95 protein-coding genes and 1 riboswitch (2 of these 96 cut by a window edge) are annotated in these 115343 nt (G+C 62.6%); of the genes, 47 read left to right on the plus strand and 48 right to left on the minus strand.

Features of this window, described 5'->3' with window-relative positions; genetic code table 11:
- Together repA and G8E10_RS13455 are read right to left on the minus strand one after the other, a co-directional pair.
- Positions 1–154 carry the start of a plasmid partitioning protein RepA gene (gene repA / locus G8E10_RS13450; RefSeq protein WP_110802089.1) on the minus strand. It extends 1118 nt beyond the left edge of the window, so the window shows 154 of its 1272 coding nt (coding positions 1–154); it begins with the start codon at positions 152–154; its stop codon lies off the left edge, out of view.
- A gap of 476 nt (positions 155–630) precedes the next feature.
- On the minus strand, positions 631–906 hold the full coding sequence (locus G8E10_RS13455) for a WGR domain-containing protein (protein ID WP_110807811.1): 276 nt from the start codon (positions 904–906) through the stop codon (positions 631–633).
- A 169-nt stretch (positions 907–1075) separates the two neighbouring features.
- Positions 1076–1187: riboswitch (TPP riboswitch) on the plus strand.
- A 90-nt stretch (positions 1188–1277) separates the two neighbouring features.
- Between G8E10_RS13455 and thiC the strand changes: the two genes are divergently transcribed.
- From thiC to G8E10_RS13470, 3 genes are all read left to right on the plus strand, one after another.
- Positions 1278–3110, plus strand: a complete 1833-nt coding sequence (gene thiC / locus G8E10_RS13460; protein ID WP_167129616.1) for a phosphomethylpyrimidine synthase ThiC — start codon at positions 1278–1280, stop codon at positions 3108–3110.
- Positions 3111–3298: 188 nt separating this feature from the next.
- Complete coding sequence (locus tag G8E10_RS13465; RefSeq protein WP_110729129.1) at positions 3299–3577, plus strand: hypothetical protein; 279 nt, start codon at positions 3299–3301, stop codon at positions 3575–3577.
- A gap of 322 nt (positions 3578–3899) precedes the next feature.
- Entirely contained in the window at positions 3900–6218 is a 2319-nt protein-coding gene (locus tag G8E10_RS13470; RefSeq protein WP_167129618.1) for a methyl-accepting chemotaxis protein, read from the plus strand.
- A 132-nt stretch (positions 6219–6350) separates the two neighbouring features.
- On the opposite strand, the gene G8E10_RS13475 is transcribed toward G8E10_RS13470, so the two are convergent.
- The gene (locus tag G8E10_RS13475; RefSeq protein WP_167129620.1) at positions 6351–7442 is read right to left on the minus strand and encodes a PAS domain-containing protein; all 1092 of its coding nucleotides are present in this window, start codon (positions 7440–7442) and stop codon (positions 6351–6353) included.
- Positions 7443–7846: 404 nt separating this feature from the next.
- Here G8E10_RS13475 and G8E10_RS13480 point away from each other — a divergent pair, with 404 nt between their 5' ends.
- Complete coding sequence (locus G8E10_RS13480; protein WP_167129622.1) at positions 7847–9805, plus strand: methyl-accepting chemotaxis protein; 1959 nt, start codon at positions 7847–7849, stop codon at positions 9803–9805.
- Positions 9805–10287, plus strand: a complete 483-nt coding sequence (locus G8E10_RS13485) for a chemotaxis protein CheW (protein WP_132714156.1) — start codon at positions 9805–9807, stop codon at positions 10285–10287. The genes G8E10_RS13480 and G8E10_RS13485 overlap by 1 nt, the downstream gene beginning before the upstream one ends.
- 86 nt (positions 10288–10373) lie before the next feature.
- On the opposite strand, the gene G8E10_RS13490 is transcribed toward G8E10_RS13485, so the two are convergent.
- The 5 genes from G8E10_RS13490 to G8E10_RS13510 all read right to left on the minus strand — a co-directional run bounded on the left by G8E10_RS13490 (position 10374) and on the right by G8E10_RS13510 (position 16757).
- A complete protein-coding gene (locus G8E10_RS13490) occupies positions 10374–11477 on the minus strand; it encodes an ABC transporter ATP-binding protein (protein WP_167129624.1) in 1104 nt (367 codons plus the stop codon).
- A 10-nt stretch (positions 11478–11487) separates the two neighbouring features.
- Positions 11488–13431 (minus strand): glycoside hydrolase family 127 protein, encoded by a 1944-nt coding sequence (locus tag G8E10_RS13495; protein ID WP_167129626.1) that lies wholly within the window; start codon positions 13429–13431, stop codon positions 11488–11490.
- A gap of 29 nt (positions 13432–13460) precedes the next feature.
- Entirely contained in the window at positions 13461–14330 is an 870-nt protein-coding gene (locus G8E10_RS13500; protein ID WP_281517565.1) for a carbohydrate ABC transporter permease, read from the minus strand.
- A complete protein-coding gene (locus G8E10_RS13505) occupies positions 14330–15253 on the minus strand; it encodes a carbohydrate ABC transporter permease (protein ID WP_245417218.1) in 924 nt (307 codons plus the stop codon). The genes G8E10_RS13500 and G8E10_RS13505 overlap by 1 nt, the downstream gene beginning before the upstream one ends.
- 259 nt (positions 15254–15512) lie before the next feature.
- Positions 15513–16757 carry an ABC transporter substrate-binding protein gene (locus G8E10_RS13510; protein ID WP_132449153.1) on the minus strand — a complete coding sequence of 415 codons (1245 nt, stop codon included), beginning with the start codon at positions 16755–16757 and terminating at the stop codon, positions 15513–15515.
- Between the two features lie 197 nt (positions 16758–16954).
- On the opposite strand from G8E10_RS13510, the gene G8E10_RS13515 reads away from it, so the two are divergent.
- Positions 16955–17986, plus strand: coding sequence for a LacI family DNA-binding transcriptional regulator (locus G8E10_RS13515; RefSeq protein WP_167129628.1), 1032 nt, complete (start codon positions 16955–16957; stop codon positions 17984–17986).
- A gap of 246 nt (positions 17987–18232) precedes the next feature.
- Here the strand turns inward: G8E10_RS13515 and G8E10_RS13520 are convergent, their stop codons facing one another.
- Both G8E10_RS13520 and G8E10_RS13525 read right to left on the minus strand, forming a co-directional pair.
- Positions 18233–18826 (minus strand): recombinase family protein, encoded by a 594-nt coding sequence (locus G8E10_RS13520; protein ID WP_343289785.1) that lies wholly within the window; start codon positions 18824–18826, stop codon positions 18233–18235.
- Between the two features lie 236 nt (positions 18827–19062).
- A complete protein-coding gene (locus G8E10_RS13525; RefSeq protein WP_343289787.1) occupies positions 19063–19773 on the minus strand; it encodes a recombinase family protein in 711 nt (236 codons plus the stop codon).
- Between the two features lie 280 nt (positions 19774–20053).
- Here G8E10_RS13525 and G8E10_RS13530 point away from each other — a divergent pair, with 280 nt between their 5' ends.
- The 6 genes from G8E10_RS13530 (at position 20054) to rfbA (ending at position 29403) form a co-directional block, all read left to right on the plus strand.
- Positions 20054–21187 carry an EAL domain-containing protein gene (locus G8E10_RS13530; RefSeq protein WP_167129630.1) on the plus strand — a complete coding sequence of 378 codons (1134 nt, stop codon included), beginning with the start codon at positions 20054–20056 and terminating at the stop codon, positions 21185–21187.
- A gap of 96 nt (positions 21188–21283) precedes the next feature.
- Positions 21284–24814 (plus strand): glycosyltransferase, encoded by a 3531-nt coding sequence (locus G8E10_RS13535; RefSeq protein WP_165906801.1) that lies wholly within the window; start codon positions 21284–21286, stop codon positions 24812–24814.
- A gap of 93 nt (positions 24815–24907) precedes the next feature.
- Positions 24908–26023, plus strand: a complete 1116-nt coding sequence (locus G8E10_RS13540) for a polysaccharide pyruvyl transferase family protein (RefSeq protein ID WP_167129632.1) — start codon at positions 24908–24910, stop codon at positions 26021–26023.
- Between the two features lie 86 nt (positions 26024–26109).
- Positions 26110–27423: a right-handed parallel beta-helix repeat-containing protein gene (locus G8E10_RS13545; protein WP_167129634.1), complete on the plus strand. Its 1314-nt coding sequence runs from the start codon at positions 26110–26112 to the stop codon at positions 27421–27423.
- A gap of 148 nt (positions 27424–27571) precedes the next feature.
- Entirely contained in the window at positions 27572–28507 is a 936-nt protein-coding gene (gene rfbD / locus G8E10_RS13550) for a dTDP-4-dehydrorhamnose reductase (protein WP_167129636.1), read from the plus strand.
- Complete coding sequence (gene rfbA, locus G8E10_RS13555) at positions 28504–29403, plus strand: glucose-1-phosphate thymidylyltransferase RfbA (protein ID WP_110802073.1); 900 nt, start codon at positions 28504–28506, stop codon at positions 29401–29403. Before rfbD ends, rfbA begins: the two co-directional genes overlap by 4 nt.
- Before the next feature lie 142 nt (positions 29404–29545).
- Here the strand turns inward: rfbA and G8E10_RS13560 are convergent, their stop codons facing one another.
- The 6 genes from G8E10_RS13560 to G8E10_RS13585 form a co-directional block, all read right to left on the minus strand.
- On the minus strand, positions 29546–30283 hold the full coding sequence (locus G8E10_RS13560) for a response regulator transcription factor (RefSeq protein WP_167129638.1): 738 nt from the start codon (positions 30281–30283) through the stop codon (positions 29546–29548).
- On the minus strand, positions 30280–32979 hold the full coding sequence (locus tag G8E10_RS13565) for a sensor histidine kinase (protein ID WP_167129640.1): 2700 nt from the start codon (positions 32977–32979) through the stop codon (positions 30280–30282). Before G8E10_RS13565 ends, G8E10_RS13560 begins: the two co-directional genes overlap by 4 nt.
- Positions 32980–33038: 59 nt before the next feature.
- The gene (locus tag G8E10_RS13570; protein WP_132714150.1) at positions 33039–33599 is read right to left on the minus strand and encodes a potassium-transporting ATPase subunit C; all 561 of its coding nucleotides are present in this window, start codon (positions 33597–33599) and stop codon (positions 33039–33041) included.
- A gap of 11 nt (positions 33600–33610) precedes the next feature.
- Positions 33611–35287, minus strand: coding sequence for a potassium-transporting ATPase subunit KdpA (gene kdpA, locus G8E10_RS13575; RefSeq protein ID WP_281517566.1), 1677 nt, complete (start codon positions 35285–35287; stop codon positions 33611–33613).
- 133 nt (positions 35288–35420) lie between these two features.
- A complete protein-coding gene (gene kdpB / locus G8E10_RS13580; protein ID WP_167129642.1) occupies positions 35421–37490 on the minus strand; it encodes a potassium-transporting ATPase subunit KdpB in 2070 nt (689 codons plus the stop codon).
- A 202-nt stretch (positions 37491–37692) separates the two neighbouring features.
- Positions 37693–37782 carry a potassium-transporting ATPase subunit F gene (locus tag G8E10_RS13585; protein ID WP_092938237.1) on the minus strand — a complete coding sequence of 30 codons (90 nt, stop codon included), beginning with the start codon at positions 37780–37782 and terminating at the stop codon, positions 37693–37695.
- Between the two features lie 478 nt (positions 37783–38260).
- Here G8E10_RS13585 and G8E10_RS13590 point away from each other — a divergent pair, with 478 nt between their 5' ends.
- The 12 genes from G8E10_RS13590 to G8E10_RS13645 all read left to right on the plus strand — a co-directional run bounded on the left by G8E10_RS13590 (position 38261) and on the right by G8E10_RS13645 (position 52869).
- Positions 38261–39001 carry a carbonic anhydrase gene (locus G8E10_RS13590; RefSeq protein WP_167129644.1) on the plus strand — a complete coding sequence of 247 codons (741 nt, stop codon included), beginning with the start codon at positions 38261–38263 and terminating at the stop codon, positions 38999–39001.
- A gap of 386 nt (positions 39002–39387) precedes the next feature.
- A complete protein-coding gene (locus G8E10_RS13595) occupies positions 39388–41289 on the plus strand; it encodes a methyl-accepting chemotaxis protein (RefSeq protein WP_167129646.1) in 1902 nt (633 codons plus the stop codon).
- 80 nt (positions 41290–41369) lie between these two features.
- A complete protein-coding gene (locus G8E10_RS13600) occupies positions 41370–41669 on the plus strand; it encodes a DUF6894 family protein (protein ID WP_132664641.1) in 300 nt (99 codons plus the stop codon).
- Between the two features lie 373 nt (positions 41670–42042).
- Entirely contained in the window at positions 42043–43350 is a 1308-nt protein-coding gene (locus G8E10_RS13605) for a hypothetical protein (protein ID WP_167129648.1), read from the plus strand.
- Between the two features lie 107 nt (positions 43351–43457).
- Positions 43458–44624 (plus strand): ABC transporter ATP-binding protein, encoded by a 1167-nt coding sequence (locus G8E10_RS13610; RefSeq protein WP_425530841.1) that lies wholly within the window; start codon positions 43458–43460, stop codon positions 44622–44624.
- A 24-nt stretch (positions 44625–44648) separates the two neighbouring features.
- Entirely contained in the window at positions 44649–45785 is a 1137-nt protein-coding gene (locus G8E10_RS13615; protein WP_167129652.1) for an ABC transporter substrate-binding protein, read from the plus strand.
- A 91-nt stretch (positions 45786–45876) separates the two neighbouring features.
- A complete protein-coding gene (locus G8E10_RS13620; protein WP_167129654.1) occupies positions 45877–46698 on the plus strand; it encodes an ABC transporter permease in 822 nt (273 codons plus the stop codon).
- Positions 46699–46745: 47 nt separating this feature from the next.
- Positions 46746–47555 carry an ABC transporter permease gene (locus tag G8E10_RS13625; RefSeq protein WP_167129855.1) on the plus strand — a complete coding sequence of 270 codons (810 nt, stop codon included), beginning with the start codon at positions 46746–46748 and terminating at the stop codon, positions 47553–47555.
- Between the two features lie 4 nt (positions 47556–47559).
- Entirely contained in the window at positions 47560–48621 is a 1062-nt protein-coding gene (locus G8E10_RS13630; RefSeq protein ID WP_167129656.1) for a LacI family DNA-binding transcriptional regulator, read from the plus strand.
- A gap of 417 nt (positions 48622–49038) precedes the next feature.
- Positions 49039–49551: a putative pterin-binding protein gene (locus G8E10_RS13635; protein ID WP_132714418.1), complete on the plus strand. Its 513-nt coding sequence runs from the start codon at positions 49039–49041 to the stop codon at positions 49549–49551.
- Entirely contained in the window at positions 49548–51743 is a 2196-nt protein-coding gene (locus G8E10_RS13640; RefSeq protein WP_167129658.1) for an ATP-binding protein, read from the plus strand. The genes G8E10_RS13635 and G8E10_RS13640 overlap by 4 nt, the downstream gene beginning before the upstream one ends.
- A gap of 13 nt (positions 51744–51756) precedes the next feature.
- Positions 51757–52869 (plus strand): HD domain-containing phosphohydrolase, encoded by a 1113-nt coding sequence (locus G8E10_RS13645; protein WP_167129660.1) that lies wholly within the window; start codon positions 51757–51759, stop codon positions 52867–52869.
- 20 nt (positions 52870–52889) lie between these two features.
- Here the strand turns inward: G8E10_RS13645 and G8E10_RS13650 are convergent, their stop codons facing one another.
- The 5 genes from G8E10_RS13650 to G8E10_RS13670 form a co-directional block, all read right to left on the minus strand.
- Positions 52890–53657: a 2,3-dihydro-2,3-dihydroxybenzoate dehydrogenase gene (locus tag G8E10_RS13650; RefSeq protein WP_167129662.1), complete on the minus strand. Its 768-nt coding sequence runs from the start codon at positions 53655–53657 to the stop codon at positions 52890–52892.
- Between the two features lie 64 nt (positions 53658–53721).
- Entirely contained in the window at positions 53722–53982 is a 261-nt protein-coding gene (locus tag G8E10_RS13655) for a phosphopantetheine-binding protein (RefSeq protein ID WP_167129664.1), read from the minus strand.
- 1 nt (position 53983) lies between these two features.
- A complete protein-coding gene (locus G8E10_RS13660; RefSeq protein ID WP_167129666.1) occupies positions 53984–54625 on the minus strand; it encodes an isochorismatase family protein in 642 nt (213 codons plus the stop codon).
- Positions 54626–54627: 2 nt separating this feature from the next.
- Positions 54628–56241, minus strand: coding sequence for a (2,3-dihydroxybenzoyl)adenylate synthase (locus G8E10_RS13665; protein ID WP_167129669.1), 1614 nt, complete (start codon positions 56239–56241; stop codon positions 54628–54630).
- Between the two features lie 14 nt (positions 56242–56255).
- On the minus strand, positions 56256–57461 hold the full coding sequence (locus tag G8E10_RS13670) for an isochorismate synthase (RefSeq protein ID WP_167129671.1): 1206 nt from the start codon (positions 57459–57461) through the stop codon (positions 56256–56258).
- Positions 57462–57731: 270 nt separating this feature from the next.
- Between G8E10_RS13670 and G8E10_RS13675 the strand changes: the two genes are divergently transcribed.
- Complete coding sequence (locus tag G8E10_RS13675; protein ID WP_167129673.1) at positions 57732–58550, plus strand: ABC transporter ATP-binding protein; 819 nt, start codon at positions 57732–57734, stop codon at positions 58548–58550.
- Positions 58551–58570: 20 nt separating this feature from the next.
- On the opposite strand, the gene G8E10_RS13680 is transcribed toward G8E10_RS13675, so the two are convergent.
- The 4 genes from G8E10_RS13680 to G8E10_RS13695 all read right to left on the minus strand — a co-directional run bounded on the left by G8E10_RS13680 (position 58571) and on the right by G8E10_RS13695 (position 70922).
- Entirely contained in the window at positions 58571–67084 is an 8514-nt protein-coding gene (locus tag G8E10_RS13680; RefSeq protein ID WP_167129675.1) for a non-ribosomal peptide synthetase, read from the minus strand.
- A gap of 149 nt (positions 67085–67233) precedes the next feature.
- A complete protein-coding gene (locus G8E10_RS13685; protein ID WP_132714391.1) occupies positions 67234–67467 on the minus strand; it encodes an MbtH family protein in 234 nt (77 codons plus the stop codon).
- Complete coding sequence (gene fes, locus G8E10_RS13690) at positions 67464–68918, minus strand: enterochelin esterase (protein WP_343289791.1); 1455 nt, start codon at positions 68916–68918, stop codon at positions 67464–67466. The genes G8E10_RS13685 and fes overlap by 4 nt, the downstream gene beginning before the upstream one ends.
- 21 nt (positions 68919–68939) lie before the next feature.
- Positions 68940–70922 (minus strand): TonB-dependent siderophore receptor, encoded by a 1983-nt coding sequence (locus G8E10_RS13695; RefSeq protein WP_281517567.1) that lies wholly within the window; start codon positions 70920–70922, stop codon positions 68940–68942.
- A 412-nt stretch (positions 70923–71334) separates the two neighbouring features.
- Here G8E10_RS13695 and G8E10_RS13700 point away from each other — a divergent pair, with 412 nt between their 5' ends.
- The 5 genes from G8E10_RS13700 to fepG all read left to right on the plus strand — a co-directional run bounded on the left by G8E10_RS13700 (position 71335) and on the right by fepG (position 76560).
- Positions 71335–72195: a helix-turn-helix transcriptional regulator gene (locus G8E10_RS13700; RefSeq protein WP_245508117.1), complete on the plus strand. Its 861-nt coding sequence runs from the start codon at positions 71335–71337 to the stop codon at positions 72193–72195.
- Positions 72196–72279: 84 nt separating this feature from the next.
- Positions 72280–73185, plus strand: a complete 906-nt coding sequence (gene fepB / locus G8E10_RS13705) for a Fe2+-enterobactin ABC transporter substrate-binding protein (protein ID WP_281517568.1) — start codon at positions 72280–72282, stop codon at positions 73183–73185.
- A gap of 53 nt (positions 73186–73238) precedes the next feature.
- A complete protein-coding gene (gene entS, locus G8E10_RS13710; protein WP_167129683.1) occupies positions 73239–74519 on the plus strand; it encodes an enterobactin transporter EntS in 1281 nt (426 codons plus the stop codon).
- Positions 74516–75526: an iron chelate uptake ABC transporter family permease subunit gene (locus G8E10_RS13715; protein WP_167129685.1), complete on the plus strand. Its 1011-nt coding sequence runs from the start codon at positions 74516–74518 to the stop codon at positions 75524–75526. The genes entS and G8E10_RS13715 overlap by 4 nt, the downstream gene beginning before the upstream one ends.
- Positions 75527–75531: 5 nt before the next feature.
- Complete coding sequence (fepG, locus tag G8E10_RS13720; RefSeq protein WP_167129687.1) at positions 75532–76560, plus strand: iron-enterobactin ABC transporter permease; 1029 nt, start codon at positions 75532–75534, stop codon at positions 76558–76560.
- Positions 76561–76583: 23 nt separating this feature from the next.
- Here fepG and G8E10_RS13725 read toward each other — a convergent pair whose 3' ends face one another.
- From G8E10_RS13725 to G8E10_RS13735, 3 genes are read right to left on the minus strand one after another with little or no spacing between them, the layout of a single operon-like run.
- Complete coding sequence (locus G8E10_RS13725) at positions 76584–77339, minus strand: 4'-phosphopantetheinyl transferase family protein (protein WP_167129689.1); 756 nt, start codon at positions 77337–77339, stop codon at positions 76584–76586.
- Positions 77340–77392: 53 nt separating this feature from the next.
- Positions 77393–78247: a D-amino-acid transaminase gene (locus G8E10_RS13730; protein WP_167129691.1), complete on the minus strand. Its 855-nt coding sequence runs from the start codon at positions 78245–78247 to the stop codon at positions 77393–77395.
- The gene (locus tag G8E10_RS13735) at positions 78244–79038 is read right to left on the minus strand and encodes a 5-oxoprolinase subunit PxpA (protein ID WP_167129693.1); all 795 of its coding nucleotides are present in this window, start codon (positions 79036–79038) and stop codon (positions 78244–78246) included. Before G8E10_RS13735 ends, G8E10_RS13730 begins: the two co-directional genes overlap by 4 nt.
- Positions 79039–79250: 212 nt before the next feature.
- Here G8E10_RS13735 and pxpB point away from each other — a divergent pair, with 212 nt between their 5' ends.
- Genes pxpB through G8E10_RS13770 form a run of 7 tightly spaced genes read left to right on the plus strand, consistent with a single transcriptional unit; the run spans position 79251 to position 84904 of the window.
- Positions 79251–79994 (plus strand): 5-oxoprolinase subunit PxpB, encoded by a 744-nt coding sequence (gene pxpB / locus G8E10_RS13740; protein WP_281517569.1) that lies wholly within the window; start codon positions 79251–79253, stop codon positions 79992–79994.
- Positions 79991–80980, plus strand: coding sequence for a 5-oxoprolinase subunit C family protein (locus tag G8E10_RS13745; RefSeq protein ID WP_167129695.1), 990 nt, complete (start codon positions 79991–79993; stop codon positions 80978–80980). Before pxpB ends, G8E10_RS13745 begins: the two co-directional genes overlap by 4 nt.
- Positions 80977–81621: a GntR family transcriptional regulator gene (locus tag G8E10_RS13750; RefSeq protein WP_167129697.1), complete on the plus strand. Its 645-nt coding sequence runs from the start codon at positions 80977–80979 to the stop codon at positions 81619–81621. The genes G8E10_RS13745 and G8E10_RS13750 overlap by 4 nt, the downstream gene beginning before the upstream one ends.
- Positions 81618–82634 carry an NAD(P)-dependent oxidoreductase gene (locus G8E10_RS13755; protein WP_167129699.1) on the plus strand — a complete coding sequence of 339 codons (1017 nt, stop codon included), beginning with the start codon at positions 81618–81620 and terminating at the stop codon, positions 82632–82634. Before G8E10_RS13750 ends, G8E10_RS13755 begins: the two co-directional genes overlap by 4 nt.
- Positions 82627–83265: a GntR family transcriptional regulator gene (locus G8E10_RS13760; RefSeq protein ID WP_167129701.1), complete on the plus strand. Its 639-nt coding sequence runs from the start codon at positions 82627–82629 to the stop codon at positions 83263–83265. Before G8E10_RS13755 ends, G8E10_RS13760 begins: the two co-directional genes overlap by 8 nt.
- Before the next feature lie 10 nt (positions 83266–83275).
- Positions 83276–84457 carry a M24 family metallopeptidase gene (locus tag G8E10_RS13765; RefSeq protein WP_167129703.1) on the plus strand — a complete coding sequence of 394 codons (1182 nt, stop codon included), beginning with the start codon at positions 83276–83278 and terminating at the stop codon, positions 84455–84457.
- Positions 84458–84490: 33 nt separating this feature from the next.
- Positions 84491–84904, plus strand: coding sequence for a VOC family protein (locus tag G8E10_RS13770; RefSeq protein ID WP_092937463.1), 414 nt, complete (start codon positions 84491–84493; stop codon positions 84902–84904).
- 81 nt (positions 84905–84985) lie between these two features.
- Here G8E10_RS13770 and G8E10_RS13775 read toward each other — a convergent pair whose 3' ends face one another.
- Positions 84986–86161, minus strand: coding sequence for a M24 family metallopeptidase (locus G8E10_RS13775; RefSeq protein WP_167129706.1), 1176 nt, complete (start codon positions 86159–86161; stop codon positions 84986–84988).
- 305 nt (positions 86162–86466) lie between these two features.
- Here G8E10_RS13775 and G8E10_RS13780 point away from each other — a divergent pair, with 305 nt between their 5' ends.
- The 4 genes from G8E10_RS13780 (at position 86467) to G8E10_RS13795 (ending at position 89435) form a co-directional block, all read left to right on the plus strand.
- Positions 86467–87093, plus strand: coding sequence for a DUF1989 domain-containing protein (locus G8E10_RS13780; protein ID WP_167129708.1), 627 nt, complete (start codon positions 86467–86469; stop codon positions 87091–87093).
- Positions 87090–87902 (plus strand): amino acid ABC transporter ATP-binding protein, encoded by an 813-nt coding sequence (locus G8E10_RS13785; RefSeq protein ID WP_132714351.1) that lies wholly within the window; start codon positions 87090–87092, stop codon positions 87900–87902. Before G8E10_RS13780 ends, G8E10_RS13785 begins: the two co-directional genes overlap by 4 nt.
- Positions 87899–88555 carry an amino acid ABC transporter permease gene (locus tag G8E10_RS13790; RefSeq protein ID WP_110808154.1) on the plus strand — a complete coding sequence of 219 codons (657 nt, stop codon included), beginning with the start codon at positions 87899–87901 and terminating at the stop codon, positions 88553–88555. Before G8E10_RS13785 ends, G8E10_RS13790 begins: the two co-directional genes overlap by 4 nt.
- Positions 88556–88646: 91 nt before the next feature.
- Complete coding sequence (locus G8E10_RS13795) at positions 88647–89435, plus strand: transporter substrate-binding domain-containing protein (RefSeq protein ID WP_167129710.1); 789 nt, start codon at positions 88647–88649, stop codon at positions 89433–89435.
- A gap of 75 nt (positions 89436–89510) precedes the next feature.
- On the opposite strand, the gene G8E10_RS13800 is transcribed toward G8E10_RS13795, so the two are convergent.
- The 6 genes from G8E10_RS13800 to G8E10_RS13825 form a co-directional block, all read right to left on the minus strand.
- Complete coding sequence (locus tag G8E10_RS13800) at positions 89511–90368, minus strand: carbohydrate ABC transporter permease (RefSeq protein ID WP_167129712.1); 858 nt, start codon at positions 90366–90368, stop codon at positions 89511–89513.
- A gap of 4 nt (positions 90369–90372) precedes the next feature.
- On the minus strand, positions 90373–91311 hold the full coding sequence (locus G8E10_RS13805) for a carbohydrate ABC transporter permease (RefSeq protein WP_167129715.1): 939 nt from the start codon (positions 91309–91311) through the stop codon (positions 90373–90375).
- 87 nt (positions 91312–91398) lie between these two features.
- Complete coding sequence (locus tag G8E10_RS13810; RefSeq protein WP_167129717.1) at positions 91399–92634, minus strand: ABC transporter substrate-binding protein; 1236 nt, start codon at positions 92632–92634, stop codon at positions 91399–91401.
- 354 nt (positions 92635–92988) lie between these two features.
- The gene (locus tag G8E10_RS13815) at positions 92989–94134 is read right to left on the minus strand and encodes a sn-glycerol-3-phosphate ABC transporter ATP-binding protein UgpC (RefSeq protein ID WP_167129719.1); all 1146 of its coding nucleotides are present in this window, start codon (positions 94132–94134) and stop codon (positions 92989–92991) included.
- A 257-nt stretch (positions 94135–94391) separates the two neighbouring features.
- Entirely contained in the window at positions 94392–95324 is a 933-nt protein-coding gene (locus G8E10_RS13820; RefSeq protein WP_167129721.1) for a PfkB family carbohydrate kinase, read from the minus strand.
- A gap of 4 nt (positions 95325–95328) precedes the next feature.
- Entirely contained in the window at positions 95329–96129 is an 801-nt protein-coding gene (locus tag G8E10_RS13825) for a beta/alpha barrel domain-containing protein (RefSeq protein WP_092937443.1), read from the minus strand.
- 220 nt (positions 96130–96349) lie between these two features.
- Between G8E10_RS13825 and G8E10_RS13830 the strand changes: the two genes are divergently transcribed.
- Positions 96350–97111, plus strand: coding sequence for a DeoR/GlpR family DNA-binding transcription regulator (locus G8E10_RS13830; RefSeq protein WP_110802029.1), 762 nt, complete (start codon positions 96350–96352; stop codon positions 97109–97111).
- Here G8E10_RS13830 and G8E10_RS13835 read toward each other — a convergent pair.
- From G8E10_RS13835 to G8E10_RS13860, 6 genes are read right to left on the minus strand one after another with little or no spacing between them, the layout of a single operon-like run.
- On the minus strand, positions 97102–98079 hold the full coding sequence (locus tag G8E10_RS13835) for an ROK family protein (protein WP_167129723.1): 978 nt from the start codon (positions 98077–98079) through the stop codon (positions 97102–97104). The genes G8E10_RS13830 and G8E10_RS13835 overlap by 10 nt on opposite strands.
- On the minus strand, positions 98076–98789 hold the full coding sequence (locus G8E10_RS13840) for a ribulose-phosphate 3-epimerase (protein WP_167129725.1): 714 nt from the start codon (positions 98787–98789) through the stop codon (positions 98076–98078). Before G8E10_RS13840 ends, G8E10_RS13835 begins: the two co-directional genes overlap by 4 nt.
- The gene (locus G8E10_RS13845; protein WP_167129727.1) at positions 98786–99541 is read right to left on the minus strand and encodes an alpha/beta fold hydrolase; all 756 of its coding nucleotides are present in this window, start codon (positions 99539–99541) and stop codon (positions 98786–98788) included. Before G8E10_RS13845 ends, G8E10_RS13840 begins: the two co-directional genes overlap by 4 nt.
- Positions 99538–100374 carry a sugar phosphate isomerase/epimerase family protein gene (locus tag G8E10_RS13850; RefSeq protein WP_167129729.1) on the minus strand — a complete coding sequence of 279 codons (837 nt, stop codon included), beginning with the start codon at positions 100372–100374 and terminating at the stop codon, positions 99538–99540. The genes G8E10_RS13845 and G8E10_RS13850 overlap by 4 nt, the downstream gene beginning before the upstream one ends.
- On the minus strand, positions 100374–101450 hold the full coding sequence (locus G8E10_RS13855; protein WP_167129731.1) for a Gfo/Idh/MocA family oxidoreductase: 1077 nt from the start codon (positions 101448–101450) through the stop codon (positions 100374–100376). The genes G8E10_RS13850 and G8E10_RS13855 overlap by 1 nt, the downstream gene beginning before the upstream one ends.
- Entirely contained in the window at positions 101447–102292 is an 846-nt protein-coding gene (locus tag G8E10_RS13860) for a sugar phosphate isomerase/epimerase family protein (protein WP_167129734.1), read from the minus strand. The genes G8E10_RS13855 and G8E10_RS13860 overlap by 4 nt, the downstream gene beginning before the upstream one ends.
- Before the next feature lie 316 nt (positions 102293–102608).
- On the opposite strand from G8E10_RS13860, the gene G8E10_RS13865 reads away from it, so the two are divergent.
- Together G8E10_RS13865 and G8E10_RS13870 are read left to right on the plus strand one after the other, a co-directional pair.
- Positions 102609–103757, plus strand: coding sequence for a Gfo/Idh/MocA family protein (locus G8E10_RS13865; RefSeq protein WP_167129736.1), 1149 nt, complete (start codon positions 102609–102611; stop codon positions 103755–103757).
- Positions 103754–104701 carry an alpha/beta hydrolase gene (locus G8E10_RS13870; RefSeq protein WP_167129738.1) on the plus strand — a complete coding sequence of 316 codons (948 nt, stop codon included), beginning with the start codon at positions 103754–103756 and terminating at the stop codon, positions 104699–104701. The genes G8E10_RS13865 and G8E10_RS13870 overlap by 4 nt, the downstream gene beginning before the upstream one ends.
- A 3-nt stretch (positions 104702–104704) precedes the next feature.
- On the opposite strand, the gene G8E10_RS13875 is transcribed toward G8E10_RS13870, so the two are convergent.
- Positions 104705–105739 carry a LacI family DNA-binding transcriptional regulator gene (locus tag G8E10_RS13875; protein ID WP_132714341.1) on the minus strand — a complete coding sequence of 345 codons (1035 nt, stop codon included), beginning with the start codon at positions 105737–105739 and terminating at the stop codon, positions 104705–104707.
- 369 nt (positions 105740–106108) lie between these two features.
- On the opposite strand from G8E10_RS13875, the gene G8E10_RS13880 reads away from it, so the two are divergent.
- The 3 genes from G8E10_RS13880 to fic all read left to right on the plus strand — a co-directional run bounded on the left by G8E10_RS13880 (position 106109) and on the right by fic (position 109082).
- The gene (locus G8E10_RS13880) at positions 106109–106669 is read left to right on the plus strand and encodes an isochorismatase family protein (RefSeq protein ID WP_167129740.1); all 561 of its coding nucleotides are present in this window, start codon (positions 106109–106111) and stop codon (positions 106667–106669) included.
- Positions 106666–107685 carry a GlxA family transcriptional regulator gene (locus G8E10_RS13885; protein WP_245420169.1) on the plus strand — a complete coding sequence of 340 codons (1020 nt, stop codon included), beginning with the start codon at positions 106666–106668 and terminating at the stop codon, positions 107683–107685. The genes G8E10_RS13880 and G8E10_RS13885 overlap by 4 nt, the downstream gene beginning before the upstream one ends.
- Positions 107686–107996: 311 nt before the next feature.
- Positions 107997–109082, plus strand: a complete 1086-nt coding sequence (gene fic, locus G8E10_RS13890) for a protein adenylyltransferase Fic (RefSeq protein WP_167129743.1) — start codon at positions 107997–107999, stop codon at positions 109080–109082.
- A gap of 399 nt (positions 109083–109481) precedes the next feature.
- On the opposite strand, the gene G8E10_RS13895 is transcribed toward fic, so the two are convergent.
- The 6 genes from G8E10_RS13895 to G8E10_RS25980 all read right to left on the minus strand — a co-directional run.
- Positions 109482–110354, minus strand: a complete 873-nt coding sequence (locus G8E10_RS13895) for a PhzF family phenazine biosynthesis protein (protein ID WP_167129745.1) — start codon at positions 110352–110354, stop codon at positions 109482–109484.
- A 79-nt stretch (positions 110355–110433) separates the two neighbouring features.
- A complete protein-coding gene (locus G8E10_RS13900) occupies positions 110434–111792 on the minus strand; it encodes an LLM class flavin-dependent oxidoreductase (RefSeq protein WP_167129747.1) in 1359 nt (452 codons plus the stop codon).
- Positions 111789–112655 (minus strand): ABC transporter ATP-binding protein, encoded by an 867-nt coding sequence (locus G8E10_RS13905; protein WP_167129749.1) that lies wholly within the window; start codon positions 112653–112655, stop codon positions 111789–111791. Before G8E10_RS13905 ends, G8E10_RS13900 begins: the two co-directional genes overlap by 4 nt.
- Positions 112652–113440: an ABC transporter permease subunit gene (locus G8E10_RS13910; protein WP_167129751.1), complete on the minus strand. Its 789-nt coding sequence runs from the start codon at positions 113438–113440 to the stop codon at positions 112652–112654. Before G8E10_RS13910 ends, G8E10_RS13905 begins: the two co-directional genes overlap by 4 nt.
- The gene (locus tag G8E10_RS25975) at positions 113430–114254 is read right to left on the minus strand and encodes an ABC transporter permease (protein WP_281517570.1); all 825 of its coding nucleotides are present in this window, start codon (positions 114252–114254) and stop codon (positions 113430–113432) included. Before G8E10_RS25975 ends, G8E10_RS13910 begins: the two co-directional genes overlap by 11 nt.
- 66 nt (positions 114255–114320) lie before the next feature.
- Positions 114321–115343: the 3' portion of an ABC transporter substrate-binding protein gene (locus tag G8E10_RS25980; protein WP_281517571.1), read on the minus strand. The gene runs 57 nt beyond the window's last position; 1023 of the gene's 1080 nt are visible here — the last part of the coding sequence; the start codon falls outside the window, past its right edge; the stop codon is at positions 114321–114323.

Here is a 115343-nt window from a genome sequence, read left to right on the forward strand (position 1 = left end):
ACGTCTTCGTCGCGGTCGGCGGAAACAAACGCTCGCGCATCGCCTTCAGCTGTTCCGACAGCGCGCTCGCATCCGCCGCAATCGTTAGATCCGCCGATGGTGTCGGCGCCGCATCTTTCGGGCCGGTGCGTGTCGTGTGGGCCGTTGGGGCCATGTCGTTTCTTTCCTCAATGTCTGGCCGGCGTGCCGCCGGCTTGCGGACGGGCTGCGTCCGGGGGATGGTCGATGTCTGCCATGTTCCCGCCGGCGCGGCGGCGATTCTCATGCGTCAGTGTATACGTCGCGCCATCACATATACAGAGGTGGCGGCCTGTTACGCCGGAGGCGCATGTATCTGCCTCCAACCGTTAGAGGTTGAGGTCTGTTGCTGAGTCGCGTCAAGCGATATTTGAAACGTAAAATCCGAATCATTCTTCCTGTCCACAGCGCCTCTTCGCGGCTATGCCGTCGTGGTGGCGCGCTGAGAATAGACGAAAGGGTGAATGCGGGGAGAAAGAGGGGCAGGCAACATTGAAACGGAAGGGTGATTCCGCCGTTTTATCCCCGCCTCCCGCCGCTGGGAAACGCGAGTTGACAGCTGTCAACTTTTGAATTGGGGTGAGTCGCGTGTTAGGCCAAAGTTGACAGCTGTCAACTCGCCCGCGCCACCGGACGCAAACCCCACTGCCCCACCATGTACCCCCGCGCCCGCTTCTGCCGGAGAAGCGCCATCATGGCCGCCGTCGCCGCCCGCTCGTCCGCGAAGAACTCGACACGAGATCGCCCCGCAGATCCGATCCGGCCCCAGCGACGAACGAGCACGATCTCGCCGAAGAGCGAGGGCTCCAGCGAGAGCGCGTAGAAACGCGCCATGTTGCGCGATGGGTCGCAGCGTTCCAGATGCAGGCGATAGGACGGGGTTTTCATGCGCGCAGAGTCTCGCTCTGGGGAGACGACGTCCAACGAGACTTATGAATCGATCCGGCGTGATCGATTCATAGCTGTGATCGAACGGACCTCCGTCATCCTCCGTGCTGCCGAAAAAGCGCGGCTAAAAGCTGGCTTGACCGCGGCCACGGCTCCATGCAACCTTCCGCATATTCACCAGGGGGGTCCCGGCAAGGGGCTGAGATACTGCTATTGCGCGCAGTGACCCGTTGAACCTGATCCAGCTCATACTGGCGGAGGGACGGTGCGATGCTTGCAGGCCCTTGGGTGGATCTTCGCCTGGTCGCCGGCATGCGTCTTCTCATCATTCCAACACTGGGACTGGGTCTCCAACCTCGGAGAGCCTTGCCATGACTGTTGCCACTTCCAAATCTGTGCCGAGCGTCACCACCGGCCCACTGCCGGCCTCAACCAAGGTGTTCAAGCCCGGGCTGCTTCACCCCGGCATCCGTGTGCCGATGCGCGAGATCGCGCTTCATCCCACGGCCGGCGAACCGCCGGTCACGGTCTACGATCCCTCTGGCCCCTATACCGATCCGGCTCATGCCGTCTCCATCGATCGCGGCCTGCCGCGCATTCGGGAAGCGTGGCTCAGCGCGCGTGCCGACACCACGGCTTATGAGGGGCGGGCGGTAACCTCGGCCAACAATGGCTTCGTTGCGGGCGACCGCCTGACGCCTGAATTTCCCGTCAGGGCCACGCCGCTGAAGGCTGCGGGATCCCGCGCCGTAACGCAGCTGGCCTACGCCCGCGCGGGCATCATCACCGCGGAAATGGAGTTCGTCGCGATCCGCGAGAACCTCGGGCGGCAGAGGCAGCGCCAAGCACAGACGCGGGACGGGGAGAGTTTTGGCGCCGAGGTGTCGGATTTCGTCACACCGGAATTCGTCCGCCGCGAGGTGGCGGAGGGCCGGGCGATCATTCCCGCCAACATCAACCACCCCGAGCTTGAGCCGATGATCATCGGCCGGAACTTTCTCGTGAAGATCAATGCGAATATCGGCAACTCCGCCGTAACGTCCTCCATGGCGGAAGAGGTGGACAAGATGGTCTGGGCCATCCGCTGGGGTGCGGATACGGTGATGGACCTCTCCACCGGCCGCAACATCCACAATATCCGCGATTGGATCCTCCGAAACGCCCCGGTGCCCATCGGCACCGTGCCGCTCTATCAGGCGCTGGAGAAGGTCGACGGCATTGCCGAGGCTCTCACCTGGGAGGAATATCGCGACACGCTGATCGAACAGGCGGAGCAGGGGGTGGACTATTTCACCATCCATGCCGGCGTGCGGCTTTCCTATATACCCCTGACCGTGAACCGGGTGACCGGCATCGTCTCGCGCGGCGGCTCCATCATGGCGAAGTGGTGCCTGCATCACCATCGGGAGAACTTTCTCTACGAGCATTTCGAGGAGATCTGTGAGATTGCCCGCGCCTATGACGTCTCCTTCTCGCTCGGCGACGGCTTGCGGCCGGGCTCGATTGCGGACGCCAACGACGCCGCGCAGTTTGCCGAGTTGGAAACGCTCGGCGAACTGACGAAGATTGCCTGGGCGCGCGAATGCCAGGTTATGATCGAAGGGCCCGGCCATGTGCCGATGCATAAGATCAAGGCCAATATGGACAAGCAGCTCGCCGTCTGCGGCGAGGCGCCGTTCTATACGCTCGGGCCGCTCACCACCGATATCGCGCCCGGCTACGACCATATCACCTCCGGCATCGGAGCAGCGATGATCGGCTGGTTCGGCACGGCCATGCTCTGCTACGTCACGCCGAAGGAGCATCTGGGCCTGCCGGACCGCAACGACGTGAAGACCGGCGTCATCACCTACAAGATTGCCGCCCACGCCGCCGATCTCGCCAAGGGCCATCCGGCCGCGCGCCTGCGCGACGATGCGCTCTCCCGCGCGCGCTTCGAGTTCCGCTGGGAAGACCAGTTCAACCTCTCGCTCGACCCCGACACCGCCCGGGCCTTCCACGACGAGACCCTGCCGAAGGACGCCCACAAGGTCGCGCATTTCTGCTCCATGTGCGGCCCGAAATTCTGTTCCATGCGGATTTCGCATGACATCCGCGCGGAAGCGCAGAAGGAAGGTCTGGAGGCGATGGCCGCGAAGTACAGGAATGGCGGCGATCTCTATATGCCCGTGGGAGAGGACGCGGGGAGGGAAGGGGAGGCGTGAGACGGCTTCGGGCGGCTGCCGTGGGGATGAGGGCGCTTCGGCGTCTGTCTCTAGGGATGGTTTGAATGAGGGTCCCCGCACGCTCTGTCATTTCCGTTCCCGATCCCGTGTCGGAACCCGCGCAGCCTTGCCTTTCTCCCGTTGCGAGGGTTCAATGCCGAACGATCCGAACCTTGCGAAAGGCTGTCATGGGAACCCTCGTCGCCGCTGTCTTCCTGCTCATCTTCCTGTTCGGCTGCCTGCGGTCTCCCGGCCAGGCGACCATCCTCGCGGGTCTTCTGATCTTTGCCGCGGGTCTCGTGCCCCTGGCGCTGATCACCGACATCCACCCCTATTTCCTCCTCGCCGTCCTGCAAGCCCTCACGACCACCCCCGCCGTTCCCATCGGCATCGCGCTGATGGCCCTCGGCCGGCTGGTCGTTCACGCCGAACGACGCGAGGCGGCGCGGCAGCGCGATCGTCCTTGAACATCGGTCGCGGGCATCCGGCTTCGGCAACAAGAGGGGAGGGCCCCGCAGGATGTCTCTGTGGCAGCGCCGAGTATTTCCCCAGACGATCCACAGGCCGCGACAGACTTGTCTTACCCTAAATATTGGGTAGACAGCGCTTCATCACGTTGAGCCCCGCGTCACGTCTTGACGTCATCACGACGCGGCGGTTCCGTTAAACGTATTTCAACCAAACCTTTGTAAAACAGGGAGAATGGACAGCACTGTGCCGTCCCGACCGACTGTGTGCCCGAGTTTATCGCCGACCCGTTGAAGCAAAGATCGCGTTTGGAGACGCCGGATGTTCCCAAAAACGGCCACGGGCCGCAATATGTTCGCCATCGTCGCCACGGGTGTCGCCACCACGGTGGCAACGGCGGGCATTCTTCTCTACCTCGCCTATCACGAGGTCCGTGCGCGTTCGATCGCCGAAATGACCAATGCGGCCGCCACCAGCGCTGCCAATGTCGAGACCCGCTTCGGCGCACTGAAGACGCTCAGCTTCAACATGCGGTCGTATCTCGTTGCCGCAGCGCAGGGCGGCGCGCCCTCCCGCGATGCGACGGATGCGTTTCTCCGCCAGCTCCTGATCGATAATCCCGCGGCCGTCGGCGTCAGCACCGGCTGGGAGCCCGACGCCTTCGACGGCAAGGATGCCGACTACAAGAGCAAGCCGGGCCATGACGCGACGGGTCGCTACGTTCCCTATTTGGCACGCTCGGGCGAAACGATCCTGCACGATCCGCTGGTCGACTACGACAAGCCGGGTGCCGGCGACTATTATCAGGTGCCCAAGCAGACCGGCCGGGACTTCTTCACCGAACCCTATCAATACGCCATCGACGGCAAGAACGTTCTCATGACCTCCTTCATGGTGCCCCTGTTGAAGGACGGTCGCTTCGTCGGCGTCACCGGCGTGGATACCGCCCTCGACAGCCTGTCCAGGGACCTTTCGGGCCTGAAGCCGCTGGGGGCGGGCTTCGTCGCGCTGATCAGCCAGGGCGGCAGCATCGTCGCCTATCCCGACCAGGCGCTGCTGGGGAAATCGCTGAAGGATTCCGGGCTCGATGCCGCGGCCTGGGATCAGGTGGTCGCCCGTCCGGGCACGCCGGTGGAAATGACCAATGCCGACGGGTCGCAGAACCTCGCCGTCGCCGTGCCTGTCAACATCATTCCGGGAACCACATGGTACACGGTCGTCTCCGTGCCCGTTCCCGCCCTTTTTGCCGGGCTGAAAAGCCTTGCCATGACCTCGCTAATCGTCGTCGGCATTGCCACCGTGCTTCTGGTCGCCGTCGCCACCGCGCTCGCCAACCGCTTCCGCAACCGTCTCGGCAAGGTGATCGCGGCGACGAATTCCATTGCGGCCGGCCGGTTGGAGGCGGCTCTCTTAGACACGACGGCCAAGGACGAGATCGGCGACATGGCGCGATCGCTGGAGGTGCTGCGCGACAGCAATGTGGCCCGGATGCGGCTGGAGCAGGAAGCCGCGGCCCATCGCAGCCTGAGCGAGGAAGAACGCCAGAGCAAGGCCGAGGCCGATCGTATCCGCGCGGCCGATATGGCGCAGGCCACGGCGGGTCTCGGCAAGGGGCTGAAGCATCTGGCGGACGGCGATCTGACCTACCAGCTCGCCGACCCCTTCGCAGCTGATTTCGAAACGCTCCGTGCCGACTTCAATGCCGCGGTGACGCAGCTTTCGCAGACGCTGCGGGACGTGGCGCAGGCAACGGACGCCATCGACACCGGCAGCCGGGAGGTCAGCAGCAGTGCCGACGACCTCTCCAAGCGCACCGAACAGCAGGCCGCATCGCTTGAGGAGACGGCCGCCGCGCTCGACCAGATCACGGTCAACGTCGCCAACTCGTCCAAGCGCGCTGACGAGGCCCGCAAGGTCGCCGTTCTCGCCAATGACAGTGCCGCCCAGTCCGGTCGCGTCGTCGCCGATGCGGTGGACGCCATGCAGAAGATCGAGGCGTCCTCGAACGAGGTCTCCAACATCATCGGCGTCATCGACGAAATCGCCTTCCAGACCAACCTTCTGGCGCTCAATGCGGGCGTCGAAGCCGCGCGGGCAGGGGAGGCGGGCAAGGGCTTCGCTGTCGTCGCACAGGAAGTGCGCGAACTGGCCCAGCGTTCGGCAAAGGCCGCAAAAGATATCAAGGACCTGATCCGCATTTCCTCCAACGAGGTGCAGAACGGCGTGAAGCTGGTCAGCGACACGGGCGAGGCGCTGAGGATGATCGAGGGTTACATCATCACCGTCAACCAGCACATGGCCTCGATCGCGACATCGGCCGGAGAACAGTCCGTCGGTCTGGCCGAAGTGAACACGGCCGTGAACCAGATGGACCAGGTGACCCAGCAGAACGCGGCGATGGTCGAGGAAACCAGCGCGGCCGGCGCGACGCTCGCCACCGAAAGCAGCCGACTGCGCGAACTGGTCTCCCGCTTCCAGCTCGGCAGCACGCACCGCCACACTGCCACCCTCATGGCCGCAAGCCCGGTTCAGCGGCAACCTCAGCGCCCTCTCGCATCACCCGTCAGTAGGCCTGGCGGAAAGGTGACCCGCTCCATCGCCGGCAATGCCGCCGTGCAGGAAAGCTGGGAAGAGTTTTAAGAGACGACAGCATCCGCCGGACCGCTGTAAAAGCCATTGAATGAGACGTCAGGACCTCATGCCGTGTCGCATACAAAGGCCGGCATTCTTCTCTATCGCGCCGGTCACAAGGTCTGGTCTCCGTCAAAACCTTCAGTCCTGACGATGGCACAAGCTCAAGGCTATCTCGGCATCCGGGCCGAGACCGAACCGTACGCCGCCCTCCTGCAGGGCATTGCGAATGGCCTCGACGTGAGGAAGCCTCGTCCGGTTTCCCGTGCCATGTTCCAGGCGCCGGATCGTCGAGACGGAGACGCCGGCCTTGAGCGACAGGTCTTCCACGTTCCAGTCCAGAAGTGCCCGCGCCGCGCGAATATGCGCTCCGTCCAGTGCCTTGACGGCATCGACGGGTGGCGCGGACACGGTCGAAGTCAGCGGTGCTGTCTCGATGAGGACACCAATCCACTCCCGCACGGACCCATCTGCGTTGCAGAGCGGAGCGCCGCGCATCAGGTAGCGTCGAAAGCCTCCAGTCAGACACCGGATACGAAGATCGACGGAATAGGGTTGGCCGGTCCGTGTGCACTCGGCCCAGAGCGATCGAATGCCATCCCGCTCATCGGGGTGAACGGCCTCAAGCCATCCCCAGTTGTCCGCCGCCTCCAAGGTCTGTCCGGTGAGGTCTTCCCATCTCAGCAAGGACAGGATCTTGCCGTTGGGTAGAATGCGCCATTTCACCTCGGCAATGGCGGATATCAGGCGTTGATAGCTCTGCCATCCTTCGCCCGCCAAGATCCGCGCCTCATGCTGTTCGGTGACATCCGTCAGCATTCCGAGCGCGCGCGTGGGAACGCCGTCCGGATCAACGAGCGCCTCAGCCCTATTCTGGATCCAGCGCAGGGTTTTATCGGGACGGATAATGCGAAATTCCCGTTCGATCGCCTGACCCGAGCGGATGATCGCCATCATATCGGCGTTCGCGCCCCGGTCGGCCGGATGGATCATCCGGATCACATCGGCAAATTCGAGCCTGGTGAAAGGCAAAAGCCCCAAGAGCCGGAAGAGCCCTACCGAGCCGTTGATCTGACCGATGTCGAAATCGATCGACCAGAAGCCCACCCGGCCCTGATCTTCCAGCAGCTTCAGGAAATGCCGCGAGGAAATGCCCGACAGACGGTGACCACGCGTCTCCTGACCAAAGGCCGCACCGGTCGCGTCGTCTCCCAACAGGCTCGTCGTCGGCATACCGCTCCATCCTTTCCGGCCGCTTTGGCGTTGATGAAGGGGTGCGTGACCGTTTTTCGCTCAGTTTCAGCTTAGGTCCGGCATCGTCCGTCGAAAACCACCAATTCCACGCGTCAAAAGCGCAAATCGCGTATTTTCTTAAATCAATGATTATATGAAACACAACAAATTTATTGAATAATCAGACATTGCGTTCCGCGAGGGGCAGAGCGTTTCAAGTCGATCGCCAGAAAGACACGTCCTTAGACGTGCCTGCCGAAGCGCCTTGAAGCAGAGCCATCATTCCTAGCGAATTGCGATACGGACATGATCTCCGTGTTTCCCAAAGCCTCTGGCAGAATGACTTTGCCTCTTGGCGTTTGTCCATCGGACACGACACAGACATACATCGACTGGAGATCCTTATGTCAGTACTGCAGAATGCCAAGGTCGGAACCAAGTTGCTCGTATCATCGGGGATCGGCATTCTGCTGATCCTTGGCATGATCGCCAATCAGCAGGTCTCCAGTCATCAGGTCGACGAAGCAAACGCGGTCGTCGGACGCGAACAGACGATTCTCAGTGGCGTTGTCAACGCAGAGCTCGCGCTCGCCCGAATGCGCTATGCCGCAACACGCATGAATCTTGCCCGGACCAAAGATGAAGCGGACACAGCCCTTTCGAATGTCAAATCGGACTTCGAAGCCGGCTGGGATGGCCTCGAGCAACCCATCGCTCTGGCGATGATCCCGGACGTTCTCGTTCAGATCCGGGACGGGCTTAAAAGCTACACGGACGCCACGGAAAAACGGGCAACGTTCGTTGTGGCGTCCTTCCAGAAGAAGGCAGACGGTCAGATCTCGGCAGAGGACATGAACAAGGCACTCGTCGCGTCTGCCGCCGAAAGCGGAAAAATTGCCGATGACACGGGGATAGCAATCGACAAGGCGAAGAAGAATGCCACCCGCTTCACGGCCGGCGCGAAAGAAACCCTGAGCGCAACGGTCGCACAGGCAAATTCGGTGGCGCTCGGTATCGGTCTTGCGATCGTGCTCGTCCTTGTCCTCTCCGCCATCATTCTCATCAAGAGTGTCGGTCAGCCCATTCGCGTCATGACGCAGGCCATGCGGAAGCTCGCGGACGGTAACACCGACGTCGATCTCGCCCATACGAGCAGAAAGGACGAGATCGGTGACATGGCCAGCGCCGTCGAGGTGTTTCGCCAGGCAGCGATCAACAACAAGCGTCTCGAGCAGGACGCCGAAGCGGCCCGCCTTCAGGCGGAAAAGGATCGCGTTCGCCTGACCGCGGATGCTGAAGCCGCTGCGAGAGCGCTCCTCCAGGAAGCGACGTCCGGCCTTGCCTCCGGTCTCCGTCGCCTTGCCGCCGGCGATCTCGGTTTTCAGCTCAACGAAGCCTTCGCGCCCGATTTCGAGGCCCTGCGTCACGATCTGAACGGAGCGATCGCACAGCTTGCGGAAACGATGCGGGCTGTGGCCAATGCCAGTACGCAGATCGACACCGGCACGCGCGAGATCAGCGCCAGCACCGAGGATCTTTCCAAGCGGACCGAACAGCAGGCCGCCTCGCTGGAGGAAACCGCTGCGGCGCTCGACGAGATCACCGTCAATGTCGCCAACTCCTCCAAGCGCGCCGAGGAAGCCCGCAAAACGGCCCTGCTTGCCAACGAAAGTGCGGCACAGTCCGGCGCGGTCGTCGCCAATGCCGTCGATGCCATGCAGAAGATCGAGCAGTCCTCCAACGAAATCTCCAACATCATCGGCGTCATCGACGAAATCGCCTTCCAGACCAACCTGCTGGCGCTGAATGCGGGTGTCGAGGCGGCTCGTGCGGGCGATGCGGGCAAGGGCTTTGCGGTCGTCGCGCAGGAAGTTCGCGAGCTTGCCCAGCGCTCGGCCAAGGCCGCCAAGGAGATCAAGGATCTGATCCGCAACTCCTCCCAGGAAGTGCAGAGCGGTGTCAGGCTGGTCAGCGAAACCGGTCAGGCGCTCAAGACGATCGAAGGCTATATCGTCACCGTCAACCAGCATATGGACGCCATCGCCACGTCCGCCCGCGAACAGTCCGTCGGCCTTGCCGAAGTCAACACGGCCGTCAACCAGATGGACCAGGTGACACAGCAGAACGCCGCCATGGTCGAGGAAAGCAACGCCGCCAGCGCGACGCTGGCCACTGAAGCCCAACGCCTGCGCGAGCTGATCTCGCAGTTCCAGCTGGGCGGAGCGCTGCGCCAGACCGCATCCGCCATGGCGGCAAGCCCGGCCCATCGCCCGGTGGCCTCGCCGGCGAAGCGACTGGCGGGCAAGGTCGCGAAGGCCTTCTCCGGCAACGCCGCGATCAAGGAAACATGGGAGGACTTTTGATGACCGGTTTGAACCCATCCACATCCGGCACCGGCGGCACGCTTGAGATCATCGCCTTCAGGCTGCACGGGCAGGAATTCTGTGTCCGCACGACGACCATCCGCGAGATTCGCGGATGGGGCCCGGCCACCCCGATCCCGCATGCCCCGCCGGATGTCATCGGCGTGATGAACCTGCGCGGCACGGTGATCCCGATCATCGATCTGGCCAACAAGCTCGGCATGGCCAGCACCGAGCCGACCCCACGCAGCGCCATCGTCGTGGCCGAAATACACGGCATGGCGATGGGCCTCATCGTCGATGGCGTCTCCGACATCCTGACGGTCTCCGAAAACCTGCTGCAGCCGGTCCCCGAGATCAGCATTTCCCCCGGCATGCACTATGCCGACGGTATCATCGCCCAGCCGGACGGAATGATCTGCTTTCTCAATCTGGAACGCATGTTCGAGAAGGGGGAGACTGCAGAGATGGTCGCGGCGTAAAGCCTCCGATCTGGCGAACGCCTAAGAAGGCTTTCGCCAGATTTCGACTGTGCATTCGCTACTCGTTACGGAAAAAATAGCACGCCTCACGGAAGGGGCGTCAGAGACACGCCGGTTTCTGCATCGAACAGATGCATCTGGTTCATGTTGACGGAGAGAACGATGTCCTCTCCCGCCCGGGCGCCCGCTTCCGGGTCGATGCTGGCGCAGAGGGTGGTCGTTCCCACGTCGAAATAGATCATGGTCGAGGGACCGAGCGGCTCCACAAGGTCGATCCGGGCGGTCAGCGCTGCGTAGCCCGAGCGCTGCTGTGCGGCGCTCACGGCTTCCGGGCGGATGCCGAAGGTGACCGGGCGACCTGTTCTGGACGCGTAAAGGGCGGCGCGTTCCGACGGCACAGGCAAATCGGTGCCGTCTTCGAGGCGAACGACGAGCTGGCCTGCGACGTCGACAAGTCGAGCCTCCAGAAAGTTCATGGCGGGCGAGCCGATGAAGCCGGCGACGAAGCGGGTGGCCGGGTGATGGTAGAGACGCTGCGGCGGGCCGCATTGCTCGATCAATCCGCCATTCATGACGACGACGCGGTCCGCCATGGTCATCGCCTCGATCTGGTCATGCGTGACATAGACCGTGGTGGTCGGCAAGACTTGATGTAAGCGCTTGATTTCTGTGCGCATCTGCACGCGGAGCTTGGCATCGAGGTTCGAGAGCGGTTCATCGAACAGAAACACTTTCGGATTGCGCACGATCGCCCGGCCCATGGCGACGCGCTGGCGCTGCCCGCCCGAGAGCTGGCCGGGGCGGCGGTCGAGAAGTTCCTCGATGTGCAGCGTGCGCGCGGCGTCAAGGATCCGCGTCTCGATCTCGCTCTTCGGCAATCGTTGCTGTTCGAGGCAAAAGGCGATGTTCTCGCGCACGGACATATGCGGGTAGAGTGCATAGTTCTGGAACACCATGGCGATGTCGCGTTTGCCCGGCCCAAGGCGGTTGACCACCTGATCGCCGATGATGATGTCGCCGCCGGTGATGTGCTCGAGCCCGGCGATCATCCGGAGCGTCGTCGATTTGCCGCAACCGGACGGGCCGACGAAGACGACGAACTCCTTGTCCTCGATCTCCAGATCGATGCCGCGCACGGCCTCGTAGATGCCATAGGATTTGACGACGTTTCGCAGTTCGAGCCGGGCCATCGTCTGTCTCCTACTTCTCGTTCAGCCACACGAGCATCGCGCCGGGGTCGCGGTTTGCCCAGAGATGGTAGGGAATCGCCTTGAAGGCGCGGGGTTTGAGCGCCGGCGGGGCCGTGCGGTAGAGCCCGTTCCAATCGCTCGTCTCAGCCTCCAGCGCTTCGCCCGTCAGCACGGCAGCGCCGCCCAGCAGGTTCGGATCATAGGCAACGTCGAGCCTTGCCTCCGCCGGTAGCCGTAGCCGCTGGGGCTCGGTGCCGATGTCGGTCTCCTCGACGCAATAGACCACGGGACCGCGCTTCAGCGCCACCCGACCGGCGTCCTCGCCGACGGCCGGATGCGCATAGAGCCGGTCGACCGGCATGTCGAGGGACAACCGCACCTCGTCGCCATCCGCCCAGGCGCGCCGGATCGCGACATAGCCTTTTGTGACGGCCACTTTCACATCGACGGCCTCGCCATTGACCGTCACCCGTGCCGCCCGGCACCAGCCGGGGATGCGCAGATGCAGCGTGAAGGATGAGGGTGTGTCGAGCCCGAGCGCGAGCCGGATATCGCCATCCCAGGGATAGCGCGTTTCCTGCGTCAGCCGGACGATGGTCTGCCCAAGCGCTATCTCCGCCGTGTTGGCGCCGTAGAGATGCACTGCCAGATCCGCATCCGTCGCGGAATAGACGTACTGGCCGAGCGAGGTGATGAGGCGGGCGATATTGGTCGGGCAGCAGGGGCAGTAATGCCACTTCCAGCGGCGGTTCTGGCCGTGGCTCTCCAGCACGTTTTCGTAGAAATAATGCTCGCCGTCGCGCGAGATACCGGACAGCGCGCCGTTGAAGAGCACGGTTTCCAGCTTGTCGGTGTATTTTGCATCCAGATCGAGCTGCGCCATGCGGTGGCTCCAGAACCCGAGTGCAACGGCAGCGCAGGTTTCGGCATAGGCCGTCTCGTTGGGCAGGTCGTATTCCCGCGTGAAGCCCTCGTTGGAGGCCGACGGACCAAGCCCGCCCGTGACGTAGAGCTGGCGGCCGGTGAGGTTGTCGAACAGCCGCTCGCAGGCTGCCTTCAGGGTCGGATCGTCATTCTCATGCGCGAGATCGACCATGGCGGAGAAGAGATACATGGCGCGCACCGCATGGCCGACGACCTGTGTCTGCTCGCGCACGGGCATGTGCGCCTGGCTGTAGGCATAGGTCTGGTAGACGTAATCCTCGGGGTTCTCACCGCGATGGCGGGCCTCCTCGTCGTAATAGGAGGGCATCTGGCCGCGCTCGTTGACGAAGTAGGTCGCAAGGGCCAGATGGCGCGGATCGCGCGTCACGCGGTAGAGCTTGACGAGCGCCAGTTCGATTTCCTCGTGGGCATCATAGCCGCGCAGCTTGCCGGGCTCCGGGCCGAACGTATCGATGATGTGATCGACGGCGCGGATCATCACGTCGAGGAAGCGTCGCTTGCCGGTCGCTTCGAAATAGGCGACGGCGCCCTCGAGCAGATGCCCCATCGAATACATCTCGTGAAGATCGCGCAGGTTCGTCCAGCGTTTCTCCGGCTCGCGGCGGACGAACCAGCTGTTGAGGTAGCCGTCGGCCATCTGCCCTTGTTCGAGCTTCTCGACGATCGCATCGATCTTTTTCTCGATATCGGCGTTCGGATGCGCTTTCAGCGTGTAGCTTGCGGCCTCGATCCACTTGCCGAAATCGCTGTCGAAGAAATGCTGCATCGACAGCCCGCTCGGCTGGATGCGGCGCACCAGCGGCGAGGGCGGCTTGTCGAAGTCGAGGACTTCCAGAAAGCCTTCCTCTTCCAGCCGCATATGCTGGGTGGGGATGGTCACGTCTCGCACGGTGTTCGACCAGCTTTCCCAGAACCCGCCGGTGAAATCCACGCGGGCATGATCGACGGGGATGAAGCGGCGGGGCGGGGTCAACGGCTGGACGCGCGGGGAGGCGGGCGTGGACGACATGGGAGAAGCCTTTTGGGAATGCACGATGCTCATTTCACGGCGCCGGCGGTGAGACCGCGTACGTAATAGCGTTGCAGGAGAAGGAACAGGATGATGCAGGGGACCATGGTGACGGTTACGCCCGCCTGCAGCGCACCCCAGTCGATGATGCCGTAGATGCCGGAAGAGACGTTGACCAGCATGATCGGCAGCGTGAACTTGTTCTGGTCCGACAGGAAGATCAGCGCGGCGAGGAACTCGTTCCAGGAATTGAGGAAGGCGAACATGGCGATCGTCGCGACGCCGGGGAGGGCGATCGGCAGCATGATCCGCCTGAGAATCGTCCATTGCGACGCCCCGTCGATCCGCGCCGCCTCGATCAGGGCGCGGGGCACCGCATCGAAGGCATTGCGCATCATGAAGATCGAGAAGGGAAGCTGGAAGGTCACGTAAATCAGCACGAGGCCGAACAGACTGTTCTGAAGCTTCAGCACTTTCAGGATCAGGAAGAGCGGTGTGAGGATTGACTGGAACGGGATCATCATCGTCGCCATCACCACGATGAAGAGTGCGGACTGACCGGGAAAGCGGAACTTCGAGAAGCCGTAGCCGGCGGGAACGGCGACGAGCACTGTCAGCACCACGGTTCCGAGCGCAATCATGACCGAGTTGCCGGCATAGACGGTCCACCCGGCACCGACGGTATTCAGCCGCCTGTAGTTCTCCAGCGAGAAGGCCTTGGAAAACAGTGCGACGGGATGGGCCAGAGCCTCGGCCGCGGGCTTGAAGGAGTTGGCGAACGACCAGACGATCGGCAGCAGGAAGAACAGCGCGAAGACGACCGAGACGAGGATGAAGGCGGCAAAGCCGAGCCGTTCGCGTGCCGGCATCGGCGCGGATGTGGGAAGGGTGCGGCTCATCAGCTTTCCTCCGGCCGCTGGCGCAGGAAGGCGAGCTGGATCGAGGAGATCGCGACGAGAACGACGAGCAGCACGAAGGACATGGCCGAGCCGTAGCCGAGGCGATAGGAGGAGAAGGAGGCGAGGTAGATCGAAAACACGGCGGAGATGGTGCTGTTCGACGGGCCGCCCTGCGTGATGATGAAGAACTGGTCGAAAGCGAGCATCGACGACGTCACGTTGAGCACCAGCGCCAGAAGAAGCGAATTGCGCATCAGCGGCAGCGTGATCCGCCGGAAGCGGCTGAAGACGCCGGCGCCATCGATCTTGGCCGCTTCGGTCACGTCGGCGGGAATGGCCTGAAGGCCGGTGAGAAGGATGACCATGGTGAAGCCTGCCGTCTTCCAGACCACCATGAGGATGATGACGCCGAGCGCCGGCCAGAAGCTTTCGAGCGGCCGCGGCGCGCTGTCCACGAGGCCAAGGCCCCGCAGCAGATGGGCAAAGACGCCATTGTCGGGATTGAGCAGCCACATCCACAGGGTGGAGGCTGCACCGAAGCCGATGACGACAGGCATGAAGTAGACCGTGCGGAAGAAGCCGGCAAGCCTGAGCGGCCGGTCCACCAGCAGCGCCAGGGGCAAGGCGACGGCCATGATGGCGGCGGTGACGAGCACGGTATAGAGCAGCGTGAATCCGAGGGAATGCCAGAGCTGCATGTCTCCCAGCAGTTCCGCATAGTTGCCAAGCCCGATGAACTTGCGGCGTCCGAGCAGCGGCCAGTTGTGAAGGCTCATCCAGAGCGCCATGACCAGGGGCACGACGAAGAGGCCGAGAATAAAGACGAGGCTTGGCGCCATGAAGGCGAGGCCGAGCCAGCCCTTCGGTTCGGGGTCGTTGCTCGCCGTCACCGTTTGCGTCGGTCTTTGTGCCGTCGAAGCCAAGATTTCGCTCCTTGGTTGATGATGGGACGGGGTTGATGATGGGACGTGCGGGGTGCGTGACTTTTAACGTTTCGGTCGCAGCTGCCGCTCATCCGCCTGCCGGTACCTTCTCCCCGCGCGCGGGGAGAAGGGACTCGGAGCAACCCTATAGCACGTCCCCTCTCCCCGCATGCGGGGAGAGGGCTAGGGTGAGGGGCAGACAAGACCTCAGACCTTGGAAAAGGCTCTGCGGCAGGTCACATCCGACAGCTGGATCCCCTTACGGGTTGGTTCGCTCAAGAACCTTGGTAAAAGCATCCTGCGCGGTCTTGATCGACCCATCGACGTCTTCGCCGAAGATCGCGCCCTGGATCAGGTTGACGAAGGGTCCGGTGCGGCTGACGAAGAGTTCGTCCGAGGAGAAGGTGTAAGGTGTGCGTGCCTTCGACAGGATGTCGTAGGAGACCAGATTGCGCTTGTCGAAGCTCGCATAGGCATCTCCTGCGAGATCGGTGCGCGAGGGCATGCCGGATTCCTTGGTGATGTAGACCTGCTGCTCCGGCGTCATGTAGAAATCGACGAAGTCGAGCAGGACCTTCTTCTTTTCCTCGTCGATGCCTTTCATGACGGCCAGCGTATCGCCACCGGCAAAGCTTGAGGCGCCGCCCTTGGGGCCGGGGATCGGCGCGACGGCGAACTTGACGTCGGGATATTTGCTCGTCAGCAGGTTGACGATGTAGGAACCGGTCATGAGAACGCCGACCTTGCCGGAGGCAAACGCCTCGACCGCATTGTTGCCGTTGCCGGATCGCGAGGTCGGATGGATCGCGCCAGCCTTCCACATATCGCGATAGGCGGCGATCGTCTCGCGCAGAGCCGGCGTATCCACGGTTGCCGTACGGCCGTCCTCGGTGAGGATGTCGGCGCCCGCCGCCCAGAGATGCGGCAGGAAGTCGTAGATCAGCCAGCTGCCGGAATTGGCGACGAAGTAGAAGCCGTAGGTCTCGTTGCCGAGCGCCGCGATCTTCTTGGCGTCGGCGGCAATCTCTTCCAGAGATGCCGGCGCCTTGTTCGGATCGAGACCGGCCTTTTCGAAGAGGTCGGTGTTGTAGGCGATGATCGAGGCATCGGGGAGGGCCGGTACGCCGTAGATCTTGTCCTCATAGGTCGCAAGGCGGATATGGGACGGGCTCATGGCGCTCGCATAAGGGCGGCTCTTGACGAACTCGGTAATGTCTTCCAAGCCATCGGCTGCGGCAAATGTCGGCAGATAGATCAGGTCGAGCACGGCGCCATCGGGTGCCGCACCGCCGGCAATGGCCGCGCCCAGCTTCGGCACCATCTGCTCGGCCGTGATCTGCGTCACGACGATCTTGTCGGAATGGGAGGCGTTGTAATGATCTGCGAGGCCTTGGAGGACGGCGCCGGACGAGGTGCGAACCCACAGGGTGACATCGGTTGCATTCGCCAGCGTGGTGCTGGCAACAAGCGAAAGCGCGGCGAGCGCCAGTTTGATTTTCAGCATGGAGCGTTCCCTTTTTCGTTGTCGCCAACTCTCCCTTGGACATGCCGGGACATTGACGTGACACGGACGGTAATCGAGAATATTTGTATTGTCGACAGCGTGAACACAGCGAAAGACGGATGAAATGCTAAAACCTTTTATCACTTGAGGTATTTCTTTATGAAACCTTTTATCAAGCCAACTTCAGGGTGCCGATGATGACCACTTCGCATGGGCGACGAGCGACGATCCGCGACGTGGCGCTTGCTGCGGGCGTCAGCATTTCCACCGCTTCAAACGCGCTGAATGGACAGGGCCGCACGAATGCCGAGACCCGTGACCGGGTAAAGCACATTGCCGAAAAGATCGGCTTCCGGCCGAATGCACTCGCGCGCGGGTTGCTCAGTCGACGCAGCCATTCGATCGGCATGATCACCAACGACACCTATGGACGGTTGACCTTGCCGATGACGGCCGGCGTTTCCGAAGCGCTCGTCGATCATGGCGTGTCAGTTTTTCTCTGCGCCACCAACAACGATCCAAGACTTGCCCGCCTTCACCTGGAAGCGCTGCTGGATAAGCAGGTGGATGGGATCATCTTCACGGCCACCCGGCTCGATCTTGCGCCGCAGGTCGATCTCTCCCGCCTGCCCATACCGGTGGTCTATGCCTTTGCGGAAGGGCCGGACACCAGCGTGTCATTCGTTCCCGATGATCACCAGGGCGCTCGCCTGGCGGTCGAGCATCTCCTGTCGCTCGGGCATCGCCGGATCCTGCACATTACGGGACCCGAGGACTTTGCCGCCGTTCGCCGTCGTGCCGCGGCTTATCGTGCCTCTCTGGGTGGCGAGGGCGAGGTCATGTTTGGACCCTGGGGTGAAGACTGGGGGCACGAAGCCGTTCACAGGATACTGACGCGCCCGGAGCCGCGCCCGGATGCGATCTTCTGCGGGAGCGACGAGACCGCCCGCGGCGTCATCGATGCCTTGCGTGACCACGGCCTTTCCGTGCCCAGCGACATCGCGGTCGTCGGCTTCGACAACTGGCATGTCGTCGCCGCCCAGACCCGCCCGGCCCTGACGACGATCGACATGGGCCTGAAGGAACTGGGCAGACGGGCGGGTTTGGCCATGCTGGACCTCACCCAGGGCAAGCCTGTGGCGTCGGGGATCAACTATATCGCGTGCGAACTCGTCGTGCGAGCATCTTGCGGCACCGACCTTGCTGGTCAAAGTTTGATGTCGTCGTAAGGCACTCAGGTGTAAAACCGCTGGAGCCGATGGCCCATTGGTGCCCTCTGCACTGGGGAGAGTAGGGGGGTGGGAATTCCCTGTCGGTTGCGTCAGACGCATGCCGTGTCCTGCGGCAGGAACCGGCACGATCGGCTCGAACGGATCACGGTAGGGGCGTATCACCCACGAGAGCGCCGTCCGTTCACGCCTGTTCATAAAACGTAAACGATGACGTCAAATTACGCGAGTGAAAGGATTTTACACCTAAATTGCATTCATTTTCATGATGTGCCGCCGCAGGGTGCGGGTTGAGATGTCGTATTGTCTGGCGATGGCGTCGATGTCTTCGCCGGCATTCATCGCTCTCAAGGCCTGTTGCACGTCGGTCGTGCTCATGGATGGCTGTCGTCCAAGATGCGTGCCTTTCATGCGGGCTGCCTCCATTCCCGCCTTTGTTCTTTCGCTGATCAGCGTTCGCTCGAACTCCGCCAATGCGCCCATGATGTGGAAGATGAGCCGCCCTCCGGAGGATTTGGTATCGATGTTTTCGGTCAGCGAGAGAAAGGCAATGTTCTGCTTTCCCAGCTGGTCGATGAAGTCGATAAGTTTGGGAAGAGATCGGCCCAGCCTGTCCAGTCGCCAGACGACAAACATCTTGCCAGGGCGGAGACTCGAAATCGCTTTACCAAGTCCAGGTCGCTCGAATACCTTGCCCGAGACGCCCTTGTCGAAGAATATCTTACTGCAACCCGCCTTTTGAAGAGCATTGATCTGAAGATCAAGGTTTTGATCGTCCGTTGAAACGCGCGCATAACCGATCACATGCAGTTCCCCTAAACATGCGTAAACGCTGGTCACAGAATCATCTCAAATCCCACTCCCCTTATTTAGTTTTTTTAGTTAAACGTAGTCTAATTTTCTATAAGTCGATACTTACAGTCCGCTTTTCCGGACTGTCAATACCCTAGAATTCCCCGCCGGAGCCTTTCGAAGCCATATCAGGGGGCCTTTCCTTTGCTGAATGACCCATTGCGGGACGGACCTGCAATGGGTCGTGGCAGAGTGCGATGATCCTCGACTGAGGCGCTTCGCCTTTACATCGGACAGAGATCCGGCCCGCAATTTGCCTGCAGGGAGGCCTTACCAAAGTCTCTGGCCCTGGCGATCATGCGCCGCAGGGAGCGGAGCGAGACATTGTTTCTGATCGCCGCGTCACGAAGGCTTTCTCCGCGTTCGTTGATCGCCTTGACGATGGCGGCCAGCTCGTCATCGGTCAGGGATGGAGGGCGGCCAAGCCGCTGACCGTTGTTGCGCGCGGCCGCCATGCCGGCCCGCGTCCGTTCACTGATGAGCGTCCGCTCGAACTCGGAAAGAGCGGCGATCATGTGAAACATCAGCTTGCCGCCCGAGGAGCTCGTATCGATGTTCTCGGTCAGCGAGTGGAAATGAACCCCTCTCTGGCGGAACTCGTCCATCACCTGCACCAGCTTGACCAGCGACCGGCCAAGACGATCCAGCCGCCAGACGACGAGGGTGTCACCTCTTTCGAGCCTGCTCAAAGCCTGCTCCAATCCTGGCCTCTCGAAGGATCCACCGGAGTACCCGTGATCCGTGAAGATGATGTCGCACTCCGACTTGTTCAGAACCTGTGTTTGAAGATCGAGCTTCTGATCCTCTGTTGAAACCCGTGCATAACCAATTCTCATGACTGCGTGTTTTCTCCGACGTGGTCTTTTTCTCCCCTTCACACGCCGGGCGATTTTTTTTGTATGCCCGGCGAAGGATTGCCGACTTAAAGTTGACAATAAAGGGTCCCTTCTGTCCGCCCGCCTTTCGGCCACTTTCCATGACCGAAACATTGGATAATCGCCGTTTTCATCACAGAAACGCCTTGATATGAGGGGATACCAGAACGGACCCCTTTATGCAGCGAAGCTGTGCGATCTCCGATCTGATCAGGGTTGACGCCCACGCCGTAAAGACGGCTGGCGCACGCACAGACACCCCCGCTTCACTGGCCCTCCCGGATGCGCTTTCCCGCGTTTCCCAGCGCGATCGGACACAGTCCGTCACGGAGGGCGCCCGATGACACAGCCCGTCGCGCTGATGACCACCGACAGGCCTGCACTGGCCGACAAGGGCACCAGAACGTTTCACTATGTCATTCAGAACATTGACGATATCGTTTCGGTTTACGGCCATGGTCTCGCAGGACGCGTCCTGGTGGAGGTGGCCGCCCGTGCGGATCTGGCGTTTGCGAACCGGTCATGGCCGGCCGTGATCGAAGCCTGGGGCGTCACCCTCGTCTGCTATGATTTCGATGACGGCGTGGATGACTGGACCATGCTCGAGTCCAGTCTTGTCGCCATCTGCGGGGACGCCATCGTCGTGGGCGGACACGCCGTTTTCGTCTCGCTGACCCTGCTGGAAATGTCGAATATCGCCCGTCTCGCCACATCGCGACAAAGAGGACGCATGGTCAACGCGTTCGAGTTTCGCGGCGATATGTGCGTGGCGGCATCGATCTATCGCGCGCTGGCGCGTTCGGGCATCTATTTTTCGGAAGGTCGCGTCACGGCCAGCGATGGTGGCGCTGATCTCTACAGGCCGCTTCTGCCGCACGTGGTCTATGGAGACGGCCACGAAATCGCTGACCGGCAGGTCAACGCCCGGGACTTCATTGTGGCCCTCGACCGGGTCGGACTGACGCGCGTGTTCGACCGGATCGTCGTTCTCGCGGCGATCGATCGCCTGCGCCATCACCCCGAGGAAACGCTTGGCTGCAGCATTTCCGCTCTCTCGGCGATCGATGACGTCTGGTGGCATTCCACGCTGGTCATTCTCTCCGCGCAACCGGCCATCGCTGCCCGCCTCATTGTCGAAATCGAGCGCCTGCATCTCTTGGCCCATCCTGAGCCCGTCGCGCTGTTCGCCGCGGCGCTCCGCGCGCGCGGGTGCAAGGTGGCGATCGGCGATTTCGACGGCACCGCGGCGGCGTTGGCGCTCGCTCGGGACGGCGTCATCGACCTCATCAAGATCGATGCAGGACGCGGTACCGATGGCCAGCCTGCGACGAGGCGCGCCGACGTCAACGCGCTGATACGGCAGGCGAGCCATCTCCAGGCGGCGGTGGTGGCTGCGAATGTGGAGAACGAAACAGATTTTGCGGAGGTGCTGGCAGCGGGAGCGCGCTGGGTTCACGGACCCTTTATCGGCTGACCCACTGTAGATCCTCTCGTTTGTTTGGCGCCTCCGGTGCCGACGTGAACATGAACCGGTTTGGAGTTTGGGGAAATGGTCCAGTACGTGAATATCTTGGAACGTGTACGAAGCGAGCAGGTCATTGCCCCGGTTCAGTTCGATCGCCGGATCTTCCGCGAGCCCTATCCCGAGATCCCGCTCAGCGACTATGAACAGGTCGCCGCGGAATTTGACGAAAGTTTCTACCAGAGCCAGGTTCTCGAACCGATCGGCCCCGAGATCGATCTCATCGAACACTTCCTGTCGACGGGGTGGAAAGAGGGCTACGATCCGTCACCGGCCTTTTCCGTGAAAGCCTATCTCAAGGTGAACCCCGACGTTCGCGAGGCCGGGCACAACCCGTTCGTCCATTACCTGCGATGGGGACGGGACGAGGGACGATCGGCACCGCTCATGCCGGACATCGGCGAACCGCCGGCCGAAACAGAGCATGCCCCGGCGGCGGCGATCGCGGCGGTCGCGCCCAGCGACTATGAATGCGTGGCCGAGGAGTTCGATCCTGCCTTCTACCTGACCTACTTCCTGCAGCCACCGGGGCCCGAGATCGACCTGATCGAGCATTTTCTGTCGAAGGGCTGGATCGACGGTTACGACCCGAGCCCGGCATTCTCCGTCTCCGCCTATCTCGAGGCGAACCCGGATGTACGAAGCAAGGGGGTCAACCCCTTCGTTCACTACCTGCAGCGCGGACGGCTGGAAGGACGGCGTTTCGCGCCGACCGCCGCGGGCCGCGACAGCGACATCGCCAATATCGAGCTCAGCGACTACGAATGGGTCGCACCGGAATTCGACAGCCAGTTCTACCTGCGGCATTTTTCCGAGCAGCCGGGAAGCGAGATCGACCTCATCGAGCACTTCCTGTCCAAGGGCCATCTCGCCGGATTCGATCCGTCACCGACCTTTTCCGTTTCGGCCTATCTCGACGCCAATGCGGACGTACGCTCGTCCGGCTTCAACCCTTTCGTCCACTATATCCGATGGGGACGACGCGAGGGCAGAGACCTTGCAAGACCGGTCAAAACCGGGGAGCAGGACCAGCGGACCTTCGATCTGAGCGATTACGAACTCGTCGCTCTCGAGTTCGATAATGCCTTCTATCTCGGCCATTTCCCCGATCATCCGGGAGAGGATATCGACCTCATCGAGCACTTCCTGTCGAAAGGCTGGTCCGACGGCTGGGATCCGTCCGCGTCCTTTTCGCTCAGCGCCTATCTGGAGGCCAATCCCGACGTCAGCGATAGCGACTGGAATCCCTTCGTCCACTACCTCAGATGGGGGCGGGCGGAAGGGCGCAGCTTCTCGGAAGTTTCCCATGCCGGCGAGCGGGAGGACGAGCGCGTGCGCGCCGCCTTCGACGAGGATTACTATCTCGCGTCATCGCCGGACCTGCAGGGCTCGGGGCTCGATCTCTTCGAGCATTATATGAATCATGGCTGGCGCGAGCTTCGCGATCCGAGCCCGACGTTCAATACGCGCTACTACCTGGAGAAGAACGAGGACATCAAGAACGGTGGTGGCAATCCGTTCAAGCACTTCATCCTGCATGGCATCAGCGAAGGTCGTCGCGCGATCCGCTACGAAACGCATCTGGCGCTGAAGAGCTACGCGCCTCTCGTGACCGCCATCGTTCCCAATTTCAACCATGCACGGTTCCTCCAGAAGCGCCTCGACTGCATCCTGAACCAGACCTACGAGAACCTGGAGGTGATCATCCTCGACGACTGCTCCACGGATGACAGCCGGGCGGTCATTGCGGACTATGCCGCGCGCTATCCGCAGATACGGACGATCCTGAACACCGCGAATTCGGGCGGCGTCTTCAAACAGTGGCGCAAGGGGATCGAGAGTGCCGCAGGCGAGGTCATCTGGATCTGTGAGAGTGACGACTTCTGCGAGCTGGACTTCCTCGAGCACTGCGTGCGGCCGCTGGTGGACGAGAGCGTCATGGTCGCCTTCGGGCGCATCCAGTTCTCCGACGCCGTGGGCAATATGAGCCCGGGCCTCGACGACTACCGCGAACGTGCCGCAGCCGGGATCTGGAGCGAACCGTTCAAGCGTCCGGCCCACCAGTTCTTCCGCGGCGGCTTCGGCAAATCCAATCTCATTCCCAACGTCGGCGGCTGCGTCTTCCGCAACCAGAGCATCCCGGAAGAGGTGTGGGACGAACTCGTCTCCTACAAGATTTGCGGCGACTGGTATCTCTACTCGATCCTGGCGGGCGGCGGTCAGATGGCCTATGCGCCCGAGGCCGTGGCGTATTTCCGCCAGCACGGCAAGAACACCTCGGTCAAAGGCTTCATTCAGCCGAAATATTATGCGGAGCATCAGAAGATCATGGTGTCGCTGCGCGAACGCTGGGGCACGCCGGATGATATCGCCCTGGAGTTCTACTTTAACGTCTACCGCCAGTTCGTCTATTCCGGGGCCGAGAAGCACATCGGCGCGCTGACGATGCACTATCATAACGAAAAGGTTCTGAGGACCAAACGCTCGACCAAGCACGTTCTCGTCGCAACGCTCGGCTTCCATCTCGGCGGCGGCGAGATCTTCCCCATCCATCTCGCCAATACGCTGGTGGAAATGGGATATCTCGTCTCGTTCCTTATCACCGACGGATGGAAGCAGAACGCGAACGTTCGCAACCTGCTCGACCGGCGCGTCGCCGTCTACGACGCACACTGGGTCACCGAAGTCGGCATCGATCACTTCATTGAAACGGCCGGCATCGATCTCGTGCATTCCCATGTCGCATCGGTTGAGTATTTCTTCTTCGGCGCCCGGAACCGCTGCGACCACAAGGTGCGCTACGTCGTAACGCTGCACGGCTCGTACGAAGTCACGCCCATGGGCGACGACATGCTGTTTCGGCTCATTCGGGGCGTGGACCACTGGACCTATCTGAGCGCCAAGAATCTGGCCCATCTCGACGGTGTACCGCTCGATCCGAACCGGGTGACCTTCATTCCGAACGGCATGCCCTCCGACGACCGGCCGTTCCCGATCTCACGCGCAGAGCTTGGCGTGCCCGAAGGGGGGGTGCTCTTCACGCTCGCCTCCCGCGCCATCAAGGAGAAGGGCTGGCGCGTCGCCATCGAAGCGAAGCGTATCGCGCAGCGGCATTCCGAGGTGCCCCTGCACCTGATGCTGTGCGGCTCCGGGCCGGAACTTGCGGTGCTGCAAGAAGAGTTCTCGGAGGAAGAGGGCGTCCACTTCGTTGGCTATCAGGAGTGCATCAACGGCGCCTATGCCATCTCCGACGTTGCCATCCTGCCATCCCGGTTCGAGGGTGAATCATTCCCCCTTACCCTCATCCAGGCGATGCACATGGGCGCTCCCATCATCGCCACGGATATCGGCGAGATCCGCAAGATGCTGACGGCCGCAGAGAAGACGGCAGGCATCCTGGTGCCGAACACTGCGGCGGACGACATATTCACCACCGATTTTTCCAACGCAATGATCGAAATGACCCGGAAGGACGTGCGCGACCGCTTCTCCAATGCCTCGCTGTCCGTCGGATCGTCCTACACGATCGAGGCGGTCGCCAAGAAATACACGGAAATATTCAAGAAATACCTGAAGTAAACCGACCCGTGACGTCACCCACGCGTCCGGCTCGGTGCGACGATCGTCCATCGCGTTGCCGCTACGGCTCCAGATAAAGCAAAGGAATGTCTCTTGTTCAAATCTCCTCTCGTCCTTGGAATCAACGTTCGCGGCGTCCTCAACAACGGCTTCACGGTCGAAAAGTGCCTGAGCGTCGCCGGCAACAACACCGGCAACCTCATCTTCTCGGAATCGCTCTTCCGGGTGATCCGCAACGGCGTCATCTCCTCCTACCACTTCACGCCGGAGGTCGCCAAAGGCCGGGACGCGGTCGTGGTCGCTGCGGCCAACTGGCTCAACCCGCATAGCGATTTCGGCGTGCTGGCCGAGCGTCTGGAGGCCTTGAAACTCCCGGTCATCCTTGTCGGGCTCGGCGCGCAGCCGAGCAAGGGGCGGGAGCATCCAACCCTGAAGCCGGGTACGGAGCGTCTCGTGCGGCTGGCGGCCGAAAGCTCGAAGATGATTTCCGTGCGGGGTCCGTTCTCGGCCGAGGTTCTCAACGGCTTCGGCGTGAAGAACGTCGAGGTGACCGGATGCCCGTCGCTTCTTCTTGCCAGCTATGCACGCGGGCCGCTTTCGAAGGTGTCGAAGAATCCGCAGCGGGTGGCGTTCCACTCCACGCGGCACCTCATGCACGATACGAGCCCCCTGCAGGACTACTTCTACAAGGAAGCCTACCGCCAGCGCTATGATATCGTCCTGCAGTCCGAGCTTGCTGATTTCTATTATGCGCTGGGCCGCACCGTGAACAAGGAGATCATGGCAAAGGTCGATCCCATCGTCTGCAAGTCTTACGGCGACAGCGACGCCGAGGCGGTCGGGCGGTATCTCCGGCTGCACGGCAAGGTGTTCTACGACCTCGAGAAGTGGACCGACTACGCCCAGACGCAGGACCTGTTCGTCGGAACGCGCATCCACGGAACCGTTGCGGCCCTGCTGGCGGGAACGCCCGGCATCCTGATGACGCACGACGCCAGAACGGTCGAGCTCGCCCAGACGCTGAACATTCCGTTCGTGCCCGCCGAGAGCGTCGACATGACGCGAAGCCTCGACCTGCCGGCGCTTATCGAACAGGCCGATTTCAGCCGCTTCGAGGCGCGGTACGGCGCCTATCTCAGGACCTTCACGGCGTTCTTCAAGAGCAACGGTCTGGAAATGCGCGAAGAGCAGGAAATCATGGCCGCCTGAGGCTGCTTTGCATCGCATCGTCCGGCGCGCGGCGCAGTCGCTTCGCCCGGACGGGCTCTGGGGTTTTAGAGCAGGATCGCTGCCACATGGGTTTCACAGCTATGAGAACGGAGACACGCCGGCAGGACAAAGTGTCTGTGCGGCGCATCGTGCTCGGCTTTACGGTCGCGCTCTGCCTGCTCATCCCGGTCTATGCCTCGGCCTTGCAGGACACGAGCCCTCAGGGTCCCGCAGTCGAGAACGAGGCGGAGTTCGCGGAGATCCGGGTCCGCCTTTCCGAAGGCCGGTCGGTGTTTCTGGAGAACCGAGGCCGCCCCTACAGAATCAACGGGACACTGACATTTGCCCGCAATGCCAGCCTTCGCGGTGCGATCGGAACGGTTTTGATCTCCGAGGGCGATGGTGCCGCGTTCGACGTGCCGCCCGGTGCGACGCATGTCGCGATCGAGAACATAACCTTTCGCCAGAACGGCCGGAGCCGGACCCTCGGCGCCGTTCGTGCCGGCAATTTTCGCCTGACAGGGGGAGGCGCGGTCGATGCTGGAACGTTGGTCTTCTCCAATGCCCGTAACGGGCGCGTCGAACGCGCTCGCTTCGAGAACGGGGTGGCCGCCAACGCGATCGCCATCACCAACGGTTCCTCCGGCATTGCCATCGAAGGCAACGAATTCGAACGCAATGCCGGCTTCGGCATCCAGATCGACAATGGTGCGAACGGCAACGATATCTCCAACAACTGGACGCGGGCGAACGGCATCGAGCTCGTCGGCATTCGCTACAACGCCTTCGGCAACGTGATCGCCTACAACAGGGCCGAAGGCACGGGTGACAACGGGATCTCCGTGACCGGCGACCGTAATGTCGTGCTTGGCAACCGCGTCTCCGGCAATGCGCTGAACGGGATTGCGATCTATGGCGACGAAAACACGGTTATGGGCAACGTCGCCATCGGCAACGGGCAGAACCTCAACCCGCAATCCCCGTTGCACAACCCGCAGGACACGAGCGTCTATGCCGGCATCCTCGCCAACGGCGCATTCGGGGGCGGCGGCCGAAACAATGTGATCGTCGGCAACATCATCGCGGACGACCAGACGCAACCGACGCAGTTGCGATGCGTCATGGTCGGGCAGGGCTATGGTCGATGGAAGGCCGCAACGGACTATACCGCGAGACGCTTCATCTATGCGGATGGCGAAATCTATCAGACGGAGAACGCTGGCACCTCCGGTACGCTCGCGCCCTCGGGCGAGGGCGTCGTCACGGACGGCCGGATCGCCTGGACGCATATCCGCACGCTTGCCGGAAACGGACGCCCCTCGGGCAACATGATCGCGAACAACCAGACGGCAGGCTGCGACCATGCTCCCGCGCGGGCGGAGACCTCCGGACAGCCATAGCTGCCGCGCCTGCGAGGTTGCGCCGGGCGGCATCATGATGGGGCTCTTTCACATTCAGCTTTTCAACGGGGGACGAGGACATGACATTTTCCGTTGCGAACGCCATGGGATTGTTGGGGGGATTGCCCGGCATGCACGAGACGAGGCGATGACACAGCCGCGCCGCCGCATCGTCGTCACGGGACGACACGGGCAGGTCGTCAGCGCGCTCCTCGATCGCGCAGCCGTCAACGCCGATCTCGATATCATTCCCCTCGGTCGGCCGGAGCTGGACCTGTCGGATAGCGGGTCGATCGGCCCGTCCGTGGCGGCAGCAAGGCCCGAGATCATCGTCTCTGCGGCGGCCTATACGTCCATCGAACAGGCCGAGGCCGACGAAGGGCTCGCAACCCTTGTCAATCAGACCTCTGCCGGGGTCCTCGGGCAGGTGGCGGCCGCACTTGGCGTCCCGATCATCCACCTCTCGACCGCCTGCGTCTTCGACGGTACGAGGTCGGGAGGCTATGCGGAGACAGACACCGTGGCGCCTCTCAGCGTCTACGGCCGATCCAAGCTCGGCGGCGAGCGGGCTATCGCATATGCGACCGCTGATCATGCAATCCTGCGCACCGCCTGGGTGTTCAGCCCTTTCGGCTCGAACTTCCTGAAGACGATGTTGCGGATTGCCGAGGGGCGCGACTGCGTCAATGTCATCGCCGACGAGTTCGGCACGCCCACTTCCGCCTTCGACATCGCCGACGCCATAGTGTCGGTCGCGCGGAACCTGCTGGCGAGCGACGAGCCGGGCCTGCGCGGCACGTTCCACATGAGCGGCAGCGGGCAAACGAGCTGGGCCGGCTTTGCTGAGGAGATCTTCCGAGCGTCCAGGGCGCGCGGAGGTCCGTTCGCCGCCGTCAACCCCATTCCCTCGTACACCTATTCGAGCGCCGTCGAGCGACCGGCGAATGCGGAACTCGACTGTCGCAAGCTGAAGGCCATGCACGGCGTCGCCATGCCGGGCTGGAGACCCGCGACGGAACGGGTGATCGAACGACTTTTCAACACGATGCAAGAGACAACGCCGATGAAGGAGAGGCATTCATGAAGGGTATTATTCTGGCAGGTGGCAGCGGTACGCGCCTGCATCCGATGACGCTGGTCACATCCAAGCAACTGATGCCGGTCTACGACAAGCCGATGATCTACTATCCGCTGTCGACGCTCATGCTGGCCGGTATCAAGGACATCCTGATCATCTCGACCCCGGTCGACCTGCCGAACTTTCGGCGCCTTCTCGGTGACGGCAGCAAGTGGGGACTGAAGCTCACCTATGCCGAGCAGCCGTCGCCGGGCGGCCTCGCGCAGGCCTATATTATCGGCGCCGACTTCATCGGCTCCAGCCCCTCCTGCCTCATCCTCGGCGACAACATCTTCTACGGTCACGGCATCGCCGACCTCTTCGCGCGCGCCAGGAGGCGCAAGGCGGGGGCGACCGTGTTCGCCTATTATGTCAACGATCCCGAACGCTACGGCGTGGTGGATTTCGATGCCGGCATGAAGGCCGTTTCCATAGAGGAGAAGCCTCTCGTTCCCCGATCGAACTGGGCCGTGACGGGCCTCTACTTCTATGACAGCAGCGTTGTGGAGATCGCGGCGAACCTCGAACCCTCGCCGCGCGGGGAACTGGAGATCACCGATGTCAATCGCGTCTATTTGGAACGCGGCCAGCTGAACGTGGAACTGATGGGGCGCGGCTATGCATGGCTCGACACCGGGACCCCGGACAGCCAGCTCGACGCTGGAGAATTCGTCGCCATTCTCGAGCGTCGTCAGGGCTTCAAGATCTCCTGCCCGGAGGAAATCGCTTTCCAGAAGGGCTTCATTTCGAGCGAACAGCTTCTTCAGCTGGCACGCGAACTCGGCAAAGGCGCATACGGGCAATATCTGTTGAAACAGGCCCTGCAACCTTCCAATGTTGTGCCGTTTCCGATTGCGAATTAGCCGGTCATACCCATCGTCAGGGATTGTGGTTTTCTCGGCGTTTCCCAGTGCGCATGACGACCATCCGCGACATTCGCGGATGGCGCCCCTAAGCTCGGCAGGAGACGCACCGACCCGACCCGCTCAGCGCTATCGTCGAGGGTCATGGCATGGTCTCGGGCCTCGTGGTCGAGCGGGTCTCCGACATGCTGACCATCTCCGCAAGCCTGTAGCCGACGCCGGTTTCGGTGAGAATGTATCGAGGCTGGTCGGGGCTTTCTTCTATCTTCTGCCGGAGCTGGCGGACGTAGACCCTTAGGTACTGGACATCGTTCATTTCGCCCCAAACCTTCTCGAGGATAAAGCGATGGGTCAGAACGCGGCCGGAATGCTGCACCAGCAGCCGCAGAATATCGTATTCCTTGGGCGTCATCTTCACCTCGCTTCCGCGAACCTTCACGATGCGTTTCACGAGATCGACCGAGAGGTCGCCCGCTTCGAAGACAGGGGCCTCGCCCTGGCTCTGAAAACGATGGCGCAGGGCCACGCGGATGCGCGCGACGAGTTCGTTCATCCCGAACGGTTTGGTGACGTAGTCGTCGGCACCTAGCTCGAGCGCCTGAACGATACCGGTTTCGTCCGTGCGGCTCGACAGGATGATGACGGGGAACGGGACGTTCTCCGAGCGCCATCGGGCCAAAAGTTCATGCCCGCTCATGTCGGGAAGACCGAGATCGAGCAGGACGAGATCGGGAACGTCCGATTGCGCCAGCGCGATGGCGGAACGGGCATTCGGCGCTCCGCTGATCGCAAATCCCTGCGACGACAGACCGACATCGAGCAGCTTACGGATCGGCGGCTCGTCGTCCACGACGAGGATCTTGACGGTGGCATGGGTCATGCTGTCGTTCCCTTCGATGCAGGCGCCTTCGGCAGTGAGATCTGGAACAAGGCACCCGCGTCGTCCAGTCTGTTCTCGGCCGTGATGCTGCCGCCCATCGCCTCTATGAACCCCCGGCAGATCGACAGGCCGAGCCCGGTGCCGGCTGTGACATGGTCGATCTTGCTGACACGGTAGAAGCTGTCAAAAATCCGCTCCAGATCGCCCGGCGGCACACCCGGCCCCTCGTCGGTGACGCGAAGGCGCACGAGACCGGCGTCGCCATCCGCCTCGATCCGTATCGTCGTGCCGTCCGGCGCGTATTTGGCGGCGTTGTCGATCAGGTTGAAGAGTACCTGTTCCAGCAGAACCGGGTCGACCTTGACCATGGGAAGATCGTCGGGGATCGCCGTCTCCACACGGTGGTCCGCCGTGATCTTTGCTGCGCGCGCGAGAGCCGAGCCGACGATGTCGCCGACGAAGTGCGGCGCGGTATTCAGCGTCATCGCGCCGGACCCGATGCGGGTCATGTCGAGCAGGTTCGCAATGAAACGGTTGAGCCGCTCCGACTCCTCGATCACCGTCGTCAACAGTTCGTCCTTGGCGTCTTCCGACAGACCGGCACCGAAGTCCTTGATCGTCCCGGCCGATCCGAGGATTGCGGCCAGCGGGGTCTTGAGATCATGTGAAATAGAGGTCAACAGCGCCGTTCTCAAACGGTCTGTTTCGGCGGCGAGCCGTGCCCTGTCGACGTCGGCCACGAGCTGGATACGCTCGATGGCGAGCGCTGCCTGGTCGGCAAGTGCATCGAACAGGCGCTGCTGATCGGAGTTGAGGAGCGGTCCCTGTCTGTCGTTGTCGAGGCCGACCACGCCGATGGCACCGCGGCCCGTGCGAAGGGGCAGATAAAGCCTCTTGGCGCCGGGCAGCGTATCGGCCGCGCGGCCTGCTGGCCGATCGTGCTCCCAGGCCCATCGTGCGGCCGCGATGTCGGCATCCACAAGCGTGTCGTCAGGCGGATAGCCGGCCCTCACGGCGATCGTGCCGTCCTCGGGCAGCAGGATGACGACGCGGACCTTCAGCATCGAGGCGATCTGATAGGCTGTTGCCCACAGGACGTCGTCGAGCGTGCCCGTCCCTGCGAGTTTCCGCGAGAACAGGTAAAGGTCCTCCGTGGTACGCGCGCGCTGTCGTGCCGCCGTCGCCTGCCTCTGAACGGCGGCCGCCAGATTGCTCGCCACGAGCGCGGTCCCGAGAAAGAAAAGCAAAGCGACGACGCTTTCGGGATCGCGGATCGTCAGCGTGTAACGAGGTTCCAGAAAGAAGAAGTTGAAGGCGAAGGCACCCAGGAAAGACGCAAAGAGACCAGGCCCGAGCCCGCCCCTGACGGCGGATGCGAGGACCCCCATCAGGAACACGAGCGCGAGGTTCTGCACGTTGAGGGCCTGGTCGAGCAGGATGCCGGTGACCACCGCAACCGACACGAAGGCCAGACTGAACACATAGTCTTTCGGCTTGATCCTGTTCGCTGCCTTGGCCGTGCGGACGCCCCTCGGCGCGACCTCTTCGCCGCCACCCGACATGACGTGCACGCTGATGGTACCAGAGTTGCGGATGAGGTCGTGGGTGATCGACCCGTCATACCATTCCCGCCAGCGAGGCCGGTCGGACTTGCCGACGATGAGGTGGTTGAAGTTGTTCGCGCCGGCATAGGCGATCAGTTCGCGGGAGACGTTCGAAGCGGGAAGCGTCACGGTGTCCGCCCCCAGTTGCTCGGCCAGCCGCATGCAGGCTGCCAGGCGGTCCTTGTCTGCGTCTGCAAGATAGGCCGAGCGGGAGGTTTCCATATGGATAACCGTCCAGGGCGCCCGCAGCCTGTCTGCCTGTCGGCGGGCATAGCGAACCAGCGTTGCCCCGTTGCGTCCGTGATCGAGGCAGACGAGGATGCGTTCGCCGGCGGCCCAGGGGCCCGAGATCGCGTGGGCCTGCATGTGATGGAGAAGCTGGTCGTCCACCCGTTGCGCCGTGCGTCTCAGCGCAAGTTCGCGCAGGGCCGTCAGGTTTCCCGGCGAGAAGTAGTTCTCGATGGCGCGCCGCGCGGTTTTGGGAACGTAGACCTTGCCGTCCTGCATCCGTTTGATGAGGTCCTGCGGCGTGATGTCGATGATCTCGATGTCATCGGCGCGATCGATAATGCTGTCCGGGACGGTCTCCCGCACCCGGATACGGGTGATCTGCGCGACGATGTCGTTGAGGCTCTCGACATGCTGGATGTTAAGCGTCGTATAGACGTCGATGCCATTCGCCAGCAGCTCCAGCACGTCGAGATACCGCTTTGGATGGCGGCTTCCGGGGGCGTTGGTGTGCGCCAGCTCGTCAACCAGCGCGAGGACCGGACGCCGTTCGAGGATGGCATCGATGTCCATCTCGTCCAGCAGCTGTCCTTTGTAGTCGATGGACGTCCGCGCGACGGTCTCCAGCCCGTGGACCAGCGCTTCCGTCTCTTTGCGCCCATGCGTTTCCACGATGCCGATGACGACATCGGTTCCGTCGGCGTGTCGGGCGCGGGCCGATATCAGCATCTCGTAGGTTTTGCCGACACCGGGTGCTGCGCCGAGGAAGATCTTCAGCTTGCCGCGGTCTTCCCGCTCGGCCCGGGCAAGGAGCGCCTCCGGGGACGGTCGCCGTTCCTGTCCGCCGTGCTTGTCGTTGGCCATCGTCCGCTCCGTGGTTTCCCGGCAACCCCCGGTCAGGGGCTGCCGGCTGTCTTTCAGTCTCAGGGCGCCGCGTCGTTGTCCAGCGCAAGGTTCATCTCCAGCACGTTCACCAACCTGTCCGGCGTGAGCACGCCGCCCGGCGAGAACGCGCTGCGATCGATGAGCTGGTTGACCCTGTCGACTGACACGTTGCGCGTCTGGGCGATGCGCTCGGCCTGATAGCGGGCGGCGCGCTCGGTGATATGGGGATCGAGACCCGCACCCGAAGCGGCGGCCAGTTCTGCAGGGAGGGGGTTCTCAGGCGTTGCTCCATAGGCGGCGATGGTTTCCTTCGCGCGGTCCGTTAGGTCCATGCTTGTCGGCGACTTGTTCGAGCCACCGGCGCCAGCCGCATTGTAACTCACGGCAGACGGACGCGGCCAGAAATACTGAGGCCGGGTAAAGGCCTGGGCAACCTGTCGGCTGCCGATGACCTTGCCGTCCGGCGTGGTGATCAGCGAACCGTCGGCGAGGTCAGGAGCGGCCGCCTGACCGACGGCCCAGACGACGCCGGTATAGCCGCCGACGCAGATGACCATGGTCGCAACGGTGATGCGGAGACTGGAGAGAAGGGTTTCCATGATGACGGTTCTCACTTCATGAACATGACGTGTTCGGCGATCGGGCCGAGCGTGGCGGCGGGGAAGAAGGTCAGCGCGCCGACGATGACGACGGTGACGGTCAGCATGCCGGCGAAGGTTCCGTTTTCCACCGACAGCGTTCCGCTGGACTCGGTTGCGCGACGCTTGGTGGAGAGCGAACCGACAATGGCGAGCGGCAGGATGATCGGGATGAAGCGGGCCAGCAGCATGACGATACCGGTGGCGATGTTCCAGGCGGCCGTGTTGTCGCCGAGCCCCTCGAAACCGGAGCCGTTATTGGCAGCTGCCGAGGAGAACTCGTAGAGGATTTCGCTGAAGCCGTGCGGGCCGATATTGTTGAGTGTCTCTGCACCCCATGGCGTCACCGCAAAGATCGCCGTGCCCACGAGAATGAAGAAGCCGTGGCTGAGCAGGCCCATCATGGCGAACTTCACTTCTTTCGCCTCGATGCGCCAGCCAAGAAATTCCGGTGTACGGCCGATCATCATGCCCGCGATGAAGACGGCGACGACGATGTAGAGAAACATGTTGATCATGCCGACTCCGACACCGCCGAAGTCTTCGTTCAGCCACATGCCGATCATCGGCATCAGGCCCGTCAGCGGGTTGAGGCTGTCATGCATGGCATTGACGGAGCCGTTGCTGGTCGAGGTGGTCACGACCGCCCAGACCGGACCTGCCGCCGCACCGAAGCGCAGTTCCTTGCCTTCGAGATTGCCGACGTCCTGCGTGATCGGCAGGGATGCGAAGGCGTGGGTCGGCGCGGCTTCAAAGCCGATCGCTCCGGTTATGCGGGTGCCCATGAGGATGAGCATCACCGTGAAGAGCACGGCTGCATGTTTCATGCGTCCGATGATGCGACCGAACATCCACACGCAGCCCATGGGAATGATGATGATCGAGATGGTCTGCAGAACGTTCGACCAAAAGGTCGGGTTCTCGAGCGGGTGGGTGCTGTTCGGCCCGAAGAAGCCGCCGCCATTGGTGCCGAGCTGCTTGATCGCGACGAAAGCCGCAACGGGCCCGCGCGCGATGGTCTGCTGCACGCCCTCCAGCGTGGTCGCGACCGCCGAGCCCTGGAATGTCATGGGCACGCCCGGGAAGAGCAGGAGAATGGCGACGATGAGAGCAAGCGGCAGGAGCACGAGGAACGTCGCGCGCTGCACATCGACGAAAAAATTGCCGAGCTTGCGCCCGGCAAGTCCGCGGGCCAGAGCGGCGAGCGCTGCAAGGCCGACGGCCGCCGAGACGAATTGAAGCCACATCAGCGCCGCCAGCTGCGACAGGTAGCTCATCGCCACCTCGCCCGAATAGTGCTGAAGGTTCGTATTGGCGACGAAGGAGCTTGTCGTGTTGAAGATCAGCGTGCCCTCGAGCGCTTGCCTGCCGTCGGGGTTGAGCGGCAGGTATTGCTGAAGCGCCAGAAGCGCGAAGCAGGCGACGAACATGACGACGTTGAAGCCGAGCAGGGAGAAGACGTAGCGCTTCCAGTCCTGCGTCTGCCGCGTTGCCGATCCGCCGATGGCCTGGAATGTCGAGGTGAAGAGGTTTGGTTTCCCCTGGCCGGCACCCGGGTCCATCGCCCAGGTGATGTAGCGGCCGAGCGGCCACGAGAGCAGCGCGGTGCCCCCGATGATCATGATTACGAAGAGGATTGCTTGTATCATCGTGATGTCTCCAGCATCAGGCCTGTGATCATGTCTGCGATCAGGCTTTGTCGAGGGCGGATGCCAAGGCGAAGAGAAGTCCGAAAAGGATCATGCCGAGGATGAAGGTGAGGATGGTCATGGTCTGCTCCGGTCATGCGAGGTTGAGGGCCGACACGATCATGTCGATGAGCTTGATGCCGACGAAGGGGACAACGAGACCGCCAAGCCCGTAGATCAGCAGGTTGCGACGCAGAAGCGGCCCTGCGCCGATTGGCTTGTAGGCAACGCCCTTTAGTGCCAGCGGAATGAGCGCGATGATGATCAGGGCGTTGAAGATGATCGCCGACAGGATCGCGCTTTGCGGCGTGGCGAGGCCCATGACGTTCAGGGCATCCAGCTGCGGATAGAGCGCGACGAACATCGCCGGGATGATCGCGAAGTATTTGGCCACGTCGTTTGCGATCGAGAAGGTGGTGAGCGATCCCCGCGTCATCAGCAGTTGCTTGCCGATCTCCACGATCTCGATGAGCTTGGTCGGGTCGCTGTCGAGATCCACCATGTTGCCCGCTTCGCGCGCGGCGACCGTGCCGGTGTTCATGGCGACGCCGACATCCGCCTGCGCCAGCGCCGGCGCGTCGTTGGTTCCGTCGCCGCACATGGCGACCAGCTTGCCCTTCGCCTGTTCGTCGCGGATCAGCTGCAGCTTGTTCTCCGGCGTCGCCTGCGCCAGAAAATCGTCCACGCCGGCTTCCGCGGCGATGGCTGCGGCCGTCATCGGGTTGTCGCCGGTGATCATGACGGTGCGGATGCCCATGCGGCGGAGCTCCGCGAACCGCTCGCGGATGCCGCCCTTCACGATGTCTTTCAGGTGGATGATGCCGAGCAGGTTCCCGTCCCGGGCAACGGCAAGCGGCGTTCCGCCAGCCTTCGAGATGGAATCCGCGATCGCCTGACCTTCCCGAGCGACGGCGTCCGCCGAAGCGTTGCCGCCGGACACGGCGTGATGTTGCAGGTATTTCAGAACGGAATCCACCGCGCCCTTGCGGATCGAGGTTCCCTCAAGGTCCACGCCGGACATGCGGCTCTGCGCGGTAAAGGGGACGAATGTCGCGTTGAGGTCCTTCATGTCCCGCGCGCGGATCCCGTATTTCTCCTTCGCCAGCACGACGACGGATCGGCCCTCAGGCGTCTCGTCGGCCAGCGACGCGAGCTGCGATGCGTCGGCGAGATCCTGTTCCGTCACGCCGTTGACGGGGTGGAACTCGGTCGCCTGACGGTTGCCGAGCGTGATCGTTCCCGTCTTGTCGAGCAGCAGCGTATCGATGTCACCCGCTGCCTCCACCGCACGGCCGGACATGGCCAACACGTTGAAGCGCACCAGACGGTCCATGCCCGCAATGCCGATGGCGGAGAGAAGCGCGCCGATGGTGGTGGGGATGAGCGTGACGAACAGCGCCACGAGCACGACGATCGGTATGGAGCCGCCGGCATAGCTGGCAAAAGCCGGAATGGTCGCCGTCGCCATGACGAAGATAAGCGTCATCGCGGCAAGCAGGATGTTGAGTGCGATCTCGTTCGGCGTCTTCTGGCGCTCCGCACCCTCGACCAACGCGATCATGCGGTCGATGAAGGTGGAGCCGGCGGCTGCGGTGATGCGCACCTTGATCCAGTCGGATAGAACCTGCGTGCCGCCCGTGACGGCCGACCGGTCGCCGCCGGACTCGCGGATGACAGGCGCGGATTCGCCGGTGATCGCCGCTTCGTTGACGGAGGCGATGCCCTCGACGATTTCGCCATCGGAAGGAATGATGTCGCCTGCCTCCACCAGCACGATGTCGTTGACCTTGAGCGACGCGCCGGGGACATCCTTCCACGCGCGGCTGTCGGCGGAGATCAGGAGCTTCGCTTGTGTCTCCGAGCGCGTACGGCGGAGCGACTCGGCCTGTGCCTTGCCGCGCCCCTCGGCCACGGCTTCTGCGAAATTGGCAAAAAGGACAGTGAACCAGAGCCACAGTATGATCTGGAACGAGAAGCCCAGCCCTTCGGCGCCTGTCGCAAGGTCCTTGAGAAAAAGGACGGTGGTCAGCAGGGAGACGACGGCAACGACGAACATGACCGGGTTCTTGGCCAAGGTTCGCGGGTCGAGTTTCCGAAACGCGCCGCCAATGGCCGGCACGAGGATGCGGGCATCGAGAATGCTTGCGGATGTGGGTTTGCTCATGAGAGACCCCGAAAGATGGTTGGGTGGGAAGGTTGGATCAATGGGACGCGGAAAAGAGGGAGGCCGCTTTCGCCAGCGCGACGACGGCGCCCAGAAGGAGAACCATGCCGACGACGACGTTCGATCCGCGGCAAGACACGCGAGGGTCGATGCGCGGAAAAACCGCATTTTTTAGAAAGCGAAGCAGGGTCTCCACGGGGCTCTAGAAGCGCTCCGGCCGCCAGAGTGCGTAGGCGAGGTAGGCCGTGACGAAGACGGTCACGCCGCCGCTGAGGATATAGTCGAATGTCATGTCGCACCCATCTTTCGTGTCGCAACCTTGCACGGCGGGATCGCCGAAGCCGACCTGATTGTGCGACCGATCTGCGTATGAATTCGAGATGGAAGAAAGGGAGAAGATATAAGGATTCTATGTGAACTCTCGTCCGGGAGAAGTCGCGGACACGATATTCAGACACTCGCTGGCCGGTACGGAGCCGTCATGACGGTCCCTCATGTCGCGATGACGAGACGTGGGATCGTGTTGCCATGACCGCTTGAACGGAGCCTGTCGGCTGACATTCCCTTTCTAACGGGACATGCTTGCATTCCGGCTTCGCATACCCAAATACCTGTTGCGGACCGGGCCCCTCTGATCAAGGCAATTGCCTTTATGATGTCGGACCGCATCGAGCGTGCTCGGTGCGATCTTATGGCCCATTCGTAAGCTCCCCAGCCGTGTTCGATGTCTTGAACCTGACGCAAGATGCGTCAATTTGGAGAGTGTTTTTATGTGTAACGTCTCACGCCGCCTTTTCCTGACCGGGACCGCTGCCTCCGCCGCCGTGGCGCTGCCGGCTGTACTTCATGCCGAGGAGGTTGGCACGGCTGCCGTGCCCTTGGCGCCTGCACCCGTCAAGGATGGAAAGTCTACGTTGACGCCGGATGAAGCACTGGATCTTCTGAAGGCGGGCAACGAGGCGTTCCTGCGAAACGAACTGGTGTACCCGAACCGGACCGAGACGCGTCGGCTGGAACTCGCCAAGGGGCAGGCGCCCTTCTGCGCCTATGTTTCCTGCTCCGACAGCCGCGTTCCTCCCGAACTGCTGTTCGGACGAGGCTTGGGAGAGCTGTTCATCATCCGCAACGCCGGCAATACGGTCGATACCGTCGCGATGGGATCGATCGAGTATGCCGTTGCCGAACTCGGCGTGCCTCTCATCGTCGTCATGGGACACGAGAGCTGCGGTGCCGTGAAAGCGGCAATGGCCGTCGTGGAAAGCAATGCTCGCTTTCCCGGGCAGATCGACAATATGATCGAGCCCATCATTCCAGCCGTTCTTGAAGCCCGTGGGCAGACGGGCGACCCGACGGAAAACGCTGTGCGTCAGAACGTTCGCCGTGTCGTGCGCACCTTGCGGGAGGAAAGCGACCCGCTGCTGCTGACGCCCTTGTCCGATGGCCGGGTCAAGGTCGTCGGCGCGTACTATCGGCTTGACACCGGCGTCGTTGAATTCTTCGACCAGGCATGAGGTAAGCAAAGAGCACCGACTGGGTTGACGTCAACAAACCGAAGACGTCAACGGGTCGGTCTCTCCTCATTCGTCCAGCGCGGCCATGAAGCTGATGTCGTCTCCGCTTGGCGGCGGAGAGACCCGTTGCCAATCTGCTTGCGGACTGCGCTCGCATGCATGGCTCTGGCCGTCATTGCCTCAGCCATCGGAGGATGGTTGCCGAAAGCAACGCTTCCATGGGGGAATAGAAGAGGGGCAGATCGGTTGTATCCTCGTTCTCCCGGCCTTCGCTTTGCTCGTGTGGTTACCCGTCAATTTCGGACATATGCTTCGAACTTTACCAAACCGAAAGACCCGTGACCCATAGTGTCAGCAATATCTAAAGCAAACTCGTGTGGGTCATTGTGAAAAATCTGAGCGTATCGCGAAAGCTCTTCGTCTGCTTCAGTAGTATTGTCCTCGTCGTATCGCTTTTCTGCGGACTGGCCTTCTGGTCACTGACCGAAATCAAGAGGGCAACGGCGGAGAACCACGAGACACAGAGCGTGCTGAAGCTCGCGTCCGACATCCTTGCGACGCTCGTCGAGCAGCAGAATGCGATGCGCGGATACGTGGCGAGCACGAATGGTGACTTCCTCGATCGGGTCAAGAAATACGGGGATGCCGTCGGTCCTCTTCTTCAGGAGCTGCAAGACAGGGCTTCCATTGGCGGCTATGCGGAGATCGTCAGGCCGCTGCCGGAAGCCGTGGCGACGTTCAACCGCGAGATCGAGAGCGCGCTTTCCCTAGCGAAGGACACCTCGACCCTGCAGAGCATGCGGGAAGGCATTGCCAAGACCGCTCGATTGACCAGGATCCGCGAGGTCCTGAAGGGTCTGACGGACCAGGAGCAGGCCGCCTCGCTCGCCCGCAATGAGGCGCTTAGCGCTTCCTTCGCCGTAGGCATGCTGACGCTTCTTGTCGGAGGCCTTTTGACCGTCCTCATCTCGTTCATCGTCGGCATGGTTCTGGCGCGTGGCCTCGGTCGTCCGATCGTCGAGATGACGGACATCATGCGCCAGTTGGCCGGCGGCAAGATCGACCTGACGGTGCCAGCGCAGGATCGCCGTGACGAGATCGGCGCGATGGCGAAGGCCGTCGATGTTTTCAGGGCGAATGCGGCTGCGAATGCACGTCTTGAGGACGAGGCCGAAGCGCAGCGTACAGAGACCGAGCGGAACCGGCTCCGGCTCGCCGATGAGGAGAAGCGGCGGGCTGCCGAGATGAGCTACGCCACGTCCGGTCTTGCTCGCGCACTCGATCGATTGGCGCAAGGTGACCTGACGACATCTCTCGATGAACCTTTCGCACCGGAATTCGAGACGATCCGGACGGACTTCAACAAAGCGGTCGCGCAACTTGGCCAGACACTGAGCGCCGTCTCTCAGGCGACGGCTGCCATGGACAATGGCACCCGCGAGATCAGCGAAAGCACGAACGATCTCTCGAGACGAACGGAGCAGCAGGCCGCCTCGCTAGAGGAAACGGCAGCAGCCCTCGATCAGATCACCGTCAACGTTGCCAATGCTTCCAAGCGCAGCGAAGAGGCGAGAAGTGCGGCTGCAAGCGCGACAGTCAGCGCAGAGCAGTCCGGCCAAGTCGTTGCCAGCACCGTGCAGGCCATGGAGCGGATCGAGAAATCCTCTTCGGAAATCTCGAACATTATCGGCGTGATCGATGAGATCGCGTTCCAGACCAACCTTCTGGCGCTGAATGCCGGCGTCGAAGCTGCGCGCGCCGGCGAGGCCGGCAAGGGATTTGCCGTGGTTGCCCAGGAAGTTCGCGAACTGGCACAGCGATCGGCAAAGGCCGCCAAAGAGATCAAGGATCTCATCAGGGCATCCACGGTCGACGTTGCCAACGGCGTGAAACTTGTCAGCGAGACGGGCACGGCGCTGAGAACGATCGAGGGTTATATCGTCAGTGTGAACCAGCATATGAACGCGATCGCGACGTCGGCGCGGGAACAGGCTGCCGGTCTGGCGGAAGTGAACACGGCGGTGAACCAGATGGATCAGGTGACACAGCAGAACGCGGCCATGGTGGAGGTAAGCAGTGCTGCCGGTGCGGCGCTGGCTTCAGAGAGCGCCAAGCTTCGCCAGCTGATCGAGCGATTTGAGCTGCGGACTGGAGCACCGATGTCCGTGGTGTCCGGCCGGGTCGCATCGACACCTGTTTCGACCCTGAAGGCGGCACCTGTGCGCCGAAGCATGTCGGCCGCATCTCACGGAAACGCAGCGTTGAAGGACAGTTGGGAAGAGTTCTAAACCCGGACGCCAAGCCGGTTTACACGGTGCGCCGATCGGCATTGCAGCGTCATGCGGGTTTCATGTCCGGGCGATAGACATTGCTGTTTATCGGCCTGCGACAGGAGACCTGCACAATGCAGAGATATTTCTTCAACATCCGCGAAAACGGCGTTCTCCAACAGGATGACGAAGGCGTACTCTGCGTCGATGCCGATCAGGCCTGTCATGGCGCGAGCGCGGCCATGCGCGATTTTGCCCGCGATACCGCCGTTGTCGTTGGCGATTGGCCTGTTTCCCTGCTCGTTACCGACGAGCAAGGCACCGTGATCGCCACGATATCGACAGACGATTGCCGCGAGACGCCGGTCGATTGCAAACATCTTTCGTTCTGCCAATGAGGTACACCTGACCGGTCCAACCGGCTGAACGCGTGCGCTTTCGCGCTCTCCCGAGGGTAACCGGCACGTCGCCAGATCCGCGGCAGAGCCGGCGGGGAGGCGCCTGTAGCGCAAGTGTCATGATTGAAGGGTAAGCTTGAAATGACCCCTCAATCGGACATCGAGACCAATCCTCATGGCGACACGACGAATTTCTGCCGTTGCACTGCTGTGCATTCCCTCGTTTCTTATCCAGTTGATGGCGTTTTCGCCAATGGCAGCGGCATCGCCGCTCACGACAGGCGCGGTTTGCACAGGCGCATCGCCATCGTGCAACCGCTGCATTTCCAACGTGGCGGACGCCGTCAACACCTTGCGGGATCATGGCGACCCCATGGGGTTCAGCGTTACCGGCGACCCCGTCGGCAATGCGGCGTCCTACCACCACTGGCAGGGGCTGCAGCGCCTGTCGGGCAACGGCGAGAACTACCTCGTCATCTCCAGATCCGACAACGGCCGGGGAACGGTGCCGTTTTCGCTCGTGCGCATGACGCAGCCGCGTAGCGTTGCCGAGCGCTGGCGGTCGAATCGGCTTTCCGCCAGCCCGTACCCGGCCACGGCGCCGACGAATGCCCAGATGGTCGGCGACCAGCCGATGCCGGCCTACCTTTCCAATTATGCGCATTCGGGCGGGCTGCAGTCGAGCGGCAACATCCTTGCCGTCGCGCTCGACGGATCGCTAAGCGGCGGCATGGGACAGGTGCTGTTCTACGACATGTCCGACCTTGCCAACATCACGCTTCTCCCGCCGCGCATCACGACGATGACGGGGGAGGCGGGCTCCGTGTCGTTGACGCAGCTCGGGGACGGAACCTTCCTTGCAGCCACAGCCCGCAACGCAGCCAATACGCTCGAATTCTACCGATCGACGGCGAGCGACCTCGGCCAGTCGGGAACGACATTTTCACTCGTCGGCACCTGGAACGAAAGCGCCTTGCAGACGACCATCGGCGACAGCGAATTCGGCGATTACCAGTCCCTGCACTTCATCACGCAGTGCGACGGCAGTCTTTTCCTCGCAGGCACCCACATGAACACCTCCGTCGTCGTCGGCATCGGAGAGGACTGGCTCGACCTCTTCCGCGTCACCGATGCCAACGGTCAGATCGTGCTGACGAAGGTTGCCAAGAAGCATCTCTATTGCGGCTATCCGTCGCCGAACTATGGAACGGGTGCCAATACGCAATGCAACATGGATGCCGCGGGCGGCGTGTTCGTCGATGCCACGGGCCAGCTCCTCGTCTACGCCTCCGAACACGACAATAGCGGGCCTGGCAACAGCGTGAAGATGATGGAATTCCGCTCGATCTTCCCGGTTCCGCAGCAGAAATGCCTGACCGATATCCAGTATGCCTGGGCCGAACTCTATGACGACTCCGACTTCAGCGATCGCGGGCTGATGATCGATTACGCCGACTACGCTCTCCGACGGTACGACAACCTCAAGAACGTCGAGGGCTTCGGAGACAAGACGTCGGCCGTGCGCTGGTGCATTCCCGCGGGCTGGCGCGTCAGGCTCTACGACGATGACGGTTTCCGCGACCGCTACAAGGAATTTACCGGCACTGGAGAGCAGAACCTGAACGCGGTCGGGTTCAACGACAAGACGTCCTCCGTGCGGTTCGTCTACGTCGGGAACTGATGCAGGGCGGGTCCGGTGCCGGCTTCGCATCGGGCCCCGCTCATCGCAGCCCTGAAACGTCATCAAAGTGTTACGGAACGACCATATCGTGCACAGCTGTGCAGAGGATCACGTCAGTGCCGAAAACATTTCTCCAGATCGATAATATCAGCGTCAGCTACGGAGCGAACCGTATCCTCGACGGTATCGATCTGCATATCGCCAAGGGTGAATTCGTCGCTCTCCTCGGCTCGTCCGGTTGCGGCAAGACCACGCTGCTGCGGACGATCGCCGGCTTCGCCCAGCCTGATGCCGGCGCCATTCGCGTGGGATCGCGCGATGTCACGACGTTCCCACCGGACAAGCGCGGCATGGCCCTGGTCTTCCAGTCCTACGCGCTCTGGCCGCATATGACGGTTGCCCAGAATATTGGCTATGGTTTGAAGCTGCGCCGTCGCTCTGCCGCCGACATTGCCGGCACCGTTACCGAGATGGAACGCCTGCTTGGCCTGACGGGCCTGTCTGCGCGCAAGCCTGCCGAGCTTTCCGGCGGGCAGCGCCAGCGCGTGGCGCTCGGTCGGGCGCTCGCGATCAACCCCGAGATCCTGCTTCTCGACGAGCCGATGTCGAATCTCGATGCGCGGATCCGCCTTCAGGTTCGCCACGAAATCCGCGCCTTGCAGCAGAAGCTCGGCATCACCACGGTCCATGTCACGCACGACCGGGAAGAAGCGATGGTCATGGCGGACCGCATCGTCATTCTGAACGCCGGGCGCATTGCGCAGGAGGGTCGGCCGGAAGCCGTCTACAATCGCCCGCAGACGGCCTTCGTCGCGACCTTCATGGGCGCGGAGAACCAGCTGATTCTGCCGGGCGGCGCTGATGGCGAGACCATCGCCATAGCCGCCGGCGCGTCGAATGCAGCCTGCCGCGTGCCGAGAGATGGACGCATGCTGTCCACAGGCCATCTCGAGGTGCGGTTCCGGGCGGAGGCCGCCACGCTCGAGGAGCGCTCGCTGGCGGCTGTTCCCAACGGCGAAGGCCTCGTGCTCGCCGGCGATATCGTCGATGTCAGCTACCCCGGCGGCCTCTGGCGCCACACCGTGCGTGTCGGGAGACAGATGATCCAGGTCGATGCACCGCGTGCCTGCGCGCCCGGCACCGTCGTTCACGTCACCGTCGCACCGGACAACCTCTTCCTTTTCGACGCGCCGGCCGGAACCATCCCGGCCGCGCTCCCTCATCCCGCAACGGCCCTGAACGAGGCTCGCGTGCTGGAAGCATCGCCGAATTAACCGACCCTTCACCGGAGCATTTCCATGAAAACGATCCTCAAGGCCGCCCTGCTCGTCAGCTTGGCAGCACCATCGGCCTCGGCCGCAGAACTCACCGTCATGACGGCCGGCGACCAGAACATGGTCGACTACGTCAACGAATATCTCGGGCCGCTGTTCGAAGAGCAGAACCCTGGCAACACGGTGCGCGTGGTCGGCACGGGCCCGGGCGACGCGGGCTCGCAGAAGATCGTCGAGCGTTTCGAGGCACAGTCCAAGGCCGGCACCGCCACATGGGATGCCGATGTCGCCGTGGTGCATGAGAAGTTCACCGGCCCGATGGTCAAGGCCGGCTATCTCGAATCCTACCGCTCCAAGATCGACACCGGCGCACTCGTCACGCGGGCGAATGCCGACATGGCGCTCGGCAGCGATGTCAGCGGCTACGTCATGCCCATGTACAACAGCCAGGCAGCGCTCGCCTACAATCCGGCCCTCGTCGAAAACCCGCCGAAGAGCTATCCGGAGATCGTCTCCTGGGCCAAGGAACATCCCAAGATGTTCGGTTATAACGGTATCAAGGGCGGCGCCTCCGGCGTCAGCTTCGTCATGGGCTGGATCTATGCCTTCGGCGAGGGCGATTCGAAGAACCTCATGACCGGCCCGTTCGAGGAGAGCGAGACGCAGAAGTGGGGCCCGGCGCTGGCCAGCCTCAAGGACTTCACCAAGAACGCGACATTGACGCCCGGCAATGCCGGCACGCTGGACCTGCTCAGCCGTGGCGAAATCGCCATGGGTCCCGTCTGGGTCGACATGTTCTATTCCTGGCAGGCCAACGGCCAGCTGCCGCCGGACTTCAAGCTCGTGCTGCCGGCGCCCGGCATGCCCGGCCAGCCGATGCATTACGTGATCCCGGCAAAGAGCGCGAACGTGACGCTTGCCGAGAAGTTCGTGCAGCTCGCGACAAGCCCCAAGGTTCAGGCCGACGGCATCGTCACGCGCTTCAACTGGTATCCCGGCATCGACGCGAAATACGTGCAGGCCGAACTCGACAAGAAGACCTGGGACAAGCTCTTCACCGACATCTCGCCCGAGGACATCGCCAACAAGGGCAAGCCGTTCCCGATCGCGCCCTACAACAACGCGATTTTGGAAGCCTACGAGAAGCAGGTCAGCAACTGATCCTGCGCCGTTTCTGAACGCAAAGAGACGGGAGACGGCCAGAGCCGGCTCCTTCTCCCTCGATGTCCCTATCTCCCATGCCCTGGTTACCATGTCCCACCGACCTTTGAGCCTGCTTCTCGTCGCGCCGGCGCTCGCCGTCATCCTGCTGCTCTTCGTCGTGCCGCTGGTGGCGTCGGTGGTCGGTGCCTTCGAGGTCGGTGACGGTTTCGGGTTCGGCAATTTCGTCAAAGCCACCGAGCTCTATACGCAGGACGCCATCTTCACGGTGGTGATCGTCAGCCTGTCGACCGTGCTCATCGGGCTCTTCTCCATCGCGATTGCAGGATATCTCACCCTTGGGGAAAACCCACGGACGGTGGCGATCCTTCGCTGGCTCTATCGCTGGCCGATGTTCATTCCGTTCATCGTCACAGGTCAGGTCCTGCGCACGTTTCTTGCCAAGAATGGCCTGTTCAACAACGTCCTCATCAGCCTTGGCATTCTCACACCGCTCCAGGCCGAAAGCTTCCTCGATTGGCGCGGCATCGTCATCGCTTTCGTCTGGAAGCAGACGCCGTTCGTCACGTTGCTGCTCGCCGGCGCCATGGCTTCGCTCGATCGCTCGACCATCGAGGCCGCGCACAATCTCGGCGCGTCACGGCTTCGGATCCTGTTCGAGATCGTCGTGCCGCAGGTAGCGACCACGCTGCTCGTTGGACTGATCCTGTCCTTCGTCACGATGATGTCGGTGCTCTCGGTGCCACTGATGATCAACGCGCAATCCCCCACCATGCTGACGACGGATATCGCGTTCCGCATCAATGCCTATGGCGATTACGGGGTTGCGAACGCGCTCGGCCTCGTTTCGCTGCTCATCACATCGGTCGTCGCCTGGATCTATCTTCGTCATGGCGTGAGGAAAAGTCTGTGAGCACCACCGCGAAAGCCCTGTCGTCACCACGCTCCGCACCGAGGCGCCTGCCGAAGATCGATCTCTGGTGGCTGCCGCGCGCGCTTGTGCTGGGCCTGCTCGCCTTCGTGATCTTCGGTCCTTTGACCAACCTCGTCCTGTGGACAGTTGCAGAACGCTGGTATTTCCCGAACGCTCTGCCGATGCGCTACGGCTTCAGTTTTTGGGCCCGGGTATTCTCGCCCCGCGGCAATGCCATGGAAGCGCTTGGCAACAGCGTGCTCGTCGCCATGCTGACGGTGATCCTGGCGCTGGCGCTGGCCATTCCCGCAGGCTTTGCACTCGCCCGTCTCAAGCTGCCGTTTCGGGGTCTCATCCTGCTCGCGTTCCTTCTGCCGCAGGCCTTTCCAAACCTGCCGGTCTACGTCAACATCGCCCGCGTCTTCTACCAGCTCGGCCTCAACGGAACCATTCTCGGCGTCGTTCTCGTCCACATGACGCACGGGCTGGTCTTTGCCGTGTGGATCGCGACGGCCGCGTTTTCCGCTGTCGACGTCGAGCTGGAACAGGCCGCCCGTTCGGTCGGCGCGTCCGCCATCCGCACGTTCCGCGACATCACCCTACCGCTCGCCATGCCGGGGCTGATGGCAAGCGCGATCTTCGTCTTTCTGGAATCGCTCGACGAATTCACCGGCAGCTATTTCGTCGGCGCACCCGACATCAACATGCTGCCTTTGCTGCTCTACACCGCGAGCGGCGGTGGCAACTACCAGATCGCTTCCATCACGGCGCTCGTTCTGCTCGTGCCCTCGATCGGCTTCATGCTGGTGGTCGAGCGCTTCCTGAAGTCCGACGTGCTGTCGAAGGTGGGGCACTGATCCCATGCGCCCGTCCAAGCCGTCGCAGACACAGGACTTTGTCAGTGCCCAGCATGTGGCAAAGCTTGCCGGCGTCTCGCGGTCGGCCGTGTCGCGCGCATTCACCCCAGGGGCAAGCATCGCAGAAGAGACGCGGCGCAAGGTGATGGCGGCGGCGGAGACGCTGGGATATCAGGTCAACGACCTCGCTCGCGGCCTGCTTGCCAACAAAAGCCGCCTCGTCGGACTGGTGGCGACCAAGCCGGAACTCGGCTTCCGCACCCATCTTGCCGCCGCCCTGACCAAGGCGCTGATCGCCCGCGGCAGCATCCCCCTGATGATCAACACCGGGCAGACCGATGCGGAACTGCTGGCCGCCCAGCGCGCTTTGTTCGGCCATCGGGCGGAGGCGACGATCATCCTCTCGGGCTCCCCGCCCGCGTCCTTCGTCGATCTCGCGCGCCGTAACGGCCAGCCGCTGGTGGTCATCGGCCGCTCCGAGCCCGATGCTGATCATGTCGAGATCGACAACGGGTCCGCAGCACGGCAGGCGGCGGCGCTCTTCGTCGCTCGCGGGTTTACGCGTCTCGGCCTTGCCGGCTCGCGATCGGCCACGCCCAGCGTCGTCGAACGGGAAAACGCCTTCTGCGCGGAAGCCCGGCGTCTTGGCGCGCATGTTCTGGCGGTGCGTGGTGGCGACTCCGATTACGCAGGCGGGCGGGATGCCGGTCGCCAGCTTCTGGACGCACCGGAAAGACCACAGGGCATCTTCTGTATCAACGACCTTCTCGCCCTCGGCGTCATCGACCACGCCCAGCGGGAAGCCGGGCTTCATGTCCCTCAAGACCTCTCCGTCATCGGCTTCGACGATCTGCCAGAAGCCGGCTGGCTCAGCTATGGCCTGACAACCTTCCGGCAGGACCCGACCGAGATGGCCGACACTGCGGTGGCGCTCATCGACCGTCGCCAGTCCGAGCCACACCACCCGCCAGTCCGCGTCCGGATCGCAGCACCGCTTGTCGTTCGCCACAGTTTCGTCCCACATACCTCGTTTCCAAGCGAGAACGAGCAGGACAGCGTCCGTTGAATGTCCTGATCTTCCCCGTTTCGTGCAGCCGCGGCGACGATCCTGAAAGCGGGTCGGCGGGCCGCCGTTTTGGACTGGCCAGCGGCCGTGATAACGGGTTGTTGAAATCGAAAATACTACCTTTACGGGCATTAAGGTGCGGTCTCGATCGAAACCGAAGGTATCCATAAAAATCGTCCCGGGATCATCCACGGCAACGGCGACCTGACGTAACGTTCACTCTGCCTTAAACAGTTTCACCCTATAAATCGGGTGCCTGAAATCAAATGTTCGACGTGATGTTTTGTTGGGACCGCATCTGTCATTCCCACCGAAGCGGACGAAGTCTGTGCGCCCGGGAACGTCGATCCCTCTCGGGACCAACGCGTTCGTGCCGATGGTAAGGCCTTCACGAAACCGCTTCCTCATGGAGCCTTGATGACGACCCGGATCTCCCTGCTTGCTCTTCTTTTAACGGCGGCCTCGACGCTTCTCCCCGTCTCCGCACGCGCGCTCGACGTGCCGAAAGGTGATGTTATTCTGACCGTCACGGGTCGGCTCGATCATCCCAATGCGGATGGCAAGGCTCAGTTCGACCTGCCGATGCTGGAGGCGCTGGCTGGACGTTCGGGCGAGATGGAAACACCCTGGACAGAGGGCAGGCTGACGTTTTCGGGTCCGCTCCTGCGTTCTGTTCTGACGGCTGCCGGGGCGCATGGCACCAAGGTCAAGCTGACGGCCCTGAACGACTATTCTGCCGAGCTGCCGATGGAAGATGCGACGGACCTCGACACGATGCTGGCCACACGAATGAACGGCGCGGTGATGTCAGTTCGGGACAAGGGACCGCTCTTTCTGATCTATCCGTTCGACGAGAAACCCGAGCTTATGAACGAGAAGTACTTCTCTCGGTCGGTCTGGCAGATCCGGGACATCGAGGTCACCGAGTGATCGACCTGGATCCGGGCAGCGGCGACATCATGCAGCGGGCGAGCAAGGCGACCGTCGTGCTGCAGATCTTTGCCGTCCTGCTCCTGGTCGCACTGGTCATCCTTTTCATCGATATTTCCCGGAAATACTCCGCTCTGCAGGATGGTATTCGCGAGAATGCCCTGTGGTCTGTCTATCAGCTGGATCGCGAGGCGCGACGGCTGCACGAAACGCTCCACGTGATGATCGTGGAGAAGGATTTTTCTGCTGCCCGCGTGAAGGCGCTGAGCACCCGCTACGACATTCTCTATTCCCGGATGAGCATCCTCGATAAGGCATCCTTCGATCAGAAATTCAGGGCGAACGCCACGATCGGCGGGCTGCTCACGGAGATCCGGCAGGGCGTTCTCGATCGGGAAGACGTCTTTAACGCCCTTGCGGCCGGTCGTCCTGTCTCTCCCGCCGTTCTCGAAGATGTCGTTCGCAGCTTCGACCTGCTCATCAAAGACACCGAACAGCTTTTGCTCTATTCCAATACCACCGTCAGCACCGGTCGCGCCGATGCGCGTGATGAAGTGCTCTGGTTGCAGGCGAAATCGGCAGGCCTCGTGATCCTTCTGGTGTGCTGCATGGTCTTCCTGATCGTCACGCTCCGGCGGCAGCTGAAGACAGTGCGGCTGGCAGGGCTGAGCCTCGAACGCGCAACGAGCCGGCTGAAAGACGCCTATCTCGATGCGGAGGCCGGCAATCGCGCGAAATCACAGTTCATGGCGACCATGGGTCATGAAATCCGCACGCCGCTGAATGCCATCCTCGGTACGGCGGAACTCCTGCAGCTTTCACCACTCCCACCCACGGTCGCCTCCGGCGTGCAGACGATCCGCCGTTCCGGCGAGTCACTCCTCGAACTGATCAACGAGATCCTCGACTTTGCGAAAATTGAGCATGGAACGCTGACCATCGAGGAGAGAGCCGTCGATGTCGCTGCCGTTGTTGCGGCCGCAGTCGATATCCTTCGCGATCGCGTCACCGAGCACGGCAACCGCTTCGTCCTGGAGATGCCGTCGGCGCTTCCGGCAGCGTTCATTGCCACGGATCCGACCCGCCTGAGGCAAGTTCTTCTCAATCTGTTGAGCAACGCGATCAAGTTCACGAGCGAAGGCGTCGTGACGCTCAGGGTCATTCCAGCCGTTTCGGCTGGACAGCCGGCTTTGCGATTTGAGATCAAGGACACGGGCATCGGTATCGACCAGGCGGGTCTCGAGCGTCTGTTCAGGCCGTTTTCGCAGGTGGATGCATCGATCAGCCGGAACTACGGCGGAACAGGGCTTGGCCTGACCATCTGCAAGCAGATCGTGGAAGCGATGAATGGCGCGATCGGCGTCGAAAGCCGGAAAGGCGAAGGCAGCACGTTCTGGTTCGAGATCCCGGCACCCGCCGCAGGACCTGCCCTCATCGATGCCCAGGCTCTCGCACGCGACACGCACGAAAGCCTGCCGTCGTTGCGCATTCTCCTCGTCGAGGACAATGCCGTCAACCAGCAGGTGGCTGCGGGTTTTCTCGCACATCTCGGCCAGACGGTCGTCATCGCAAGCAACGGGTTGGAGGCCGTGGAACGGGCAGGCGCGCAGCCGTTCGACCTGATCCTCATGGACATGCAGATGCCGAAGCTCGATGGCATCGAAGCGACACGCCGTATCCGCGCGTCCGCTGGGTTCTGCAGCCAGACGCCGATCATTGCCATGACGGCCAATGCGTCCGATGACGACAGGCTCTCCTGTCAGCAGGCCGGCATGACCGGCTTCCAGTCGAAGCCCGTGACGATGCGCCAGCTGCGATTGGTCATCGCCGCGGTCGACATGCCCGAGGACGTGCAGGCTCCCGCGGCGGCGCCATTGTGTGCGGACGATGCCTTCGAACTGCGGCGGACGGAAATCGTCGATGCTCTCGGGCCCGAGGCCTTCGATGAGCTGCTGGACAGCTTCTTCGATGATGCCACCAGCCTGCTTGCCGACCTGCATATGACGCTCGCCACGGAGGGCACCCGTGACGCAGATCGCCTCCTGCATACGCTGAAGGGCGCTGCAAGCAGCATGGGCTTGCAGAAGGTCGCCGATCACTCCGAAAACCTGCGGCAGGGCACGCTGTCGAAGACGCTTTTGAACGAACTCGAAATGACCGTCGCCGGATACCGGCGCCACATTGCCGCGTAGGAGACGAACGAGCATGCGCATCCTGCTGGTGGACGACAACCGGACCACCCTTTCCATTCTGACGCGCCTCGTCGAGCGTGTTCCCGATTGTATCGCCATTCCCTTTCTCAAGCCGGATGACGTTCTGGCCTGTGCTACCGAACTCGAATTCGATATTGCCGTCATCGACTTCCAGATGCCGGTCTATAGCGGCGTGGAGCTTCTCACCGAGCTCATCCGTTTCGAGCGTCATGCCGAGAAGCTGTTCGTGATCGTGACGGCCGACACCGATGCCGCGACGCGGATGGCGGCCCTCAATGCGGGCGCGATCGACTTCCTGACGAAGCCCGTCAACCCGTTGGAATTTCAGGCTCGCATGCGCAACCTGATGGCATTGGCAGATGCACGCAGGAAGCTTTCCGACAGGGCGGAATGGCTTCGCGCCGAGGTGGAAAGTGCCGTGGCGGAACTGCGCGCGCGAGAGGAGGAGATCATCGACCGGCTGACGATCGCCGCCGCGTACAAGGATCTCGACACCGCCCGCCATACACGACGTGTCGGCGCGTATTCCGAGGCCATTGCACGCGCTTATGGCCTGTCTTCACGCGCCTGCTCGGACATAAGGCTTGCATCCCCCATGCACGACATCGGCAAGGTGGCGATACCGGATGCCGTTCTCCTGAAAACGGGAAAGCTCACCGAAGATGAGTTCGTGATCATGCGAAAGCACACGGTTGTCGGCTGCGACATTCTGAAAGAATCCAAGTCCGGCCTGCTGCAGCTCGCCGCCGAAATTGCCGGCAGCCACCACGAGCGCTGGGACGGGCAGGGGTATCCTTACGGGATTGCCGGAGAGGCCATTCCCCTCTCCGGTCGCATCGTCGCGATTGCCGACAATTTCGACGCGCTGACGACGGCACGACCCTACAAGGAGGCCTGGACCGTCGAGCGGGCTGTCGAGCACATAAGACAGCAGGCCGGGGCGCAGTTCGATCCCCTCTGCGTTGCTGCTTTCGACGCAGCGCTCGCGACGATCCTGGCAATCCGGGACGAGGACCTCGCTGCGGCCCTGGCTGAGCTTCAGGTGGCGCCGTCGGTCGGATCCGGTTTCTTTCGGTCCGAACGCTCCTCAGAGCGTGAAGCATGAAACCCGGTCGTCGCCGGCAATTATCCGCGCAGCGTCGCTCCTCCATCCACATAGAGATCAGCCATCGTGATATGGCTTGCCCGGTCCGAGAGCAGAAAAACGACGGAATTGGCGATATCGTCGGGTGTGGCGAGCTTGCCCAGCGGGATGCCGGTCTTAAACGCTGGCAGGGAGCCTTCGATGACGCGGTCTTCCCCCGACGGATCCGTCCACATGCCTGTTTGCATGGGGGTCAGCGTCGAGCCGGGTGCCACGATGTTGCAGCGGATGCCGTAAGGCGCAAGCTCCAGCCCCAGGCAGCGGGTGAACATGGTGGATGCGGCCTTGGAGGCGGCATAGGCGGCCATATTCTGGCGTGGAATACCCGCGGCATTGGACGCGACCGTCACGATACTGCCTTTGCGCCGGGTCATCATATGCCGGGCCAGCGCCCGCGAGACGTGAAAAACGCCGGTGGTGTTGACGGCAAAGACCTGCTCCCACTCGTCATCTGCGGTTTCGACGATCGGCTTGGTGGATAAAACGCCGGCCACGTTGACACCGAAATCGATCCTCCCGTGGGTGTCGATCGTTTGCCGGATACGGTGATCGACCTCCCGGTTACGGCGCACATCGAGCTCGGCAACATGGAGATTGTCGTGCACCAGAGACCTGAGGCCGCCCAGTGCGACGTCGGTCGCCACGACGTTTGCGCCTTCATCCAGCAGAAGCCTGGTGACGGCAAGTCCGATGCCGCTACCCGCCCCCGTCACAAAGGCGACGGTGTCTTCAAACCCGGTCAGCCGCATTTCACTTTCCTTCCTGTCTTTGCCGCGCCGGATCTCGAAAAGGGGTAGTCATTCGTCGAAATTTTCATGGGTTTCGACGATCCGCCGTCGCGCCGATCGTGCGTTCGGCAACGCCCCACCAGTTGATCAATGTCGGAGATGCTGCCAGCTCGGAAAACGGCAGGACGTTTCCACGCTCCTGCCACAAGAGCAGGAGGTTCATCGCCCGCATCGAATCGAGGCCGAGATCCATCAGATTGTCGTCATCGCCGATCTCGTCCGGATCGACGTAGATCATCGTGGCGATGTCGCGGCGCATTTGCTCCATGTCGAAATCTGTCGTCATCTTATCGTCCTTCGATTTTTGCGAGCAATGTCGACAATGTCAGGGGAATGCCGGTGGTTTTTGCCAGATAGGCCAAAGCCATATCGTGATTGTCCCGGGAGAAATCAGCCACCGCATCGGCCACGAGAAAGGGCTTGATATCGCGCTGGAACGCCTCGGCGGCTGTCAGCAGGCAGCCGATATGCGCGTAGATCCCGCAGATGATGATCTGGTCGCGTCCGCGCACACGCATGAGATGTTCGAGATTGCTGCGCTGAAAAGCGCTGTAGCGGTGCTTGACCAGAACCGTATCGTCCTCATCTGGCGCGAGAGTGGCGGTGATCTGCTGATGGTCCAGCGCAGCCGTCATGCCCGGACCCCAGAGATCGGCCTGCAAACCGCGATCCCGCCGATCCTGATTGCCATTCTGGGCCGTGTAATAGACCGGTATCCCCGCCGATTTGCACGCGGATTTGAGACGTCGGATATTGTCGATCACCGGCGCGATCGGCGACGTATTCGGCTCGAAAGCGTTGATGAAATAGCTCTGCATGTCATGGATCAGCAGGGCGGCGCGAGCGGATTCGAAATCCCACGACGCCCGTGCGGCCGGTATGTCGGCCGCCGCCGGCAGTGCATAAGGTTGGATTTTCGGCAGTCCCATCGTCAAAGCTCCGCAGTTTTCAGAAATTGTTCGCGCAGTCTTTGGCGCAGAAATTTGCGGCTGGTCTTGCCGACGGCCGTCGTCTCGAAAGCTTCGACGAACACGATCTGGTCCGGCACCTTGAACTCGGCAAGGCCGCGCGATCTGACGAAGGCCTTCAACGCCGCGCCCTTGGGCTTTTCGCCTGTCGGAATGACAAAGGCGCAGCTGCGCTCGCCCAGATAGGCGTCGGGGATGGAAACGACCGCGGCATCGAACACCGATGCATGCGCCAGAAGGTGATCCTCGATCTCCTCGGCAGAGATTTTTTCGCCCGACCGGTTGATGTGGTCGCCGGTTCGTCCGCACACCGTGAGATAACCACCCGGTGATCTGAAAACGATATCGCCCGTGCGGTAATAGCCGTCATCCGTGAAAGACCGCGCATTGGCAGGATCGTCGTTGTGATAGGCATTGATCGTGTAAGGTCCGCGCGTCAGAAGCATGCCCGGCTCGCCGTCTCTCACCGGGTTGCCCAGATCATCGACGATCAGCACCTCGTCGTCGGGGCTGATCGCACGGCCTTGCGTGTTGATGACGACATCGTCGGGATCGTCCAGCCGGGTGTAGTTCACCAGACCTTCCGCCATGCCGAACACCTGCTGCAGCGTGCAGCCCAATGCCGTTTTCACACGGGCAGCCGCTTCCGGTATGAATTTGGCCCCGCCGACCTGCAGAACCTTAAGGCTTGAAATATCCCGTTGTGTCGTTGCCGCTGCCTGCATCCACAAGAGGGCCAGCGGGGGGACAAGGCCGGTGATGGTCACGCGTTCCTGTTCGATCATGGCAAAGGCCACGTCCGCGGCCGGTGAGGGGCACAGGACGACCCGGCTGCCGGCATAGAGCGCGCCAAAGACACCCGGCGAGCTCATCGGAAAATTGTGGGCAACCGGCAGCGCCGCCATGTAGACGCTGGTTTCGTCAAGGCCGCATATTTCGGCACTGGCGCGGAAGCTGTAGATATAGTCGTCGTGCGTGCGGGGGATGAGCTTCGACAGTCCGGTGCTGCCTCCGGATATCTGAACGAACGCAACGTCCGTGGACTGTACGCTGGCCGGCAGGCCTACCAGCGCACTAGGCGTCTCCGCTGCTTCGCGCACGTCATCGACGACGACGACATGGTGGAGGCCGGGAGATTGCTTCTGCAGCTCCGCCGCCAGCCCGCGATAATCGAAGCCGTCATGCGTTGCGGTGATGACATAGGCACTGGCTTCGGATTTCTCGGCGAAATGAAGAATTTCCGTCAACCGGTGCGCCGGCAATGTGAAAACGGGAATGAGACCGGCCCGGAACAGACCGAAGACCACGGACAGGAATTCCGGAATGTTGGGCAACTGAACGATGACCCGGTCCCCCGGCAGGAGCCCCAGGCCAAGGAATGTCGCCGCATAGTGTTGCGCCTTTCGGACCAGATCCGCATAGGTCCAGCGCTCCAGTCCACCGACGACCGCGATATGATCCGGGATCTCCGCTGCCCGCTGGTCCAGAAAGCCGGACATCGTCTCCCCGCGCCAGTAGCCTGCATCCCGGTATCGCGCAGCGCGCTCCTCCGGCCATTCTTGCTTCAGTTCCAGCATGATGGTGGGTTCCCTTAAATTCCGGACCGGTCGCGGTCGATGCCGAAGGCATCGAGCATTGCTCGAAATTTGGCAGCGGTTTCCGCGATCTCGCCTTGTGGCGTCGAACCGGGAACCACGCCCGCGCCGGCATAAAGCCGGGCCTTCGCGCCTTCGACTTCCGCGCAGCGGATGGAGACGAACCAGCGGCCATCGCCGGCAGAATCGCACCAGCCCACGGCGCCGGCATAAAAATCGCGATCGTAGGTTTCCAGTTCGCCGATCTTGCTGTGTGCGGCTGCGCGCGGTACGCCGCAAACGGCGGGCGTGGGATGCAGAAGCGAGACAAAATGCTCCGACGAGGCCGATGCGTCCTTCAGCCGGCCGACGATTTTCGTGCCGAGATGCCACATGCTGGCCGTCGCGCGCAGCGCCATTCCCTCTGGGGCCGAGAGTTCGAAGCAATAGGGCGTCAACAGGTCCATGATGGATTCGACCACCATCGCATGTTCGCGACGATCCTTGTCCGACGCCCACAGGGAATCCGCGGAGCGGCGGTCATCCACATCGTCTGCGTAACGCTTCGCAGATCCGGCCAGCGGATGCGAAGCGATATGGTTTCCGCGTTTTTCGACCAACAGTTCCGGCGTCGCGCCGACGAGCATCGCCCCTCCCGTCTCCTGCCGGCAAAGGGGGGTCGCGAACACCGTAATGCTTTCATCAAGCGCGAGCTTGCTCATCAGATCGGCGATGGAGAAATCCCGGCTTGCAAAGACTTTCAAGCTGCGCGAGAGGACGATTTTCTGCAAACCGCCCTGCGATGCCGCCATGGCTTCAAGGCCGGCCAGAACGCTCTTTCCAAAGACATCCGGTGCCGGATCCGCGCTCACGGACAGAATGCGGTTCGGCTCCCCGGTGGAGCGGCTTGCTCCAAAGCCTGGCACGTGTCCGAGATTGTGCTTGCCCTGAACACGCATCACCCGCGTCGGTTGGAACAGAAATGCCGATCGGGCGGGATCGAAAGGCAGTGCGCCGACCAGAATATCCGGACCGTCCTGATGCTGCCGGAAAAACCGTGCGGTCCGATCGCTCAAGGTCGAGAGAGGGCCCTCTTCCAGAACGGCATTCTGCCCGAGGGAAAAGAACGTCTCTCCCGATGTCTTGAGAATGTAGAAGGGCTTTTTTGCGTTTGCGCTCTGAGGTGGCGTATTCCTATCGAGCCGAGCCAGCGACGTTGCCATTTTTCGTACTCCATTCCTAAGGTTTTCGGCTGGTTTGGTTCGGTCCCCATTCGCGGCTGGCTGCAGATAATATGATAAAATTTGTCATATTATCGTGTACAAGACCGGAAGAGACCGAAGCAATCAGGACGAAGTTTGTAAAAAGATGACGACGATTTCAGTTGAAGACCTGACGGTAGAGTGCCTGTCCAAAAGGTCTTTTCGCCTCCGTTTGTCGAAGCTGGACGGCCGGGAAATACCGGATATCCGATCGGTGGGGAGCGACGCCCGATGACCGCGCCGTTTCCATCCGCAGGCGATCTCGCCGGCTCCGATCTCTCGCTGGGTTATGGCAAGCATCTTATTTCCCGCAATCTCGATGTGGTTGTTCCCACAGGCGGTTTCACCGCGATCATCGGCCCGAACGGCTGCGGAAAATCGACCCTTCTGCGGGCGCTGAGCCGACTGTTGGTGCCGTCGGACGGTCATGTCTTTCTCGATGGCAAGGACATTCACACATATCCGGCCCGCGAGGTTGCCAAGCGGCTCGGGCTCTTGCCGCAGAGTGCCGTTGCCCCGGCCGGCATCAACGTTTCCGATCTCGTTTCGCGCGGCCGCTACCCGCACCAAACGCTGTTGCGCCAGTGGAGCCGTGCCGACGCCGACGCCGTCGAACGTGCGATGGAGATGACGGCCACGCTCGATCTTGCCGCCCGCAGCGTCGACGAACTGTCCGGCGGTCAGCGGCAGCGCGTCTGGGTGGCGATGGCGCTCGCGCAGGAAACACCCCTGCTGCTGCTCGATGAACCGACGACCTTTCTGGACATCACGCACCAGATCGACCTGATGGATCTCTTTCGAGATCTCAACCGCAACAGCGGCCGCACGCTGGTTGCCGTGTTGCATGATCTCAACCAGGCCTGCCGCTACGCCAGCCACCTGATCGCCATGCGTGACGGACGCATTGTCGCCGAAGGTGCTCCCAAGGAAATTGTCACCGCGGAATTGGTCGAGCGGGTTTTCGATCTCTCCGCGATGATCATCGAAGATCCCGTCAGCGGTACACCGCTGGTCATTCCGCGTCGGCGCGTTCCAAGCGTGGTGGAATAGGTCGAAAGCCCGCATAGCCATCATCCCAGCGATGTTACGCTGGACAGGAGCTTTGCCAGCAAAGGTCCAAGTTCAACGAGCGTTTCGGGGGCGAGGATGTCCTCGTGCGCGCAATCGACCTCATGGATATCGAGGCCTTTCAGGCGCCCCGCCCACGAACCCTCGACGTCCCAGTCGGGCGGCAAGGTGCGCGTTGCCACGAACAACACGGCCTTGCCGTCGAAATAGGGGGTTTTGCCGTGGGCAAGCAGCTTTACCGCATCGGCATAATTGGCGACGATGTCGGTGAACATCGCCGTTTTCTCCGCCTGCAGGGTTTCGTCGAAGGCGTCGTCCTCGGTCGCCGCGACAAACTGTTCACGCTCGCGGTCCGCTTCCGCACCGGCCTCGTTTTCGGTGTTGCCGCTCCAGTCCTGGCCTTCCGGCGGATAGGTGTCGAACAGGCCGAGAAACGCGACCTCCTCTCCGAGGGCCCGCAACCGCGCTGCCACGCCCTGCGCCAAAGTGCCACCCAGGGAATAGCCGATCAGATGATAGGGCCCCCGCGGCTGGAGATCCCGGATCGTTTCGAGATGGCGTTGGCAGGCGTCGTCAAGGCTCGCGCTGGTGGCAATGACGCCGTCCGACCGGGGTGATTGCAGCCCGATGACCGGCAGGTTTGCAGGCAGGTAGCGGGCAAAGCCGTTATATTGCCAGGCAAAGCCCGAAGCCGGGTGGAAGCAGAACAGCGGATGACCCGTGCCGCTGCGCAACCGCAGCACCGTTTCAAAGCCTGCACGCGTCCTGTCTTCCGGCTGGGTGGAAAGAAGCCTGGCCAGCCTGGCCACGCTCGGCGCCATCATCACCTGTCCGACCGACAGGGGAACCCCGAGACGGGCGCGCAGCTTTGACGCAAGCCGCATCGCCAGAAGCGAGTGACCGCCCATATCGAAGAAATCGTCGTCGGCCTGGACCGACGGCAATTCCAGAATGGCTGCAAACTCCACGGCAATCCGGCTTTCCAGCCCGGCGAGCGGCGGTCGCCCGGATTGAGGGACGACCGTGGGGATCGGGAGTGCCTTCCGATCGAGCTTTCCGTTCGGGCTGAGGGGCAAGGCATCCAGTTGGACGATCAGGGCCGGGACCATGTGCGCCGGCAAGAGAGAGGCGAGCGTCTCCTTGAACCCCGCATTGTCGAACCCGGCCTCATCGGTGACGACATAGGCCACAAGCTGCCGGGCGTCGCCGGCGGTGACGGCCGCTCCGAGGACGCAGGGATTGACCACCGCAGTGACGATACCCGGCTGTGCCGTCAGCACGGCCTCGATCTCACCCAGCTCGATACGCTGTCCGCGAATTTTGAGCTGGTCGTCGCTGCGGCCGAGATAGTCGACATCGCCATTGGAAAGCCAGCGCGCAACGTCACCCGTGCGATACATGCGCTGCCCGTCGGCGAAGGGATCGGCGACGAAGCGCGTTGCCGTCAATCCGGCCCGGTCGAGATAATAGTCCGCCAGCTGTACGCCGCACAGATAGAGGTCGCCCGGAACGTCGATCGGTACGGGCCGCAACGCACTGTCCAGAATACGCAGTTGGGTATTCCAGACCGGGCGTCCGATCGGAACGTTCGGCAAGGCAGCGCCTGGCTCTCCGGCAGGCTTGAAGGTCACATCCACGGCCGCTTCCGTCGGCCCGTACAGATTGTGAAGCTCCGCGCCGAACAGGGCCTGATGCCGGTCCGCCAGGCCGCGGGGAAAGGCCTCGCCGCTGCAAAAGACATGCCTCAGGCTTGCAGCCATAGACGTGCGGATATCGGTATCCTCCCCACACCATTCGAGAAACGCGGCGAGCATCGAGGGGACGAAATGCAGGACCGTAACCTGTTCGCAGGCGATAATGCGCGCCAGTTCCGCGGGATCGCGGTGCGCGTCCGGCGGCGCCATGTAGAGCGCGGCGCCTTCCATCGACGGCCAGAAGAATTCCCATACGGACACATCGAAACTTGCCGGTGTCTTCTGAAGCACGACGTCCGTGCCGCCGATCGGGTATGCGTCCTGCATCCATGCAAGCCGGTTCACAATGGCCCGGTGCGAGACCAGCACACCCTTTGGTCGCCCCGTCGATCCGGACGTGTAGATGAGATAGGCCGGATCGCTCGGCTTCAACGGCCTCAATGGCGCAAAGGCGGTAGTTGCGTCCTCTTCAGCGAGCGTATCGACATGTATCGTTGTGCCGAGATGGTCGAAGCGATGCGCCATTGCGGCCGCCGTGATGATCAGCTTGGGCTGCGCGTCGCCGATCATCATGCCCAGCCGTTCGTCCGGATAGCCGGTATCCAGTGGCAGATAGGCAGCGCCGGCGTCGATCACCGCATGGAGGGCAATCGTCAGCAGAACCGAACGTGGCAATGCGACCGCAACGATCGTGCCGGGACCGGCACCATCTGCTTGCATCCGCATGGCCAGATGCCGCACCTGATACCGCACTTGCGAAAAGGTCAGGGAATGGTTTTCGTCGGCCAGTGCGATCGCATCCGGGGTAACCGTCGCCTGGCGGATCAGCCGGTCGCGCAAGGTTTCATCGGGTAAGGCCACGTCCGTCGCATTGGTCGCGTCGATGACGGCCTGCTCGGCCGGAAGAAGCGGAGAAAACTGCGACCACGGTTTTTCGCTGTCATAGGCCAGGTGATCGAGCAGCATTCTGATGCGGGTCATCAGCTGTTTCGGGTCTCGCAACAGATCGCGATGCTCGATCAGCAGCCGCAGCCTCTCTTCACGAAGCACCATCAGCGTCAGCGGATAATGCGTATGGCCGCGATTGTTCAGTCCGGTTATCGTTACGCCGGCATAGTCATGGGCTATTACGGCGTCGGTCTGCGGATAATTTTCGCTGACAAGAAGTGTATCGAACAGGGTGGCGCCACCGGCGATCTGCTGTATGTCGGCCAAACCAAGCCCGTCATGTTCCAGCATTGCACCTTGAGCCGCCTGTAAGGCGGTCAGTTGCTGCAGAAGCGGTTGGCGCGGATCGAGGCGAATGCGGACCGGGACCGTGTTGCTGAACAGACCGATATGCTCGTCAATTCCGTCGATGGGGCTGAAGCGCCCGGAGACCGGTGTGCCGAACAGCACGTCTCTTCGGCCGGTCAGAAGAGACAGCACCGCGCCCCACACGCCTTGCATTAACGTGTTCAGCGTCAAGCCATTTTCGCGGCAACGTGCCAGCAAGGCGGCCTCGAGAGCTTCCGGGACGATGAAGTCTATTTCGTGCACATCCGGCGAAGCCGCGGCTGTTCCGAACAGGAGTGTCGGCCGCGCGTCAGTGAGCATGTTCGCCCAGGCCGCGCGCGCCGGGCCAAGATCCCGCGCCGACAAGGCATTGATGACGTCGGCATAGGGGATGCGTGTCGGTGTCAGCGTCTGCGGCCCGTTTTCATACGCGGCCAGGAGGTCACGCAGCAAAACCGGCGTCGACCAGCCGTCGATGACAAGGTGATGCACGTTGATGAAGAGGGTGTGGTTCTCCCCGTGACGGGCCAGGCTGGCATGGAAAAGCCGACCTTCGACAGGGGAGAACTCGCGGCCCAACTCGCGCTGTTCAATCCGCCGCAGGGCCTCCTCCCTGTCGGCCTCTCCACGGATATCGTGTGTTTCCAGCGGCCAGCGACCCGGATCGAGCGGCAGCACCTGCCGGGATCCGCATTGCAATCCCGCCTCGAAGCGCCCGGCCAGTTGCGGGTAGCGGGAAAGAACCCCGTCGAGGGCCCTTTGCAGGCGTGCGACATCGAGCGCGCCTGCGAGATCGATCCGCGTGATCGAATTGTACCGGCTTGCCGTTTCCTGCAGCTGGGTATGGAACAGCAGCCCTTCCTGCAAAGGCAGGAGCGGCAGGACGGCGGCCAATGGACCATGCCGTTCGCGCAGAGCGCAAAGCTCATCGCCGGTCAGGCCCGGCGTGTCGGCGGCAACGAGCGTATCTGCGGCAAGGCCGGGACGTCCCCAGGCGGTGTCGGCCAGAGCCGAGATATTGGCGGCTATGGCACCATGCAGGGTGTCGATGACGCTTTCGTCGAAGAGACCGTTCGCCCATGTCCAGTTGATGGCAAGCTGCGGCCCGGCTGTCGTCTCCTCCACGAACGCGTTGATTTCGGCGCCATGCATGAGCTTCATGTCTGCATCGACATCGACGGCAAAGGCATCGGCAAAACGCCCGCCGATCGCTTGCGGTGCCCAATGACCGTCGCGGGCGACAAAGCGGCCGAGATAGTTGAACAGCAGTTCGGGCGGATGTTCGGCTTCGCGGGCGGCAAGCTCGGGGCCGGTATCCGCATCGATGTAGCGCAGAATGCCGAAGCCGATCCCATGATCCGGAATCTGCCGTAAGCCTTGCTTGACGGTGCGAACCGCACTGGGCAGGTCACCCGCCTGCGCCATGTCGAACACAACAGGATATTCTGCGGTCAACCAGCCGATCGTCCGGCTGGGGTCGATCCGGTCGTCGATCGGGTGGCGACCATGCGATTCCATCGCGACGCGTAACCGCTCCACGCGGAATGTCTGTGCGAAGGCGCGCGTGACCGCTGCGAGCAGTGTTTCCTCGATGGTGGCCCGGTAAGCCGCAGGCAGTTCCTGCAGTAGAAGCTGGGTCAGATCGGTATCGATGAGGGTGCGCCGACGACGCGCGGTGCCGTACGTATCATGCGAAGCACCCAGCCGTCGGGGCATGAAACCGGACGTCTCCGCGAGCATGGTGCGCCAGAGAGGCAGCTCGCTCCGGCGCGCCGGAACCTGCTGTGCCAGCAAATTCGCGCAGTCGCGGATCGAAGCTTCCTCGCGTGCGATGAACGGCACCGTTCCGGCCATGACGGCGCGGCATGCGGTCTCGAACTCGGCGAGCAGAATTCGCCAGGACACGCCATCGACGACGAGATGATGGACAACCAGCATCACCCAGCCGTCGGCGCCGCCGGCCGGCCAATGGACCGCTTGCAGCATGACCCCTGCCGCAGGATCAAGGCGCGCACCGGCGGCAGTAAAGGCTGCTTCAGCCTCCTCGATCATCACTTGCGGTTCGTGCGCAAAACGGCCCATCGCGCGCAACAGCGATGCCGCACTGAAGTCCGGCGCCAACGGCGCGATGGTCAGGCCCGTGGCTGTCGTTCGTGCATGCAGTGCCGGATGCGCGCGAAACAGCGCCTCCAGCCCGTGTTCGATCGACATGCGGGTCAGGCCTGCCGGCACGCGCAACAGCACGGCTTGGGCAAATCGCGTTTGCAGGCCGTGCGTCTCGGCATACCACTTTACGATCGGCAGGCTGCTGACATCGCCTTCGACGTCGGCGGCGCGCAACGGCGGTTGCATGTCCAGGGGCTGCAAGGCGGTTTTCATGCGGTCGGCACGCCGCAGTCCGAAGACATCGCGCGGACGCAGGATGAACCCGGCCTTTCGCAATGTCCCGCACAACGCCATTGCACTGATGCTGTCGCCACCGAGCGCGAAGAAGTCGTCGGCCGCACCCACGGAATCCAGGCCGATCACGGCTGCAATGGCTTCGCAGATCCGCTCTTCATCGTCATCGGCGTAAACGGCGATGTCGCCGGCGCCGGTCTGCTGTCCGGGACGCGGCAGGTCCTTGCGCTCGATCTTCCCGTTGACGTTGAGCGGCCAGGCCTCGAGCTTGCGCACGCTGGTGGGGACCATATAGTCCGGCAGGCTGCGTGTCAGCGCGGCCAGCACCGCGGTCTCGTCAGTGCTCCCGGTGAACCAGGCCAGAAGCCGGATGCCGGTTTCAAACGTTTCTGCAAGGACAAGGGCTGCTGTAACGCCCGGCAGTGCCGATATCGCATGCTCGATTTCACCGGGTTCCACCCGGAAGCCGCGCAGCTTGATCTGATGGTCGCTGCGTCCGACGTAGTCGACGTGCCCATCGGATCGCCAGCGTGCCAGGTCGCCGGTCCGGTACATGCATGTTCCGTCTTTGAACGGATTGGCGACAAAACGGCTTGCCGTCAGACCGGCACGACCGAGGTAGCCCTGCGCCAGTCCCACGCCCGCGATGTAGAGTTCGCCCGTCACACCCACGGGAACAGGCCGCAGCCGGCCGTCCAGAATATGGACGGTGGTGTTGGCAACGGGACGGCCGATCACCGGGACATCTGCCTCGGCGATACCGGCGCTCAGCGCATCGACGCTATATTCCGTAGGGCCATAGAAATTGTGAAAATGAATATCTGGATGCCGACGCAGTTCGCGCCACAGCGCCGCCGGCACCGCTTCGCCGCCGACCTGAATCATCACCGGCCGCTGTTTATGGTCGAGCAGACCGGAATTGATAAGCTGCTGCAGCATCGACGGTGACACGTCGAGCGTATCGATCCGTCGCTCGACAATCAGCTCGACGAGCGCCTGTGCGTCACGCCGCTGTTCCTCGTCGCACAGATGCAGCTCGTGACCGAGCAGCATCCAGATGATCTGCTCCCACGATGAATCGAACGCGAGCGACATGGCGTGTCCGGCTCTTACGCGCCGTGATCCGACCTTGTGGATGATGTCACCGAACAGTCCGGCTTCATGCGACAGCAAAAGATTGAGCAGACCCCGATGTGGGACCATCACGCCCTTGGGCGTTCCGGTCGATCCCGACGTATAGATGATATAGGCAAGGTCATGGCCTGTGAGCGGGTGGATACGATCGGTATCGTCTATCGCTCGCGATGATTGGCGTGCGATGTTGCCGATCACGGTCAGATCGTCGAGATAAAGCCTTGATGTGTTGTTTGTAATCGCCGCGCCTAAACTCCGCCGGCTCAGCAGCAACACGGGTTTGGCATCGGCGCACATCAGTGACAGGCGGTCAGCCGGATAGTCCGGATCGAGCGGCATCCAGGCCGCACCGGCAGCCATGACGCCGAGTAGGGCGACGATGGCTTCGACACGACGCGGCAAGGCTGTGGCGACGACATCGCCGGGGCCGATACCGCGTTCGATCAGAAAACGGCCGAGCCTTGCGACAGCGGCTGACAACGCCTGGAAGTCCAGCTGTGTCACGCAATCGACAATGGCCGTCTGGTCGGCATGCCGGACGGCATTCCGCTGGAATATGTCCAGTATGGTCAGAACCTGCTGCGGGCGCTGGATATCCGGCCCGTGAGCCCATGTCGCGATAAACGTCTTTTCATCCAGCCCGAGCAGCTGCGACGCGGCGACCGGTTCGTCGATATGATCGATCAGTTCGCGCAGGAAGGCGTCAAGGCGATCGCGATGCGAGGTCAGAGCGTCAGTCGTGTAGCGTGCCGGGTTGCCTGACAGCTCGATGGTCAGCGCATCGCCCTCATACCACAGACCCAATTCCACGTCCTCTACGGGCCCCGCAGCCAGAACATGCGTCGTGGATCTGACGCCGGGCAGTGCCAGTTCGCCGTCATACACCTTGAAATTGACCGTCGGCCCGTACAGGCCTCGCCCCGAACCGACCAGGCCGAGATCGCGTTGCACCTGTTCGGCATCGTAGCGCTGATGCTTGCGAACGCGCCTGAGTTCCTCGGAGAAACGCTGCGCAAGTTCGCCGAAGCTGAGCGCATCGTCCAGCACCAGCTTGACGGGCAGGACATTGACGACCGGCCCGACAGCATTGATGGCAACGGACCCCATCCGCCGCATGAAGGGCACGCCGACAATCACGGTGTTGTTCCCGGTTATCCGCTGGCAATAGGCGAGGATCCCCGTCATGACGATTTCGGGTGGAGCGACCCGGTAGCGCTGGCTGGGCGTGACGAGCCGTGCAAGGACGGATGCGTCAAGCTGGAAGTGGAGACGAAGAACGTCGAGATTTTCAGTGCTTTGACGAACCACGCCGCCCGTCGCGGCAAGCGTCGCCGGAGCGTCGGTGTCGTCCAGATAGCGCGCCCAGAAAGCGCGATCGCGTTCGCAGGTTTCCGAAGCGGAGTAGGCGCGATATTCCTCGACGACTGCGGCAAAGGACGTAAATGGATTGGCGTCCGGTGTCCGCCCATTCACCAGGGCCGCATAGATCTGCGTGATGCGCCGGGTCAGCGCGGCAAAACTGTAGCCGTCGACGCACAGATGCTGGTAGCGCTGAAACCAGAACCAGCGGTCGTTTGCGACCTTCAGCAGGATATGACGATAGAGCAACCCGTCGCTGCCGGGAGCCGGCGTGTTGTCGAGATCCTCGCGCATGATCGCGTGTGCGGTGGCAATCGGATCGGCCTCGTCAGCCAGATCGAGGACATCAGGTTCGGCAATGGTTTCAATCGCGCGTTCCCGGGGCCAGCTTTGCGTTGGCTCTCCGTCGCCATCCGAGAAACGCGCATGGATCGTGTCTGCCTCTGCCAGCCCGGTTCGAATGGCCCGGCGCAGCAGCGCCATATCGATGGCGCCCTGCATATCGGCATAATGCGCGACGACGAACGTCTGCGCTTCCGGTTCGATCTGACCCGCAAACCATATGCCCGGCTGTGCTGCGGTAAGTGGCAACGTCAGGACAGAGGCCTGATCGGATGTATCGGAGCGCGACGAACCGATGGCTGCGATGGTCATGATGGCTTTCTCACAATGCGTTTGTGCCCGTCTTCACGGTCGATGCCCGGCGCGGAGACATCGCGCGCCGTCGTCTTTCGGAGCCTGCCTGACGCTGTTGAGCCGGCTTGACGAATGGCGCGCCTGGGGAACGCCAGTCCTGCTCGTGATCAATGCCCGGGGAGCTGCCGTTCGACGGCAATGGTGCCGGGCCTCAATGCCGGCCCCCAGTGCTTTTCCACGAACGCGACGCAAAAGGCGTGGCTGTCGGGGCCCGCCTCGACGCCCCATCCGGCAGGGACGGGCGCGAAATCGGGCCATAGGCTATATTGGCCATGCCTATTGCGCAGCACGAGAAACGTGCTGTTCTCGTCGTCGAATGGATTGACGTCATCTGACCTCATGGCATCCTCTTTTGACTGTTGTCTTTGCCGGGTGAACGACCTTCGCTGGACGACGGCCTGGCAAAAAGCCAACGCAATCCGTCGATGAGGCCGTTGCGCCAACAGAGACCGTCATGGCCGCCCTCGAACTGCCGGTAGAAGACGTCGTGCCCGGCCTGCCCGAGTGCGGCATCCATCGCGTCGCTCGCATCGATCATGTCGTCTTCGCGGCGTCCGACTTCCATGAACACGCGCAGCCGGTTCCCCGGTGGGGTGCCCGGTATCGGGATGCCCGCCTCGACCTGTTTCATCAACCATCCGGTTCTGGCCGCGTCGCGCCGTTCCGCCTGATTTTGCGACGAGCGCAACGCATCGAAATTGGGCCACCAGAACGAACCGGATTGGCTGAGGATCAGCCCGAAACGATCGGGCATGCAAAAACCGGCATAAACGGCGGCAAGCCCGCCATAGCTCTGTCCGATCACGGCACTGCGCGCGGGATCGGCGGTAACAGGCGCGATATCGGCCACAAGCGGCAGCAATTCATCCCGGACTGCCTGCCAGAAGGCGGGATTGCAGGGCAGGTCCTCGTTGCGATTGTCACCGTCGATCGCATCGATGAAGACGTAGACGGCGGGGGGTAGACGACCACTGGCCGTCTCCAAGTCGAGCACAGGATGGATCGGGGTCTGCTCGACCCAGTTGCTGCCGTCGAGCAGGAGCACCAGGGCATAACCGTCAGCCGGGACCACACGTTGCTCATCGCCGGTGATGTAGATCCAGATCTTGCGCCGCTTGTTCTGGACCCGACTGACCCACTTAATCTCGATCAGGTCCCGTGTCCCTGTCGGGATGGGCCGTCCGGAATCTATCCCGTGCCACAGGTCATAATTGGGCGCGTCCGGCAGATGCAGGGGGGACACGGGTATACGCCGGCCGAGGGTGTGCGCCGTCAACGGGTTCAAGGGATCGGCAATGGCGAGCGGGAGGATGGAACACCACCATGCCCGTTGCAGCCGGTCCTTGGCACGGAGATCGCTTGGCACCGCCGGCGGCCGCCGGGTGGCATCCACGGGGATGAATCCATAGGTGCCGCGCCAGTCCATAGGCAACTCGACCTGCCAGAACCAGATATCCGTCCCGCCGATACGCTCTAGGCTTTGCGGCGTGAAACTGTGATGATCCGTCACGGAATTCACATCCGCATAGACCCGTTCTATCGGCGACGTCCGTTCGCAACCCTGCCTGTCACGCCACAGGAACGTGACGCAGGCTGCACCATCGGCGACGGGTTCGATCAAGGGCGCTGGACGTGCCTCGACCCGGCTCCACCATTCCGCGTCGCCCCGATCGGGTGCGCCGAGCAACACGGCGGTTAGCGGTGCCCGGTCGTTGATGGTCGGGGCTGCCGTGTCGAAGGCAGCCGGTGATTGCGATGATGCTTCTCTACGCATGGCTCTGTCTTCTTGCATGGGTCCTGTGCGCGCGTTCGGCTACCATGTGCGCTTGAGCGTGGCGGTCACGGTCCGGCCTTCGCCATAGAAGCAGGCGGTCGAATTGGCGCAGGATGCCACGAAGGTCTTGTTCGCCAGATTCTTCACGTTGATCTTGAGCGACGTCCCATTCCAGTCAGGATTGACTGCCGCAAAATCATAGCTCAGAGAGGCATCCACGAGGGCTGTCGCATCCACGGAGAAGCGGTTCTGGTCGTCGCCCCAGCTCTTTCCGATGTAGCGTACGCCAGCACCGGCGGTGAAACCGTTCAGAGGGCCGCTTGCAAAGGCGTGCGTTGCCCAAAGTGCTGCCTGGTGTCTGGGAACACGGGCCGGCATCTTGCCAAGCGTGTCCGTTTCGACGGAGTCGACGATCTCAGAGTCGAGGTAAGCGTAGCTCGCGATCAGGGAGAGATTTTCATTCACCTCGCCACGGGCTGACAGTTCCAGACCGCGATTGTGAATTTTGCCGATCTGCGAGTAGACGCTTTGGCCAAGGCTGCTGTCCCACTTGCCCAAGACGACGTCGTTTTGCGTCAGATCGTAATAGGCGGCCGTCAGGACGATGTTCCTGTTTTCCGGCGCGTACTTCACGCCAACCTCGACCTGCTCGGCGGTCGTCGGTTTGAAGGCATCCTGCCCCACACCTGGAGCCGTCAAGGAAGGCTCGAAAGACGTGGAATAGCTGACGTAGGGCGCGATGCCATTGTCGAAAGTGTAGATGGTGCCGGCGCGCCATGTGAAGGCGTTATCGGTGTAAGTCTGGTCGTTGCTTCCCAGCAGGTCATCGATATCCGTTTTGGCCCAGTCGTAACGTCCGCCAGCCGACAGATTGAAATTGCCGATCTCGATCTGATCCTGAAGGTAAAGGCCCGCCTGCTTTGCCTTCGTGTCCTCGCGCGACGACGGGTTCAGGACCAGCGCGTCATAGTCGATACCACCATATCGAGGATTGGTCAGATCGATCGTCGGCACGGCCCAGTTGCGCCCCCAGCGATATTCCCGGCTAACATCGCGATAATCAAGACCGGCAAGCAGGGTATGCTGCGCAGCGCCCGTATCGAAATCGGCCTGCAGCTGGTTGTCGATCACGAACTGATCGACCTTGTCGGTACCGCCGCTGGCGACGCGGTTGACGATCGTATTGAAACCGGTGACGGGATCGGGACTGGTATAACCCCATACGAGCGTATTCTGCTCATACTGCGTCGACTGGTATCGCGCATTCTGGCGAACCGTAAAGGTGTCGTTGATCTCGTGTTCGAATTCATAGCCGATCCATGCCTGCTCTCGCGTGAAGCGCTCGTAATCAGGATCGGAGACGAAGAAGTCGCGCGGCACGTAGCCGTAGCCCGCGATGGGGGTAACCGTACCGGCGGCATCGAGGAAGTTGCGGAAGCCGGCGTGGGGCTCGTTCTGATAGCCGCCGAGGATCGTCAATGTCGTCTGATCGCTCGGCGCCCAGGTGACGGAAGGCGCGATCGCAAAGGCTCTCTGTTTGGTAAAATCCTCCTGCAGCTGCGTCGTGAGACCCGTTCCGACAAGGCGGTAGGATAGGGAGTCCGAGGCCGGAACCTTGTCGCTGACATCGAAGGAAGCCCCGACATGGTCTCTGCTGCCAGCGGTCAGTTCCACCTCATGCAGCGGCGTGTCGGTCGGCTTTTTGCTGACCATGTTGACCAGGCCGCCGGGATTTGCCTGCCCGTAGAGGACCGACGACGGACCGGACAGCAGCTCGACGCGTTCCAGAAGATCGGGATTGAGCTTCGAATAGGAAAGCCCGGAGCCGAAGAACAGGCCGTCGAGATAACGGGGAACGTAGTAGAAACCGCGTACGAACATTTCATCGTTGAGGTTGGATGCGCCGCGATATTCGGTGATCACCCCCGGCGTATAGCGCAGCGATTCCGCGACGGACTGCACATCCATGTCTTGCATCTGCTGCTTGGAGACCACCGCGACCGACTGCGGGGTCTTGATCAAGGGCGTATCGGTCTTGGTTCCCGCCTTGCTTTGCTTGGCGGCATACCCATCGACCGGACCGTCGCCTTTTTCGCCTCGGACCGTGATTTGCTCAAGAACGGTCGCAGGCTCACTGTCCTGCGCAGAGGCGGCACTGCCCAAGGCACTCCCAGCCATTACGAGCAGCACAGCCGAACTGGAAAAATAACGACGTTTAAAAAGGTGCAGCATCGACAAGGTCCCCATCACCGTCGGGGTTCACATCGCCCCGATAAACTTGACTATTCTTGTCATGTATCCGATGCTACAGAGGCTGTCGACCGAGCAGGTTTTGGGCAAACGGCAAAAAACATTGTTCAAACGGCAGTGCGAAAGCGCGGGTCATTTGCAAGTGAAGTTTTCTGGTAAGGCCTGAGGAATGCAGCACGTCTCGATGAATCTGAATATCCCGCAGCCTCTGTTCGTCGGCACGATCGAGGGTGCGACCGCATGCACGTCCGATACCGAAACGCAGGACATCCTGCCGAAATTCATCGTCATGATCTTGCTGCAGGGCGCCCAGCATTTCATCGTCGACGATGTGTCGTTTCGGATCGATGCGGGCTACGGCGAAGCCTGCGCGCCGTTCGTGTTCGTGCTGAATGTGGCCCGTGCTTCCAAGCTGAAATTCATCGATGCCAGCAAGGTCCCTCTGCGCAAGATCATGATATCGGCACCCTTGTCGTGGATGAACTGGCTGATCAGCGCACAGACGGACGGCGTGCCGGCACTCCAGAGTTTCCTGTCGGCGCATCTGGCCAATTTCCGCATCGACGCCAGCCGTCACATCCTGACGCTGGCGGAACAGCTGATGAGCCCGCCAACAGCCATGCAGGGCGAAATGCGCACGCTGTTCCGCAGTTCGCGCGCTTTCGAGCTCATGTCTCTGACATGCGCGGAGCTTGCAGCCCGCAAGGCGGAGCGCCAGGGCCCGCAGCTGTCGAGCGCGCGTCAGAGCGAGCGGGTCTACAACTACATTCTGGCCAATCTGGGCGAGGACCTGACCATCGAGACGATTGCCCGGGAGAGCGGGGGCAGCGTCTCGTCCGTTCAACGCCATTTCAAAGAGCATTTCGGTCTGACCGTCTTCGAATTCATCCGCCGGAGCCGGCTTGAACGGGCCTACGAAGCGCTGGAGCGCGAGGGGGCGACCATTGGCCAGGCTGCCTATCTGGCCGGCTACAACACGCCGTCCAACTTCACGACGGCCTTCAAGAAAACCTACGGCATCTTGCCGAAATACAAGCGCAGGTAATCCGGGATGCCCGTCTTTTCATCGCTGTGGAAACGTCGCTCATTCCTGCTGGCGGCTGGAAGTGGAATGCTTGCGGCGTGCGATATGGGAGCAGCTGGCGCGTCCGATGGTCCGTGGTCGCGCACCATCCACACCCCGAGGGGTGAGATCACGCTCGACGCCAAACCGCAGCGGATCGTCTCGACGAGCGTCACCCTGACCGGGACCTTGCTTGCCATCGACGCACCGTTGATCGCCAGCTCTGCCACCAACAACATGGCGACGGTTGCCGACAGCGCCGGCTTTTTCACCCAATGGGCCGATGTCGCCCACGAGAGAGGCATTTTGCCGCTCTATCGCGCCGAACCCGATGTAGAAGCCATCATGGCGGCGGCACCGGATCTGATCGTCATGTCGGCCACGGGGGGCGACAGTGCGCGGCGCCTCTACGACCAGATCAGCCAGATCGCACCGACGCTCGTCGTCAACTACGATGACAAGAGCTGGCAGGAGGTAGCGCTGCTTCTCGCCAACGCAACGGACCGCGAGGCGCAAGCCGCCGCCGTCATCGACGCGTTCGACAGGCGCGTCGTCGCGACAGCCAAGAGCCTTCGCCTTCCGCCCCAGCCGACCACCGCAGCGGTCTACTACGAAGACGATTCCGGCGCCAATGTCTGGACGGCAGCCTCCGCTCAGGGGAAGCTTCTTATGTCTCTCGGTTTCGAGCTGGCGGCCATCCCGCCCGATTTGCACACCATGACGACCATGGGTGTTCGCAGCGACATCATCCAGCTTTCGGGCGAACAGTTCGCCGATGGCCTGAATGGTGAAACGCTGCTTCTGTTTGCAGCCGACGACCGTGTCGTCGATCAACTCAGTGCCAATAAATTCCTCCAGCATATCCGATCGGTTTCCGGCAAGCGCGTCTATGCCGTGGGAACCGATACGTTCCGCCTCGACTACTACAGCGCGTCTCACATGCTGGATCGGCTGACGCGGCTTTTCGGCTGACGCACGATCGTCGGATCCCTTCTCAAACCGCCGCATAAGGTGCGATACCGTCCATGGCCTCTTCTATCTTCGTCGATTTCAGCCTGCTGAAACACAATGCGAATTTCCGCGCCGTTTTCGCAGCGCGGATGATGTCGGTGATCGCTCTCGGTATTCTCACCGTGGCGGTGCCGGTTCAGATCCATCAGTTGACGGGATCGGCCTTGCAGGTCGGCATCGTCATCGCTCTCGACGGCATCGGCATGTTCGTCGGATTGCTGGCCGGTGGTGTCCTGGCAGATCTTCATGACAGGCGGCGCCTGATCCTTCTGGCGCGCGGCCTGTGCGGTGTCGGTTTTCTGCTGCTTGCTCTCAATGGCTTTCTGAGCGAACCGTCGCTCGCAGCGCTTTATCTTGTTTCTCTCTGGGACGGTTTCTTCGGCGCGATCGGAATGACCGCGCTGATGGCCGCTATCCCGACGCTTGTCGGACGCGAAAATCTGCCGGCCGCGGGTGCATTGTCGATGCTGACGGTCCGGTTCGGCGCCATCCTCGCACCGCTGATCGGTGGCCTGATCATAGCGTCCGCCGATGTCAGCTGGAATTACCTCATCGCCGGTCTCGGAACACTGGGAACCCTGATCCCGCTGTTCCGGCTGCCGACCCTGCTGCCGGGAGAGCGCGGCGACGAGCACCCGCTGCGGGCCATGATCGATGGGTTTGCCTTCCTCGGCCAGAACAGGATCGTCGGCGCCGTTATCGCCGTCGGCACGCTTCAATCGGCCTTGAGCGCCATCCGCGTGATGTTTCCCTCGATCGCCGAAAATTTCAGTGCGGGATCGATGGGTATCGGCCTGATGTATTCGGCAGTGCCGCTCGGCGCCATGATCGGAGCCTTCACCAGTGGCTGGGTCGGCCGCTTCCCACTGCCTGGCCAATTGCTGCTCGGCTGCGTTTGCGGCGCATCCGCGCTGTTGGCGTCGATCGGTCTGGTCGGCCACCTCGTCCCCGCAGTGTGCATCCTCGTGGTGTTCGGCTATCTCGGCTCCATCGCCTCGCTGATGCAGTTTACCCTGGTGCAGACGCATACCCCGGACCAGATGCTTGGCCGCGTCAACAGCCTCTGGGCCGCACAAGATGTCGTCGGCGATCCCGGCGGTTCGATCGCGATGGGCAGCCTTTCGCGCGTGCTTGCGCCCATGGTATCGGTCTTCTGGTTCGGCAGCGGAGTCTTCCTCATCGGCATCGCCATGAGCGTCGGTTTCCGCAACCTGCGAAACCTGTCGAAAAGCGTCACGGCCGCGGATGAGGAGCCCGTTGGCGATATCCTTGCGACAGACCGCGTCGTCCAGTGAATGCGTCGCGCGGGAGCCGGCTTCTCTGGCTCGGTCTCGGTCTCGTTGTTCTGCTGGTGGCATTCATGGCCAGTCTCGGCATCGGCGCCAAGCCCTTGCCGATGGATGTGGTGATCGAGAGCCTATTCGGCACGTTGAGGGGACCGGAAGCAACCATTGTCCTGCAGTCGCGCCTGCCGCGCGCCTTGATCGGCATTTTCGGCGGCGCGGCGCTCGGCCTATCCGGTGCGCTGATGCAGACATTGACGCGCAATCCGCTTGCCGATCCCGGTATCATCGGCGTGAATGCCGGAGCCGGTCTTGCGGTGACCTTGGGTTTTGCCTTCGCCGGCATCACCCAACCCTACAGCCTGTTTGCGTATAGTTTCGCCGGAGCCTTGCTCACCGCGCTGCTCGTGCATCTGATCAGTGTCAAGGGCGCAGCACGGCCAGATCCCTTGCGCTTCGTCCTTGCGGGTTTGACGGTCGGCGCGATGATGAGCGGCATATCGTCGGCAATCGCCCTGCTGCAGCCGCACGTGTTCGACCGTATGCGCTTCTGGATGGCCGGCTCCCTGGATGTCGGCGACCTCACGCTCGTCCTTGCAGCCATCCCCCTGATTTGCGTCGGATGCATCCTTGCTTTGGCGCTGGCCCGCTCGGTCAATGCGTTGGAAATGGGGGTGGATACCGCAGCGCTTCTGGGAACCACGCCGGTGAAGACGCAGGCGGCAACGCTTCTGACGGTGGCTCTCTTGTCCGGGACCGTCACGGCCGTGACGGGCCCCATCGGGTTTGTCGGCTTGATGATCCCCTATATTGCGCGCTGGGCCGTAGGGCCGGACCTGCGCTGGATGCTGCCGTTTTCCTTTCTCTATGCTGCCATACTGCTCTTGTGTTCCGATATTGCCGGGCGTCTGATCGCGGTGGGAGAATTGCGCGTTTCCATCGTCACGGCCTTTCTTGGCGCGCCGGTCCTCATCCTGCTGGCGCGGGGACGCATGGCCGGCCGGGCAGCTCTCCGGTGACGCTCTTGCACCGTCGAACGCTTCTCCTCGGCAGTCTGGACGGACGCTTCAATGCGCGCGTGCAGCTGAGGCATGTGATCGTTTCCAGCCTCTTGATGGTCTCGGCGCTCTTCCTTGCGGTTTTCGCATTGCAGCTCGGCACCCTGCCGCTCACCCTTGACGATATCGTGTCGGCTCTGACCGGGCGGGCCGCACCCCGCATCACCATGATCGTTGTCGACTGGAGGCTGCCACGCATCACGATGGCGCTCGTCGTCGGAGCCGCGCTTGGCACGAGCGGTGCCGTCTTCCAGTCCCTCATTCGCAATCCGCTTGGCAGCCCCGACGTCATCGGGTTCAATACCGGCGCCTATACGGGCGTTCTCGTGACGATCATCGTCCTGCGGGGCGATCAGATCGCCATCACACTGGGTGCCCTTGGCGGCGGTCTGGCGACCGCGATCGTGGTTTATCTTCTCGCCTGGAAGGAGGGCATACAGGGCTTCCGGCTGATCGTGATCGGCATTGCCGTCAGCGCCATGCTGACGGCTTTCAATACCTGGCTGGTGGTGACGGGCGGCCTGGAAACCGTCATGAGCGCAGCCTTGTGGGGCGCAGGATCGCTCAACGGCATGACATGGTCACGGGCCGTCCCGTCAACGGTGGCGTGCGTCGCCGGTATGGTCCTGTGTTTCGGTCTCGCCCGGCGCGCCCGCATCCTGGAGATGGGCGATGACATGGCAGGGGCGCTCGGTCTTGCCGTCACGAGGGCACGGTTATGGCTGATGGTGGTGGCCGTTATGCTCGTTGCCGCCGCAACGGCATCGATCGGTCCCGTGGTCTTCATCGCTCTTGCCGCACCGCAGATTGCGCAGCGCCTGTGCCGGACCCGTTCGATGACCCTGGCTGCGTCGAGCGCGACGGGCGCGCTTCTCCTGCTCGCCGCAGATGCGATCGCACAGCACCTTTTCAGCCCGCTCAGCATTCCCGTCGGTATCGTGACGGTCAGTGTGGGCGGGCTGTATATGCTTTGGTTGCTGATGCGGGACCTATAGGAAACGCCATGCCGGCGCTTGGTTCAGAGATGCTCGGGTTGTCCGTTCCTGCTCCGCGCCGCCATGGCCACGATGAACCCGTCGTTTGACACCCATTGCCGGAAGGACCAGCGGCGATGCGCTCCGATCTCCGGCGAGGGTTCCATGATCCGGGGCGGAAAGGGCAGGACGGAAAACGTCTTCAGATCGATCGCCAATCCCGTGCCGAGCGCTTTGGTCACCGCTTCCTTCAATGTCCAGAGATGGAGAAACGCGCTGGAGGGCGTTAGGGAGCTTTGTGTCTTCAGCCAGCGGCACTCCAGCTCGGAAAAACAGACCTCTGCGAGACCCGCGTCAACTGTGCGGGCGAGAGGCTCGCAATCGATGCCGACGTCATGGTCTCCTGCGGTCACGCAGGCCACCATCCCTCGGGTGTGGCTGATATTGAAATCGACTGCGGCGCCGTCGCTGTCGTGGCCGGCAAGAAGACGGGGCTTGCCGCCTTGCCCATCGGCCCCGATGCGTGCCGGAAACGGCAATTCTGAAAAATGATGGCGTAGCTGCAAGCGCAGCAGGGCATGGGCCGCTACAAAATCGCGGCGGTCTTCGGCATGCAGGAAGCGTTCCGCCCGAACCGTCTCGTGATCGCTCAGCCACGACCGGAACAGCTCCATCTGCTCGACGGACAGCGCATCCGTCGGCAACGTGCTGACGTCGATGGACGAACCGGAGGCCTCACCGTTGTCAGAGTGAAGCACCAGCCGTGCAATGCCGGCCCATGGCCATGTCGAATCGTCCAACCCGGGTCTCCCCGCACACAGCGTGCGATCGTTCGGTTAAGCCATGCCCGTCATCAGATCGCCGATGCAATCTTTCTCTCGATATACAGCTCGCGAAGTCTCAACGTCAGCGGCCCCGGCTGTCCGTCACCGATAAGCTGACCATCGATCTGTGTCACCGGGAGTACGAAATTCGTCGCGGACGTAATGAAGGCCTCTGCAGCAGTCTTTGCCTCTTCGACGCTGAAGGGACGCTCCTCGACGGCAACGCCAATGGTTGTTGCAAGATCGAGAACGCTGTGGCGCGTGATCCCGTGAAGGATCGCCTGAGACAGAGGACGGGTGACGAGGACGCCATCGCTTGTGATGATATGCGCGCTCGCCGAACTGGCTTCGGTCACGAAACCCTCCTCGACCAGCCACGCGTCGTCGGCGCCCTGTCGCGCCGCCTCCATCTTGGCCATCGAGGGGTAAAGCAGCTGCACCGTCTTGATGTCGCAGCGCGCCCACCGCAGATCGGGAAGCAGTGCGACCGAAATGCCGGTCCGTGCCTTGGGGTTGTCGAGCACGGCTTTGGCCTGGGTAAACAGCACGAGTGTCGGCACGGGGTTTGCCGGGAAAGCAAAATCGCGATCGGCCGGGCCGCGGCTGATCTGGAGATAGATCAGGCCCTCGCTCAGTGCGTTGCGCTGCACGATTTCGCGGTGAACGCCGAGCAGTTCCTCGGGCGAAAGTGGGCAGACCAGCCCGAGTTCGCCCATCGACCGCTGCAGCCGGGCCGAATGGCCTTCATATTCCAGCAGCTTGCCGTTCACGACGCCGGTCACTTCGTAGATGGCGTCCGCAAAGAGGAAGCCGCGATCGAAAATGGAGACGTGTGCGTCGGCTTCGGCAAGCCAGGCGCCGTTGAGATAGACGGTACGGTTCAAAGGGACTTCTCCTCGTGAAGGCGCTCGGGTGTGTGAAAGGGGGCGATCGCGATACCCGCATTCGTCAATTGTGTGCGAAGGGCGCGCGCGGTCGTTGCGGCACCGGGCGTATCGCCGTGGATGCAGACGGTTGCTGGATCGACGGGGAGGCGCTTGCCACCGATCGTCGGCATCGTCTTGTCGCAGAGCATCGACAGAACCTGATCGACGCTCTCTCGGGGATCGTGAATGACGGCGCCCTCCATCTGGCGCGGGGCTAGCATGCCGTTGTCCGTGTAGCGGCGGTCGGCATAGACCTCGCAGGCGACCTGCAGCCCGGCCGCCTCCGCCGCTTTCATCGTCTCGGAAAAGGGCAGGGTGATGAAGACAAGACGGGAATCGACGGCCCGGATGGCATCGACGCAGACCTTCGCAAGCGCAGCGTCCTCGGCTGCCATGTTGCCGAGAGAGCCATGCGTCTTGACATGCGTGACCGGCCAGCCGAGCGCGGATGCCATGCCCTGTATGGCGGATATCTGGTAGATCAGTTGCGCTTCGATATCCTCCGGTCGCTCCCCTGAAATGCGTCTCCGGCCGAAGCCGTAGAGATCCATGAAGGACGGGTGCGCGCCGACAGCGACACCGCGCGCCTTGGCCAGAAGGATCGTATCGCGCATGACGGAGGGATCGCCGGCATGGAAGCCGCATGCGATGTTGGCCGTCGTCACGATGTCCATCAAGGCGCGATCGTCGCCGATCGTGTAGGCGCCGAAGCTTTCGCCCATGTCGCAGTTCAGGTCGATGGTTGCCACGGAAAATCCCCGCTGGATAGGTCGGCAAAACGAGGCGTGCACGAGCGCCGTGGGGCTTGACATACAGATGGTGTACTGAAATGACAAGACCTTGCCGCACTATGCCGACAGAGGAATAGCAAGCCGGCAACGACCCGTTTCGCCCATCCGTCCTGCGAAGGACGGGTCCACTCTGCGAAGGCCGGCACGGCACGATCGAATGAGGGAAGGCCATGGCTGTGATGACAAATGCCCCGGCGCATTTCCCCCGCATCGCCGCCTGTGGAGACAGCGCCTTGGCCGTGGAGTTCTCCGACCGGATAGACGAGGCGACCAGCGCCCGCGTCGTTGCGATGGCCGACCGTTTGGCGGCAGGCGCGGTCGCGGGCATAAGAGAGGTCGTGCCGACCTATAGGTCGCTTCTCGTTCACTACGATCCGGCTCTCGTTCGGGGCCGCGACCTGACCGTGCAGCTCATGGACATGCTGGAGTGCCAGGCGGAGACGGAAAGCACCGTACGCCATATCATCGTGCCCGTGCTCTATGGCGGGGAGACCGGCGCGGATCTCGATGCGCTGGCCGAACTGAAGGAGATGACCCGCAGCGACCTGATCGCGCTGCATGCCTCCGCCCATTATCGTGTCTACATGATCGGCTTTGCGCCCGGTTTCGCCTATCTCGGCGGATTGCCCGAGCGCCTGCACACGCCCCGGCTTGCGGTTCCCCGCCAGAGGATCGAGGCCGGCGCGATCGGCATCGGCGGGCAGCAGGCAAGCATCAACTCGGTTCCCGGGCCGAGCGGCTGGCGGTTCATCGCCCGGACGCCGCTGAAACTGTTCGACCCTTCGCGCAAGGAGCCGTTTCTGCTCCGTGCCGGCGATCGCGTTCGGTTCCGCGCGATCGAGGAGACCGAGGCCGCGCATCTCGATGCGGCCGTCGCCAGAGGTGAGCCTGTCGAAGAGTGGGCGGCGACATGAGCGTTCTCAACATCAAGGACGCAGGCCCCATGATGACGGTGCAGGATCTCGGCCGTGCCGGGCTCTCGCGTTTCGGTGTTTCCGGGGCAGGGCCCATGGACCCGCCGTCCCTGCGGATGGCCAACCGCCTCGTCGGAAATGCCGAGAGCGATGCCGGGCTCGAATTCGCGCAGGTTGGGGGAACGTTCGTCGTCGATGCGCCCGTGCGCTTCGCCGTCACGGGTGCGGCCGTCGGCATGACGGTCGACGGTAAACCGGTCCACGCCTGGGAAAGCCACCATTTGCTGCCCGGACAGACGCTTCGCATCGGCGCGGTCGTCAACGCCGTCTGGGGCTACCTTGCGATATCCGGCGGCATCGATACGCCACTTGTCCTCGGCGCGCGGACGACACACCTGCGCACGGGCCTCGGCGGTCTCGATGGACGGCGGCTTGCGGCCGGCGACCACTTGCCGCTCGGCGCTTCGGGACACGCGCCGCTCCTTGCGCTGCGCCAGCCCCTGTCCCGGCCGCGCGGCCCGTTTCGCATCGTGCCGGGACCGCAGGCCGATCATTTCGATGCCTCGGCCTGGAAGATCTTTCTCGAAGAACCGTTTCGTATCGCGACGCACCGCGATCGGATGGCGCAGATGCTGGACGGGCCTGTGATTTCGGCCTTTGCCGGACATGACATCATCTCCGATGGAACGGTCGCCGGCTCCATTCAGGTGCCGTCCTCCGGCCGGCCGATCGTGCTGATGGCCGAGCGGCAGACCACGGGCGGCTACCCGAAGATCGCCACGGTCGCCTCCGTCGATCTGCCGCGTCTGGCGCAGGCGATGACGGGAAGCTTGGTCCGCTTCCGAGCCATCACACGGGACGAGGCCGAAGATCTGCTGCTCGACCAGTCGCGTGTGCTGGCCGCAGCCCTTTCCGGTCTTGAGGAAAAGGGCGAGACGACAGAGATAAAAGAGACACCGACGACATCCGGGAGGTCGAACACATGAGCCAGCCCCTTGCGAAGAAGGCCTATGGCACGATCATCGACATGATCCTTTCCGGCGCCCTGATGCCGGGAGATGTGCTGCAGGAAGCCAAGCTCGGCGAAGAATTCTCCATGTCCCGAACCCCGGTTCGCGAGGCGATCAAACGCATCGAAGCCGAAGGACTGGCGGTTCAGGAGGGGCGGTTTCTCAAGGTCCGCCGGCTGGCGGCGGAGGAGGTCGAGGAGATCTTCTATCTGCGTAGCGTGATCGAGGGCTATTGCGCGCGCATCGCGATCGCGGCCCCGGCCTATGTCTTCGACGATCTCGAACGCCGCATCAGGGTCTTGATCGCGACGGGTCCGGGCGAGAACGGAGAAGCGCTCGAGGTCGACGACGATTTCCACTTCTGGCTGGCCAATGTTTCGGGAAACCGGACGATGATGCGCACGATCGGCGATCTGCGGCGGCGCACCTGCATGTTCGACCACAGTCTCGTTCCCGAACGCTTCCTGAAAGGATGCCGGGAGCACCTCGAGATTCTGGATGCTCTGCGGGCAGGCGATGCCGATGCGGCGGGAAGCCTGATGAGCCGCCACGTGCTGAATGCACGGGACGCCATTCTTGAAAAACTCGACGCCTCCAGCGGGGGATTGCCGCGATGAAATGCCTTCTCGTTCAGCCCATTCATGCGGACGGCATCGCCATACTCCGGGACGCGGGCATCGACGTCGAACTTTGCCCGGATGCCGACATGGAAACGGTGGCGAGCCGGATCAAGGGTTGCCATGCCGTGATCACGCGGGATGCGGGTCTTTCGGCACGCGCGATTCTTGCCAGCGACGTGCTGAAGGTCATCGTCGTTCACGGGGCGGGCCATGATGGCGTGGACAAGGCGCAGGCCGCGGCGAAATCCATCCTCGTCTGCAACACGCCGGGCGCCAATGCGCAGTCCGTCTCCGAGCTTGCCCTTGGCCTTGCCCTTGCAGCCGCACGCCTGATCCCGGCTGCGGATCGCGCGGTTCGCGATGGCGCGTCCGGCTTTCGGGAAGCGGGCATGTTTCACGAACTCGCGGGGAAGACCGCGCTGATCGTCGGATGGGGGGCAACGGGGGCAGGCCTCGGGCGGATGCTGCACGCGGCACTCGGCATGGAGGTTCTGGTTCATTCTCCCAGAAGCGCCGATACCGGGCCTTTCGAGCGTGTGGCGACACTTGCGGACGGCCTGGGCCGGGCAGACCTGATTTCGCTTCATACCCCTCTGCGGGAGGAAACGCGCGGGCTGATCGGCACGGCCGCTCTTGCCCTGACGAAACCCGGTGCAATCCTGATCAACACGGCGCGTGCCGGGCTGATCGACGAAGCAGCGCTTGCCGAAGCGCTTCTGCAGGGCAGGATCGCCGCTGCCGGTCTCGACGTCTACACGCCGCAGGCCCCGCAGGGGCCGCTTTCCGCATCGCAGCGGGTCATCTTCACACCGCACCTCGGCGGCACGACGCCGGAGGCCTTGCAGCGTGTGGCGACCGGTGCCGCTGGCCATGTGCTGACAGCCCTTTCCGGGCAGAGGCCGGCAACGACGATCCATCCTCCGCAGGACGCCATCGATCCCGCCGATCGCGCAGCGGCGGTGGAGACCGTGAAGGTGGCAATCATGGAAGGCGGTGCCCGGCATGGCTGACAAGGAAACACTGACGCAGCAGATCTATCGCGATCTGAAGCAGCGCATTCTCGAAGGACGGTTCTCGTCCGAGGATATGCTGACGGAGCGCACGCTGGCGCTGGAATCGGGTATTTCCCGCACGCCGCTGCGCGCCGCCATCTCGCGGCTCGAGAAGGAAGACGTGATCTCCCGGCTGCCGAACGGCGCCCTGATGGTCCGCGAGGTCACGGTCGAGCAACTGCTGGAGATTGTCCAGATCCGCCGTCTGCTCGAAGGGGCCGCGGCCGCGAAGGCCGCCACGCGCGCGATCACACCGGCGCTTCTCGCTTCGCGCGATGCGATGCGCGCCTATGCCGAAGGCGGCGATATCGCGTTCGACCGGTTCTGGCTGGATGACGATGCCTTTCACGATGCGGTCGCCCACGCTGCAGGCCTGCCGCTGCTGGCGACGATGCTGACCGAGATGCGCGGCATCGCACGCCGCTGCACGATCACCCGCACGCACGATCGCTTCGACCAGCAGGCCCGCGAGCATCTCGACGTCATCGAGGCCATCGCGACGAACGACGAGGCGGCGGCGCGGGCGGCTATGGAGCGCCATTTCGACAGCGTTCGGGCGCGGTTTCTCGCCTGGCTGTCTCGGACGTGAGGCGGGGTTGATGGACAACGCAGCATTTCTGAACGATCCCGCCATGCGCGGCAGCGAGGCGGCCTTCCCGAGGGAAGAATATTCCGACCGGCAGGCCCGCGCGCAGGCAGCACTCCGGGCGAGCGGGCAGGCGGCACTGGTCGTGACCGGTCCGGAAACGATCTACTGGCTGACGGGCCGACAGACAGCCGGCTATTTCGCCTTTCAGGCGCTGCTTCTCCCGGCATCCGGGCCGCTGACGCTGCTCGTGCGGCAGTTGGAGTTCTTCGGCGCTGTCGCCAATACGTGGTTGAGCGATATCGTCACCTACCAGGACGGCGACGACCCGGCCGGCGCGCTGGTCTCCCTGCTGCGCGAGCGCGGCATGGGCGTGCCCGCGATCGAGCTGTCCGGCTGGTTCCTGCCGCCGCGGCTCGTCAGCGAGATCGCCCGGCGTCTTGGCGTCGCGGACCTGCCGGACGGTTCCGACATCCTGCCGCCGCTGCGCATGATCAAGAGCCAGGCCGAACGCGATGCGATCCGCGCTGCCGCACGTTATGCGGACGCCGGGATGGTTGCCGCCATCGAGGCCTGCACCCTCGGGGCCGATGAGAATGCGGTCGCCGCCGCCATGCTCGGCGCCGCGACGCGCGCAGGGTCGGAGGCCATGGCCATGGAACCGCTCGTCTCGTCGGGCCAGCGTAGCGGACTGCCGCACATGACATGGCGTCGTCGTCCCTTGAGCGACGGCGATCCCGTCTTCCTGGAGCTTGCCGGAAGCCATGCCCGCTATCACGCGGCTCTGATGCGCACGGTCTGGCTCGGCAAACCGCCGGCCGAGGCGCAGCGGATGATGGACTGCGCGCTCTTCGCGTTGGACGCGGCGATCACGCAGATCCGGCCGGGTAACCCGTGCGCTGCGCCGCATGACACTGCGCAGAGGATCATCGACGCTGCCGGCTTCACCGCCGCCTTCAGGAAGCGCATCGGCTATTCCATGGGGATCGCCTTTGCTCCCGACTGGGGCGAGGGCGGCATTCTCAGCCTGTTTTCCGGCGTATCGCGCGTTATCGAGCCCGGCATGGTCTTCCACATCCCGGCGACGCTGCGCAGCTTCGGCCACTGGACCGTCGGAGCATCGGAAACCGTCATCGTGACGGACACCGGCGCGGAGCCGCTCTCGACCCTACCCCGAACACTCACCTGTCGCTGACCCCCGTTAGCCCTGCATAAAGGAGACTTACCCGTGCGTTCACTCTTCCATCTCGCCTACCACATTACGGACCTCGATGAGGCTCGTCGCTTCTACGGTGATGTCCTTGGATGTGCCGAAGGCCGATCCACAGACACCTGGGTCGATTTCGACTTCTTCGGCCACCAGATCTCGCTCCACCTCGGCAAGCCGTTCGAGGTCACGCGGACCGGCAAGGTGGGCAACCACATGGTCATGATGCCGCATCTGGGCGTCGTCCTGCCGCTCGATGCCTGGCTGGCACTGGCCGACCGGCTGGAGAAGGCCGGAATCGCCTTCGATATTCCCCCCGTCATCCGCTTTGAAGGCGAGCCCGGCGAGCAGCGCACGATGTTCTTCTTCGATCCGAGCGGCAACCCGATCGAGGTCAAGGGCTTCAAGGACTTCGACAGCGTTTTCGCGCACTGACGCTCAAGCGATCGCTGCTTGTGCCAAAGCGATGCCGGGGAAGGTGACCTCCCCGGCATCCGCTGCGATCCGGTGTTGCCGTCAGAACAGACTTGGAGACTTCGTCAGCACCTCGTTGCCGTCTTGTCCGACGATGACGATGTCCTCGTAGAAGGCGGCGCCCACGCCGTCGAGCGACAGGAAGGCCTCGATGCCGAAGACCATGTCTTGCTCGACGATATCCTCCGGCAGCGACATGCTGGTCGAAATACGCGGCAGTTCGAAGCCGAGGCCGATGCCGTGGCCATAGAAGGGGAAATTCTTCATGATCGGCGAGATCGACCCGCCGAAGGCTGCGGTGAGCCGATCGCCTTCTGCAGCGATATCGAGCATCCTTGCGCCCGGCCTCAGCATATCGGTCAGCCGGTGGACGAGATCGCCGGCCGCCTCGATCAGGCGGCGCTGGTCGGCATTTGCGCGACCACGCACGGCGGTGCGACCGGGGTCGAGGTAATAGCCCTGAAACAACGGGCCGTGCAGCGTGCCCGTTACGACGTCGCCAATATCGGGCACGTCGTCGCTATACCCGGTCAGCGGAAATCGCTGGTCGAAGCCGAGCGTGTCGCCGTGATTGGTGCCGATCATCTGCACGCGTCCGCCGCGGCGCACGACCTCGCGCGCGCATTCGCCGGCGGCTTCCCGCTCCGACATGCCGCTGACAAGGCTTTCCATCAGGATCGTCATGCCCGCCGTCGCCGTCTCCCCGGCCGTGCGGTAGGCATCGAGTTCGCGTCCGCTCTTGATCCGGCGGACCGAGCGGACGAGGTCATCGACAGGAACCCACTCGATATTGGGCGCGGTGACTTCCAGCTGCCTGTAGTATTTCATGGGGATGAGGTTGGTGCCGACCAGCGCCACCCGGCCGGAGACGCCGCGCTCGACCAAAGCGCGCGCCACGCTTTCGAAAGGGTGATTGCTGGAGCGCACGTCCTCGATGGCGACGAGATCGCGCCGGACCTCCGGTTCGTCGATATGCAGCTGCGGGTCGCGGCCCGCCTGCAGGATGACGCCAGTGAAGGAACGGGCCGTCCAGATCAGCGAGTCCATGCCGCCGCTGATCGAGTACTGGTTGGAGAGATAAAGCACGTCGCCGCAATTGTCGGTCGTTCCGCCACCCCGGCCAAACACGACGGCGGTGTCAAAGCCCCGACACTTCATCTCGACCAAGAGACGGTCCCAGCGCGTGCGATACTCGTCGAGTGGGAAATAGCGGTTCATCCAGTCATCCTCATGCACGCTGCGTAATTTCGGTACACCGGCTGTATCCGTTCGTCAATTCTGCCGTTGACTCAGATACGGACAGACGGAGGAAATGGTTCGAATGAGCAGTGCTTGCGCATTTTTTGTTCACGCACTGCTTTGTCTTTCATCAATTTGCACATTTACCTCCCACTAAATAGTTGATTTTCCATCTTGAACTCCAGTGGTATACTGGAATAGGCTGATGGTGACAGGATGCTGCAAGCGGCGAGCCTCCTTCCGCCCCACCTCCTGTGGCGAAAAAATCGAAAGCAGCGATATCCATGAGCCAAGAACAGATGATCGTGCCGGCCAGCCATGGCGAGGCCTTCCGTGTGAAGGCGGGACAGCACGTTCTCATCGAGAATGTCTACGGCAATCAGGTCGCGGATCTCTGGGCGCTCGCAGCGGACGATGCGTTCGAGACGTCGTCGCTCGACCAAACACGCTCGGTGAACAGCAATATCTTCTTTGCCACCGGCATGACGCTCATGAGTTCACGCCGTCGCCCGATGCTGACGATGGTGGCCGACAGCGGTGACGTGCGCCACGACACGCTTCTGTGTCCCTGTAGCCGCGAGCTCTACCGGCAACTCGGCTGCGCAGACGGCCACCGCAATTGCAGCGACAATTTCCACGAGGCTCTGTCGGCGCTCGATCTTGCCCTGCCCTTTACGCCGGCCTCGCTCAACCTGTTCATGAACGTCCCCGTTGCCCCGGATGGCACGGTCGATCGCCTTCCGCCGACAACCGTTGCCGGCGATACCGTCGTGCTGCGGGCCGAGATGGATCTGGTGCTTGTCCTCTCCGCATGCCCGCAGGATGTCACGCCGATCAACGGCGCTTCCCGCACCCCGCGGGACATCGGGGTTAGCCTTCACGACACGAACCCCGCCGAGGTGACAGCATGACACCGCCATTGCTGTCGCTGCGCGAGATCCGCAAGAGCTTCGGAGAGAACGAGGTTCTCAAGGGCGTTTCCCTGACGGTGCAGGCGGGGGAGGTGGTCTCCATCATCGGGGCGAGCGGCTCGGGAAAGAGCACCTTCCTGCGGTCGATCAACGCGCTGGAGGTGCCGCAATCCGGCTTCATGGATTTCGAGGACCAGTCCTTCGACTTCCGCACCGAGTCACGCTTCTTCCCGACTGCCGCCCAGCTGCAATCGCTGCGGACCCGGGTGGGCATGGTGTTCCAGAGCTATCACCTCTGGCCGCACATGACCGTGCTGGAGAATGTCACCCACGCACCCATCCGCCTCCTCAAGATGCCGCGCAAGCAGGCGATCGAGGAAGCGGATGCGCTTCTGTCCCGCATCGGCCTTTATGAGAAACGCGGCAGCTACCCGTCGCGGCTGTCGGGCGGACAGCAACAGCGCGTCGCGATCGCGCGGGCGCTTGCCATGAAGCCGAAGCTGATGCTGTTCGACGAGGTCACGTCGGCGCTCGACCCGGAGCTCGTCCACGAAGTCCTCGTGCTCATGGCCTCCCTCGCCTCGGAGGGAATGACGATGCTGTTGGTCACCCACGAAATCGCATTTGCCCGCGACGTCTCGTCCCGCGTGCTGTTTTTCGACCAGGGCGTCATCGCCGAAGCGGGCACACCCGATATTCTCCGGCACCCCGAGAGCGACCGCCTGAAGCAGTTCCTGCACCGCATCCTCCATGACGACGTCGGCCATGGGTATTCCGCCTTGAACGCGCAGGAAGGACAGTCGTCATGACGTTCATTCTCGAAGAATTGCAGCTCTATGGCCCCGGCTTTCTGAAGGCCGCCTGGACGGTGTTCGCCCTGACGATCCTGACGATCGTCGTCAGCTGGGCCTGCGGGCTTCTGGCCGCTCTTGCGCAACGGTCGCGGTTTAGATCTGTGCGGGCTGTCGCCGGCTTTTACATCTGGTTCATCCGCGGCACGCCGACGCTTATCCAGATCTTCATCATCTATTTCGGCCTGCCGCAGTTCGGCATCCGGCTGTCGCCGTTCACGGCCGGCGTGCTCGCCCTTGGGATCAACAGCGGCGCCTATATCGCCGAAATCGTTCGCGGCGGCCTGACGGCGATCCCGTCGGGCCAGAGCGAGTCGGCGCTTGCGCTCGGCTTCAGCCGGGCCGAGACGATGCGCACGATCATCCTGCCGCAGGTCTTCCGCATCATCCTTCCGGCCGTGACCAACGAAGCGATCTCGACGTTGAAGAACACGTCGCTCCTGTCGACCATCACCGTCGTCGAACTGACGCTCTACGCCCAGACCCTTATCGCCGCGACCTTCCGCCCCTTCGAATTCTACATCGCGGTCGCGGTCATCTATCTCGTCCTGACGACGGTCCTGACGCTCCTCGCATCGTGGCTGGAGCGCCACTATGCCCGGCTGAGCTGAGGGCCCGGTAACAGGCGTTTTTCCGGCAAGGCACATTCGCCGCGCCGTCGCAGTGCAGACCGAATACATCAAAGAAAACAGGGAACTCGACATGCTTTTCAAAACGCTTTTCGCCGTCACTGCAACCGTCGCAAGCCTCGCTGTGGGCTCGCTTGCCCACGCCGCCGACCTCGAACTGCTGGAACCCGGCAAGCTGATGGTCGCCACGGAAGGCACCTATGCGCCCTTCAGCATGCGGGCACCCGACGGCACGCTCGATGGTCTGGAAATCCGGGTCATGTCGGAGGTCGCCAAGCGCCTGAACCTCGAATACACGCCGGTCCTCATCAAGTGGGACTCGCTGCTCGTCGGCCTCCAGGCCGACCAGTACGACGTCATCAGTGCCGCGATGGACATCACCGAAGCTCGCCAGAAGCAGGTGACGTTCTCCAATGGATGGCTGGAGTCCGGCGGGCGTGTCGTGGTCGCCGAACAGTCCGAGCTGAAGACCGCCGCCGACCTCGAGGGCAAGACCGTCGGCGCGCTCGTCGCCTCCAGCTGGACGAAGATCGCGGAAGAGAAGGGCGCCACCGTCAAGGGTTACAAGGCGGAGTCGGACGCGATGCAGGATCTCGTCAATGGCAATGTCGATGCGGTCATTACGGACGCGATCGCGGCTGCCTATGCCATCAAGACGGCAAAGATGCCGCTGAAAATGACCGACGATTATGTCAGTCACGTCCAGAAGGGCTTCGCGTTCAAGATGGGCAAGCCGCACCTCGTCGAGGCCGTGAACAAGGCGCTCGCTGACATGGTGTCCGATGGCACCTACGCCAAACTGACGACCGACCTCGTCGGCTTCGATCCGACCCCGAAGGATCCGATCAAGACGATCAAGTAAAACGTGTGTGGCGGACCGTCCAACGACGTCCGCCACATCATCATGCAGGCTTCTCTTCACCTGTGTAGCGGGTCGTCAGCTCTTGACCGACCCCGACGTCATGCCGGCGAGGAAATATCGTTGGGCGAAGAGGTAGAGGAGGAGGAGCGGCAGCGAGCCGAGGACGCTCATGGCCATCATCTCGTTCCACTCGAAGGCGTGTTGCCCCATGAGAAGCTGGATGCCGATCGGGACGGTGCGCAGGTCCATGGATTTCGTCAGCGTCAGCGCAAAGAGGAACTCGTTCCAGGACAGAAGAAACGTGTAGACCGCGGTGGCCACGATGCCGGGCACCGAGACCGGAACGATGACGCGCCAGAGGGCCGTCCAGCTGGTGCCGCCATCGACCAGCACCGCTTCGTCCAACTCCTTCGGCAGCGTGTTGAGATAGCCGGTCATCAGCAGGATGGCATAGGGCAGCGTGAAGACGAGGTAGGTGAGGATCAGCGCGAAATAGGTATCGAAAATGCCGAAGGCGACCACCATGCCGAAATAGGGAATGAGCAACGTGATCGGCGGCACGGTCTGCGTGCTGATGATGAAGATGTTCAGCGTGTTCTTGAATCGAAACGCATAGCGGCTGAAGCCATAGGCGGTGATGATCGCCACGAGCAGTGTCAGCAGGGTGACGACGCCGGCGACGATGTAGCTGTTGATGAAGAAGCGGATCTTCACCGGGTCGTCGAAGATCGAGGCATAGGCGACGAGCGTATAGACGTCCGGCAGCAGTTTCGGGGGTAGGGCGAAGATTTCCGTGTTGGATTTCAGCGAGCTGAAGAACATCCAGAGAATGGGGAAACCCGCAAAGACGAGGCCGATCGCCAGGCCGATATAGGTGAGAACGGTCGGAAGGATGGAGCGGCTTGAGGAGCGCTTCGATGAACGTGGGGCCATGGGATTACCTGCCCTTCTGATGCTTGATGTAGAAATACGTCACGCTCATGGAGATGACGAGGATGATGATCGCGCTCGCCGAGGCCAGCGAGAACTCGTATTGCGAGAAGGCGAGCTTGTATGTGTAGGTGCTCAGCACCTCGGTCGAATAGATCGGCCCGCCGCCGGTCGTCATCCAGACCAGTGGGAAGACCTGCATCGTCCAGATGAAATCGAGAAGCGCGATCGAGATGATGATCGGCATCAGTTGCGGGATGGTGATGTACCAGAATTTCTGCAGTTCGTTCGCGCCGTCGATACCGGCCGCCTCATAGAGTTCCTTGGAGATGCCCTGCAGACCGGCCAGCAGGCTGACCATGTAGAGCGGATAGCCGGCCCAGATGTTCGCGAATGTCAGGGCATGAAGGGCAGTCGCGGTGGATGAGAACCATTCGACTTTAAAATCCACGATGTGGAGCGCCATGAGCACGCTGTTCACGACGCCGTTCGGGTCGAGCAGCAACCGCCAGATGATGGCGATGATGACGGCGGTGAACAGCCACGGCAGGATGTAGAGCACGCGCAACAGGCTGCGAACCGCGGGATCGATGCGCTGGGTATTGAGGAGCAGCGCAAAGGCGAGGCCGATGAGGAAGTGGAAGACCACGCTCATGACCGTGAAATAGAGCGTTTGTCCGAAGGCCTGCCAGAAGATCGCATCCCGGAAGATCGTCAGGTAATTCTGAAAGCCGACGAAGGCCGCATCCTTCTTCATGATCGCTCCGTCCATCAGCGAATAGCGGAAGACCATGCTCATGGGAAACAGCATGAGCACCGAGAAGAGCAGGGTCGCCGGCGCGATGTAGAGATAGGGGACCAGCCGTTTGCGCGTCCGATAGGTCAGAAGGCCGCTGCTGCGCTTTTTCGCCGGTTGGACGGCCAGACCTTGCATCACACTGCTCATGACGATTGCTTTCCCGGTTTCCTCAAGGGCGGATGAAGTGCCCCGGCAAGCGGTTGATCGCCTGCCGGGGCTGGAAATCCTGCTCGACTAGAACTTGGTCAGCCACTGCTTCTGCGCGTTGGCCGCGGCTTCCTTTGCCGTTTCCGAACCGTCGAACATCTTCTGCACCTCGATACCCATCTGACGCATCAGCTCCTCGGCCACGGGAAGGCCGACGAACTCGTTGGCGAGATGGCCGCTCTGGAAGATCGCGAAGGCCTCTTCGAACAGCGGGTCGGACTTCGAGAAGTCGGGCTTTGCGTTTACATTGCCCGGAAACGCATTGGCGATGGAGACGAGGCGGCCGTTGACGTCGGGGCTCATCAGGTATTCGACGAGCTTCCAGGCCTCTTCCTTATGCTTGCTGCCTTCGCTGATGCCGATGCCCCAGGAGGCATAGGGCAGTCCGCGCTTGCCGGTATAGCCATCGACGGCGGGCAGGGCCGAGATGCCGAAATTGAGCTTCGGGTTGCGTTCGCGGATGAGGTTGATGTGGGCCAGCGAGTCGACCATCATGCCGACGCGGCCGTTGACGAACTCCTCGACCTTGTCCTGCTCCTTCTTGGCGAAGATGCCGGGCGAGATGACGCCCGCGTCGTGCAGGGACTTGATGTATTCGAGCGTGCCGACGACGGATTCGTTTTCGAGATCCGGCTTGCCGTCCTTCAGCATCGATCCGCCGGACGCCCAGGTCCAGGACATCACGTCGTTCTGGATGCCGCCGGGGTTCTGCAGCGACAGCGGCAGCACCCAACCATACTGGTTCTTGGCCGCATCCGTCATCTTCGCCGCCGCATCGGCAAATTCCGTGCGCGTGCCCGGGATCTTGTCGACGCCGGCAGCCTTGGCGAGGTCTAGGTTGACGAACACCGGATAGACAAACGAGGCGAGCGGGAACATGACGCTGTTGCCGTCGACCTTGACGATGTCAGCGATCTGGCCGGCATCATATTTCGCATTGGCCATCAGCGGGTCCATAGACGCGATGGCACCCTGCTTGGCAAGGCCGTTGACCCAGGCGCCATCAAGACCGACGACATCGCTGAGCGTGCCGGACGCCGCGCCGACGACGATCTGGTCGCGGGTGGTGGCATAGGGGCCGCTGACCAGCGTGACCTTGATGCCCGGATTGGCCTTCTCGAAATCGTCCATGATACCGCGGAGTGCGCCCGCAGGCATCTCCGGCTCCCACCACTGGATGAACTCGATGGTGGTATCGGCGAACGCAGCGGTCGAGCACAATGCCCAGAGTGCTGCGGTGGCAAGAAGCTTCGTAGCTTTCATGATCCCCTCCCAGGAATACGGTTTGTTCGATCCTCCCAGATCGATATGGCAGTAGGGTCCCGAACGCCGACACCTGTCAACGTCCATTTTCGGCATGAAACGCATTTCGCGTTCCGGGGTCTTCGAGATGCTAGTCAAATATCTGATATCTATGGGTTTATAGAGTGTCTCTCACGGAGCATTTTATTTGGTAGAAATGACTTGAGGATTGTTTTCTTTTTACGTTCGTAAAGAAATGAAAGCGGGCCTTGCCGGGAGCTTTATCGTCTTGATCGCGCATCCCTGTACCGCGGTTGTCAGCATTCAGGTCGGCGGCTTTTCCCGCATCCACGGCACCCAGCCAGCGCCCCCGGCTCAGAGCGCCAGATGGCTCTCCGGGTCGAAGAAATGCAGCTTGGCGACATCGATCGCCACGTCGATCCGCTCGCCGGCACGGGCGTGGCTCGTGGCTTCGAACTTGGCGACGGCGTTCGCAGCACTGCTCAGTTCCTCGACGGCATCGGGGTCGCCGGAATCGACGCGGACGGCATCGATGTTGAGATGGACGATCCACTCCGATCCAAGTTCTTCGATGGATTTGACCGTTGCCGGGATCGTCGGATGCATCGCACCGGACGCGAGCTTGCTGTCGTGCAGATCTTCTGGCCGAATACCGAACAGGACCGTCCGCCCCTCGAACGCCGTCAAGCCGGGGGATCGTGCGAAGGCTTCCGCCGACAGCGGCAGAGAGAAGGTCGGCAGGACGACGCAGCCCTTTTCGAGGCGGCCCTGGAAGAGGTTCATCGACGGCGAGCCGATGAAGCCGGCGACGAAGGCGTTGACCGGCTTGCTGTAGAGGATCTTCGGCGTATCCACCTGCTGCAGCACGCCGCCTTTGAGCACGGCGACGCGGTCGCCCATCGTCAGCGCCTCGGTCTGGTCGTGGGTCACGTAGATCGTGGTCACGGCTAGCTGGCGTTGCAGGCTGACGATTTCGGCGCGCATCTGCACGCGCAGCTTGGCGTCGAGGTTGGAGAGCGGCTCGTCCATGAGGAAGGCCGCCGGCTCCCGCACCATGGCCCGCCCCATCGCCACACGCTGGCGCTGCCCGCCGGAGAGCTCGGCCGGCTTGCTGCCGAGCACCTTGGTCAATTGCAAGGTCTTTGCGATCTCGTTGACGCGTTTTGTTCGTTCATCCTTACTTTTGCCCGCAAGCTTCATCGAGAAGGCGATGTTGTCGAACACGGTCATGTGCGGGTAGAGCGCGTAAGACTGGAACACCATGGCGATGTTGCGGTCCTTGGGCGAGAGATCGACGACGTTCTCGCCGCCGATGCTCAGCGTGCCGCTGCTGATCTCCTCCAGCCCCGCGATCATGCGAAGAGCCGTCGATTTGCCGCAGCCCGAAGGTCCGACGAGGATCAGAAACTCGCCGTCGCGGATCGTCAGGCTGAGATCCTTGATCGCATGGAATTCCGTTCCAAAGGTCTTGCAGATTTTGTCCAGCACCACATCGGCCACGGTGTTTTCCTCCCTGTTTCCTCAGCCATCGGAACCTTGCGATGGCCCTTGTGCGACAGCGCCGATAGAAGGCCTGTCCGCATCCCGTTCGTCAACGGCCTGTCGCCGCCAGGAGCCTCCAAGATTGTCGGACGCTCGTGATGTCAGTATCCCAGGCTGTTGAGAAGAAACATTTTTCTCAGCATATCCTAAGCATTTCGAATGAAAAAATATTTTTTTACGCGTGCAATTTTATTGGCGTGTTCGCTGCCTGCGCTTCAGGACATCGCCAGCGGTCGCGGCGCGCCCGCTGCCTGCATCAGCGCGGTGCAGGCGAGGTGATCGGGAAGGGCCATTCGACCACCCTTTCCGGTGACGGAGATGGCAGCGGCAGCTGCTGCAAATCGGACGCAGTCGATCGGCGGCTGCCCCCGCGCCAGTGCCAGGGCGTAGGCGCCATGAAAGCAGTCGCCCGCGCCCGTCGTATCCACAGCACGAACCGCGTAGGCCGGCACGTGCCAGTTTCCGGCGTCGCCCGCCTGCCTCACGAAGGCGCCGCGATCGCCGTCGGTGAGGACGACAGCTGCCCGGTCGTCGGTCCACAGATGTCGGAGGATGGCGGCAGGCGCGGTCTCGCCTGTCTGCGCCTCGGCATAGGCCAGCGGCAGGACGAGATGATCGGCAAGAGCGATCAGACGGTCCGTCGCCGTGCCGATCGACCATTCGATGTCGGCAACCACAGACAATCCGAGGGCGCGCGCCCGCGCGACGGTCCGCTCGGAATGCGTTGCATACCCATCCACGAGCAGAACACGAGCCTCCGACAGCGTCTCGTCGCTCAGATCGTGGCAGGTCCCGTGGGGGACATCGTCGTCATAGGCGATGAAACGATCGCCGTCCGGCCCGACGGTGATGACGGAGCGGATGGCACGGGCATCTGCCCGGCGCGGCGCGCGGGAAACGTCGACGCCCTGCCGCTCCAGTTCGCCGGCACTCGGATCCTCGTCCGGCGTGCTGCCGAGCCAGCCGATGAAGCCTGCTTGGCCGCCCAGTTTCGCAACCGCCACGAGGGCGGTCGCGACGTTGCCGCCGAAGTCTCGCGTGCGCCCCACGACCTTGCCCTTCCCGGCCTTCAGCGGCCGATCGACATAGACGATGTCGTCGATGGCGACGGCGCCGAAGCCGAGAACGTCGAGGCGGTGCGGTGCCATGGCGTCAGGCGCCTGCGGCCGTCAGGGCAGCTTCGGGCGCCATGCCGTCGTGAATGACGAACTTGAAAGCGCGGGCAGCCTTCGTCGTATCGCCGTGACCCCAGAGGTTGCGGCCGACGACGGCACCGCGGGCACCGGCGCGCAGCGCGTCGCTGGTCTGCGTCAGTGCGCCCAGGAGGGTATCGGTCTTCGGTCCGCCCGCAATGACGATCGGGACCGGGCAGGTGGCGACGGTTTCCTTGAAGCTGTCGAAGTCGCCGGTGTAGCCGACCTTGATGACATCGACGCCGGTCTCGAAGCCGATGCGGACGGCATAGGCGATTTCATCCGGTGTGAAGACGATCTTGCCGCCATTGGCGTAATCGCGGGGATAGACGTGGGCGACGACGGGCATTTCGAAGCGTGCGGCGGCGTTGACGGTGTCGGTCAGCCAGCGGATGTAGTGGCCTTCGGTATCGCCGCGCACGGGAATGGCCACGGCCAGCGCATCGGCGCCGTAGCGAACCGCATCTTCCGGCGTGGCGATGAGCTGCCGGATGCGGTCGTCCGGCGTGAAGCAGCCGGCCTGGATGACCAGCGCTGCCTTGCCGGCATAGGCCGACCAGAGGTGCCGGGCGGCACCCGGCTGGATGCTGATATAGTCAGGGCCTCCCGCCATGACCCGCTCCAGCGCGCCGGGCAGGTCCGCAAGTCCGCCTTCGCGCACATTGCCATAGCCGACGAAATGATCGACGGCGCCGCCGAAAAGGTTTCCCGATGCATGCGAGAACAGGCGCGACAGCCGTACTTTGGTTCCAAGGCCCATGATGATCTCCTCCGTTGATGTCTTTCTGCGTATGCGTTGCAGCTAACTCGAAAGAAAAGAAACATTCAATATTTCGATTTCTTTCGTTTGCAATTTAGTTTACCGATGACTGATTATTTCTTCCGCGATATTGCACTGCACATGCTCGTTTTCGTATCATGTCGCGAATGCTAGTTTCGTTTTTCGAAAGTCACCATCGTTCCTCCTCATCGGATCCGTCATGCTTGCAGAACAAAGACGACATCAGATCATGCTCGAGCTCCAGCGCGTGGGTCAGGCTAAGACCCGCGAACTTGCGGAGCGCTTCGGGGTATCCGAAGTCACCATTCGCTCGGACCTCGAACATCTCGATGCGAAGAAGCAGCTCATCAAGACCCATGGCGGCGCGATCGCTTTGCCGGTGGACTCGCCGGCGGCTGCCTTCGAGGAGCGGATGAACCGCAATTTCGAAGCCAAGCGGCGCATTGCGCAGATGGCGGCGCGGCTGATCCTCGACAACCAGTCCATCGTGTTCGACAGCGGCTCGACGCTGCTGCAACTGGCGATGCAGATGCCGCCCGTCCACAATGTCGTCGTCGCCACCACCGCCATGAACATTGCCCAGCACCTGATGTATCGCCCGGGACTGGACGTTCACATGATCGGCGGACGGGTGTTTCCCAATACGGTCAGCACCATTGTCTCCGATGCGGACAAGGCCGTGGGTGGGCTGGTGGCGCACCAGGCATTCGTCAGCGCGCATGCCATCGATCACGCATTCGACGTGGTCGATGTGTCCGAGGATATCGCCCGCACGAAACGCAACCTCGTGCGCATGGCGCGGCGCGTCATCCTGGTCGCGGACTCCACGAAGTGGGACATCGGCGCGTCGTCCAAGGCCTTCCCGCTGTCGCGGGTCGACATGATCATCACCGATACCGGCATGCCCTATTCCATTCGGAGCCGCCTCGACAAGCTGGACGTCGAGGTCCGCTACGTCTGATCGCCGCCGCGCGTCACGACGCCCTGCGCCGGAAGGACCAGCCCCGCCGCACCCACCAGTCCGGCATTCGTTCCGAGCTCGGCCCGCACGATGACGACGTCGCGATAGGCCGACATGGCCCGCGTCGCGACGACGCTGCGGATGCCACCGATCAGGAGATCGAAGGCATTCGAAAGTCCGCCGCCAATGACGACGATATCCGGCGAGAAGATGTGCAGAAGGTTGGTCAGTCCGATGCCGAGCCATTCCGCCTCCTGCGCGATCAAAGCGAGGGCGACAGGATCGCCGACCCTTGCCGCCTCCACCACCGCGCGCGCGCCCGGGCGTCCGATGTCGCTCTGTGCTGCGGCGATCTTCTCTCCGCCGGGCCGGAGAGCGGCCTCCGCACCGCGGTGGCCGAGGGCCGTTCCTGATGCCAGCGCCTCGAAACAACCCACATTGCCGCAAAGGCAGGTCGGGCCGGAACCGGAGAGCGTCATGTGGCCGATCTCGACGGCAAGGCCGCGGCTGCCGTGGAATATGCGTCCATGGGAGACGACGCCGCCTCCGATGCCGGTGGAGACGGTGACGAACAGCACGGTTTCGAAGCCGCGGCCGGCACCGTAGTGCCACTCGCCAAGCGCCGCCACATTCGCGTCGTTGTCCAGGAAGACTGGAAGGCCCAGCCGCGCGGACAAGCGCTCAACCACGGGAATATCGTGCCAGCCGGCAAGTGTCGGCGGCGCGATCATGATGCCTGCCACCGGATCCAGCGGGCCGGGTGCACCGAGCCCGACGCCCGCGATCTCGTCGTCCGCCTGCGCCGTGAGCTTTTCGGCAAGCGACGCCATCTGGTCGAGCACCGCATCGACGCCGTCGCGGGCACGGGTCGGCACCGTCAGGGACTGCCGCACTTCGCCCGCGCGGCTGACGATGGCCGCACGCAGATCCGTGCCGCCGAGATCGAAGGCGAGTGCGACGGCGGTCATGCCGCCCTGCCGCCGAGCCCGTGCAGCCAGTCGATCCGGGCGGCGAGATCGGACGCGCCGAAGGCCAGCGAACCCAGCACGACCGTTTCCGCGCCCGCCGCGCGCAGATCCGGCACCGTCGTCTCCCGAATGCCGCCGTCGGCCGCAAGAATGATATCGGGGCGCCCCGCCGCCTCGATGAGGCGTCGCGCTTCGCCAAGCCGGCTGCAGGCCTCGGGCGCAAGCGATTGTCCCTTGACGCCGATCCGCGTGCCGAGCAGCGTGACCATGCCCACATGCGGCAGGAACGGCAGGATCGCCTCGACCGGGGTCTCGAGCCGCAGGACCACGCCGCCGACGACACCGGCCGCGCGCGCCGTCGCCAGTGCCCGAAGGCCCGCTTCGCCGTTTTCGGCGTGGACGCTGAGAAGGCTGGCGCCGGCTTCGATGAACTGCGCTGCCTGCGCCTCCACGCTGTCGGCTTCCACCATCAGGTGTACGTGGATCGGAACCTTCGTGTGCTGTGCGATCTGGGCCACGAGATCGGGGAAAAACAGGTATCCCGGCGCAAACCGCCCGTCCGCGACGTCGATATGGTGGAGGTCTGCCACCGCCTCGATACGGTTCAGGTCGCGCTGCAGGTTAACCAGATCGGCCGACCAGAGCGAGAATTCGGCCAGCAGCCGGTCGCGGGGCAGGGACGAGATGGCGTAGGCGTGATTGTCGATCATGGCGTTCTCCGAGCGTGCAGGGCGAGAAAGTCCGCAATCGCGGCTTTGACCTCATGGTGGTGGCGATCACGGTCCAGCGCCTTCGGCACGACGCTGACGAGCCGGGCGCCGGGAATCGTGGCCGCGAGCGTTTCAGCGCAGGCCTGCGGGTGGATCGCATCGTGGTCGTTGGCGATGATCAGCGTGGGAAGCCGCACGGCCTCGACCTCGTGCCGTGTGACACCGGGGGAACCCGCGGCGATATCGGCCAGGACCTCGGCGAAGAGGGCGGCCTGCGGCCTGTCGGCATAGCCGAGCAGCGAGGCGAGATTGTCGGGCGCCTCGCCTGCAAGGCGCTGTCCGGTTTCGCCTGTGGAAAATTCGGCGCGGGCAGCTTCGGGCGGGAGACGCTGCAGCAGGGCCGCCATCTCGGCGATCGGGGCCATATTGTCGGGCGCGCTCGCGAAACTCCAGGCAGGTCGGACGAGGATGAGACCCGTCACGCGCGCGGGATGGCGGCAGGCGAGATGGAGCGATATTGCGGCACCCATCGAAATGCCGGCCGCGACGAACGTGCGATGATCGGCCATCGCGTCGAGCGCGTCCTGCGCGAAGAGCGGGATGCCGAACGGCCGGTCGGGGCCGAGCGGCGTATCCTTGTGGCCGCGGCAGTTGACGGTCACCCGAAGCGCATCCGCCGTCTCCGGCCAATTAGCCGCAGCCTGCGCGTCGTCACCGCCCAATCCGTGCTGGAAAAGAACCGCTTGCGTCATGCGGGCACCGCAAGCAGAGGCGCGAGGAACCGCGCCACATGGGGTGCTTCTTCCGGCTCCAGGCCGTGGGTCACGACGGCGTCGTGGAAGCCGGAGGCGCGCAGGCGTGCGATGAAATCGCCGAAATCCACAACGCCGCGCCCGGGTACTGCAAACCGGCCATCGGCATGGCGGTCCTTGGCATGCGCCATGGCCGTGAAACCGGCTGCGATATCCACGGCGCGTGCGACGATCTCGCGGGCCTCGTTTGCATCGGCCTTCTCGAACAGGTTTGCGGGATCAAGCACGATCCTCAGCCGGTTCGAACCCATCTCCGCGATCAGCCGGCAAGCCTCTTCGGCAGATCTGACGACATTGGCCTGTTCCGGCTCGATGCCGAGCACGATCCCCGACGCGTCCGCACGGTCGAGGGCCGCAGCCATCTCCTCTGTCATGTCGGCCCAGGCCTCCGGCGTGGCATTGTCGGTGTGGTGCGCCCACTGGTCGCTCGGATGGCGGGAGCCGGTGCAGAGCGTGACGAGCGGGATGCGGAGCGTGCCCGCGATATCGATGACGCGGCCGAGGGCCTGCCGTCCGCGCGCGCGAACTTCGGGATCGGGGTGGGCCATGTTGTAGGTACCGGACAGGGCAGCGATGCCGACGCGGGAGGCCAAGCGTGCCGCATCGATCCGCGCCAACAGCGCGGCCATGTCCTCGATCTCATCCGGCAGGGACGGCAGCCCGGCGCAGGCGAGGTTGAACTGCACGGTCTCGTAGCCAGCCGTCTGCGCCGCCTGCAGCACGGCGGCGGGATCGGTGCCGGCAAAGGTCTTTGCAAAGATGCCGAGCTGCATCAGACCGCTCCCGTGACGGAGGCGAGTTCGACGCGCTCGCCGCTCTCCACCGAGCGGGCGATGGCCACCATGGCGCGGATGGAGGCGAGGCCGTCATGGACATCGGCGCCGCGCATCGGCGCACCGTCGAGGACCGTATCGGCAAGTCCTTCAAGCTGCCGGCGGAAGAAGTGGCCGTCGGCCCCGAGCGGGCGCCGCGACGTCGCATCCTTCTCGTGGAAGATATCCACTTCGGAGGACCGGAAGTACCAGGGATTGAAGGTTTTCGCGACGACCGAGCCGTTCTCGCCATAGAGCTGGAAGCCCTCGTGCCAGTCCATACGCACCGCCACCGTCAGGTCGAGATGGCCGAGCGCGCCATTGGCGAATTCGGTTTCGACGAACCAGCAATAGGCGCCGAAGCGCGTCGCGAGACGCGCGCGGACGGCGACGATATCGCCGCAGAAGAAACGGGCGGTATCGACCAGATGCGACCCGTGCGCCAGCATGAAATATTGCCGGAGATCGGCCTTGGGATTGCCACCCGGCCGGCGCGCCAGCTTGCTGGAAACCGGCAGCGGCTGAATGGCGTCCGTATTGGTGTAGCGATGCGTGCTGTCGCAGTACCAGGCCTTCAGCGCTAGGATCTCGCCCATGTCGTCGCGCACGAAATCCCGTGCCGCCTCCAGCGCTGGATCGAACCGCTTCATATGGCCGACCTGCAGGATCTTGCCCGAGGCATCGACGGCACGGGCGAGCGCCTCGCCCTCTTCGATGGATACGCCGATCGGCTTTTCGCACAGCACATGCTTGCCGGCCTGGAGCGCCTTGATCGACATCGGCACATGATAGGCATCCGACGTCGCGACGATCACGGCTTCCAGATCGGGGTCGGCCAGCATCGCGTCGTAATCGGCAAACGTGCGCTGCGGCTCGTAGGTGGCCGCCATGTGTGCCAGAAGGTCGGGCGCCGCATCGCAGATGGCGTAGAGATCGGCATTCTCAGCCTTCACGCAGGATTCCAGATGCGCGAACTGCGCGATGGGTCCGCATCCGAGCACGCCGACCCGGAGCCGTCTCTCCCGTTTGCGGATCACGATTGCGCTCCCTTGCGGGTATCGGCAAAGCCCATGCGCGACAGCGTCTCGCGGTTGACGCGCACGGCGCTTGCCGGGTCTTTGCCGGCCTCTTCGCTTTCCTCCTCGACGACGATCCAGCCGTTGAAATGCGGCGCCTGACTGGCGATGTCGATGACGTCGGCAATGTCGCAGACCCCGGCGCCGAGCATCGCCCAGTCGCCGGCAGCATCCACGTCCTTCAGGTGGACGTAGCGGATGCGATCTTGGAATGCGGTGAGCGTCTCGGCCATGACCTGGCCGCCACGCAGAATATGCCCGGTATCGGGCACCCAGCCGACCTGCGGGTCGAGGCGCGAGAAGATCTCGTCGTAATCACTGCGGGTGTAGAGCAGCGTCCGGTGATGGGAGGAGGGGTGGACGGCGACCGTGACGCCGGCCGCGCGCCCGATATCGCTCGCCTTGTTGTAGATCTCGGATGCAACACCGAACCCGTCTTCCCGCGGCGCATCCGACACCGAGGTGGCCGAGCCGAGGGACACCAGCGCACCGGGAAAGCGGGCCACGAAATCCACCCAGCGCTTGACGGCATCCAGATCGTCTTCGATCCGGTCGGGCATGGTGAAGCCGCTGTCGGAGCCGAAGGCGAAGGACACGAGCGTCAGGCCGGCATCGTCCAGCGCGCGCCGGAAGTCGGCGGGGCGCTCCGCATAATCGCCGATCATGGTGTTGGTGATCTCGATGCCGGTGTAACCGCCTTCGGCGATCGCCGCGATCAGATCGTCAGGCCCACCTTTCCAGCCGGCTCCGAGCATCTCCCACGTGTAGGTCTGGCAGCCGAACGCCCGTTCCGTTTTCGTCATCTGTCGGTTCCTGTCATGGTTTTCGGGCCCATCGTTTTCGGGTCCGTCGTGCGAGCGCCTCTGCCTGTTTTTCCCGGCAGAGACCGCGCCGGTCTCTTCAGGCGAGAAGGCGGGCCCGGCAGAATTGCAGGCGATGGGGCACACGGCAGCGGCAGGCCTCGAAAGCCTGGACTTGGCCGGAATTCGTCGCGATTTTGATGGATGTCACCGTTGCCTCCCAGCCTGGTTGGTTGTACGTAAGATAAATTATTATCGCACGTCAACATATTTTGTCTGCGTGTTTTTGACCACGCGGCGCAACGATCAGGTTCAGGACATGACGGACACTCTTCGCCAACCACTTAGGATCGGCATCGTGGGATGCGGCAACATCTCGATGGCTTACCTGCGCAACACGCCGCTGTTCCGCGGCGTTGACATCGTCGCCTGCGCCGACGTCAACCCGCAGGCAGCGGAGCAGCGCGCCGCGCAGTTCGGCTTGCGGGCCAGCAGCGTCGATGCCCTGATGGCGGCAGCCGATGTGGACCTCGTGCTCAACCTCACCATTCCCGCGGCACATTTCGACATCTCGATGCAGGCACTGGAAGCGCAGAAACATGTCTTCACGGAAAAGCCGCTGGCAGTGACGGCGGAACTCGGCCGTCGGCTGGTGAGCGAAGCTGCTACGCGCGGGCTTCTGATCGGCTCGGCGCCGGATACGTTTCTCGGTGCGGCCGGACGGTATGCGCGGCGACTGATGGAATCCGGCGCGATCGGCAAACCGGTGACCGGCACCGCCTTCATGATGGCGCGCGGCATGGAGCATTGGCATCCTGATCCCGGTTTCTACTACCAGCCGGGTGCCGGCCCCGTGATGGACATGGGCCCTTACTACCTGACGATGCTGGTCAACCTCATGGGTCCCGTCAGGCGGGTACAGGCCGTGGCCACCAGCGGCCAGAAGGACCGGCTGATCACCGCAGACGGCCCGAAGAGGGGAACGCGCTTTTCCGTGGGAACACCGACGAGCGTCCTGTCGCTGCTCGAATTCGAGAGTGGCGCCACGATCACGTTCGGCGCGTCCTGGGATGTTTTCCGCCACTCCAACCATCCGATCGAACTGCATGGCACCGAAGGCTCGCTGCGCCTGCCGGACCCGGACACGTTCGGCGGCACGGTGGCGCTCTCCGAGCGGGGTGACGACTGGAAGACGACGGATACGGCGACGCTTCCCTATGGCGCCGTCAACTGGCCGGTCGATGCGCCGGACAGGGCGAACTACCGCATGCTGGGCCTTGCCGATCTCGCTCGGGCGATCGAGGAAAAGCGTTCGCCGCGCGCCTCCGGTGACCTTGCGCTGCATGTGCTGGAGATCATGGAAGGTATTCTGCAGGCGGGCGAAACCGGGGTCGCGCAGGCCATCGAAGGCGGGGTGGACCAGCCGTCCGAACTGCGGGAAGACGAAGCCCGGAGCCTGCTCGCATGACCGGGCTCGATCTCTCCGCCAAGCGCGTCCTTGATATGGCGGCCAGCGACAATGCGCCACCCATCGAGACCCTGTCGCCAGAGGAGGCCCGCAGCGGCTTTCTCGAAGGGTTCGCCCCGATGCAGAAGCCGCTCGAAGACGTCGCGGCGACGGAGGAGCGCTTTCTTGGGCCATTGCGTCTCCGGATCTGGCGCGGGCAGGGCGCACCCGTCGAAGGCGCGCCGGCCCTTCTCTATCTTCATGGTGGCGGATGGGTCATCGGGGCGCCGGAGAGCCATGAGGACATCTGCCGCATCCTTGCCAATCTGGCAGGTGCCGTCGTTATCTCGCCCGATTACCGGCTCGCACCCGATGATCCGTTTCCCGCCGCGATCGACGACTGCGCCGCGGTTCTCTCCGACATGGCGGCACACGGCGAGCGCTACGGTATCGATGCCGCCCGCATCGCGGTCGGCGGCGACAGTGCCGGCGGGAACCTCGCGGCCGTTCTGGCGCTGATGGCGCGCGACGGCACTGCGCCGCGACTAACGGCGCAGATCCTGATCTATCCCGTGACGGATCAGAGCCAAGGCTCCGACAGCTATCGCCGCTACGCGCAGGATTTCGGGCTGACCGCCGCCGGCATGGCCTGGTTTCGCGCGCACTATCTGCCGGAAGATGCCGACAGGACGGACTGGCGCCTGTCTCCGCTGCTGGCTTCATCGCTGCACGGCGTTGCCCCGGCGTTCGTCGCTCTTGCCGGTCATGACGTGCTCTACGACGAGGGTGCGGCCTATGCCGAGCGCTTGCAGAGGGAGGCGACGGTGATCGTCAAGACCTGGCCGGGTCAGATCCACGGCTTCGTCTCCATGGGCGGCATCATTCCGCAAGCGCGGGAGGCGCTGGAGGCCGCCGCCGCGGCCTGGGCTGCGTTCGATGCAGAAAGCCGCCAGGCACGACGATAAAATTCAAGCGGACTCCCGCATGACCAGCGTTGCCTCGAGGATGACCTTGTCGTCCTGCATCGGGCGCCCCTCGTCGAGATCGTCGATCCGGCGCAGAAGGATCTCGACGCTCGTTGAGGCGATGGCGGCTGCGTTCTGCGCCATGGTCGTCAGAGGCGGGCAGGTATAGCGGCTGAGCGGATGGTCGTCATGGCCGGCGATCCGCACGTCGCAGCCCTCTCCCCGCCCGATCTTCAGCCCGGCCGCAAAGGCCGCGGCCATGGCCCCGAAGGCGAAGCGATCGTTGGCGCAGAAGAGCGTACGGCCGGGAAGGCCGTCCCGCTTCAGGATCGTCTGCATCTGCTCGAAGCCCAGCCGTTCGAATTCCCAGGACGCCGGCGTCTCGCAGTCGATCACGAGCGGCTCGTGCCCTTCCTTCAGCATCGTCGCCCGATAGCTCTCCTGCCGCTCGCCGGAGTTTTCGTTGACCTGCGGGATTTCCAGAAAGACCGGAGGCTCGCCCGAGCGACAGAGATACTGCACCATGGCCGCAACACTCTGGGCATTGTCGTTGCCGACATAGGGCAGGTCGAAGCTTGCCGGACTGTCGAAACAGACGACGGGGATCGTGTCCGTCAGTCTCTGGAGCGTCGATGCCCGGGACCCGGCACCCAGCGGCGCGACGATGGCGCCGGCGACCTTCAGTGCCAGGAGCGTCCGGATCGCTTCCTCTTCCAGATCGGGCCGCGTGTGGCACGAAATCTGGATGGGCCAGAATCCGCGGGCGCGGAGTTCCAGTTCAATGAGTGTGACGACCTGCACGTAGAAAGGATCGGAGATGGTGGGAACGAGCACGCCGATGTTGCGCGTGCGCTTGCGGTTGAGGTGCCGGGCAAAGAGATTGGGCTCGAAGTTCGACTTCTTCAACGCCGCCTCGATGCGTTTGCGCGTAACCTCCTTGACGTTCGACGGATCGTGGAAATACTTCGACAGCGTCGGGCGCGAGACGCCGCAAGCACCGGCAAATTCGTCCATCGACTTGTAGCTTTTCTTTGCCACGGATGCTTCCTGCTCGTCGTCACTCCGGCGGGTCTTTCCACCATCTCCAAATTCACAACGGACAAAAATTTTACAAGCGAAAAGAAAAATATTCCGCAGGGAAAACGTTAGGAGACGGACGCGTTCGTTGATGATCCGGTCGCGATGAGCGGCGGCACGCTCCAGCGTATCGCGATCGCCGGAGCCCTGCCGATCGTCCGGCAATGCTGATCGCCGCCGAATCCCGACGCCTATCGACGATGACCGATATCGAGATCCGGCAGCTTTCTTATTCTGGCGCGAATTGTCCGCTTGTCGTCCGGAAGTGGCCTTTGTTCTTGAGATACAAGGCGTAGAATACCGCTGGATCAACACCTTGGGGAAACGACAATGTCCGAAACTGCACTGATCGTCATCGACGCTCAAGAATCCTTCCGGCATCGCGACTATTGGGACGACGGGATGGTGCCAGCCTATATCGAGCGGCAGCAGGCACTGATCGACGGGGCGAAGGCTGCGGGAATTCTCGTTGTTCAGGTCTTTCATGTCGAAGACAGCGGCGTCTTTTCCGAGGCTTCCGGATTTGTAACGGCTCTGGCGCCTCTTCGCATCGCGCCGGATGCTGTTTTCAGGAAGCGCCGTCACAGTGCGCTGGTGGGAACTGGGCTTGATGTCTGGCTGACCAGCAACGGCATTCAGCGGGTCATTATTTCCGGTATCCGCACGGAACAGTGCTGCGAAACGACGACGCGACACGCGTCCGATCTGGGTTATGCCGTCGATTATGTCGGCGAGGCCACGCTCACGTTCCCGATGACCGATGCCAGCGGCCGCAGGTGGAGCGGCGCAGACATTCGCGCCCGAACCGAACTGGTTCTCGCCGATCGTTTCGCGCGGATCGCAACGGTCGAAGATGCGCTTGCCGGTCGAGTGGCGGATCGTGCGGCGTGAGGGACGACGCCCATCCTCCGGTGGAAATTCCGGTTTTCGTCGTCGTGCCGCCCCGTGTTCTGCTGCTGGACATCGCGGGGCCGATGGAGGTGCTGCGCAAAGCCAATCTTGAACAGGATGCCGTTCGTTTCACCATTGCCTATGTCGGTCCCTCGCCAACAACAGGAAGTTCCATCGGACTGGATATTGCGGGCATCGGCCTGCTGCCCGGGGACCTGCCGGATCAGGCCCTGGTCGTCATGCCCGGCAGCGCTGAAATACCGTTGGGAGGTGTCCGGCCGGATCACGAGGCGGACGCGCCGTTGGAAGATGCCATCATCGCCTGGCTGAAGCAGGTGATCCGGCCCGGCATCCGGCTGGTGTCGATCTGTTCGGGGGCGCTGACGGCTGCCCGTGCCGGACTGCTCGATGGACACGACTGCACCACGCATCATGCCTGCACGGCCGATCTCGTCCGGCTCGCGCCCGCGGCCCGCGTTCTGGAAAACCGGCTCTATGTCGAGGATGGCGAGCGTTTGACCAGTGCCGGGATCACCACCGGCGTGGATTTGATGCTCCATGTGGTGGCGCGGATGGCCGGTCATGCGGTGGCGCTGGCGGTGGCGCGCTACCTCGTCGTCTATCTTCGTCGCGGCGGCAGCGATCCCCAACTCTCCCCCTGGCTCGAAGGGCGCAACCACATTCATCCAAGCATTCACCGGGCCCAGGATGCGGTCGCCGCCGATCCCGCCGCCGATTGGTCGGTCGAACGACTGGCCAATGTTGCGGCGGCAAGTCCGCGCAATCTTTCGCGCCTGTTCAACGAGCACACGGGAATGACCGTCATCGATTACGTCAACCGGATGCGGATCGCCTTGGCGCGCGAACTGCTGGCCGGCTCGCAGCTCGACATGGAGACCGTCGCGGAGCGAAGCGGCTTTGCCTCCACACGGCAGTTGCGCCGCGCCTGGGGCCGGTTTCACGATGTTCCCCCTAGCCGTATGCGGGCGTCAGTGGCCGTTTTGCAGCATGGGTGACCATGACCGTCGTGTTCGTGGTTCGAACATTGGATGCCACGCTATCGACGGGATGCCGGCGTTTTCTGAGTCGGTGCGGAGCGCTTGATGACGTGGATGCCTCAATGATGCGAATCTCGCCCATGGGAGACACGAAAAGCGCGCGCCAAATCCGGCGTCTTAACGTCGCAGGTTAGATCAGGAGCCGTCTTGCCATCCTTGCGTCTGCGGCAATATGTCGATAAAAAGCGATTATATCGACATATTTCTCCGACATGTCGTCGCTATCGACATATACGCATGACATGTTGACGAACCTGCAGAACGCGAACATGTCCTTTGATCCCAAACGGCCCCATAACGACCTTTCTCCTCTTCCCCCGGGCGTCGACATTGAATCGAAACCAATCCTGCGGGCTTGTATCGGCGCGCGGGCTGCCATTGCAGAACTGAAAGTTGCCGGCCAATTGATCCCGAACCAGGCCGTCCTCATCAATTCCATCCCGCTCCTTGAGGCCCAAGCCAGTTCCGAGATAGAAAACATTGTGACGACGACGGATCGCTTGTTTCGCTTCGCCAATGAAGAAGGAAACCAGGCCGACCCGGCCACCAAAGAGGCTCTGCGGTATCGTACAGCTCTGAACCGGGGTTTCCATACGCTGGCGGAGCGTCCCCTTTCCACCGCGACGGCCATCGAGGTCTGCCGGACAATCAAGGGCATCGATCTCGACATCCGGGCAACACCCGGTACGGCCCTGATGAATGAGGCGACTGGCGCCGTTATTTATACGCCGCCCGAAGGTCAGGATCTTCTGCGCGAAAAGCTGACCAATTGGGAGCGTTTCATCCACGAGGCCAAGGATGTCGACCCCCTGATCCGTCTTGCCGTCATGCACTACCAGTTTGAGGCCATTCATCCCTTTATCGACGGCAATGGACGTACTGGGCGTGTTCTCAACCTGTTGTACCTTGTCGATCAGGGACTCCTGGAAATTCCGGTTCTCTATCTCAGTCGTCACATCATCCAGAACAAGCGAGCCTACTATGACCTTCTGCTTGCAGTAACGGCTGAAGCGGCCTGGGAGGCATGGATACTTTTTATGCTCGAAGCCGTCCGCGCGACCGCTGAATGGTCAACCTCAAAGATTCGCGCCATCCGTGAGCTTCTCGATCAGACCGCAGAGCGTCTGCGGCGGGAAGCTCCCCGGATTTACACGCGCGAACTCGCCGAGGTCATTTTTGTTAATCCATATTGCCGCATCGGTGATCTTGTCTCAGCCGGTATCGCGCAGCGACAAGCAGCTTCTACGTATCTAAAGACCCTCGTCGGTCTGGGCCTGCTTCAAGAGGTGAAATCCGGTCGTGAAAATCTTTACATCAATCCCGCACTGTTGACCCTGCTGTCAGACAAAAGTTGAACTGATGCGGTACGATTGCATGGCCTGAGGGATTGAACGCGATCCCCGTAGACGCTTCGATCAAGCCGCCGTTCCAAGAAAATGTAGCGCATTCGCAAGGAGCCCCCCGATGGACCGCGTCATCCACGGCGAGGTCAAGGACAAGGGGCTCAGCGCCTTACATCTACGGAATGACCATATTTCCAGAGCGACCGGCCTAAGGCAGTGACAAGGACCGACACATCTCCTGTCAAATTCTTGTTAAAGGGCCTTTGCAGGACGGATCGAGGATCCCGTCCAATACAGCTGGTCAGACGACGGAGTCCTCAGCGCTATCATCAAAGTGGCCGATATCTTGTGCTGGCTTTGGGAGCCAACAGCTTTCGGAACTGCTAGCAGGCCTTCGAAAGAGAACCTTAGTTAGACCCGCAGCAAGCCTTTGAGCACGACGACCCCTGTTCCGGACAGTTCAGGTTCGGGCCTCAGCCGGACACGCAGAATGCTGCGGCGGCCCATTCGGGTGCCTTGTTCGATGGCCAGTTCATCGTTTTTGATAAATTGGGTCGCTGCGAGATAGGCTGCCAGAGGCCCGGCCGCTGTTCCGGTTGCCGCATCTTCCCACAGGCCGACGGTCGGGTTGAAGAAGCGGGCATAGGCCGTCTCGGGATTGTCGGGATCGAACGCATAGATGTAGCATCCCTCGGCGGGCGTGCCGTTCAGAACGGCCAGCAATGCGCCGGCGTCCGGTCGCGCTTTATCGACCGTTGCGGCGTTGCGGACACGCACCAGCAGATGTGCCGCCCCGGTATCGGCAGGGCGGGGCGGGGGCTCCGGGAGGATATCGCCGTGTTCGAGGCCAAGAGCCACGGCCAACGGCGCGACATCGTCCAGCGGTTCCGACAGACGCAACGGACCCTGGCGCATCCGCCCGTGGACGCGGGCGTCGATCGACACGAGTTCGATCGGCAGGACATCCGGGCCAATCTCCTGGTGAAAGGTCCGCGCACGTGTCAACGATCCGAGATCGCCGTGCTCACCGAGCCACAGCCATGCGCCGAGCGCATTGTGGCCGGCGCCAAACACTTCCGCGCCGCTTGCGGTGAAGGATCGCAATTCCCAGTCGGCGCGCGTGCTCCGCAGGATGAACGTCGTCTCGGCCTGATGGAATTCGCCGGCGATCCGCCGCATCGTCTCGTCGCTCAGGTCATCGGCTCCTTGAACCACGGCGAGCGGATTGCCCGTCAAGGGCACATCCGCAAAGACATCGATGATGCCAGCGATCAAATCGACCATTTTCTGCCTTTCCTGAATGCGATCGCCTCTTGAGGTGGGGTGACGCTTGGCATCCCTGCGATAGAGAAGATCGAACGGTCTATTCCGCGGCTTGCAGTCCTCGATCAAGCCTTGCCGTCGATTGTCTCGCCTTGCGAAGGCCGAGATTCTCGCGCAGCGTGGCGCCTTCGTACTCGGTGCGAAACAGTCCGCGCCTGCGCAGTTCCGGCACGACGAATGCGATGAAGTCATCGAGTCCGCCAGGCAGCGTCGGCGGCATGATGTTGAAACCGTCCGCACCGCCATTGACGAAGCGATCCTCGAGCTGATCGGCAATATCGGCAGCCGTGCCGACCACCTGCCAGTGGCCGCGCGCGCCGGCGATACGCTTGGCAAGCTGGTTGATCGTCAGATTGTCGCGTCGGGCGATCTCGAACAGCAGATGCTGGCGGCTTTTCCCGCCATTGGTTTCCGGCAGTTCGGGCACCGGGCCATCGAGCGGATAGGCCGAGAGGTCGAAACCGCCGATCATGTCGGAGAGCAGGCGGATGCCCACGGCCGGATGGATCAGGTCCTGCAGTTCCTCGAATTTTTCCTGCGCCTCCGCGAGGCTGCGGCCGATCACGGGAAAGATGCCGGGCATGACCTTTAGTTCGTCCGGTTCCCGCCCATATTTGGCCATGCGGCCCTTGAGATCGGAATAGAAGGCCTGGGCCTCGGTCAGCGTGTTTTGCGCGGTGAACACAACCTCCGCCGTGCGCGCCGCGAGCTCCTTGCCCGGCTCCGAGGAGCCGGCCTGCACGATGACCGGCTGTCCCTGCGGCGACCGGCGGACATTGAGCGGACCCGCAACGGAAAAATGAGCGCCGGCGTGGTTTGCAGCGTGGAGCTTGTCGGGATCGTAGAAGAGCCCGCTGTCCTTGTCGTGCAGGAAGGCATCGTCCTCGAAGCTGTTCCAGAGCGTGACGACGAGGTCGATGAATTCCTCTGCGCGATCGTAGCGTTTCTCGTGCAGCAGGTGCGGCTGGGTGCCGTAATTGCGCGCCTCGACCTCCAGATTGGAGGTTACGAGGTTCCAGGCCGCACGCCCCTCGCTCAGCACGTCCAGCGAGGCGAATTTTCGCGCGAGCGTGTAGGGTTCGTTGAAAGTGGTCGAAACGGTCGCCGTCAGACCGATGCGCTCGGTCAGGGCGGCAAGACCGGCAAGCAGGGTGATTGGCTCGAAGAATGCCGAACGCGCCGAGCGCGCGCCGGTCTCCGGATCGAGATCCTTGACCGCCAGATTGTCGTCCAGGAACAGGAGGTCGAATTTCGCCGCCTCGGCCTTGCGGGCGATGTCCGCATAGGTGCGGAAATTCGAGCCGAGATCGGCGGTGGCGCCCTTGTGCCGCCATGCTGCGACATGGTGGCCGGGCGACATCAAAAAGGCTCCGAGTTTCAACTGGGGACGGTGTGTCATGCGTCTTGCCTCTCCTGCTGGCCGCGTTTTTCAAACGTTTCGGGCGCGCCTGCCGACCGCGTTCCCGCGCCGGTGCCGGCATCGACGCCAAGAAGCCGAAGAACCTCGTCGCGCAGCGCGATGAACTCCCGGCTGGAACGGTCCTGCCGGGCCGCTTCCGAAATGGCGAGCACGGTGGCGATCCGGCCGGGATGGGGCTGCATCACAACGATCCGGTGGCCGAGGTGGACGGCTTCGTCGACATCATGGGTCACGAGCAGGGCCGTGGTCTTTTCGTGCTCGACGATCCGCTTCAGTTCGTCCTGCAGCCTGAGGCGCGTGAGTGCATCGAGCGCCCCGAGCGGTTCGTCGAGAAGCAGAAAGCGCGGGCGGTTGACGAGCGCGCGGGCGATGGCGACGCGCTGGGCCATGCCGCCCGACAGCTGGGCGGGATAGGCGTGGGCGAACGATGTCAGCCCCACGAGCTCAAGATGCTCGCGCACCGTCTCCCGCTTCTGCGCTCGCGACAGTGGACTGCGCCTGAGCGCGGCCGCGACATTCGCCTCGACGTTGAGCCAGGGTAGAAGCCTGTGATCCTGAAAGACGATAGACCGGTCGAGACCCGGCCGTTGAACCCGTGCGCCATCGACGAGAACATCGCCCTGATAGTCGAGATCGAGACCGAGGATCAGGCGCAGCAGGGTGGATTTGCCGCAGCCGGACGCACCGACGATCGTGACGAACTCGCCGGACCGGATGGACAGGTCGATGTCTTCCAGCACTTTCAGTGCTCGACCCGCAACGATGAAACTCTTGTCGAGCCCGCGGATCTGCAGGGCGGGCGGCGCCGTCTGGAATGTGGATGCGTGAGAGATCTGGTTCATCGCGTTCGTCTCCTGAGTATCCAAGTCTCCAGCCATTGGGCGGAGCTGTTGTAGAAAAGGCCGATCCCGGCCAGCACGATGATGCCGAGAACCAAGAGGCCCATGTCGAACAGCTGGCTGGCCTCGTTGAGGCGTCCGCCAATGCCGGGCGTGACGTTGAGAAACAGCTCCGAGCCGAGCGTGGCGAGCCAGGCATAGATCAGGCCGGAGTGAAGGCCGGTAAAAATCGCGGGCAGGGCGCCGGGAAGGGCCACCAGACGGGCGAAATCGAGCCGGCTGAACAAGAGCACGTCGGACAGTTCACGATAGGCGGCCGGAAGCTCGCGCACGCCGCGCCATGTATTGATGACGACGGGCTGGAAAGCGGCGACGGCGATGAAGGCGATCTTTCCGGCATCCGCTCCGCCGAACCAGACGGACAGGAGCGGCACCCAGGCAAACAGCGCGATCTGTCGAAAGGCGAGAAGCGTCGGGCCGACGATCCGCTCGGCCGTGCGCGAAAAACCGAGCACCAGCCCGAGAGACAGGCCGGCTGCGGTGCCGAGCGCAAAGCCCGTCAGGTTGCGGCGGAGGCTCTCGACGACGTCGAGCGCCAGCGTGCCGGCGGTCAGTTCCGTTCCGGCACGGGTGACGACCGCGAACGGCGAGGGCAGGAACCGCGGATCTACCCATGCGAACCGCGACGCCGCCAGCCAGAGGAGGAAAAGGGCGCCGAAGGCGGCGGCAGGACGCCAATGCCGCGTTACGAGGGTGAGGCGGTGCCGCGGCAAGGTCTCAGCGCTCACGGTCGGCCTCCGTCTTCCACGGCTGCACGAACCGTTCGAGATATTCCAGCGATGCGTTGAGAGCGAGGCCGATCGCGGCGATGACGATCATGGCGGCAATGACGATTTCCAGCTGGAACAGCTGGCGTCCCCAGACCATCAGGTAGCCGAGCCCTTCGAAGGATGCGAACAGTTCCACGATCACCATGTTCTGCCAGGCGGACGCCAGGCCTTCGCGGATGCCGGTGAACAGCGAGGGCAGTGCCGCCGGCAGGACGATGCTCGAGACGCGCTGGAGCGGCGTGAAATCGAGGACGCGGCCAAGCTCCAGCAGTTTCGGCGACACATCGGTGATGGCGCGGGTGGTCGCAAGGATCACCGGTATCGCGGCGGCCCAGGCGATGCTGACATATTTCAGTTCCTCGTCGATGCCGATGAAGAGAACGAGGAGCGGCAGCCAGGCGAGCATGTTCACCTGCGCGATCGCCGAAAAGACCGGCCAGACGAAGGCCCGGACCCGGGGCAGGAGGCCGAGCGCGGCGCCGGAGACGAGACCGATGAGCGCACCGACCCCGAAACCGATGGCGACGCGCTTCAGGCTCTGGAGCGTGTGATCGACCAGCGACCCGTCGCTCCACAGTTCGACAAGGGTGGCCCAGACCACCTGCGGCGCGGGCAGGATCTGCTGGGGAAGCCAGCCGAAGCGCGCCGAGCTTTCCCAGGCAAGCAGCAGAACGAGCGGCAACGACAGTCCGTAGGCGATATCGGTCAGCACGGCCGGCACGGCGAACGATCCTCGCTCGGCCGGCGGAGCGGCGGAAACAATCAGGGTCATCTCTGGCATCCCGTTGAGAAAGAGGCCGGCCGGGTGTCGGTCGCGACACAAGGCCGGCCTTGCGCGTCAGTTGGTCTGCTTCTTGTCGAGATCGCCTGTCTTGGCGATCTCGCCGCCGGCGCCGAAGCTCGACCAGTAGGTCTCCAGCTTCAGGTCCTTCAGCGCCTGCTGCAGATATTTCGGTTCCAGCCACGTATCGACATCGACGTCGGACTTGATCAGACCGTAGGCTTTCGCGCGCGCCGCCTGATCCTTGTAGCGGGTGACGACGAAGTCATCGATGAGCGGGTTGAGCCGGTTGGCGAGCGTATCGCCCTCAAGATCGGCGACGAACGTCTCCTTGGGGAAGCCCGAAAGCGACCAGCCCTCGAACACCTCGTCCGTGTTGGCGGGATCGGAGGCAAAGGCCGCCGCCTTGATGAATGTGGTGACCACGCGCTGCGTCAGGTCCGGATGCGCCTGTTCAAAGGCGGTCGTCACCAGATAGGATGAGTTTCGCCCGAGCGTCGGATCGTCGCCCTTGGTGGTGTAGACGATCTTCACGATCCTCTTCCTGGCCAGCGCCAGATATTCCGGGCCGCCGAAAACGGCGTCCACATTGCCGGAGGTCAGCGCCGGCACTGCCGCATTGGTGTCCAGATTGATGAAGCGGACGTCTTTTTCCGTCAGGCCGTGGGTGGACAGCACGCGGTCCGTGGCCAGCTGCAGGTTGGTCCCCTTGAACAGCGCGACCTTCTTGCCCCTCACGTCGTCGATGGATGCGATGGTGCTGTCGGCGGGGACGGCGAGGTAGATCGGCTGGTGCCGGCCCGTCGTGAAGAGGAACTTGTGGTCGAGACCGCGCGAACGGCCGACGATGGCCGGCAGGTCGCCGAGAAGAAAGAAGTCGAGCTGATTGGCCGCGACAGATTCGTTGAGCGCCGGGCCTGCGCCGCGAAAAAAGGTCCACTCGATCTTGATGTTCTTGTCGGCCGCGAATTCCTTCTCGATATAGTCGCGGGCCCGTCCGTAGGAGCTCGCGTCCCCTTGCGAATACTGCCGGTTGTCGAGACCGATGCCGGGATAGCCGAAGCGGATGGTCACATCCTC

Origin of the sequence: Ferranicluibacter rubi (genome assembly GCF_011603255.1) — a bacterium.
GTDB classification, from domain to species: Bacteria; Pseudomonadota; Alphaproteobacteria; order Rhizobiales; family Rhizobiaceae; genus Ferranicluibacter; species Ferranicluibacter rubi.

Excerpts from the sequence above, each read along its gene's own strand:
- G8E10_RS13545 (WP_167129634.1), top strand. The coding sequence starts at position 26,110 with ATGGGTTTCACAGCTATGAGAACGGAGACACGCCGGCAGGACAAAGTG.
- G8E10_RS13665 (WP_167129669.1), bottom strand. The coding sequence starts at position 56,241 with ATGCTGGAACTGAAGCAAGAATGGCCGGAGGAGCGCGCTGCGCGATAC.
- G8E10_RS13780 (WP_167129708.1), top strand. The coding sequence starts at position 86,467 with ATGAGCCAAGAACAGATGATCGTGCCGGCCAGCCATGGCGAGGCCTTC.
- G8E10_RS13845 (WP_167129727.1), bottom strand. The coding sequence starts at position 99,541 with ATGACGCAAGCGGTTCTTTTCCAGCACGGATTGGGCGGTGACGACGCG.
- G8E10_RS13870 (WP_167129738.1), top strand. The coding sequence starts at position 103,754 with ATGACCGGGCTCGATCTCTCCGCCAAGCGCGTCCTTGATATGGCGGCC.
- G8E10_RS13820 (WP_167129721.1), bottom strand. The coding sequence starts at position 95,324 with ATGGCACCGCACCGCCTCGACGTTCTCGGCTTCGGCGCCGTCGCCATC.
- G8E10_RS13470 (WP_167129618.1), top strand. The coding sequence starts at position 3,900 with ATGTTCCCAAAAACGGCCACGGGCCGCAATATGTTCGCCATCGTCGCC.
- G8E10_RS13485 (WP_132714156.1), top strand. The coding sequence starts at position 9,805 with ATGACCGGTTTGAACCCATCCACATCCGGCACCGGCGGCACGCTTGAG.
- rfbD (WP_167129636.1), top strand. The coding sequence starts at position 27,572 with ATGACACAGCCGCGCCGCCGCATCGTCGTCACGGGACGACACGGGCAG.
- G8E10_RS13700 (WP_245508117.1), top strand. The coding sequence starts at position 71,335 with ATGAATCTGAATATCCCGCAGCCTCTGTTCGTCGGCACGATCGAGGGT.
- kdpB (WP_167129642.1), bottom strand. The coding sequence starts at position 37,490 with ATGAGCAAACCCACATCCGCAAGCATTCTCGATGCCCGCATCCTCGTG.
- G8E10_RS13585 (WP_092938237.1), bottom strand. The coding sequence starts at position 37,782 with ATGACATTCGACTATATCCTCAGCGGCGGCGTGACCGTCTTCGTCACG.
- G8E10_RS13620 (WP_167129654.1), top strand. The coding sequence starts at position 45,877 with ATGTCCCACCGACCTTTGAGCCTGCTTCTCGTCGCGCCGGCGCTCGCC.
- G8E10_RS13565 (WP_167129640.1), bottom strand. The coding sequence starts at position 32,979 with ATGGCCAACGACAAGCACGGCGGACAGGAACGGCGACCGTCCCCGGAG.
- fes (WP_343289791.1), bottom strand. The coding sequence starts at position 68,918 with ATGCAAGAAGACAGAGCCATGCGTAGAGAAGCATCATCGCAATCACCG.
- G8E10_RS13650 (WP_167129662.1), bottom strand. The coding sequence starts at position 53,657 with ATGCGGCTGACCGGGTTTGAAGACACCGTCGCCTTTGTGACGGGGGCG.
- G8E10_RS13515 (WP_167129628.1), top strand. The coding sequence starts at position 16,955 with ATGACCACTTCGCATGGGCGACGAGCGACGATCCGCGACGTGGCGCTT.
- fepB (WP_281517568.1), top strand. The coding sequence starts at position 72,280 with ATGGGAGCAGCTGGCGCGTCCGATGGTCCGTGGTCGCGCACCATCCAC.
- G8E10_RS13645 (WP_167129660.1), top strand. The coding sequence starts at position 51,757 with ATGCGCATCCTGCTGGTGGACGACAACCGGACCACCCTTTCCATTCTG.
- G8E10_RS13850 (WP_167129729.1), bottom strand. The coding sequence starts at position 100,374 with ATGCAGCTCGGCATCTTTGCAAAGACCTTTGCCGGCACCGATCCCGCC.
- G8E10_RS13785 (WP_132714351.1), top strand. The coding sequence starts at position 87,090 with ATGACACCGCCATTGCTGTCGCTGCGCGAGATCCGCAAGAGCTTCGGA.
- G8E10_RS13635 (WP_132714418.1), top strand. The coding sequence starts at position 49,039 with ATGACGACCCGGATCTCCCTGCTTGCTCTTCTTTTAACGGCGGCCTCG.
- G8E10_RS13675 (WP_167129673.1), top strand. The coding sequence starts at position 57,732 with ATGACCGCGCCGTTTCCATCCGCAGGCGATCTCGCCGGCTCCGATCTC.
- G8E10_RS13605 (WP_167129648.1), top strand. The coding sequence starts at position 42,043 with ATGGGGTTCAGCGTTACCGGCGACCCCGTCGGCAATGCGGCGTCCTAC.
- G8E10_RS13615 (WP_167129652.1), top strand. The coding sequence starts at position 44,649 with ATGAAAACGATCCTCAAGGCCGCCCTGCTCGTCAGCTTGGCAGCACCA.
- G8E10_RS13750 (WP_167129697.1), top strand. The coding sequence starts at position 80,977 with ATGAGCCAGCCCCTTGCGAAGAAGGCCTATGGCACGATCATCGACATG.
- G8E10_RS13755 (WP_167129699.1), top strand. The coding sequence starts at position 81,618 with ATGAAATGCCTTCTCGTTCAGCCCATTCATGCGGACGGCATCGCCATA.
- G8E10_RS13495 (WP_167129626.1), bottom strand. The coding sequence starts at position 13,431 with ATGTCGTCCACGCCCGCCTCCCCGCGCGTCCAGCCGTTGACCCCGCCC.
- G8E10_RS13560 (WP_167129638.1), bottom strand. The coding sequence starts at position 30,283 with ATGACCCATGCCACCGTCAAGATCCTCGTCGTGGACGACGAGCCGCCG.
- G8E10_RS13805 (WP_167129715.1), bottom strand. The coding sequence starts at position 91,311 with ATGAGCAGTGTGATGCAAGGTCTGGCCGTCCAACCGGCGAAAAAGCGC.
- G8E10_RS13570 (WP_132714150.1), bottom strand. The coding sequence starts at position 33,599 with ATGGAAACCCTTCTCTCCAGTCTCCGCATCACCGTTGCGACCATGGTC.
- entS (WP_167129683.1), top strand. The coding sequence starts at position 73,239 with ATGGCCTCTTCTATCTTCGTCGATTTCAGCCTGCTGAAACACAATGCG.
- G8E10_RS13510 (WP_132449153.1), bottom strand. The coding sequence starts at position 16,757 with ATGCTGAAAATCAAACTGGCGCTCGCCGCGCTTTCGCTTGTTGCCAGC.
- G8E10_RS13660 (WP_167129666.1), bottom strand. The coding sequence starts at position 54,625 with ATGGGACTGCCGAAAATCCAACCTTATGCACTGCCGGCGGCGGCCGAC.
- rfbA (WP_110802073.1), top strand. The coding sequence starts at position 28,504 with ATGAAGGGTATTATTCTGGCAGGTGGCAGCGGTACGCGCCTGCATCCG.
- G8E10_RS13490 (WP_167129624.1), bottom strand. The coding sequence starts at position 11,477 with ATGGCCCGGCTCGAACTGCGAAACGTCGTCAAATCCTATGGCATCTAC.
- G8E10_RS13900 (WP_167129747.1), bottom strand. The coding sequence starts at position 111,792 with ATGACACACCGTCCCCAGTTGAAACTCGGAGCCTTTTTGATGTCGCCC.
- G8E10_RS13830 (WP_110802029.1), top strand. The coding sequence starts at position 96,350 with ATGCTTGCAGAACAAAGACGACATCAGATCATGCTCGAGCTCCAGCGC.
- G8E10_RS13800 (WP_167129712.1), bottom strand. The coding sequence starts at position 90,368 with ATGGCCCCACGTTCATCGAAGCGCTCCTCAAGCCGCTCCATCCTTCCG.
- thiC (WP_167129616.1), top strand. The coding sequence starts at position 1,278 with ATGACTGTTGCCACTTCCAAATCTGTGCCGAGCGTCACCACCGGCCCA.
- G8E10_RS13790 (WP_110808154.1), top strand. The coding sequence starts at position 87,899 with ATGACGTTCATTCTCGAAGAATTGCAGCTCTATGGCCCCGGCTTTCTG.
- G8E10_RS13630 (WP_167129656.1), top strand. The coding sequence starts at position 47,560 with ATGCGCCCGTCCAAGCCGTCGCAGACACAGGACTTTGTCAGTGCCCAG.
- G8E10_RS13810 (WP_167129717.1), bottom strand. The coding sequence starts at position 92,634 with ATGAAAGCTACGAAGCTTCTTGCCACCGCAGCACTCTGGGCATTGTGC.
- G8E10_RS13670 (WP_167129671.1), bottom strand. The coding sequence starts at position 57,461 with ATGGCAACGTCGCTGGCTCGGCTCGATAGGAATACGCCACCTCAGAGC.
- G8E10_RS13590 (WP_167129644.1), top strand. The coding sequence starts at position 38,261 with ATGTGTAACGTCTCACGCCGCCTTTTCCTGACCGGGACCGCTGCCTCC.
- G8E10_RS13835 (WP_167129723.1), bottom strand. The coding sequence starts at position 98,079 with ATGACCGCCGTCGCACTCGCCTTCGATCTCGGCGGCACGGATCTGCGT.
- G8E10_RS13680 (WP_167129675.1), bottom strand. The coding sequence starts at position 67,084 with ATGACCATCGCAGCCATCGGTTCGTCGCGCTCCGATACATCCGATCAG.
- G8E10_RS13475 (WP_167129620.1), bottom strand. The coding sequence starts at position 7,442 with ATGCCGACGACGAGCCTGTTGGGAGACGACGCGACCGGTGCGGCCTTT.
- G8E10_RS13905 (WP_167129749.1), bottom strand. The coding sequence starts at position 112,655 with ATGAACCAGATCTCTCACGCATCCACATTCCAGACGGCGCCGCCCGCC.
- fic (WP_167129743.1), top strand. The coding sequence starts at position 107,997 with ATGTCCTTTGATCCCAAACGGCCCCATAACGACCTTTCTCCTCTTCCC.
- G8E10_RS13760 (WP_167129701.1), top strand. The coding sequence starts at position 82,627 with ATGGCTGACAAGGAAACACTGACGCAGCAGATCTATCGCGATCTGAAG.
- G8E10_RS13500 (WP_281517565.1), bottom strand. The coding sequence starts at position 14,330 with ATGAGCCGCACCCTTCCCACATCCGCGCCGATGCCGGCACGCGAACGG.
- G8E10_RS13825 (WP_092937443.1), bottom strand. The coding sequence starts at position 96,129 with ATGGGCCTTGGAACCAAAGTACGGCTGTCGCGCCTGTTCTCGCATGCA.
- G8E10_RS13795 (WP_167129710.1), top strand. The coding sequence starts at position 88,647 with ATGCTTTTCAAAACGCTTTTCGCCGTCACTGCAACCGTCGCAAGCCTC.
- G8E10_RS13775 (WP_167129706.1), bottom strand. The coding sequence starts at position 86,161 with ATGAACCGCTATTTCCCACTCGACGAGTATCGCACGCGCTGGGACCGT.
- G8E10_RS13480 (WP_167129622.1), top strand. The coding sequence starts at position 7,847 with ATGTCAGTACTGCAGAATGCCAAGGTCGGAACCAAGTTGCTCGTATCA.
- G8E10_RS13840 (WP_167129725.1), bottom strand. The coding sequence starts at position 98,789 with ATGATCGACAATCACGCCTACGCCATCTCGTCCCTGCCCCGCGACCGG.
- G8E10_RS13865 (WP_167129736.1), top strand. The coding sequence starts at position 102,609 with ATGACGGACACTCTTCGCCAACCACTTAGGATCGGCATCGTGGGATGC.
- G8E10_RS13530 (WP_167129630.1), top strand. The coding sequence starts at position 20,054 with ATGACACAGCCCGTCGCGCTGATGACCACCGACAGGCCTGCACTGGCC.
- G8E10_RS13655 (WP_167129664.1), bottom strand. The coding sequence starts at position 53,982 with ATGACGACAGATTTCGACATGGAGCAAATGCGCCGCGACATCGCCACG.
- G8E10_RS13860 (WP_167129734.1), bottom strand. The coding sequence starts at position 102,292 with ATGACGAAAACGGAACGGGCGTTCGGCTGCCAGACCTACACGTGGGAG.
- G8E10_RS25975 (WP_281517570.1), bottom strand. The coding sequence starts at position 114,254 with ATGACCCTGATTGTTTCCGCCGCTCCGCCGGCCGAGCGAGGATCGTTC.
- pxpB (WP_281517569.1), top strand. The coding sequence starts at position 79,251 with ATGGCTGTGATGACAAATGCCCCGGCGCATTTCCCCCGCATCGCCGCC.
- kdpA (WP_281517566.1), bottom strand. The coding sequence starts at position 35,287 with ATGATACAAGCAATCCTCTTCGTAATCATGATCATCGGGGGCACCGCG.
- G8E10_RS13465 (WP_110729129.1), top strand. The coding sequence starts at position 3,299 with ATGGGAACCCTCGTCGCCGCTGTCTTCCTGCTCATCTTCCTGTTCGGC.
- G8E10_RS13895 (WP_167129745.1), bottom strand. The coding sequence starts at position 110,354 with ATGGTCGATTTGATCGCTGGCATCATCGATGTCTTTGCGGATGTGCCC.
- G8E10_RS13880 (WP_167129740.1), top strand. The coding sequence starts at position 106,109 with ATGTCCGAAACTGCACTGATCGTCATCGACGCTCAAGAATCCTTCCGG.
- G8E10_RS13745 (WP_167129695.1), top strand. The coding sequence starts at position 79,991 with ATGAGCGTTCTCAACATCAAGGACGCAGGCCCCATGATGACGGTGCAG.
- G8E10_RS13765 (WP_167129703.1), top strand. The coding sequence starts at position 83,276 with ATGGACAACGCAGCATTTCTGAACGATCCCGCCATGCGCGGCAGCGAG.
- G8E10_RS13455 (WP_110807811.1), bottom strand. The coding sequence starts at position 906 with ATGAAAACCCCGTCCTATCGCCTGCATCTGGAACGCTGCGACCCATCG.
- G8E10_RS13685 (WP_132714391.1), bottom strand. The coding sequence starts at position 67,467 with ATGAGGTCAGATGACGTCAATCCATTCGACGACGAGAACAGCACGTTT.